The sequence below is a fragment of the Amycolatopsis dendrobii genome (assembly GCF_014145675.1).
Lineage (GTDB): Bacteria > Actinomycetota > Actinomycetes > Mycobacteriales > Pseudonocardiaceae > Amycolatopsis > Amycolatopsis dendrobii.
Genome location: NZ_JACGZW010000010.1, coordinates 224,436 through 337,042, shown reverse-complemented (window position 1 = coordinate 337,042; position 112,607 = coordinate 224,436). Strand labels below are relative to the sequence as shown.

Annotated in this window: 110 protein-coding genes and 1 riboswitch (2 of these 111 cut by a window edge); of the genes, 52 read left to right on the top strand and 58 right to left on the bottom strand. The window is 70.1% G+C overall.

Going from position 1 to position 112,607, the window contains the following annotated elements:
- The 3 genes in view from H4281_RS29835 to hrcA are tightly spaced (at most 41 nt apart) and all read right to left on the bottom strand, a layout consistent with a single transcriptional unit that may run on beyond the window.
- Positions 1-700 carry the 5' portion of a 16S rRNA (uracil(1498)-N(3))-methyltransferase gene (locus H4281_RS29835; protein WP_182894222.1) on the bottom strand. 53 nt of this gene lie to the left of the window's left edge, so the window shows 700 of its 753 coding nt (coding positions 1-700); the start codon lies at positions 698-700; the stop codon falls past the left edge of the window.
- A gap of 2 nt (positions 701-702) precedes the next feature.
- On the bottom strand, positions 703-1,866 hold the full coding sequence (dnaJ, locus tag H4281_RS29830; RefSeq protein ID WP_037813614.1) for a molecular chaperone DnaJ: 1,164 nt from the start codon (positions 1,864-1,866) through the stop codon (positions 703-705).
- A 41-nt stretch (positions 1,867-1,907) separates the two neighbouring features.
- A complete protein-coding gene (gene hrcA / locus H4281_RS29825) occupies positions 1,908-2,933 on the bottom strand; it encodes a heat-inducible transcriptional repressor HrcA (RefSeq protein ID WP_134663007.1) in 1,026 nt (341 codons plus the stop codon).
- A 221-nt stretch (positions 2,934-3,154) separates the two neighbouring features.
- Between hrcA and H4281_RS29820 the strand changes: the two genes are divergently transcribed.
- Genes H4281_RS29820 through H4281_RS29800 form a run of 5 tightly spaced genes read left to right on the top strand, consistent with a single transcriptional unit; the run spans position 3,155 to position 6,288 of the window.
- Positions 3,155-3,646: a YbaB/EbfC family nucleoid-associated protein gene (locus tag H4281_RS29820; protein WP_182894221.1), complete on the top strand. Its 492-nt coding sequence runs from the start codon at positions 3,155-3,157 to the stop codon at positions 3,644-3,646.
- Positions 3,646-3,966, top strand: a complete 321-nt coding sequence (locus tag H4281_RS29815) for a type VII secretion target (protein WP_182894220.1) — start codon at positions 3,646-3,648, stop codon at positions 3,964-3,966. The genes H4281_RS29820 and H4281_RS29815 overlap by 1 nt, the downstream gene beginning before the upstream one ends.
- On the top strand, positions 3,963-5,204 hold the full coding sequence (locus tag H4281_RS29810; protein ID WP_182894219.1) for a PPE domain-containing protein: 1,242 nt from the start codon (positions 3,963-3,965) through the stop codon (positions 5,202-5,204). The genes H4281_RS29815 and H4281_RS29810 overlap by 4 nt, the downstream gene beginning before the upstream one ends.
- Positions 5,201-5,779: a hypothetical protein gene (locus H4281_RS29805; RefSeq protein WP_182894218.1), complete on the top strand. Its 579-nt coding sequence runs from the start codon at positions 5,201-5,203 to the stop codon at positions 5,777-5,779. The genes H4281_RS29810 and H4281_RS29805 overlap by 4 nt, the downstream gene beginning before the upstream one ends.
- A complete protein-coding gene (locus tag H4281_RS29800; RefSeq protein WP_182894217.1) occupies positions 5,776-6,288 on the top strand; it encodes a hypothetical protein in 513 nt (170 codons plus the stop codon). The genes H4281_RS29805 and H4281_RS29800 overlap by 4 nt, the downstream gene beginning before the upstream one ends.
- Before the next feature lie 7 nt (positions 6,289-6,295).
- On the opposite strand, the gene H4281_RS29795 is transcribed toward H4281_RS29800, so the two are convergent.
- Complete coding sequence (locus tag H4281_RS29795; protein WP_182894216.1) at positions 6,296-7,789, bottom strand: CoA-acylating methylmalonate-semialdehyde dehydrogenase; 1,494 nt, start codon at positions 7,787-7,789, stop codon at positions 6,296-6,298.
- 131 nt (positions 7,790-7,920) lie between these two features.
- Here H4281_RS29795 and H4281_RS29790 point away from each other — a divergent pair, with 131 nt between their 5' ends.
- The 3 genes from H4281_RS29790 (at position 7,921) to H4281_RS29780 (ending at position 10,929) form a co-directional block, all read left to right on the top strand.
- A complete protein-coding gene (locus H4281_RS29790) occupies positions 7,921-9,567 on the top strand; it encodes a PucR family transcriptional regulator (RefSeq protein ID WP_182894215.1) in 1,647 nt (548 codons plus the stop codon).
- 28 nt (positions 9,568-9,595) lie between these two features.
- Entirely contained in the window at positions 9,596-9,967 is a 372-nt protein-coding gene (locus H4281_RS29785) for an SSI family serine proteinase inhibitor (protein WP_182894214.1), read from the top strand.
- 101 nt (positions 9,968-10,068) lie between these two features.
- Entirely contained in the window at positions 10,069-10,929 is an 861-nt protein-coding gene (locus H4281_RS29780; protein WP_220508004.1) for a hypothetical protein, read from the top strand.
- Positions 10,930-10,935: 6 nt separating this feature from the next.
- Here the strand turns inward: H4281_RS29780 and H4281_RS29775 are convergent, their stop codons facing one another.
- From H4281_RS29775 to H4281_RS29765, 3 genes are all read right to left on the bottom strand, one after another.
- Positions 10,936-12,411 (bottom strand): DUF4153 domain-containing protein, encoded by a 1,476-nt coding sequence (locus H4281_RS29775; protein WP_182894212.1) that lies wholly within the window; start codon positions 12,409-12,411, stop codon positions 10,936-10,938.
- Positions 12,412-12,614: 203 nt separating this feature from the next.
- Complete coding sequence (locus H4281_RS29770) at positions 12,615-13,676, bottom strand: HAMP domain-containing sensor histidine kinase (protein ID WP_182894211.1); 1,062 nt, start codon at positions 13,674-13,676, stop codon at positions 12,615-12,617.
- Complete coding sequence (locus H4281_RS29765; protein ID WP_370648219.1) at positions 13,673-14,344, bottom strand: response regulator; 672 nt, start codon at positions 14,342-14,344, stop codon at positions 13,673-13,675. The genes H4281_RS29770 and H4281_RS29765 overlap by 4 nt, the downstream gene beginning before the upstream one ends.
- 241 nt (positions 14,345-14,585) lie before the next feature.
- Here H4281_RS29765 and H4281_RS29760 point away from each other — a divergent pair, with 241 nt between their 5' ends.
- Genes H4281_RS29760 through H4281_RS29745 form a run of 4 tightly spaced genes read left to right on the top strand, consistent with a single transcriptional unit; the run spans position 14,586 to position 19,317 of the window.
- Positions 14,586-16,091: an NCS1 family nucleobase:cation symporter-1 gene (locus H4281_RS29760; RefSeq protein ID WP_182894209.1), complete on the top strand. Its 1,506-nt coding sequence runs from the start codon at positions 14,586-14,588 to the stop codon at positions 16,089-16,091.
- Positions 16,084-16,926, top strand: a complete 843-nt coding sequence (locus tag H4281_RS29755) for a nitrilase-related carbon-nitrogen hydrolase (protein WP_037813646.1) — start codon at positions 16,084-16,086, stop codon at positions 16,924-16,926. The genes H4281_RS29760 and H4281_RS29755 overlap by 8 nt, the downstream gene beginning before the upstream one ends.
- Positions 16,926-18,308 (top strand): dihydropyrimidinase, encoded by a 1,383-nt coding sequence (gene hydA / locus H4281_RS29750; RefSeq protein ID WP_182894208.1) that lies wholly within the window; start codon positions 16,926-16,928, stop codon positions 18,306-18,308. The genes H4281_RS29755 and hydA overlap by 1 nt, the downstream gene beginning before the upstream one ends.
- Before the next feature lie 10 nt (positions 18,309-18,318).
- Positions 18,319-19,317 (top strand): TIGR03842 family LLM class F420-dependent oxidoreductase, encoded by a 999-nt coding sequence (locus H4281_RS29745; RefSeq protein WP_182894207.1) that lies wholly within the window; start codon positions 18,319-18,321, stop codon positions 19,315-19,317.
- On the opposite strand, the gene H4281_RS29740 is transcribed toward H4281_RS29745, so the two are convergent.
- From H4281_RS29740 to H4281_RS29730, 3 genes are all read right to left on the bottom strand, one after another.
- Entirely contained in the window at positions 19,318-20,550 is a 1,233-nt protein-coding gene (locus H4281_RS29740) for a serine hydrolase domain-containing protein (protein WP_182894206.1), read from the bottom strand.
- 10 nt (positions 20,551-20,560) lie between these two features.
- Entirely contained in the window at positions 20,561-21,379 is an 819-nt protein-coding gene (locus H4281_RS29735) for a siderophore-interacting protein (protein WP_182894205.1), read from the bottom strand.
- Between the two features lie 195 nt (positions 21,380-21,574).
- The gene (locus H4281_RS29730; RefSeq protein ID WP_182894204.1) at positions 21,575-21,982 is read right to left on the bottom strand and encodes an SgcJ/EcaC family oxidoreductase; all 408 of its coding nucleotides are present in this window, start codon (positions 21,980-21,982) and stop codon (positions 21,575-21,577) included.
- A gap of 96 nt (positions 21,983-22,078) precedes the next feature.
- Between H4281_RS29730 and H4281_RS29725 the strand changes: the two genes are divergently transcribed.
- Positions 22,079-22,786: a TetR/AcrR family transcriptional regulator gene (locus H4281_RS29725; protein WP_182894203.1), complete on the top strand. Its 708-nt coding sequence runs from the start codon at positions 22,079-22,081 to the stop codon at positions 22,784-22,786.
- On the opposite strand, the gene H4281_RS29720 is transcribed toward H4281_RS29725, so the two are convergent.
- Together H4281_RS29720 and hemW are read right to left on the bottom strand one after the other, a co-directional pair.
- The gene (locus tag H4281_RS29720) at positions 22,776-23,696 is read right to left on the bottom strand and encodes an NADP-dependent oxidoreductase (protein ID WP_182894202.1); all 921 of its coding nucleotides are present in this window, start codon (positions 23,694-23,696) and stop codon (positions 22,776-22,778) included. The genes H4281_RS29725 and H4281_RS29720 overlap by 11 nt on opposite strands.
- Before the next feature lie 70 nt (positions 23,697-23,766).
- Positions 23,767-24,984 carry a radical SAM family heme chaperone HemW gene (gene hemW / locus H4281_RS29715; protein ID WP_182894201.1) on the bottom strand — a complete coding sequence of 406 codons (1,218 nt, stop codon included), beginning with the start codon at positions 24,982-24,984 and terminating at the stop codon, positions 23,767-23,769.
- Between hemW and H4281_RS46820 the strand changes: the two genes are divergently transcribed.
- The 6 genes from H4281_RS46820 to H4281_RS29690 all read left to right on the top strand — a co-directional run bounded on the left by H4281_RS46820 (position 24,908) and on the right by H4281_RS29690 (position 30,761).
- Positions 24,908-25,330: a putative leader peptide gene (locus H4281_RS46820; RefSeq protein ID WP_376771960.1), complete on the top strand. Its 423-nt coding sequence runs from the start codon at positions 24,908-24,910 to the stop codon at positions 25,328-25,330. The two genes, hemW and H4281_RS46820, sit on opposite strands and share 77 nt — an antisense overlap.
- 108 nt (positions 25,331-25,438) lie before the next feature.
- Positions 25,439-27,139 (top strand): nitrite/sulfite reductase, encoded by a 1,701-nt coding sequence (locus H4281_RS29710; RefSeq protein WP_182894200.1) that lies wholly within the window; start codon positions 25,439-25,441, stop codon positions 27,137-27,139.
- Positions 27,136-27,831: a phosphoadenylyl-sulfate reductase gene (locus tag H4281_RS29705; RefSeq protein ID WP_182894199.1), complete on the top strand. Its 696-nt coding sequence runs from the start codon at positions 27,136-27,138 to the stop codon at positions 27,829-27,831. Before H4281_RS29710 ends, H4281_RS29705 begins: the two co-directional genes overlap by 4 nt.
- Before the next feature lie 13 nt (positions 27,832-27,844).
- Positions 27,845-28,765, top strand: a complete 921-nt coding sequence (cysD, locus tag H4281_RS29700; RefSeq protein ID WP_182894198.1) for a sulfate adenylyltransferase subunit CysD — start codon at positions 27,845-27,847, stop codon at positions 28,763-28,765.
- The gene (locus tag H4281_RS29695; RefSeq protein ID WP_182894197.1) at positions 28,765-30,027 is read left to right on the top strand and encodes a sulfate adenylyltransferase subunit 1; all 1,263 of its coding nucleotides are present in this window, start codon (positions 28,765-28,767) and stop codon (positions 30,025-30,027) included. Before cysD ends, H4281_RS29695 begins: the two co-directional genes overlap by 1 nt.
- On the top strand, positions 30,024-30,761 hold the full coding sequence (locus H4281_RS29690; protein WP_182894196.1) for a sirohydrochlorin chelatase: 738 nt from the start codon (positions 30,024-30,026) through the stop codon (positions 30,759-30,761). Before H4281_RS29695 ends, H4281_RS29690 begins: the two co-directional genes overlap by 4 nt.
- A 3-nt stretch (positions 30,762-30,764) precedes the next feature.
- Here the strand turns inward: H4281_RS29690 and H4281_RS29685 are convergent, their stop codons facing one another.
- On the bottom strand, positions 30,765-31,622 hold the full coding sequence (locus H4281_RS29685; protein WP_182894195.1) for an oxidoreductase: 858 nt from the start codon (positions 31,620-31,622) through the stop codon (positions 30,765-30,767).
- 46 nt (positions 31,623-31,668) lie between these two features.
- On the opposite strand from H4281_RS29685, the gene H4281_RS45235 reads away from it, so the two are divergent.
- Together H4281_RS45235 and H4281_RS29675 are read left to right on the top strand one after the other, a co-directional pair.
- Positions 31,669-32,217: a TetR/AcrR family transcriptional regulator gene (locus H4281_RS45235; protein ID WP_220508003.1), complete on the top strand. Its 549-nt coding sequence runs from the start codon at positions 31,669-31,671 to the stop codon at positions 32,215-32,217.
- A gap of 179 nt (positions 32,218-32,396) precedes the next feature.
- Positions 32,397-33,026: a cyclase gene (locus tag H4281_RS29675; protein ID WP_182894194.1), complete on the top strand. Its 630-nt coding sequence runs from the start codon at positions 32,397-32,399 to the stop codon at positions 33,024-33,026.
- 44 nt (positions 33,027-33,070) lie between these two features.
- Here the strand turns inward: H4281_RS29675 and H4281_RS29670 are convergent, their stop codons facing one another.
- Together H4281_RS29670 and H4281_RS29665 are read right to left on the bottom strand one after the other, a co-directional pair.
- Positions 33,071-34,393, bottom strand: coding sequence for an alpha/beta hydrolase family protein (locus H4281_RS29670; RefSeq protein WP_182894193.1), 1,323 nt, complete (start codon positions 34,391-34,393; stop codon positions 33,071-33,073).
- 92 nt (positions 34,394-34,485) lie between these two features.
- The gene (locus H4281_RS29665; protein ID WP_182894192.1) at positions 34,486-35,055 is read right to left on the bottom strand and encodes an ArsR/SmtB family transcription factor; all 570 of its coding nucleotides are present in this window, start codon (positions 35,053-35,055) and stop codon (positions 34,486-34,488) included.
- 96 nt (positions 35,056-35,151) lie between these two features.
- Between H4281_RS29665 and H4281_RS29660 the strand changes: the two genes are divergently transcribed.
- A complete protein-coding gene (locus H4281_RS29660; protein ID WP_182894191.1) occupies positions 35,152-35,925 on the top strand; it encodes an enoyl-CoA hydratase-related protein in 774 nt (257 codons plus the stop codon).
- A gap of 61 nt (positions 35,926-35,986) precedes the next feature.
- Here the strand turns inward: H4281_RS29660 and H4281_RS29655 are convergent, their stop codons facing one another.
- From H4281_RS29655 to H4281_RS29645, 3 genes are read right to left on the bottom strand one after another with little or no spacing between them, the layout of a single operon-like run.
- Positions 35,987-36,337 carry a barstar family protein gene (locus tag H4281_RS29655; RefSeq protein ID WP_182894190.1) on the bottom strand — a complete coding sequence of 117 codons (351 nt, stop codon included), beginning with the start codon at positions 36,335-36,337 and terminating at the stop codon, positions 35,987-35,989.
- Positions 36,334-36,786 (bottom strand): guanyl-specific ribonuclease, encoded by a 453-nt coding sequence (locus H4281_RS29650; protein ID WP_182894189.1) that lies wholly within the window; start codon positions 36,784-36,786, stop codon positions 36,334-36,336. The genes H4281_RS29655 and H4281_RS29650 overlap by 4 nt, the downstream gene beginning before the upstream one ends.
- Positions 36,787-36,797: 11 nt before the next feature.
- Positions 36,798-36,998: a hypothetical protein gene (locus H4281_RS29645; protein ID WP_182894188.1), complete on the bottom strand. Its 201-nt coding sequence runs from the start codon at positions 36,996-36,998 to the stop codon at positions 36,798-36,800.
- Positions 36,999-37,058: 60 nt separating this feature from the next.
- On the opposite strand from H4281_RS29645, the gene H4281_RS29640 reads away from it, so the two are divergent.
- The 3 genes from H4281_RS29640 (at position 37,059) to H4281_RS29630 (ending at position 40,812) form a co-directional block, all read left to right on the top strand.
- Positions 37,059-38,024 (top strand): zinc-binding dehydrogenase, encoded by a 966-nt coding sequence (locus H4281_RS29640; RefSeq protein ID WP_182894187.1) that lies wholly within the window; start codon positions 37,059-37,061, stop codon positions 38,022-38,024.
- A gap of 161 nt (positions 38,025-38,185) precedes the next feature.
- Complete coding sequence (locus tag H4281_RS29635; protein ID WP_182894186.1) at positions 38,186-39,208, top strand: alpha/beta fold hydrolase; 1,023 nt, start codon at positions 38,186-38,188, stop codon at positions 39,206-39,208.
- Between the two features lie 119 nt (positions 39,209-39,327).
- Complete coding sequence (locus tag H4281_RS29630; RefSeq protein ID WP_182894185.1) at positions 39,328-40,812, top strand: amino acid permease; 1,485 nt, start codon at positions 39,328-39,330, stop codon at positions 40,810-40,812.
- A 427-nt stretch (positions 40,813-41,239) separates the two neighbouring features.
- On the opposite strand, the gene H4281_RS29625 is transcribed toward H4281_RS29630, so the two are convergent.
- Positions 41,240-42,289, bottom strand: a complete 1,050-nt coding sequence (locus H4281_RS29625; protein WP_182894184.1) for an NAD(P)H-dependent flavin oxidoreductase — start codon at positions 42,287-42,289, stop codon at positions 41,240-41,242.
- 60 nt (positions 42,290-42,349) lie between these two features.
- Here H4281_RS29625 and H4281_RS29620 point away from each other — a divergent pair, with 60 nt between their 5' ends.
- Positions 42,350-42,796: a pyridoxamine 5'-phosphate oxidase family protein gene (locus H4281_RS29620; protein ID WP_182894183.1), complete on the top strand. Its 447-nt coding sequence runs from the start codon at positions 42,350-42,352 to the stop codon at positions 42,794-42,796.
- A gap of 35 nt (positions 42,797-42,831) precedes the next feature.
- On the opposite strand, the gene H4281_RS29615 is transcribed toward H4281_RS29620, so the two are convergent.
- Positions 42,832-43,398 (bottom strand): Uma2 family endonuclease, encoded by a 567-nt coding sequence (locus tag H4281_RS29615; RefSeq protein WP_182894182.1) that lies wholly within the window; start codon positions 43,396-43,398, stop codon positions 42,832-42,834.
- Between the two features lie 121 nt (positions 43,399-43,519).
- Entirely contained in the window at positions 43,520-45,370 is a 1,851-nt protein-coding gene (gene lepA / locus H4281_RS29610) for a translation elongation factor 4 (RefSeq protein WP_182894181.1), read from the bottom strand.
- 116 nt (positions 45,371-45,486) lie between these two features.
- On the opposite strand from lepA, the gene H4281_RS29605 reads away from it, so the two are divergent.
- The gene (locus tag H4281_RS29605) at positions 45,487-46,098 is read left to right on the top strand and encodes a class I SAM-dependent methyltransferase (RefSeq protein WP_182894180.1); all 612 of its coding nucleotides are present in this window, start codon (positions 45,487-45,489) and stop codon (positions 46,096-46,098) included.
- On the opposite strand, the gene H4281_RS29600 is transcribed toward H4281_RS29605, so the two are convergent.
- Both H4281_RS29600 and H4281_RS29595 read right to left on the bottom strand, forming a co-directional pair.
- Complete coding sequence (locus H4281_RS29600; protein WP_009081033.1) at positions 46,095-46,469, bottom strand: VOC family protein; 375 nt, start codon at positions 46,467-46,469, stop codon at positions 46,095-46,097. The genes H4281_RS29605 and H4281_RS29600 overlap by 4 nt on opposite strands.
- A gap of 22 nt (positions 46,470-46,491) precedes the next feature.
- Positions 46,492-47,355: a DMT family transporter gene (locus H4281_RS29595; RefSeq protein ID WP_182894179.1), complete on the bottom strand. Its 864-nt coding sequence runs from the start codon at positions 47,353-47,355 to the stop codon at positions 46,492-46,494.
- Between the two features lie 395 nt (positions 47,356-47,750).
- Here H4281_RS29595 and rpsT point away from each other — a divergent pair, with 395 nt between their 5' ends.
- Complete coding sequence (gene rpsT / locus H4281_RS29590; protein ID WP_182894178.1) at positions 47,751-48,011, top strand: 30S ribosomal protein S20; 261 nt, start codon at positions 47,751-47,753, stop codon at positions 48,009-48,011.
- Positions 48,012-48,124: 113 nt separating this feature from the next.
- Here the strand turns inward: rpsT and holA are convergent, their stop codons facing one another.
- Positions 48,125-49,096 carry a DNA polymerase III subunit delta gene (gene holA / locus H4281_RS29585; protein WP_182894177.1) on the bottom strand — a complete coding sequence of 324 codons (972 nt, stop codon included), beginning with the start codon at positions 49,094-49,096 and terminating at the stop codon, positions 48,125-48,127.
- 131 nt (positions 49,097-49,227) lie between these two features.
- Positions 49,228-49,361: riboswitch (SAM riboswitch) on the top strand.
- A 13-nt stretch (positions 49,362-49,374) separates the two neighbouring features.
- On the opposite strand from holA, the gene thrC reads away from it, so the two are divergent.
- Complete coding sequence (gene thrC, locus H4281_RS29580) at positions 49,375-50,640, top strand: threonine synthase (protein WP_182894176.1); 1,266 nt, start codon at positions 49,375-49,377, stop codon at positions 50,638-50,640.
- 24 nt (positions 50,641-50,664) lie between these two features.
- On the opposite strand, the gene H4281_RS29575 is transcribed toward thrC, so the two are convergent.
- Positions 50,665-53,043 (bottom strand): ComEC/Rec2 family competence protein, encoded by a 2,379-nt coding sequence (locus H4281_RS29575; protein ID WP_182894175.1) that lies wholly within the window; start codon positions 53,041-53,043, stop codon positions 50,665-50,667.
- Positions 53,040-53,780 (bottom strand): helix-hairpin-helix domain-containing protein, encoded by a 741-nt coding sequence (locus H4281_RS29570; protein ID WP_312872201.1) that lies wholly within the window; start codon positions 53,778-53,780, stop codon positions 53,040-53,042. The genes H4281_RS29575 and H4281_RS29570 overlap by 4 nt, the downstream gene beginning before the upstream one ends.
- Before the next feature lie 843 nt (positions 53,781-54,623).
- Here H4281_RS29570 and H4281_RS29565 point away from each other — a divergent pair.
- Positions 54,624-55,154: a GNAT family N-acetyltransferase gene (locus tag H4281_RS29565; RefSeq protein WP_182894173.1), complete on the top strand. Its 531-nt coding sequence runs from the start codon at positions 54,624-54,626 to the stop codon at positions 55,152-55,154.
- Positions 55,155-55,307: 153 nt separating this feature from the next.
- On the opposite strand, the gene H4281_RS29560 is transcribed toward H4281_RS29565, so the two are convergent.
- The 5 genes from H4281_RS29560 to nadD are packed head-to-tail and all read right to left on the bottom strand — an operon-like array spanning position 55,308 to position 58,555.
- A complete protein-coding gene (locus tag H4281_RS29560; protein ID WP_182894172.1) occupies positions 55,308-56,153 on the bottom strand; it encodes a DegV family protein in 846 nt (281 codons plus the stop codon).
- Between the two features lie 4 nt (positions 56,154-56,157).
- Positions 56,158-56,886, bottom strand: a complete 729-nt coding sequence (octT, locus tag H4281_RS29555; RefSeq protein WP_037813716.1) for a diglucosylglycerate octanoyltransferase — start codon at positions 56,884-56,886, stop codon at positions 56,158-56,160.
- Positions 56,887-56,891: 5 nt separating this feature from the next.
- The gene (locus H4281_RS29550) at positions 56,892-57,506 is read right to left on the bottom strand and encodes a histidine phosphatase family protein (protein WP_182894171.1); all 615 of its coding nucleotides are present in this window, start codon (positions 57,504-57,506) and stop codon (positions 56,892-56,894) included.
- A complete protein-coding gene (gene rsfS, locus H4281_RS29545) occupies positions 57,503-57,910 on the bottom strand; it encodes a ribosome silencing factor (RefSeq protein WP_182894170.1) in 408 nt (135 codons plus the stop codon). The genes H4281_RS29550 and rsfS overlap by 4 nt, the downstream gene beginning before the upstream one ends.
- Positions 57,911-57,955: 45 nt before the next feature.
- A complete protein-coding gene (gene nadD / locus H4281_RS29540; RefSeq protein ID WP_182894169.1) occupies positions 57,956-58,555 on the bottom strand; it encodes a nicotinate-nucleotide adenylyltransferase in 600 nt (199 codons plus the stop codon).
- 166 nt (positions 58,556-58,721) lie between these two features.
- Here nadD and H4281_RS29535 point away from each other — a divergent pair, with 166 nt between their 5' ends.
- From H4281_RS29535 to argS, 3 genes are all read left to right on the top strand, one after another.
- A complete protein-coding gene (locus H4281_RS29535; protein WP_182894168.1) occupies positions 58,722-60,839 on the top strand; it encodes a RecQ family ATP-dependent DNA helicase in 2,118 nt (705 codons plus the stop codon).
- A gap of 502 nt (positions 60,840-61,341) precedes the next feature.
- Positions 61,342-62,631 (top strand): MFS transporter, encoded by a 1,290-nt coding sequence (locus tag H4281_RS29530; protein WP_182894167.1) that lies wholly within the window; start codon positions 61,342-61,344, stop codon positions 62,629-62,631.
- 57 nt (positions 62,632-62,688) lie between these two features.
- On the top strand, positions 62,689-64,407 hold the full coding sequence (gene argS / locus H4281_RS29525; RefSeq protein ID WP_182894166.1) for an arginine--tRNA ligase: 1,719 nt from the start codon (positions 62,689-62,691) through the stop codon (positions 64,405-64,407).
- 1 nt (position 64,408) lies between these two features.
- On the opposite strand, the gene H4281_RS29520 is transcribed toward argS, so the two are convergent.
- Positions 64,409-65,035, bottom strand: a complete 627-nt coding sequence (locus H4281_RS29520; RefSeq protein WP_182894165.1) for a TetR/AcrR family transcriptional regulator — start codon at positions 65,033-65,035, stop codon at positions 64,409-64,411.
- Between the two features lie 115 nt (positions 65,036-65,150).
- Between H4281_RS29520 and H4281_RS29515 the strand changes: the two genes are divergently transcribed.
- The 5 genes from H4281_RS29515 to H4281_RS29495 are packed head-to-tail and all read left to right on the top strand — an operon-like array spanning position 65,151 to position 69,982.
- Positions 65,151-65,945 (top strand): enoyl-CoA hydratase-related protein, encoded by a 795-nt coding sequence (locus H4281_RS29515; protein ID WP_182894164.1) that lies wholly within the window; start codon positions 65,151-65,153, stop codon positions 65,943-65,945.
- A 2-nt stretch (positions 65,946-65,947) separates the two neighbouring features.
- A complete protein-coding gene (locus tag H4281_RS29510) occupies positions 65,948-67,093 on the top strand; it encodes an acyl-CoA dehydrogenase family protein (protein WP_182894163.1) in 1,146 nt (381 codons plus the stop codon).
- Between the two features lie 10 nt (positions 67,094-67,103).
- A complete protein-coding gene (locus H4281_RS29505) occupies positions 67,104-67,838 on the top strand; it encodes an SDR family NAD(P)-dependent oxidoreductase (protein WP_182894162.1) in 735 nt (244 codons plus the stop codon).
- A gap of 13 nt (positions 67,839-67,851) precedes the next feature.
- Positions 67,852-69,477: an AMP-binding protein gene (locus tag H4281_RS29500; protein ID WP_182894161.1), complete on the top strand. Its 1,626-nt coding sequence runs from the start codon at positions 67,852-67,854 to the stop codon at positions 69,475-69,477.
- Between the two features lie 28 nt (positions 69,478-69,505).
- Positions 69,506-69,982, top strand: coding sequence for a hypothetical protein (locus H4281_RS29495; protein WP_182894160.1), 477 nt, complete (start codon positions 69,506-69,508; stop codon positions 69,980-69,982).
- Positions 69,983-69,984: 2 nt separating this feature from the next.
- Here H4281_RS29495 and H4281_RS29490 read toward each other — a convergent pair whose 3' ends face one another.
- Complete coding sequence (locus H4281_RS29490; RefSeq protein WP_182894159.1) at positions 69,985-71,229, bottom strand: FAD-dependent oxidoreductase; 1,245 nt, start codon at positions 71,227-71,229, stop codon at positions 69,985-69,987.
- A gap of 91 nt (positions 71,230-71,320) precedes the next feature.
- Here H4281_RS29490 and H4281_RS29485 point away from each other — a divergent pair, with 91 nt between their 5' ends.
- Positions 71,321-71,944: a TetR/AcrR family transcriptional regulator gene (locus tag H4281_RS29485; protein ID WP_182894158.1), complete on the top strand. Its 624-nt coding sequence runs from the start codon at positions 71,321-71,323 to the stop codon at positions 71,942-71,944.
- On the opposite strand, the gene proB is transcribed toward H4281_RS29485, so the two are convergent.
- The 5 genes from proB to H4281_RS29460 all read right to left on the bottom strand — a co-directional run bounded on the left by proB (position 71,941) and on the right by H4281_RS29460 (position 78,675).
- Entirely contained in the window at positions 71,941-73,047 is a 1,107-nt protein-coding gene (gene proB, locus H4281_RS29480; RefSeq protein WP_182894157.1) for a glutamate 5-kinase, read from the bottom strand. The genes H4281_RS29485 and proB overlap by 4 nt on opposite strands.
- Positions 73,044-74,570: a GTPase ObgE gene (gene obgE, locus H4281_RS29475; protein WP_182894156.1), complete on the bottom strand. Its 1,527-nt coding sequence runs from the start codon at positions 74,568-74,570 to the stop codon at positions 73,044-73,046. Before obgE ends, proB begins: the two co-directional genes overlap by 4 nt.
- Positions 74,571-74,689: 119 nt before the next feature.
- Complete coding sequence (gene rpmA, locus H4281_RS29470) at positions 74,690-74,947, bottom strand: 50S ribosomal protein L27 (protein ID WP_009081082.1); 258 nt, start codon at positions 74,945-74,947, stop codon at positions 74,690-74,692.
- A gap of 48 nt (positions 74,948-74,995) precedes the next feature.
- Entirely contained in the window at positions 74,996-75,310 is a 315-nt protein-coding gene (gene rplU / locus H4281_RS29465; RefSeq protein WP_182894342.1) for a 50S ribosomal protein L21, read from the bottom strand.
- 161 nt (positions 75,311-75,471) lie between these two features.
- Positions 75,472-78,675 (bottom strand): translation initiation factor IF-2 N-terminal domain-containing protein, encoded by a 3,204-nt coding sequence (locus tag H4281_RS29460; RefSeq protein WP_182894155.1) that lies wholly within the window; start codon positions 78,673-78,675, stop codon positions 75,472-75,474.
- A gap of 510 nt (positions 78,676-79,185) precedes the next feature.
- Here H4281_RS29460 and H4281_RS29455 point away from each other — a divergent pair.
- The gene (locus H4281_RS29455) at positions 79,186-80,616 is read left to right on the top strand and encodes a S8 family peptidase (RefSeq protein ID WP_182894154.1); all 1,431 of its coding nucleotides are present in this window, start codon (positions 79,186-79,188) and stop codon (positions 80,614-80,616) included.
- A gap of 20 nt (positions 80,617-80,636) precedes the next feature.
- Here the strand turns inward: H4281_RS29455 and H4281_RS29450 are convergent, their stop codons facing one another.
- The 6 genes from H4281_RS29450 to H4281_RS29425 all read right to left on the bottom strand — a co-directional run bounded on the left by H4281_RS29450 (position 80,637) and on the right by H4281_RS29425 (position 88,388).
- The gene (locus H4281_RS29450) at positions 80,637-81,476 is read right to left on the bottom strand and encodes an ABC transporter permease (protein WP_182894153.1); all 840 of its coding nucleotides are present in this window, start codon (positions 81,474-81,476) and stop codon (positions 80,637-80,639) included.
- Positions 81,476-82,279, bottom strand: a complete 804-nt coding sequence (locus H4281_RS29445) for an ABC transporter permease (RefSeq protein ID WP_182894152.1) — start codon at positions 82,277-82,279, stop codon at positions 81,476-81,478. Before H4281_RS29445 ends, H4281_RS29450 begins: the two co-directional genes overlap by 1 nt.
- Complete coding sequence (locus H4281_RS29440; RefSeq protein ID WP_182894151.1) at positions 82,279-83,220, bottom strand: ABC transporter ATP-binding protein; 942 nt, start codon at positions 83,218-83,220, stop codon at positions 82,279-82,281. Before H4281_RS29440 ends, H4281_RS29445 begins: the two co-directional genes overlap by 1 nt.
- 139 nt (positions 83,221-83,359) lie before the next feature.
- A complete protein-coding gene (locus tag H4281_RS29435; RefSeq protein ID WP_182894150.1) occupies positions 83,360-86,695 on the bottom strand; it encodes a phosphodiester glycosidase family protein in 3,336 nt (1,111 codons plus the stop codon).
- A gap of 124 nt (positions 86,696-86,819) precedes the next feature.
- Complete coding sequence (locus H4281_RS29430; RefSeq protein ID WP_182894149.1) at positions 86,820-87,545, bottom strand: maleylpyruvate isomerase family mycothiol-dependent enzyme; 726 nt, start codon at positions 87,543-87,545, stop codon at positions 86,820-86,822.
- Positions 87,546-87,554: 9 nt separating this feature from the next.
- Positions 87,555-88,388 (bottom strand): helix-turn-helix transcriptional regulator, encoded by an 834-nt coding sequence (locus H4281_RS29425; RefSeq protein WP_182894148.1) that lies wholly within the window; start codon positions 88,386-88,388, stop codon positions 87,555-87,557.
- Positions 88,389-88,474: 86 nt separating this feature from the next.
- Here H4281_RS29425 and H4281_RS29420 point away from each other — a divergent pair, with 86 nt between their 5' ends.
- Positions 88,475-89,248 carry an SDR family NAD(P)-dependent oxidoreductase gene (locus H4281_RS29420; RefSeq protein WP_182894147.1) on the top strand — a complete coding sequence of 258 codons (774 nt, stop codon included), beginning with the start codon at positions 88,475-88,477 and terminating at the stop codon, positions 89,246-89,248.
- 71 nt (positions 89,249-89,319) lie between these two features.
- On the opposite strand, the gene ndk is transcribed toward H4281_RS29420, so the two are convergent.
- The 3 genes from ndk to H4281_RS29405 all read right to left on the bottom strand — a co-directional run bounded on the left by ndk (position 89,320) and on the right by H4281_RS29405 (position 91,937).
- Positions 89,320-89,730, bottom strand: a complete 411-nt coding sequence (ndk, locus tag H4281_RS29415; protein ID WP_020660996.1) for a nucleoside-diphosphate kinase — start codon at positions 89,728-89,730, stop codon at positions 89,320-89,322.
- Positions 89,731-89,800: 70 nt separating this feature from the next.
- A complete protein-coding gene (locus H4281_RS29410) occupies positions 89,801-91,360 on the bottom strand; it encodes an alkaline phosphatase D family protein (protein ID WP_182894146.1) in 1,560 nt (519 codons plus the stop codon).
- 97 nt (positions 91,361-91,457) lie between these two features.
- A complete protein-coding gene (locus H4281_RS29405) occupies positions 91,458-91,937 on the bottom strand; it encodes a GNAT family N-acetyltransferase (RefSeq protein WP_182894145.1) in 480 nt (159 codons plus the stop codon).
- A 53-nt stretch (positions 91,938-91,990) separates the two neighbouring features.
- Between H4281_RS29405 and H4281_RS29400 the strand changes: the two genes are divergently transcribed.
- A complete protein-coding gene (locus H4281_RS29400) occupies positions 91,991-92,371 on the top strand; it encodes a VOC family protein (protein ID WP_182894144.1) in 381 nt (126 codons plus the stop codon).
- On the opposite strand, the gene H4281_RS29395 is transcribed toward H4281_RS29400, so the two are convergent.
- The 3 genes from H4281_RS29395 to folC are packed head-to-tail and all read right to left on the bottom strand — an operon-like array spanning position 92,355 to position 94,707.
- A complete protein-coding gene (locus H4281_RS29395; protein WP_182894143.1) occupies positions 92,355-92,630 on the bottom strand; it encodes a hypothetical protein in 276 nt (91 codons plus the stop codon). The genes H4281_RS29400 and H4281_RS29395 overlap by 17 nt on opposite strands.
- Positions 92,627-93,034, bottom strand: a complete 408-nt coding sequence (locus H4281_RS29390) for a DUF4233 domain-containing protein (RefSeq protein ID WP_182894142.1) — start codon at positions 93,032-93,034, stop codon at positions 92,627-92,629. Before H4281_RS29390 ends, H4281_RS29395 begins: the two co-directional genes overlap by 4 nt.
- On the bottom strand, positions 93,031-94,707 hold the full coding sequence (folC, locus tag H4281_RS29385; protein WP_182894141.1) for a bifunctional tetrahydrofolate synthase/dihydrofolate synthase: 1,677 nt from the start codon (positions 94,705-94,707) through the stop codon (positions 93,031-93,033). Before folC ends, H4281_RS29390 begins: the two co-directional genes overlap by 4 nt.
- Before the next feature lie 168 nt (positions 94,708-94,875).
- On the opposite strand from folC, the gene H4281_RS29380 reads away from it, so the two are divergent.
- Both H4281_RS29380 and H4281_RS29375 read left to right on the top strand, forming a co-directional pair.
- Positions 94,876-95,508 carry a class I SAM-dependent methyltransferase gene (locus H4281_RS29380; protein ID WP_182894140.1) on the top strand — a complete coding sequence of 211 codons (633 nt, stop codon included), beginning with the start codon at positions 94,876-94,878 and terminating at the stop codon, positions 95,506-95,508.
- 93 nt (positions 95,509-95,601) lie between these two features.
- Positions 95,602-96,477, top strand: coding sequence for an SGNH/GDSL hydrolase family protein (locus tag H4281_RS29375; RefSeq protein WP_182894139.1), 876 nt, complete (start codon positions 95,602-95,604; stop codon positions 96,475-96,477).
- A 399-nt stretch (positions 96,478-96,876) separates the two neighbouring features.
- Here the strand turns inward: H4281_RS29375 and H4281_RS29370 are convergent, their stop codons facing one another.
- Positions 96,877-99,504 carry a valine--tRNA ligase gene (locus tag H4281_RS29370; protein ID WP_182894138.1) on the bottom strand — a complete coding sequence of 876 codons (2,628 nt, stop codon included), beginning with the start codon at positions 99,502-99,504 and terminating at the stop codon, positions 96,877-96,879.
- 60 nt (positions 99,505-99,564) lie between these two features.
- Between H4281_RS29370 and H4281_RS29365 the strand changes: the two genes are divergently transcribed.
- The 4 genes from H4281_RS29365 to H4281_RS29350 all read left to right on the top strand — a co-directional run bounded on the left by H4281_RS29365 (position 99,565) and on the right by H4281_RS29350 (position 104,238).
- Entirely contained in the window at positions 99,565-99,906 is a 342-nt protein-coding gene (locus tag H4281_RS29365) for a hypothetical protein (RefSeq protein ID WP_182894137.1), read from the top strand.
- 109 nt (positions 99,907-100,015) lie between these two features.
- The gene (locus tag H4281_RS29360) at positions 100,016-100,462 is read left to right on the top strand and encodes a MarR family winged helix-turn-helix transcriptional regulator (protein ID WP_182894136.1); all 447 of its coding nucleotides are present in this window, start codon (positions 100,016-100,018) and stop codon (positions 100,460-100,462) included.
- A 73-nt stretch (positions 100,463-100,535) separates the two neighbouring features.
- The gene (locus H4281_RS29355) at positions 100,536-101,879 is read left to right on the top strand and encodes an MFS transporter (RefSeq protein WP_182894135.1); all 1,344 of its coding nucleotides are present in this window, start codon (positions 100,536-100,538) and stop codon (positions 101,877-101,879) included.
- Positions 101,880-101,925: 46 nt separating this feature from the next.
- Positions 101,926-104,238, top strand: a complete 2,313-nt coding sequence (locus H4281_RS29350) for an FdhF/YdeP family oxidoreductase (protein ID WP_182894134.1) — start codon at positions 101,926-101,928, stop codon at positions 104,236-104,238.
- Between the two features lie 55 nt (positions 104,239-104,293).
- On the opposite strand, the gene H4281_RS29345 is transcribed toward H4281_RS29350, so the two are convergent.
- The 3 genes from H4281_RS29345 to H4281_RS29335 are packed head-to-tail and all read right to left on the bottom strand — an operon-like array spanning position 104,294 to position 106,937.
- Complete coding sequence (locus H4281_RS29345) at positions 104,294-105,718, bottom strand: LCP family protein (protein ID WP_182894133.1); 1,425 nt, start codon at positions 105,716-105,718, stop codon at positions 104,294-104,296.
- Between the two features lie 56 nt (positions 105,719-105,774).
- Positions 105,775-106,518: an SDR family NAD(P)-dependent oxidoreductase gene (locus H4281_RS29340; protein WP_182894132.1), complete on the bottom strand. Its 744-nt coding sequence runs from the start codon at positions 106,516-106,518 to the stop codon at positions 105,775-105,777.
- Positions 106,515-106,937 carry a VOC family protein gene (locus tag H4281_RS29335; RefSeq protein ID WP_182894131.1) on the bottom strand — a complete coding sequence of 141 codons (423 nt, stop codon included), beginning with the start codon at positions 106,935-106,937 and terminating at the stop codon, positions 106,515-106,517. The genes H4281_RS29340 and H4281_RS29335 overlap by 4 nt, the downstream gene beginning before the upstream one ends.
- Before the next feature lie 72 nt (positions 106,938-107,009).
- Here H4281_RS29335 and H4281_RS29330 point away from each other — a divergent pair, with 72 nt between their 5' ends.
- From H4281_RS29330 to H4281_RS29320, 3 genes are all read left to right on the top strand, one after another.
- Positions 107,010-107,687 (top strand): GntR family transcriptional regulator, encoded by a 678-nt coding sequence (locus H4281_RS29330; RefSeq protein ID WP_182894130.1) that lies wholly within the window; start codon positions 107,010-107,012, stop codon positions 107,685-107,687.
- A gap of 43 nt (positions 107,688-107,730) precedes the next feature.
- Positions 107,731-108,069 carry a hypothetical protein gene (locus tag H4281_RS29325; RefSeq protein ID WP_182894129.1) on the top strand — a complete coding sequence of 113 codons (339 nt, stop codon included), beginning with the start codon at positions 107,731-107,733 and terminating at the stop codon, positions 108,067-108,069.
- Between the two features lie 89 nt (positions 108,070-108,158).
- Complete coding sequence (locus tag H4281_RS29320; RefSeq protein ID WP_182894128.1) at positions 108,159-108,488, top strand: hypothetical protein; 330 nt, start codon at positions 108,159-108,161, stop codon at positions 108,486-108,488.
- On the opposite strand, the gene H4281_RS29315 is transcribed toward H4281_RS29320, so the two are convergent.
- The 4 genes from H4281_RS29315 to H4281_RS29305 form a co-directional block, all read right to left on the bottom strand.
- Positions 108,463-109,713 carry an MFS transporter gene (locus tag H4281_RS29315; RefSeq protein ID WP_182894127.1) on the bottom strand — a complete coding sequence of 417 codons (1,251 nt, stop codon included), beginning with the start codon at positions 109,711-109,713 and terminating at the stop codon, positions 108,463-108,465. The genes H4281_RS29320 and H4281_RS29315 overlap by 26 nt on opposite strands.
- Positions 109,710-110,252, bottom strand: coding sequence for an ArsR/SmtB family transcription factor (locus H4281_RS29310; protein ID WP_237600724.1), 543 nt, complete (start codon positions 110,250-110,252; stop codon positions 109,710-109,712). The genes H4281_RS29315 and H4281_RS29310 overlap by 4 nt, the downstream gene beginning before the upstream one ends.
- A 70-nt stretch (positions 110,253-110,322) precedes the next feature.
- Positions 110,323-110,454 (bottom strand): MFS transporter small subunit, encoded by a 132-nt coding sequence (locus H4281_RS46345; protein WP_255751376.1) that lies wholly within the window; start codon positions 110,452-110,454, stop codon positions 110,323-110,325.
- A complete protein-coding gene (locus H4281_RS29305) occupies positions 110,454-111,806 on the bottom strand; it encodes an L-lactate MFS transporter (protein WP_182894125.1) in 1,353 nt (450 codons plus the stop codon). Before H4281_RS29305 ends, H4281_RS46345 begins: the two co-directional genes overlap by 1 nt.
- A gap of 150 nt (positions 111,807-111,956) precedes the next feature.
- On the opposite strand from H4281_RS29305, the gene fdhD reads away from it, so the two are divergent.
- Positions 111,957-112,607, top strand: the 5' portion of a protein-coding gene (fdhD, locus tag H4281_RS29300) for a formate dehydrogenase accessory sulfurtransferase FdhD (protein WP_182894124.1). 174 nt of this gene lie beyond the right edge of the window; 651 of the gene's 825 nt are visible here — the first part of the coding sequence; it begins with the start codon at positions 111,957-111,959; its stop codon lies beyond the right edge, outside the window.

Sequence of the window (112,607 nt, the reverse complement as noted above, 5' to 3'; positions counted from 1 at the left end):
CCGTGGAGGTGCGGAGGACCGTCGGGCCGAGGCGGACGGTGGTGGCTCCGGCTTCTTCGAGGACGGCGAGTTCGTCGTCGGTGATGCCGCCCTCGGGGCCGACGACGAGGAGGAGGTCGCCGCCGTCGGGGAGGTCGAGTTCGGTGAGTTTGCTGGTGACACCGGATTCGAGGACGAGCGTCGCGGACATCGTGGCGGCCAGTTGCGCGAGTTCGCGCGTGCCGGCTGGTTCGGCGACGGCGGGCACGTGGGCGCGGCGGGCTTGTTTCGCGGCTGAGCGGGCGGTCGCGCGCCAGCGGGCGAGGGCTTTCTCGCCGCGGGGCCCGTCGTCCCAGCGGGCGACGCTTCGGGCGGCGCGCCAGGGCACGATCGCGTCCGCGCCGGCTTCGGTGGCCAGTTCGACTGCCAATTCTCCGCGGTCGCCCTTGGCGAGGGCTTGGGCGACGTGGACGCGCAGCGCGGGCGGTTCTTCTTGCCAGCGTTCGAGAACGGTGAGCGTGACCGTGGCCGCCCGGCCCGCTTCGACGGCGTCCACGGCGCAGCGGGCCATCGCGCCGGCACCGTCAGAGAGCACGAGCTGCTCCCCCACGCGCAGCCGGCGCACGGTGGCCGCGTGCCGGGCTTCCTCGCCGTCGAGCAGCGCCCGTCCTTCGGCGGGCACCTCCGGGGCGAGGAAGACCGGCAGTGTGGTGTCCGGCACAGTCAGCGGTTCTTCGCGCGGAGCTTCGAGAACAGGCCGCCGTGCTTGCTGCCGTTGGCGGCGAGCGTCGGGACCTCTTCGCCGCGCTGCTGCGCGAGGTCGACGAGCAGGTCGCGCTGGGCCTCGTCGAGCTTGGTCGGCACCACGACGTCGATGTGCACGTGCAGGTCGCCGCGGCCGTCGACGCGGCCGGACGAGCGCAGCCGCGGCATGCCCTTGCCGGTGAGCACCAGTTCGGTGTTGGGCTGGGTGCCGGGTTCGATGTCGAGTTCGTAGTCGCCGTCGACCAGCGTGGCGATCGGGACCGTCGCGCCGAGCGCCGCGGTGGTCATCGGGATGCGGAAGTTGCAGTGCAGATCGTTGCCCTCGCGGACGAACACCTCGTGCGGCGCCTCGTCGATCTCGACGTAGAGGTCGCCCGCCGGGCCGCCGCCGGGGCCGACCTCGCCCTGGCCGGACAGCCGGATCCGCATGCCGTCGCCGACGCCGGGCGGGATCTTCGCGGTGACGCCGCGCCGCGAACGGATCCGGCCGTCGCCGCCGCACTGGCGGCACGGGTCGGGGATGACCTCGCCGAAGCCGCGGCACACCGGGCACGGGCGCGCGGTGACGACCTGGCCGAGGAACGACCGCTGCACGGACTGGACCTCGCCGGCCCCGCCGCAGGTGTCGCAGGTCTTGGTGCTGGTGCCCTCGGCGGTGCCCGCGCCGCGGCACAGGTCGCAGACGATCGCGGTGTCGACGGTGATCTCGCGGTCGACGCCGGTCGCGCACTCCTCGAGGGTGAGGCCGAGCCGGATCAGCGCGTCGGACCCGGGCTGCACGCGGCTGCGCGGCCCGCGGCCCCGTCCGCCGCCTCCGCCCGCGGCGCCGAAGAAGGCGTCCATGATGTCGCCGAGCCCGCCGAAGCCCGCGAACGGGTCGCCGCCCCCGCCGCCGCGGCCGCCCCCGTCCATCGGGTCGCCGCCGAGGTCGACGATCTTGCGCTTCTGCGGATCGGAGAGCACCTCGTACGCGGTGGTCACCTCGCCGAAGCGGTGCTGGGCGTCCTCCGACGGGTTCACGTCGGGGTGCAGCTCGCGGGCCAGCTTGCGGTACGCGCGCTTGATCTCCTGATCGCTCGCGTTCTTGGCCACCCCGAGGATCCCGTAGTAGTCCCTCGCCACGTTGCTCTGCCTTCTCCTTCGTGTTCCGCCCTCGCCGCCGGTCAGCGGCCGGACAGGATCTGCCCCACGTAGTTGGCGACCGCGCGGACCGCCGCGATCGTGCCGGGGTAGTCCATCCTGGTCGGCCCGACGACGCCCATTCCCCCGAGCAGCATGTCGTCCCGGCCGTAGCCGATGGACACGACCGAGGTGCTGCGCATCTGCTCGTCCTCATTTTCCTCACCGATGAGCACGGTGACCGCACCGGGGTTGCGGGCGGCGGCGAGCAGCTTCAGCACCACCACCTGTTCCTCGAGCGCTTCGAGCACCTGGCGCAGCGAACCGGGGAAGTCCGCGACGTTGCGGGTGAGGTTGCCGGTGCCGCCGAGCACGATCCGCTCCTCCGGGTGCTCGACCAGCGATTCGACCAGTGTGGTGCAGATCCGGGTGAGGTGGTCGCGCAGGTCCGGCGGAGCGCCCTCGGGCAACTCCGCCACGTTCGCCGCCGCGTCGGCCAGCCGCCGTCCGGCGAGCGCGCCGTTGAGCACGGTGCGCAGCCGCAGCACGGTCTCCTCGGTGACCACGTCGCCGAGGTCGACGGTGCGCTGGTCGACCCGGCCGGAGTCGGTGATCAGCACGAGCATGAGCCGCGCGGGCGTGAGCGGGACCACCTCGAGGTGCCGCGCCACGGTATTGGTGAGCATCGGGTACTGCACCACCGCGACCTGGCGGGTGAGCTGCGCGAGCAGCCGGACCGACCGGCGCAGCACGTCGTCGAGGTCGGTGCCGGAATCGAGGAAGCTGGTGATCGCGCGCCGCTCGGCGGCCGACAGCGGCTTGATCTCCGAAAGCCGGTCGACGAACAGCCGGTACCCCTTGTCGGTCGGGATCCGGCCCGCGCTGGTGTGCGGCTGGGCGATGTACCCCTCTTCTTCCAGGGCGGCCATGTCGTTGCGCACGGTGGCACTGGAAACGCCGAGGTTGTGCCGCTCGACGATCGTCTTCGACCCGACCGGCTCCTGGTTCGAGACATAGTCGGCGACGATCGCGCGCAGCACCTCGAAGCGACGCTCGTCCGTGTTCGCCACCGGCACCTCCTTCGCGGTCCTCCTGCTACTCACAACGAGTTTACGGACCCGGTGGTGCCCGGCGCGCCCTCCGGTCCGGGCGGCCGGGGGTAAAAGGCAGGCAAACAATTTTTAATAGCGACGAACCGGGCAACTCGGAACTTGGCTTGCACGGGGAACCGGAACCCGGTTTTCTGCCTCGGAAAGACTATGAACCACTCGATCCGAAAGCAGTGGCCGACATGAACGCACTTTCCCCCGAAATCGCCGAAATCCGGCAGCGGGCCGCGGAAGCACAGGAACAGCTGAAGCACGTGTCGGCGACCGCGACGAGCCAGGACGGCGCGGTCACCGCGACCGTCAACACCGCCGGTGCGCTGCAGGAACTCCGGTTCGGCCCCCGCGCGGACGAGATGCCGCGCGCCGCCCTCGCCGCCGCCGTGCTGGCCACCGCCCGGCGCGCCCAGGCCCAGGCGGCGCAACAGCTGACCGCGATCATGGCTCCGGTGATCGGCGAGCACAGCGACGCGATGAAATTCCTCGAAGAACAGATCCCGGAACCGGAAGTTCCCGAGGAAACGGCCCCGCCTTCGACGCCGCAACCGCAATTTTTCGACGCGCAGGACGATTCCGCCCCGCCGCCCGCCCGGCCCGCGCGTCCGGCCCGCCCGGCGCCGGACCCGACCGATGACGACGACTACTACGGCGGCGGCTCGTTCCTGGGGAGGAACTGATGACCGGACCCCACGTCGACCTTCCGTCGCTGCGCGCGCACAAGGGAGAGGTCGAGAACATCGCGGCCGGGGTGCACACCGCGGCGCAGGCGACTGACTCCGTGCAGACGTTCGGGGACGACGCGTTCGGCATCGTCGGCCAGGTGTTCGCGATGCCGCTGCAGATCTGGATGTCAGTGGCGACGTCGTTCGTCAAGGACCTGGGCGGCGAAGGCGACGAGATCGCGAACCTGCTGCAACAGGCGCACGACCACTACGACACGCACGAGCAACAGACTGTCGGCCACATCAACGGCCTCGGCAAGGAGCTGCCGGAATGACCGAGACGCAGGAAAACCCGCTGGTCGCGAAGTCGGAGTCACCGAGCGGCCTCACTGCGAACATGGGGTCGTCCTCGAACGAGCTGGACAACCTCAACGCCCAGACCTCCGGCGCGGGCATCGTCAACGATCTCTCCGCGACCCAGACCGACTTCCGGCACGGCGACTGGGGCAACCTCGTCGTCGACGGGATCACCGACGGGCTCGACCTGCTCGGCGTGGCGATGGACCCGCTCGGCAGCCTGGCCAGCGCTGGCGTCGGCTGGCTGATCGAGCACATCAGCTTCCTCAAGGAGGGCCTCGACCAGCTCGCCGGCAATCCGGAAGCGGTCACCGCCAAGGCCGTGACCTGGTCGAACATCGCGAAACAGCTCGCCGAGAGCGCGGACCAGTACGAACAGGCCGCGGGCAAGGTGGCGCCGAACTTCCAGGGCCAGGGCGGCCAGGCCTACCAGGGCCGGGCGAAGGAGTACGTGGACAAGCTCCGCAACGCGGCCGGACAGGCCAACGGCGCGTCCACCGCGATGAACGTCGCCGGCGCACTGGTCGGCACCGAACGCGGGCTGATCCGCGACATGATCTCGTCGTTCGTCGGCGAGTTGATCATCAAGGGGCTCGCCGCCCTGGCGTCGTCGTGGTGCACCTTCGGCGGCACGGTGGCCGCGTTCATCGCGGACACCGTCGTCGAGGGCGGGATCCTGGCGGAGAAGATCGGCACCCGGATCGCGAAGGTCGTGGAGAAGCTGGACAAGCTCGCGGAAAGCGCGGGCAAGTCGAAGGCGGCGATCGAGCAGGCGGCGAACGCGCTGCGCAAGGCCGGCAAGGCGGCGGGCAAGATCACCGACAAGAGCGTCGACGTCGGCGTGAACCTGGAGAAGAAGGCCGGGGAGCTGAAGGACGCGGGCAAGGCCGAGTCCGCCGCGGCCAAGGCCGAGGGCTGGAAGGACGCGGCCAAGGAAAAGGTGCAGTCGCCGCTGAACGAGAAGTGGAAGGACCGGGTCAACGAGTGGGGAGAGACCTACTCGGAGGACGGCCGCAGCGTGCTGAGCCCGAAGGGCTGGAGGGAGGCCGAGGGCGGCGTGCCGAAGTGGAGCCCCGCCGACACGGTCGGCGTCGGAGCCGAGACCCGGCGGCAGGAGAACGAACAATACGACCGATACTCCGAAGCGTCCGAAGCCGCCAAGAAGGAACGCGAGGCCAGGGAGGCCGAGGAGGCGAAGGGCGGCTCCGGCGAGTGACCCGGCAAGCTGTGCAAGCAGCCGCGGACCAGGCCAACCGCGAAGGCAGGCTGCATCCGTCCCAGCGGCGGATGGTGCTGGACGGCAACTTCTGGACGCTCGTCCTGGTGCTGCTCGTCCTCGTCGCGCTGGCGGTCCTGACCCCGATCTGGTTCGGCATCAGTCCCGCCATGATCCGGACCACCAACGATCTCAACGCCTACTTCGGCAAGCCGCTGGTGTCCTACTGGTCGAAGAACGCGCCGCTGTTCATCATGTCGCTGGTCTTCCTGGTCGGCGCGGTGTATCCGGGGCGCGCGATCGGGCGGCGGCTGGCGGACTGGCGCGGGGGCAAGGCGGACGTGGTGACGGGCTTGACGCACGATTTCGGGCACGTGCAGCACCGGCCGTCCGGCGTCCTGCCCCCGATGTATTTGTACGAGATCACCGAGCGGATCCCCTTCACCTACCTCGTCGTGAACGGCAAGAGCTACCGGCTCGATCCCGATCTGCGGAGCCGGGTGCTCGGCGGCCGCGCCAACGGAGCGGTATTCACCCCGCGCAGCAAGATCCTGGTCAACGTGGTCGCGGCATGACGACGAAGGCCGACCCCGGCGGGGTGGCCGCCGCCAACCTCGCCGGACGACTGCACCCGAGCCAGCGCGGGGTGGTCCTGGGCTGGTTCTTCTGGGCGGTCTGGGTGTTCGTCGCGATCGAGGTGGCGATCGCGGTGGTCGCGCTCGCCAAGTCCGGCTTCACCGCTTCCGCGTTGGTGGCGACGGCGGTCGCCGCGGTCGTGGCCGTGCTGGCGGTCCGGTTCGGGAGGCGGCAGTTCGCCGAGTACCGCGCGCCGCTGACAGTCGTGCCCGGGCCGGTGCACGATTTCGGCTCCGGCCCGATCACCGACGACTACCCGGTCGGGTTCAAGCACACCCCGCGCGGCCCGGGGACCGTCGAGAAATGGCAGCTCCGCGTGGGCGGCCGCACCCTTCGGGTCGATCCGGCGCGCGGCAAGCGGCTGGCGGCCGAGCGGGTCGTCGCGGTGTGCCTGCTGGCGAACAGCGGCACGGTGGCGAGCATCGTCGGCGAGAACGGCGTGTGGTGAACCCGGGTCAGGAGTTCTTCGGGAACCCCAGGTTCACCCCCGCGTGCGAGGTGTCCGGCCAACGGGACGTGACCACCTTCGTCCGCGTGAAGAAGTGGAATCCCTCCGGTCCGTAAGCGTGCGTGTCGCCGAACAGAGAGTCCTTCCAGCCGCCGAAGGAGTAGTACCCGACGGGCACCGGGATGGGCACGTTGACGCCCACCATGCCGACCTCGACCTCGTTCTGGAACCGGCGCGCCGCGCGTCCGTCGCCGGTGAAGACAGCGGTTCCGTTGCCGTACGGGTTGGCGTTGATGAGCGCGAGGGCGTCGTCGAAGCTCGTCGTCCGCGCGACGGACAGCACGGGGCCGAAGATTTCGTCGGTGTACACCGACATACTGGGCGTGACGCGGTCGAAAAGCGTGGGGCCGAGCCAGAATCCTTCGTTCGCGCCGTCCGCTTCCACGCCTCGGCCGTCCAGCACGAGTTCCGCGCCTTCGGCCACTCCGGCGTCCACATAGGACGAAACCCGCTCGTGGTGCGCCCGGGTGACCAGCGGCCCCATCTCCGACGACGGTTTGCGTCCGTCTCCGACGCGCAGTTTCCGCATCCGTTCCACGATTTTGGCGACCAGCTCGTCCGCGACCGGCTCGACCGCGACCACCACCGACACCGCCATGCACCGCTCCCCCGCGGACCCGAAACCAGCCGATACTGCGGCGTCCGCGGCCAGGTCGAGGTCGGCGTCCGGCAGCACGATCATGTGGTTCTTCGCCCCGCCGAGCGCCTGGACGCGTTTGCCGTGGCTGGTGCCGGTTTCGTAGACGTAGCGCGCGATCGGAGTGGAGCCGACGAAGGAGATCGCCTTGACGTCCGGGTGCGCGAGAAGTCCGTCGACCGCGACTTTGTCGCCCTGCAGCACGTTGAACGCGCCGGACGGCAGGCCTGCTTCAGCGAGAAGCTCCGCGATGAACAGCGCCGCGGACGGGTCCTTCTCGCTCGGCTTGAGCACGACGGTGTTGCCGCACGCCAGCGCGTTCGGCACGAACCAGAGCGGCACCATCGCCGGGAAGTTGAACGGCGAGATCACGCCGACCACGCCGAGCGGCTGCATGATCGAGTAGACGTCGACGCCGGTGGAGGCGTTCTCGCTGAACCCTCCCTTGAGCATTTGCGCCGCGCCGCACGCGTATTCGACGTTCTCGATCGCGCGCGCGACCTCGCCCGCGGCGTCCGATTCGACCTTGCCGTGCTCGCTCGTCACGATCTTCGCCAGCTCGTGTTTGCGGGCTTGAAGCAGCTCGCGGAACGCGAACAGCACCCGCGTGCGCCCGGCGAGCGAGGTGCCCCGCCAGCCTGGCAGCGCGGCGGTCGCGGCGGCTACCGCTTGGTCCACCTCGGCCGGTCCGGCGAAGTCCACCTGCGCGCTGACCTGGCCGGTCGCCGGGTCGTACACGTCGCCAGTGCGTCCGGCGCCGACGACCGGCTTGCCGTCGATCCAATGGCTGATGCGGTCGGTCACGACGTCCGCTCCTTCCGGTCGGGTGCCCACGAGTCTCCGGGCGAGGCGCCCGGCTCCGCCATCGACAACGTGTACGGACTACCCCTCTCCGCCGTACAGTCTGTGCCCTGCCGGCCAGCAAGGGGGGACCGATGTACCCGACCGTCGCCGAGGCGCTCGCGTTGCCGGTGCTGCGCCAGGGGTGTCCGCGCGTGGTCGCGGGCAGCACCGGGCTCGAACGGCGGGTCCGCTGGGCGCACGCGGCCGAGGTCGCCGACATCGCGCACCTGCTGCGCGGCGGGGAACTCGTGCTCACCACGGGGGTCGCGCTCCCGGACGACGACGCGACGCTGAGCCGATACGTCGCTGACCTCGCCGAAGTGGGTGTCGCGGGCTTGGTCGTCGAGCTGGTGCGGCACTGGAACGACCGGCTTCCGCGCGCCCTTGTCACGGCGGCCGAGCAGCGCGGATTGCCGCTGGTGACGCTGTCTCGCGAGACCCGCTACGTCGCGGTGACCGAGGCAGTGAACGGCATGATCGTGGACGCGCAGCTCGCCGAGCTCCGAGCGGCGGAGCGGGTGCACGAAACGTTCACATCGCTGACCGTCGCCGGCGCCGAGCCCGCCGCGGTGCTGGCCGAGGTAGCGCGGCTGACCGAACAGCCGGTCGTGCTGGAAACGCTGGAACACGAAGTCCTCGCCTACGACACGGCGGGCACCGATCCGGGCGAATTGCTGATCGGCTGGCCCGCCCGGTCGCGAGTGGTGCAGGTCGGCGAGCGCACCGGCTACCACTCGGCGGCGGGCTGGCTGGTCACCGTGGTCGGCGCGCGCGGCCACGACTGGGGTCGGCTGGTGCTCGTGTGCGCCGAGCCGCCGCCGCATCGGTACCAGGTGGTCGCCGAACGAGCCGCGTCCGCACTCGCGGTGCACCGTCTCGTCGCGCGCGACTCCGACACCCTCGAACGGCAAGCGCACCGTGCGGTGTTGACCGAGCTGCTGAATTCCCCTGCGCCGACCGCTGAGATCCTCGCACGCTCTTCTGCACTCGCCGTGCCCCTGACCGGACGACAGCTGGTCGGCCTCGCGGTACGGCCGCGCATCACCGCGACTACGCGTCCGACACTGTCCACGCCGCCACTGTTGCGCGAACTCGCCGAAGCGACCGCGCTCGCGACGCGCCGAGCGAAGGTGTCTGCGCTGGTCTCGACAGACGAGACTGCCGTACGCGCGCTTCTTGCGCTCTCGCCGGAAGCCAACGCCGACGCCGTACTCCAGCGCCTAGCCACCGACATCCACGACGCGCGCGCTTCCGCGCCAGCCGCGCTCGGCGTAGGCACGACGGTCACCGGACCCGCTGAGGCACAACGCACTTTGGTCGAAGCCGCGCACGTCGCTGCCGCTGCGCTCGACGAGGACGACGGGCAACCGTTGCACCGTCTCAAGGATGTTCGGCTACGCGGCCTGCTGCATCTTCTCGCCGACGACGAGCGCGTACACGCCTTCGCCGCGCGAGAGCTGGGCCCGCTCCTCGAACGCGACGCTGCTTCCGGCAGTCGCCTAGTCCCAGCGCTGCGGCACTACTGCGCGCACGGCGGCAACAAATCCGCCGCGGCTGTCGCCGCCCACACCTCGCGGACGGCGTACTACCAGCAACTCGCCCGCATCGAACAGGTGCTGGGAGTGCGACTGGAAGACCCGGAGTCGATGTTGTCGCTGTACGTGGCATTGCTCGCGCACGACCTCAGCGCTGCCACCCGTCCGAGCGAGGAAAACCCACCCGGACGAGGAGCACAGTGATCGGGTTCGCGGCGCCGATATCCCTCGTATGGTGTTCTCTTCCTTCGCTCCGGTCGCAGCCGCCCTGATCGGTTTCGGCGGCCTGGCCGCACCGCACGTCCCGGAGTCGGTGCTGCAGCTGACCATGCACGAGACCTCCGGGCGCGTCACGAGTGCGTCCCTGACCTGCGACCCCACCGGCGGCACGCACCGCCACCGCGACACCGCCTGCGCGACCCTCACGGCGGTCGACGGCGATTTCGCGCGCATCGCCCCGCACCGGCAGAAGTGCACGATGATCTACTCCCCGGTGGACGTCACGGCCCTGGGCACCTGGCGCGGCACACGGGTGACGTACCGGGCGACGTACCCGAACAAGTGCGCGGCGGACAGCCAGTCGAACGGGGTGTTCGCGCTTTAGGCCCGGCGGCGGCAATCGGTTCCGGCGGTCCCGGAACCGATTGCCGCGGCGAACAATTCGGTGGGACGACGCCGCGGGTCTCCGTAGGCTGCGTCGTCGTGATGACCCCCACGACCCTGCGCGAACTGTACTTCGCGGTGCACAGCTACACCGGCCCGGCGCTGTTCTCCGACGTGCTTTCGCCGTGGCTCGACGAGTTCGCCGTCGCCGCGCGCGAGATGCTCGCCCCGCTGGCGGTCTGCGGAGAATGGCAGCGGACGGAGTACGTGTGGGGCGATCTGCTCGAGCAAGCGTATGCGCTCAGCCGGATCAGCGATCTCCTGTTGCTGGGCTTCCAGTCCGGTCTCCCGGACGGAGCCGAAACGCCGTGGGCGCACCGATTGCACCTGCCCGAGCACGACGTGCGCGTCACCGCGGGCGAGTACGTCGGCTTTTTCTCGGCGCTGGGCATGCGACGGGTGGACGTCGCGCGGTTCGATCCGTTCTTTCACGAGATCGCGGCCGTCGACCAGAGCGATGATCCGGACACGCCGATCGAGATCACCGGCGAACAGTGGCCGTGCCTCATGCTCGGCGAGATGCTGTTCGGCCGGGCCGGCGTAGCCGTGCGGGCCGGGGAACGCCGTGCGACGGCCGGGATCGCGGACCGGTCGGCGCTGGAGGATTCGTTCCTCCGCCGCCACCGGCCGACCAGCGACGGATCGCTCGGCTGGGGGCACAATTCGCAATGGAAGACCGACTTCCGCCGCGACTACCTGACCGCGGACGCCTACCGGTTCAACGTCGACGCGAACGCGGACATCGACCAGCGAAGCCCGTTCGGTGACGAGGACCTGACCCCGGCGGAGCGCCGCGACCTGGTGCGCCATCGCTGCGCGATGCGCCGCTCCGAGCATCTCCCGGACGAGAATCCCGACGAAAACCCCCTCGCCGACTGGCGGCTGACCGTGCCCCGGAGCTGAACCCCGTCATTCGCACGGGGCCTGGGACCGGACGATCTCCCGCGCCTGCGAACGGCTCAAATTCCAGGCAGGCCAAGCGTCGTCGGCGATCGGGCGCAGCAGGCAAGCCGCGTCGGGGCGGCGGGCCGCGACGACCGGGGCCACGTCGGCGGAGAAGCGGCTCAGGTAGCGGACGTCGAGCGGCTTGCCCTGCGCCGCCCGGTCCAGGTTGGCGGTCGCGATCGCTGCCTCCGGGTTCGCGGCGGCCAGTCCCAGCAGCGCCAGCGCGGCGGTCGCGATCGCCGCGCGGGGCAGCCAGTTCGCGCGGAGGGTGCCGAGCGTCGCGCCGATCAGGACGAACACCACTCCCAGCCAGATCTCGCACACCTCCACCAGCAAGCGCAGCACGGTGAATCCGTAGGCCTGCTGGTAAGTCCACATGCGACTCAAGGCGGACAGCACCACGACCAGGCTCAGCACAGTCAGCGCACCGAGCAGCGCCCGCAAGACCGCCCGGTCGGCGCTGGTGGCTTTCGGGGCCCAGCGCAGGGCCGCAGCGAGGATGCCGAGGGTCAGCACCGTGCAGGCGCAGAGTTGCCAGAAACCGCCGCGTGCGTAGTCCGCCGAGGTGAGGCCGTCGGTGCGGAGAACGTAGTCCGTGCCGCCGAAAAGGGCGGTCGCTTGCACCCCGACGTACGCGGTGAACAGCACCGACAAAGTGCCCAGCAAGGACGTCCACGACAGCCGGTCGCCGACCGTGGTTCTCCGGTTTTCCCGTTCGGGCAAGGGATCCGCGGAGATGAGGAAGACGGCTGCCATCGCCGCGAAACCCACTCCGAACACGAGCGCGGTTCGGACGGCCGAGCTGGGACGCACTTCCGGGACGAGGTCGCCGACGAACTGCGCGAAGCGGGGGTCCGCGCTGATCAGCAACGGCAGGAACACGACCAGGACCAGGCCGGACAACAGCACCGCGCCGAGCACTCGGCCTTGTTGCCGACCGGGGCGGGGACTCCGGCGGAGCAGCCACGGCACCGCGCGGAACGCTTCGAGCGGGACGGCGAGAGCGTCGTACGTCGTGCCGTGCACCGTCCGCTTCCCGACGACGGCGAGCGACGCCACGACTGCCGCCGCGAGCCCGCACAACACGAACAGCCACTCGGCCGCCCGCAGGGCTCCTACCGCGAGCAGCGCGGTCGCCAGCAGCGCCCAACCGGCTTGCCGCCACCGCCTCGCGTTTCCTTCTCGCGTCCCGGACAGCCTCGTGCGCGTCAAAAGCACCGCGGCGGCGATCAGCAACGCCAGCACCCAGCCGATCCCGGGCCGGTCCACCGGCACGACGACCGCTCCTGCGACCGCGACTGCCAGCGCGGCCAGTTTCGCCCCGACGGGCACCGCTGTTTCGGCCCGCTCGAACAACGGCCTCGGCCCCGGCTGCCGGACGACGCGCACCGCCCACGGCGGAACGGCATGCGCGGGGTGATTCTGGACCTGCTCGGACATGGAACCTCTCTTCGCGATAGCAAATAGCAGTGCGCGCGGCGGCTGCGGGGAGCCTCGGCGACGCGATGGGGGACTTCTCGGCAACGGAGGCGCGCGGCGATACTCATTCCGCCGACAGGCCCAAAGGTCCGTGAGGGTTTCCCTCACGGAATCAGATTCCCTCAGAGCCCCCTCACGGACCGCAGCGGGAAAGCAACCCGCCGTCAAGCGGGCAGTGTCACCCGGATCCGGCACCCCGGCCCGCCGCCGCCAGCAGCGAGACCTCCGCTGGAGACCGGCTCGGGATCGACCACCGCGACGGTCCCGCCGTGCAGTTCCACCACCCACCGCGCGATCGCCAGCCCCAGCCCGGTCCCGCCGCCCCCGGCGCGTTCTCCCCGGGTGAACCGCTCGAACACCCGGTCCCGGTCGGGTTCCGGGATCCCCGGCCCCTGGTCGTGCACCTCGATCCGCGCTTCCCCCGGCTCGACCCGCGCCAGCACCGCCACTTCTCCGCCGGCCGGGCCGTGCCTGGCGGCGTTCTCCAGCAGGTTCAGCACCACCTGGTAAATCCGCTCCCGGTCGGCGGACACCGTCGCGCCGGACGGCGTCACCGAGACCGCGAACCGGACTCCCCGGCCCGCCGCCGCGGCCATCGCTTCCGCCTCCGCCGCGACCTCGGCGAGCAGGTCTTCGAGGTCGACCGGCGAGAGGTCCAGCGGCAGCGTTCCGGCGTCGATCTGCGACAGGTCCAGCAGTTCGGCGACCAGCCGCCCCAGGCGTTCGGTCTGGTGCAAGGCCGTGCGGAGCGTCGCGGGATCCGGCGAGGCGACGCCGTCCACCAGGTTCTCCAGCACGGCGTTCAGCGCGGTGATCGGCGTCCGGAGCTCGTGCGAGACGTTCGCGATCAGTTCGCGGCGCTGCCGGTCCGCGGTGGACAGGTCGGCGGCCATCTGGTTGAACGCCGCGGCCAGCGAGCCGACCTCGTCGCGGGCGGTGGCGCGGATCCGGCGCGTGTAATCGCCTTTCGCCATCGCCCGCGCGGCCGCCGTCATCTCGCGCAGCGGCCTGGTCATGCCGTGCGCCAGGATCTGCGACGTCAGCAACGCGATCGCCACCGCGGTCACCGTCGTCCGCGGCGGCAGCCAGCCGATCTGGTAGCGGAAGAACGCGAACGCGATCCCGCCGGACGCGACCATCAGGATCGCCAGTTTCAGCTTGATCGACCGGATCCCGTCCAGCGGCCTCGGCAGGAAATCGACGGCCTTCGCGACGAACGGCTTCACGCGGGAACCTCCAGCGCGTACCCGACCCCGTGCACCGTCCGGATCAGGTCGGCCCCGAGCTTGCGCCGCAACGCCTTGATGTGGCTGTCGACCGCCCTCGTACCCGCTCCGGTCGCCTGCACGTCCCAGTCCCACACCTCGCTCAGCAGCCGTTCCCGCGGCTGCACCGCACGCGGACGGCGCGCGAAATGCACCAGGAGATCGAATTCGATCGGCGTCAGCTGGGCGGGTTCGCCCCCTCGGCGAACCCGGCGTTCCGCGATGTCGATCTCCAGGTCTCCCAGCACGATCCGCTCCTCCGCCGCGGCCGACGAGCGCTCCACCCGCCGCAGCAGCGCCTGGATCCGCGCGGACAGCACGCGCATCGAGAACGGCTTCGTGAGGTAGTCGTCCGCGCCGACGCCGAGGCCCACCAGCAGGTCGGTCTCGTCGGCGCGGGCGGTGAGCATGAGCACCGGCACCGGACGGCGCGCCTGGATCCGGCGGCACACCTCGAGACCGTCGAAACCGGGCAGCATCACGTCGAGAACCACCAGGTCGGGACTGGTCGCCGCCTCCGCCGCGACCGCACCGGGACCGTCGTGCGCGACCGTCACGGAGAACCCTTCCGCGCTCAGCCGGGCATCGATCGACGCGGCGATGGTGAGGTCGTCCTCGACGACCAGCACCCGTCTTCCCCCGTTGTCCATGCCGCCGACTTTAAGCAATCGCCGTGGAGGCCGTCCGGGCGAGATGTGGAGATCCGGTGGAGATGTTTCCGCCGTTTTGCCCGGACGTCACGAGCAGGTTGTGACGCAGGTCATGCACCCCGGCGCGGTTCGGCGCAATCGACAGACTGCGCCAAGGGCGGCCGAACAGTGAACAGTCTGTCTCTGCCCCCGGCCCCCGCCCGGCGCGCAGGATTCCGCAATGGAGCCGACGACACGTGAGCACAGCCGGGTGGACCTCGGCGACGTGCGGGCGCTGCGAGGCAGCCGGTTCTTCAACGACGAACTGGCCCCGGTCCCGGTCGAGAAGCGGACCTGGACGACCTACAACTATTTCGCGCTCTGGATGGGGATGGCGCACAACATCCCTTCGTACGCACTGGCCGCGTCGCTCATCGCGCTCGGCATGAACTGGCTGCAAGCGCTGATCACGATCACCGTCGGCAACCTGATCGTGCTCGCGCCGATGCTGCTCAACAGCCACGCCGGCACCAAATACGGCATCCCGTTCCCGGTCTTCGCCCGCGCGTTCTACGGCCTGCGCGGCGCGAACCTCGCCGCGCTGCTGCGCGCGTTCATCGCCTGCGGCTGGTTCGGCATCCAGACCTGGGTGGGCGGCGAGGCGATCTACGTGATCGTCGGGCGCCTGGCCGGGTCCGGCTGGCGCGATTCGGCGGTGATCGCCGGGCAGCACTGGACGATGTGGCTGTCGTTCGCGGTGTTCTGGCTGTTGCAGATGCTGATCATCTGGCGCGGCATGGAGGCGGTCCGCAAGTTCGAGAACTGGACCGCGCCGCTGGTGTCGGTCGGGTTCCTGATCCTGCTCGGCTACGTGCTGGTGAAGGCGGGCGGCCTCGGCCCGATCCTGCACGACAGCGGGAAGCTCGGCTGGGGGCCGGGATTCTGGAAGGTGTTCGCGCCGTCGCTGATGGCGATGATCGCGTTCTGGTCGACGCTGTCGCTGAACATGCCGGACTTCACCCGCTTCGGCGGCAGCCAGCGCAAGCAGATGCGCGGGCAGATCCTCGGGCTGCCGACGACGATGACCTTCATCGCGATCGTCGCCATCCTCACCACGTCCGGCGGGCACGTGCTCTACGGGCAGGACATCTGGGACCCGGCGCAGCTGGCGGACAAGTTCTCCAGCCCGGTCGTGGTGGTCGTCGCGCTGATCGCGCTCGTGCTGGCGACGATCTCGGCCAACCTGGCGGCGAACGTCGTCAGCCCGTCCTACGATTTCTCCAACGCCTTCCCGAAGCGGATCACCTTCGCGCTCGGCGGACTGATCACCGGCGTGATCGGCGTCCTGATCCAGCCGTGGCGGCTCTACTCCGACCCGGACATCTACATTTTCGCCTGGCTCGGCTTCTACGGCGGCCTGCTCGGCGCGGTCGCCGGAGTGCTCGTCGCCGGGTACTGGGTGGTCAAGCGGACCCGGCTGAAGCTGGCCGACCTGTACCTGCCCAGCGGGCAGTACTGGTTCACCGCGGGCTGGCACTGGCGCGCGCTCGTCGCGACCCTGATCGGCGCGGTGCTCGCGGTCGGCGGGGCCTACGGCGGGCCGTTCCCGGCGGACGGGCTCATTCCGTTCCTGAAACCTTTGTACGACTACAACTGGGCAATGGGTTTCGTCGGCGCGTTCGTCGGCTACATCCTGCTCAGCCTTCCTGTGAACGCGCACCGGAACGAGGAGGAAACCAGTGTCTGACACGGTCCGAGCCGGCTTGATCCAGCAGCGGTGGACGGGCGACAAGGAGTCGATGATCGCGAACGCGGTCGACGCCATCGGCAAGGCGGCTTCGCAAGGCGCGCAAGTGGTGTGCCTTCAGGAACTGTTCTACGGCCCGTATTTCTGCCAGGTGCAGGACGCGGACTTCTATTCCTACACCGAGGCTATTCCGGACGGCCCCACCACGAAGCTCATGCAGGAGGTCGCCGAACGGCACGGCGTGGTGCTCGTGGTGCCGATGTACGAACAGGAACAGCCGGGCGTCTACTACAACACCGCGGCGGTGATCGACGCCGACGGGAAATACCTCGGAATGCACCGCAAGAACCACATTCCGCAGGTGAAGGGCTTCTGGGAGAAGTTCTACTTCAAGCCGGGCAACCTCGGCTATCCGGTCTTCGACACCGCGGTCGGCCGGATCGGCGTGTACATCTGCTACGAACGGCACTTCCCCGAAGGCTGGCGCGCGCTCGGGCTGGCCGGGGCGCAGATCGTGTTCAACCCGTCGGCGACGAGCCGCGGGCTGTCGGAATACCTGTGGCGGCTGGAGCAGCCCGCGGCCGCGGTGGCGAACGAATACTACGTGGGCACGATCAACCGGGTCGGCGTGGAACCGCTGGGCGACAACGACTTCTACGGCCAATCGTACTTTGTGGACCCGCGCGGCCAGCTCGTCGGCGAGGCGGCGTCGGACACCGAGGAGGAGATCGTGGTCCGCGATCTGGACATGGGCAGGCTCGCCGAGGTCCGCGATCTGTGGCAGTTCTACCGCGACCGCCGCCCGGACAGCTACGGCCCGCTCGCGGAGGCCTGATGACGACCCTTATCCGAGGCGGGCAAGTAGTTTCGCCGTCCGGCGCGGTCACCGCCGACGTGCTGGTGGACGGCGAAACCATCGCGGCGGTAGGCGCGCCCGGCACGCTCGCCGGCGACGAAACGATCGACGCGACCGGGAAGTACGTGCTGCCCGGCGGAATCGACGCGCACACGCACATGGAAATGCCGTTCGGCGGCACGCATTCGGTCGATTCCTTCGAAACCGGCACCATCGCCGCCGCATGGGGCGGCACGACGACGATCATCGACTTCGCCGTGCAGGCCAAGGGAACTTCCCTGTTGTCCACTCTGGACAAGTGGCATGCCAAAGCGGACGGCAACTGCGCGATCGACTACGGGTTCCACATGATCGTGTCGGACGTCAACGACTCCTCGCTCAAGGAAATGCGCGCGTGCGTCGACGGCGGGGTCGGCAGTTTCAAGATGTTCATGGCCTACCCCGGCGTTTTCTATTCCACCGACGGGGAAATCCTGCGCGCCATGCAGCAGGCGCGCGAGATCGGCGCGACGATCATGATGCACGCGGAAAACGGCATCGCGATCGACGAACTGGCCGCACAGGCGGTCGCCGCCGGGAACACCGATCCGGTGCAGCACGGCCTGACCCGGCCGCCCGAACTGGAAGGCGAGGCGACCTCACGGGCGATCCGGCTCGCTCAGGTGACCGGATCCCCGCTGTACATCGTGCATTTGTCGGCCGCGCAGGCGCTCGCCGCGGTCGCCGAGGCGCGGGACAACGGGCAGAACGTCTTCGCCGAAACCTGTCCGCAGTATCTGTATCTGTCCATTGAGGACCTGGCGAAACCCGATTTCGAGGGCGCCAAGTTCGTCGCTTCGCCGCCGCTGCGGGAAAAATCGCACCAGGCGGACCTGTGGCGCGGGCTGCGCACGAACGACCTGTCCGTGGTTTCCACCGACCATTGCCCGTTCTGCTTCAAGGATCAGAAGGAACTGGGGCGCGGCGACTTCCGGGCGATCCCGAACGGGATTCCGGGCGTCGAGCACCGGATGGACCTGCTGCACCAGGGTGTGGTCGCGGGCGAGATCTCGCTGGGCCGCTGGGTCGAGACGTGTTCGGCGACGCCCGCGCGGATGTTCGGGCTGTACCCGCGCAAGGGCGTGATCGCGGCGGGCTCGGACGCGGACATCGTGGTGTACGACCCCGCGGCGACCCAGACCCTGTCCGCGGCTACGCATCACATGAATGTGGATTACTCGGCGTACGAGGGGTTTTCGCTCACTGGAAAAGTCCACACTGTACTGTCGCGCGGTCGCGTCGTGGTCTCGCCGGACGGATTCCACGGCAGCCCCGGGCACGGCAAGTTCCTGTCCCGTGAACTCAATCAGTACCTGAATTGAGGGCCGCCTGATGGATTTCGGGATCGTGTTGCAGACCGACCCGCCCGCGGCGGAGGTCGTGCGGATGATGAAGGCCGCCGAGGACGCCGGGTTCCGGTACGGCTGGACGTTCGACTCGTGCGTGCTGTGGCAGGAACCGTTCGTGATCTACTCGCGGATCCTCGAAGCGACGTCCGCGCTGGTCGTGGGCCCGATGGTGACCAGCCCGGGCACGCGCGACTGGTCGGTGATGGCGTCGACCTTCGCGACGCTCAACGACATGTTCGGCAACCGCACGGTGTGCGGCATCGGCCGCGGCGACTCCGCGCACCGGGTGGTCGGCCGTCCGCCGTCCACTTTGGCCACCGTGCGGGAATGCATGCGCGTGGTCAAGGATCTCGCCGAAGGCCGCGAGGTCACGATGAACGACACCGCGGTCCGCATCCCGTGGATTCGCGGCGGCCGGCTGGAAATGTGGATGGCCGGGTACGGCCCGAAGGCGCTGCGGACCGTCGGCGAACACGCGGACGGCTTCATCCTGCAATGCGCCGACCCGGCCATCGCCCGCTGGACGATCGGCGCGGTCCGGGACGCCGCGCGCGCCGCGGGCCGCGATCCAGGCGGGATCACGATCTGCGTCGCGGCCCCGGCGTACGTCGGAGAAGACCTGGCACACCAACGGGAACAGCTCCGCTGGTTCGGCGGCATGGTCGGCAACCACGTCGCGGACCTGGTGGCCCGGTACGGCTCGTCCGGCCCGGTGCCGCGCGAGCTGACCGACTACATCCGCGAGCGCGAGGGCTACGACTACTCCCACCACGGCCGCGCCGGAAACCCGTCGACCGCGTTCGTGCCGGACGAGATCGTCGACCGCTTCTGCCTGCTCGGCCCGGCCTCGGCGCACATCACGCGGCTGGAGGAACTGGCGGAGCTGGGAGTGGACCAGTTCGCGTTGTACCTGATGCACGACGAGCGGGAGGAGACGATGGCCGCGTACGGGGCGCAGGTGATTCCGAAACTGACCGCCTGATCAGTCCGTCATCGCCTGGTACACCAGCTGCCGCAGCTGCTGCCGGATCGGATGCGTCGACGACGGCAGCAGCTGCGTGTAGAACGCCACCGTCAGATCCTCGTCCGGATCCACCCAGAACGCCGTCGAAGCGGCCCCGCCCCACGCGTATTCGCCAGGCGTGGCAAGGGTTTTCGCCTTCACCGAGTCGATCAGGACCGAGAAGCCCAGCCCGAAACCGTACCCGTCGAAGGGCATTTCCGCGAACAGCGGGCGGCCGTACGCCTCCAGGTCCACATGCCCCGGCAGGTGGTTGGCCGTCATCAGGTCCACCGTGCGCGGGCTCAGAATCCGCACGCCGTCGAGTTCGCCGCGGCGCAGCAGCATCTGCGTGAAGCGGTGGTAGTCCGCCGCCGTCGAGACCAGGCCGCCGCCGCCCGAAAGGCACGCCGGGCGCGACGTGCCGACTGCGCCGAAGGCATCGTTGCGGACCAGCTTCTTCGTCCCGGGCGCGGGCAGATACAACGCGGCCAGCCGGTCCGTGTCCGAAGTCCAGAACCCGGTGTCGGTCATGCCCAGCGGGCCGAAGATCCGCTCGGCGAGCACCTCGTCGAGCGGCTTCCCCGCGAGCACCTCGACCAGCCGGCCGAGGACGTCGCTCGCGACCGAGTAGTTCCATTCGGCGCCCGGCTGGAACACGAGCGGGAACCGCGCCCACGCCTTGGTGCATTCCGCCAGGTCCAGTCCCGGCGGCGTGCCCCATTCGTACCCGCCGGCGCGGTAGACCGCGTCGACCGGGTGCGTGTGGTGGAAGCCGTAGGTGAGGCCCGCGGTGTGCGAAAGCAGGTGCCACAGCCGGATCGGTTCGGTCGCCGGCTCCGTGACCGGAGCCAGCGCCGAACCTTTCGCGTACACCCGCGGCTCGGCGAATTCCGGCAGCCACCGGGAAATCGGGTCGGTGAGGTCGATCAGGCCCTCCTCGACGAACGTCATCGCCGCCACCGAGGTGACCGGCTTCGTCATCGAGAAGATCCGCCAGATCGTGTCGGTCTCGACCGGGGCGCCCGCTTCGACGTCCCGCGAGCCGTGCGAGGCGACGTGCACGATCCGGCCGTGCCTGCTCACCACCGCGAGGAAGCCCGGCAGCAAGCCGTCGTCGACGTACCGGGCGAAATGCCGGTCGATCCGCCGCAGCCGTGTCCCGTCGAAACCCGCGTCGGCCGGATCGGCCTCCACCTTCACCTCGGTCGCCATGGCGGCGACCTTACGCCGGACTGGCCGCTTTCCGCTCCGCTGCCTTTTCCTCGCGCCAGGCTTCGTCGTTCTTGCCCTCGCGCCAGTACCCGGACAGCGACACCGCGTCCCGAGCGACGCCGCGTTCGTCGAAGAGGTACCGCCGCAGCTCCCGCACGAAACCGGCCTCGCCGTGGACGAACGCGTGCACGTCCTCGTCCGGCCACGGCAGCCCCTTCACCGCCGCGACCAGATCGTCGGACGCCGAGCGGTGCAGCCACGTGACCTGCGCGTCGGCCTTCGTCGCGAGTGGCTGGTGCTCCGCTTTGTCCGCCACGAGCAGGAACACGTGCGCCAGCGCCCCCGGCGGCAGCGCCTCCAGCGCGGCGGCGATGGCGGGCAACGCCGATTCGTCGCCCACCAGCAGGTGCCAGCCGGCGTCGGCGCGCGGCGCGTACGCCCCGCCCGGACCGGCCAGCAGCAGTTCGTCGCCGGGTTGCGCGCGCTGCGCCCACGGCCCGGCGAGCCCCTCGTCGCCGTGCACGACGAAGTCGAGCACCAGTTCGCCCGCGGCCTCGTCGTACGAGCGGACGGTGTACGTGCGCAGCCGCGGAGCGTGCTCGCGCGGCAATTCCTCGCGGATCCGGTTCAGGTCGAACGGCTCCGGATACTCCACCCCGTCCACCTTGAAGATCACCTTCACGTACGCGTCGGTGAACTCGTTCGGGCGGAAATCCTTCAGCCCCTCGCCGCCGGCCACGATCCGGATCATGTGCGGCGTCAGGTGCTCCTTGCGCAGCACCTCCAGCCGCACCGCGGTCCTCCCCTTGCGCGCCGGACCTTCGGCCATCGAACACCCCTGTTTCAGTAAGGTTTACCTAAGTCGTGGCTCCCACGGTACGCGCCTTCACCCGTTCCGCCCAGTCCCGGACGCTGCGAGCGCCGCTCGGCCCCGCAATCCTTTGACGCCAAGTCCGTGAGGGGAACCTGCGGGACTCCGATTCCGTGATGGTCCCCCTCCGTCCGCGAGGCGCCGCCACCGCCCTCATGCTTCCCACGGCTTCGAGACCCGCGTGTTCTGGAACGCGGTGATCCGCCATCCCTCGTCGCCCCGCACCAGAACGTAGGTCAGCGAGCTCTCCCGCCCCTCGGCCGCCGGGTCGTCTCCGCCGGTCAGCGACGAACCGCCGCCGGTCACGATGACCGCGACGTCGTCCCGCAGGAACCGCACCCGCGGTTCGCCGAAGCCGGTGAGCTTCGAGCCCTTCAGCGGCCCCTCGAACAGTTCCCGGTGCGAGTCCACGATCGCCTGGCGGCCGGTGGACCGGAGCCCGAAGAACGTCACGTAATCGGCGTCTTCGGTGAACAGGTTCCCGTAGGCGGTGGCATCGCCGTTGTTCCAGGCGTCGGCGAGCCGGGTGAGGACGGACAGGACTTCTTCGCGCTGCGACATGCTGATACTCCTTAACGAACGTCGTTCGCGTACGAGGTCCAGTTGTACTCACGAACACCGTTCGCGTCAAGGCCGGGGGTCGTCTAGGCTTCGGGGATGACCGCACCGCCCCCGCCATGGCGCCGGACGCCGAGCCCGCGCCGGCGCGCCGCGAAGCAGATGCTGTCGCAGGAACTGATCGTGAAAACCGCGCTCGAAATCCTCGCCGCGGAGGGCATTGACGCCGTCTCGATGCGCCGGGTCGCGCAGCAGCTGGAGACCGGGCCCGCGTCCCTTTACGCGTACGTGGCCAACAAAGAGGAACTGGACGAGCTGATGCTCGACGCGGCGCTGAGCGAGGTGCCGTGCCCGGAACCGGATCCGCAGCGATGGACCGAACAGGTCAAAGAGCAAGTGCGGCAGCAGATCCGGGCGATGATGGCGTATCCGGGCATCGCGAAAGTCGCGTGGCAGACACCGATCCCGGTGACGCCGAATTCGCTGCGGCAGGGTGAAATCATGCTTCAGCTGCTCCGCGCGGGCGGGCTCGACCTCAAGCAGGCGGTCTTCGCGGGCGACGCGTTGAGCACGTACGCCAAGGCATTCGCCTACGAGGCGAGCGGCTGGACGTTCGGCGATTACGACCCGGAAAAGATGAGCGAACGCGGCCGGCAGATGGCGGAGTACATGCAGTCGCTGCCCGCGAGCGCGTTCCCGAACCTGTTGCGGGCCGGGGAATTCTTCACCGCGGAGACCAGCCAGCCCCGCCTCGAATTCGCCCTGGAGGCGTTCGTGGCGGGGCTGGCGGCGATGGTCAAACGGTAAGCACGATCTTTCCGCGCGTGTGCCCCTGTTCCAGCTCGCGGTAGGCGGCTTGGACCTCGGCCAGCGGGTACGTCGCGGCGATCGGGACGTCGAGCAATCCCTTGTCCGCCAACGCGACGAGGTCGCGCAGAACCTCGGCGCTGGCCCCGGCGATGTTGCCCTCGGTCTTCACCCGGTACTTCTCGGCGGCGGCGAAGTCGACCACCGTGTCGATCCGGCCGGGGTAGACGCCGAGCCGCAAGGCGAGTTCGACGTAACCGTCGCCGTAGGTGTCGATGAACGCGTGCACCTGGTCGCCGGTCAGCTCCCGGAGCCGCTCCTCGAGCCCTTCGCCGTATGCGATCGGGACGATGTCGTGCTCGCGCAACCACTCATGGTTCGCTTCGCCGGCAATGCCGATCACGGTCGCGCCGGTGAGCTTCGCCAATTGCACAGCCAGCGAGCCGACTCCGCCAGCAGCCCCGGACACGACGATCGTCTCGCCCTCGCGCGGGCACACCGCGCCGACCGCGGCGTATGCGGTCGTTCCGGCCACGAACAAGCCGCCCGCGACCTCCCACGACAGCCCGCTCGGCTTCGGCACGAGGTGTTCCGCCGGGACGAGCACGTACTCGGCGTGACTGGAGCGGGTGTGCACGAAGCCGACGACCTCGTCCCCCGCCTGGATTTCCTCGACGTCCGCGCCGAGTTCGACCACCACTCCGGCCAGGTCGCTGCCCTGTCCGGACGGGAAGGTCGACGGCCAGCGTTCCGCCAGCGCGCCGACGCGGATCTTCGTTTCCCCCGGATTGATCCCCGCGGCCCGGACCTGGACGAGCACCTGCCCGGATTCCGGCTCCGGCCGGGGCACTTCGGCCAGCTGCAGCACTTCGATCCCGCCGTGTTCGCCGTATCTGACCGCTTGCGGCATACGCGTCTCCCTCGCTCGTATGCTTAGCCCAACAAACGATCGAACGGATTTATGCCCGGCGGGCGAAAATTCAGCCGGCCAGCCTCCGGACCACCGCATCCGCGAGCAGACGGCCCCGATCCGTCAGCACCGCGCGGCCTCGACTGTCCAAATCGGACACTTCGAGCAGGCCCTCCGCGGCGGCCGCCCGCGCCTGCGTGACCCCGGCTTCGTCGAGCGCGGCCAACGCCAGTCCGTCGGAGATCCGAAGCTCCAGCATGATCCGCTCCAGGTGCCGGTCTTCCGGGGTGAGCACCTCACGGTCGGCTTCCGGGCTCCGGCCCTCCGCGAGCAGGCTGGAGTACTTCGCCGGATGCTTGACGTTCCACCACCGCACGCCCCCGACATGGCTGTGCGCGCCCGGTCCGGCGCCCCACCAGTCGCCGCCCTGCCAGTAGCCGAGGTTGTGGCGGCATCGCGCGGCCTCGCCGCTCGCCCAGTTCGAGACCTCGTACCAGGTCAGGCCCGCACCGGCGAGGACCGAGTCGATCATCTCGTAGTAGCTGGCCAGCGTGTCGTCGTCCGGCGCGGGCAGTTCGCCGCGCCGGACCCGGCGGGCCAGCGCGGTGCCGTCCTCCACGATGAGCGCGTACGCCGACACATGGTCGACTCCGGCCGACAACACCGCGTCGAGCGATGCGCGCAGGTCTTCGACCCGCTCCCCCGGCGTGCCGTAAATAAGGTCGAGGTTGACGTGCTCGAACCCGGCGGCCCGGGCCTCGCGCGCGGCGTCGACCGGACGGCCGGGGGTGTGCACGCGGTCCAGCACCTTCAGCACGTGCCGGGCCGCGGACTGCATGCCCAGCGACACCCGGGTGTAACCCGCGTCACGGATGCCCGCGAAGAACTCGGGCGAAGTGGACTCCGGGTTCGATTCGGTCGTCACCTCCGCGCCCGGCGCGAGCCCGAACACCGACCGGACCCCGTCGAGCACCTCGGCCAGCCCGTCCGCGCCGAGCAGGGACGGGGTCCCGCCGCCGACGAACACCGTCTCGGCCCGCGGTGCGGCGCCGAGGATCTCCGCGCCGAGCTCCAGCTCGCGACGCAGCGCGTCCAGCCACGACCGAGGCGAGGCGGCGGAGCCGAGTTCGCCCGCGGTGTAGGTGTTGAAGTCGCAGTAGCCGCAGCGGGTCGCGCAGAACGGCACGTGGACGTACACGCCGAACGGACGGGTGCCGAGGCCCGCGAGCGCGGTCTCGGGCAGTCCGGCGGGAGGACGGTGGGTGTCGGGAACAGGCACGACGTCCATTCTCCCCCGCCTCGCGCGGACCGCCGCGTGCCCCTGCGCCACCCGGCGGAAAGTTCGGCCGCCGAACGATGCGCCACCCGCAGCGCATCCGGTTGACAAGCGCGCGAAACCGTCCCACGATGCGTCCGAAAGCCGGGAAAGACCTGGCAGATCGTCCGGCCAATGCACATCCGAGGCGGTTTCGCACCCCTGGCGTGAGCCTTCTCCCACCATCCGGACGCCCTTGGACGACGTTCGGCCCGCGTGGCAATCTGAGCCGGTGAGTCCTGCCGGTGTCCTTCTCGTGGCGCGCCGCCACGTCGACCTTCTCCGGGTCGCGAGCGCGCTCTGCCGGCCTGTTCGCTGACTCCCGCGCAAAGCCTGCCCAGCCCGCCACCTGGACCACCGGCCCGCTCCAGCCCCCGCACCGACGCCGCGGTGGAGCCGCCTCGACAACCCTGCCCGGAGGATCTCCATGTCCGCACCCCCGCGTGAAACGCCCGCGAAGGGCCGCACGCCCCGGCCACGCCAGAAGCGGGGCGAGGGTCAGTGGGCGCTCGGTTACCGGGAGCCGCTGAACCCGAACGAGCGCTCGAAGAAGGACGACAGCCCGCTGAACGTCCGCTCGCGGATCGAAAACATCTACGCGCACCGGGGTTTCGACTCGATCGACCCGGGCGACCTGCGCGGCCGGTTCCGCTGGTTCGGCCTCTACACCCAGCGCAAGCCGGGCATCGACGGCGGCCGCACCGCGCTGCTGGAGCCCGAGGAACTGGACGACCGCTACTTCATGATGCGCGTCCGCATCGACGGCGGTGCGCTCACCACCGAGCAGCTGCGGGTGGTCGGAGAGATCTCGCGGGAGCACGCGCGCGACACCGCCGACATCAGCGACCGGCAGAACGTCCAGTACCACTGGATCGAGATCGAGGACGTGCCCTCCATCTGGTCCCGGCTGGAGAACGTGGGCCTGACCACGACCGAAGCCTGCGGCGACTGCCCGCGCGTCGTGCTCGGCTCCCCGGTCGCCGGCATCGCCGCGAACGAGGTGCTCGACGCCACTCCGGCGATCGACGAGATCCTCGAGCGCTACATCGGCGACCCGCGGTTCGCGAACCTGCCGCGCAAGTTCAAGACCGCGATCTCCGGGCTGCCGGACATCGTGCACGAGATCAACGACGTCGCCTTCGTCGGCGTCGACCACCCGGAGCACGGCCCCGGCTTCGACCTCTGGGTCGGCGGCGGGCTCTCCACGAACCCGATGCTCGCGCAGCGGCTCGGCGCGTGGGTCCCGCTGGACGAGGTGCCGCAGGTCTGGGAAGGCGTCGTCTCGATCTTCCGCGACTACGGCTACCGGCGGCTGCGCTCGCGGGCGCGGCTGAAGTTCCTGGTCAAGGACTGGGGCACCGAAAAATTCCGGCAAGTTCTCGAGTCGGAGTACCTGAAGCGGAAGCTGATCGACGGCCCGCCGCCGGAAAACCCCGCGACCCCGATCGACCACGTCGGCGTGCATCCGCAGAAGGACGGCAACTACTACGTCGGGGCCGCGCCGGTCGCCGGGCGGGTGTCCGGCAGCACGCTGGTCGCCGTCGCCGACGCGGCCGAGCGGGCCGGATCGCGGCGGGTGCGGCTGACCCCGCACCAGAAGCTGGTCGTGCTCGACGTCCCCGAGGCCGAAGTTCCCGCGCTGCAAGCGGAACTGGCCGAGCTGGGCCTGCAGACCAAGCCGTCGCCGTGGCGGCGCAGCGTGATGGCGTGCACCGGGCTGGAGTTCTGCAAGCTCGCGATCGTCGAGACGAAGGTCCGCGCGCAGCAGCTGGTGGCGGACCTGGAGAAATCGCTCGCCGACATCAACGCGCAGCTGGAAACGCCGGTGTCGGTGCATCTCAACGGCTGCCCGAACTCCTGCGCCCGGGTGCAGACCGCGGACATCGGGCTCAAGGGGCAGATCGTCACCGACGCCGACGGCAACCAGGTCGAAGGCTTCCAGGTGCACCTCGGCGGCGGCCTCGGGCTCGACGCCGGGTTCGGCCGGAAGCTGCGCGGCCACAAGGTCACCGCGGGCGAACTGGTCGAGTACGTGGAACGCGTGGTGCGCGCGTACGTCGCGGGCCGCGAACCGGGCGAACGCTTCCCGCAGTGGGCGTTGCGGGCGGACGAAGGGGTGCTGCAGTGACCGCGGTGGCGGACTACCGGGCGCTGGCCGAGCGTGCCGAGAAGGAACTGGCCGACGCGACCGCCGAAGAAGCGTTGCGCTGGACGGTCGAGACCTTCGGCGACGACTTCATCGTGGCGTCGAACATGCAGGACGCCGTGCTGATCGACCTCGCCACGAAGGTCAAGCCCGCGGTGGACGTGCTGTTCCTGGAAACCGGCTATCACTTCGCCGAAACCCTGGGAGTGCGCGACGCGGTCCAGACGGTGTACCCGGACGTGCGGATCGTCAACGCGCAGGCCGAGCAGAGCGTCGCCGAACAGGACGCGGAGTACGGGCCGAAGCTGCACGAACGCGACCCCGGCCAGTGCTGTTTCCTGCGCAAGGTCGTGCCGCTGCGGCAGACGCTCGGCAAGTACTCGGCGTGGGTCACCGGCGTGCGCCGGGTGGACGCGCCGACCCGCGCGAACACGCCGATCGTCACCTGGGACGAGCGCAACGGCCTGGTGAAGATCAACCCGATCGCGGCGTGGACCGACGACGAGTTCAACGGCTACCTGCACGAGAACGGGATCCTGGAGAACCCGCTGGTGTCGATCGGCTACCTGTCGATCGGCTGCGCGCCCTGCACGGCGAAGGTCGAACCGGGGCAGGATCCGCGCAGCGGCCGGTGGGCGGGACAGTCGAAAACCGAGTGCGGACTGCATGGCTGACACAGGAGGACTGATGACGACGGCGGAACCGGCGGCCGACGCGGCTGTCGACAACCTGGCCGCCTTGGAGTCCGAGGCCATCCACATCTTCCGCGAGGTCGCGGGCGAGTTCGACCGGCCGGTGATCCTGTTCTCCGGCGGCAAGGACTCGACGCTGATGCTGCACCTGGCGATCAAGGCCTTCTGGCCCGCGCCGGTGCCGTTCCCGCTGCTGCACGTGGACACCGGGCACAACTTCGACGAGGTCCTGGAGTTCCGCGACCGCGTCGTCGAAAAGCACGGGCTGCGCCTGGTGGTCGCGAAGGTCCAGGACTGGATCGACGACGGACGGCTCGAGGAGCGCGCCGACGGCCTGCGCAACCCGCTGCAGACCACGCCGTTGCTCGAGACGATCGCGGAGAACAAGTTCGACGCGGTCTTTGGCGGCGGTCGCCGCGACGAGGAACGGGCACGGGCGAAGGAGCGGATCTTCAGCCTGCGCAACGCTTTCGGCCAGTGGGAGCCGCGCAGGCAGCGGCCGGAGCTGTGGAACCTCTACAACGGGCGGCACCGTCCGGGCGAGCAGGTCCGCGTGTTCCCGCTGTCCAACTGGACCGAAGCCGACGTGTGGAACTACATCGCGCGGGAAAAGGTCGAGCTGCCTTCGATTTACTACGCCCACCAGCGCGCGGTCTACCAGCGCGACGGCATGTGGCTCAGCGAGGGCCCGTGGGGCGGGCCGCGTCCCGGCGAGGACGTGCGCGAGCTGAGCGTGCGCTACCGGACCGTCGGCGACGGTTCCTGCACCGGCGCGATCGAATCCACGGCGTCCACCGTGGAGGAGGTCATCGCCGAGGTACAGGCTTCGCGGCTCACCGAACGCGGCGCCACCCGCGCCGACGACCGGATGTCCGAGGCGGCCATGGAAGACCGCAAACGGGAGGGCTACTTCTGATGTCGAGCCTGCTGAGGCTGGCCACCGCGGGCAGCGTGGACGACGGGAAGTCCACGCTGGTCGGGCGGCTGCTGTACGACACCAAGTCCGTCCTGGCCGACCAGCTCGACGCGGTCACCCGCGCGTCTGTCGACAAAGGACTGTCCACTCCGGACCTGTCGCTGCTCGTCGACGGCCTGCGCTCGGAGCGCGAGCAGGGCATCACGATCGACGTCGCGTACCGCTATTTCGCCACGCCGAAGCGGTCGTTCGTGCTCGCTGACACCCCGGGGCACGTGCAGTACACGCGCAACACGGTCACCGGCGCGTCCACCGCGCAGCTCGCGGTACTGCTGGTCGACGCGCGCAACGGCGTGGTCGAGCAGACCCGGCGGCATGCGGCCGTGCTGGCGCTGCTCGGCGTGCCGCAGCTGGTGCTGGCGGTGAACAAGATCGACCTCGTCGGCTACGACGAGAACACCTTCGGCGTCATCGCCAAGGAGTTCACCGCGCACGCGGAATCGCTGGGCTATGACTCGGCGTCCGTCGTCACCATCCCGGTTTCCGCGCTGGTCGGCGACAACGTCGCCACCCGGTCGGAGAAGACTCCGTGGTACGACGGCCCGTCGCTGCTGGAGCACCTCGAAAACGTGCCGGTGGCACCGGATCCGCACGATTCCGCGCTGCGGTTCCCCGTGCAGTACGTGATCCGCCCGCGCACCGCCGAGTACCCGGACTATCGCGGCTACGCCGGCCAGATCGCCGCCGGAACGGTGCGTCCCGGAGACGAGATCGTCGTGCAGCCGCAAGGGATCCGCAGCCAGGTCGAGCGGATCGACACCGCGGACGGTCCGCTGGAAGAGGCAGGCGCCGGAACCTCGGTGACCCTGTTGCTCGCCGACGACATCGACATCAGCCGAGGCGACCTGATCGCGGCCGCCGACGCGCCGCCGGAAGTCACCGACGAGATCACCGGCACGCTGTGCTGGCTGTCGTCGAAGCCGCTCAAGACCGGCGCGCGAGTGCTGATCAAGCACGGCACCCGGACCGTGCAGGGGCTCGCCGCCGAGTTGCACGCCCGGTTCGACGAGCAGACTCTGTCCAGTGTGGACTCGCCGGGAAGCCTGGAGCTCAACGACATCGGCAGTGTCAGCCTGCAGCTGGCCGAGCCGCTGCCGGTGGACGACTACGGCGTGAGCCCGCGCACCGGCGCGTTCCTGGTCATCGACCCGAAGGACGGCGACACCCTCGCCGCCGGACTCGTCGGCGAGCGGTTCTCGTGACGCCACCCCTGGTCGCCGTCGCGCACGGCAGTCGTGACCCCCGCTCCGCCGCGACGGTGCGGGCGCTGGTCGACGTCGTCCGTGCGCAGGCACCGGGGCTGGACGTGCACGAGTCGTTCCTCGATCTGTCGGAGCCGCGCGTCACCGACGTGCTGCGCGGGCTTTACGCACAAGGGCACCGATCCGCGGTCGTCGTCCCATTGTTGCTGGGCAGCGCTTTTCACGCCCGGGTCGACCTGCCCGCGCTGGTCGACGAGGTGGCCGCGGAGTGCCCCGGGTTCCGGATCAAGGTCTCGGACGTGCTCGGCGCCGACCCGGCCCTCGAAGCCGTCGCCCTGGACCGGATCGCCGGAGCCCGCCGCAGCAGCGGAACCGGAGTGCTGCTGAGCGCTGTCGGTTCCTCGAACCCCGAGGCCAACGCTGTCGTCGCCGGGGTGGCCGCACGCTGGGAAAAGCAGCTCGGCCTGCCGGTGAGCGAGGCGTTCGCGAGCGCCGCCCAGCCGGACATCCCGGCCGCCGCGGCCCGGCTGCGCGACCGCGGCGTGCGGCATCTCGTGGTGGCGTCGTGGTTCCTGGCTCCCGGCCTGCTGCCAGACCGGATCGCGTCGCTGGCCCGCGAGGCCGATCCGGACGCGTTCATCGCCGAACCGCTCGCGGACGACCCGCGCGTGGCAGACGTGGTGATCGGCCGGTACGCCGCCGCGATTTCCGGGCTGCTGCGGACCGCCGCCTGACCGTCACACCGGGCAGCCCGCGCCGGTCGCCCGCAGCGAGGCCTCCCACAACCGCTTTTGCAGGTCGGCGTCGTGCGAACGCGCGCTGGACTGGACCAGCTCGGGGTAGCCGCGGATCTCGAAAAGCCCGCCGGGGCCGTAGTACTCGCCGTTGCTCGCGGCGGGATCGGCCGCCGCCCGCAGCGTCGGCAACGCACCCATCGCAGGCGTCCGCCCGAATAGTCGCGCGATCGCCAGGTTCGCACCCCGGAAAGCTGCCGACGAGTGCCGGAAGATCTCCGTGGCCGCCCCGCCGGGATGCGCGGCCAGCGAGACGGTTTCGGTGCCACGCAAGCGTTTCGCGAGTTCATAGGCGAACAGCAGATTGGCGAGTTTCGACGCCGGATACCCGCTGGCCGCCTTCAGGTCGTCCGGGTCGATCCGGCCGAACCGGTGCGCGATGCTGCTGACCGTCACCACGCGGGACCCCGGCACGTCCAGCAGCCGGTCGAGCAGCAGCGCCGTCCACGCGAAGTGGCCGAGGTGGTTGACCCCGAACTGCATCTCGAACCCGTCCGCGGTCCGGCCGGGCGCATTGGTCACGCCGGCGTTGTTGATCAGCAGGTCGATCCGGTCGTGCCGGCCGCGCACCTCGTCGGCTGCCTCGCGGACGGAGTCCAGCGACGCCAGGTCCAGCCGGACGACCTGGGTTTCCCGGCCGATCCGGCGAGCCGCGTCCTTTGCCTTCTCCGGATCCCGGCAAGCCAGCACGACGCGAGCGCCGCGGTGAGCCAGCGCGCGGGCTGTTTCGAAGCCGATGCCGGTGTTCGCTCCGGTGACCACCGCGACGCGGCCCTTCTCTAACCTGAACCACTTGTTCATGTTGTATAGTGAACCATCAGTTCATCTTCATCGGCAAGGAGCGGCAGTGCGGGCAGACGCGGCGCGGAACCGGGCGGCGATCCTCGCGTCCGCACGAACTCTGCTGATCGCTCGCGGACCCGACGCCGGAATGGACGAGATCGCCGCCGACGCCGGGGTCGCCGTCGGCACGCTCTATCGGCATTTCCCGACCAAACAGGATCTGGTGCGCGAGATCGCGGAAGACCTCGGCGCCGCGATCGCCGAGGTGCTCGACAAGGCCGCCGCCCGCGTCGCCGCCGATCAGACTGCCGCGGCGGACGAACTTCTCGATCTCATCCGCCGGGTCGTCGTCGATCTCGGCGAAGAACGCCTTCTCCGCGCCGCACTCTCGAATCTCTCTCCCGAACCGCTCCAGACGATGCGCGAGCACGCCGCCAAAACGATCGAATCCCTGATCGCCGCCGCCCACCGCGACCACGCGCTGCGGCCGGGAATCTCCGCGGACGACGTCGGCCTGCTCCTCGCCGCCTCGCCGGGCGCGGACGTTCCGGAGCCCGCCCGGGAGCGATGGACCGAACTGGCCTGGCTCGCCCTGTCGGACCACAGCCGGTAGACCCGAACGGCCGATCAGGCCACTCCTACCGCCACAAGGTGAGCTCTATTCACATTTTCCGTCACGGTGCGCTGCTGTGAACGGTCAATCCTTGACGCGCTACTTAACTTGCCGGTAACTCTCTAATCGCTGCGCAGCTTTCTCTCTCCCCCGTGAAACCCGCAGGTAGGAGCACACAGATGAAAGCACCTCACTTTTACCGGCTGGCCGCGCTGACGGCGGTCGCCGCCCTTCCGCTCGCCCTCGCGGCCCCGGCGTCCGCCGCGACCGCGATCAACTTCGACTGCCAGGCCGACGCACCGGTGGTCGGCCCGCAGCAGGTGTCGCTGACCCAGAACGCCGACGTCACCGCGCCCGCGACGGTCGCGCCCGGCGGGGCGTTCGACGTCGTCATCGACCCCGCGCCCAACACCGTCCCGAGCGACGTGGGCGGCAACAAGGTCAAGAACATCAACACCTTCGCGCTGAAGTTCCCAGTCCCGGCGAACTCGACCTACGTCAGCGCCGATCTCGCCGGCGGCTCCGGCCTCGGCGACACCCCGCCGACGATCAGCGTCGCCGACGGCGTCGCGACCCTGAGCTTCCCCGGCCCGATCGCCGGCGGTTCGACCTTCGAACTGCCGACCGTCACCGCGCACCTCAAGGCAGGCGACTCCGGCAAGATCGAGACGAAACTGTCCGGCACCAGCTACAGCGACCCCGGCCTGACCTTCAAGGCCGTGGCCAGCAGCATCATCGGCGACGTCACCGCGCCGACGGCGTGCTTCCCCAACCCGAGCCCGGTTTTCACCACCACGACCATCGGCTGACCCGGACCGCGGCCACCCGCTGCGCCCGGGTGGCCGCGCCCGGCTCACGGGAGCAACAGTCCCCAGTAGACCGCCCACGGCACGAACACCAGTCCCGCCACGAGCGGTGCGACCGCCCCGCGCCGCCGGCCCGGGTTTCTCAGCCCGGTTGCGGTCACCGCCAACGCGACCACGGTCGCGACCGCCAGCGCTTGCACTGCCAGCCACGGCAACGGCCGCCCGAGGAACACCGGTCCGAGATCCTTCATCCCGGACAACTGGGCCCAGCCGAGCATTCCGACGAAACCGGCGACCGTCGCCGTCCCGAGTCCGGCCAACCACCGCGACGACCTGGTCCCCCGGCGACGCATCAGCGCGACCACGCCGCCGACCGCGAAGCCTCCGAGCAGCAGCGCGAGCGCGATCCCTTGCGCCCAAACAGATTCCCACCAGGACAACGGCCTGAGCGCTTCCGTTGGCCGCTGTGTGAAAGCCGCGGTCTCGACATGGCCGCCCCGCCGATCCGCCAGCCACTCCGCGACCGCCGCCGGATAGCCAGGCACGACCCGAGGCAGCCGGTCGAACCCGGCGTCGCTGGTCGCGTACAGATCCGGCCCGCCACCGGCGACGAACCGGATCGTATGGTTCGGGTGTCCTGCCAGCGCGTCCGCGAAAATCCGCGAACTCTCGACCGGCACGTGGTTGATGTCGAGGTCGCCCCACAACGCCAGGATCGGCTGCTTCAGTCCTCGCAGCACCGGCACCGGGTCGTAACCGGCCTCGGGGAACAATCCGGATCCGACCGCGAACCGCGTCCCCTGCACGGGCAAAGTCCTCAGCAACGAACCGGAAATCCCTTGGTGGCGAAGGACATTTCCCCAGTACCACGAGGTTTGCCGCGCTCCGCCCCACCCGGACCCGCCGACCGTGATCACATACGAGATGTCCGGTGCCCGCGTCGCGGCGAGCGGCGCGACCCACGCGCCCTCGCTGACTCCCCAGACGCCGACCTCCGCGGCTCCCGACCGCGCCCGCAACGCGCGGACCGCCGAGACCAGATCGTCCGCCAGCACGCCGTAATCGCGCTGGGTCTTGGAATAGCCGCTGGCACGCCGGTCGTAGACGAGTGTCGTCACGCCGAGCCGCGTGAACATCTCGGCCTGCACGCGGAGGTTGTCCCGCGTCCGCCAGTCCGACCCGCCTTGCAGGACGATCGCGGACTTCGCCGGCCCGTCCGGCCGGAATACCGTGCCGTGCAACGTGATTCCGCCCGCGCCGGCGAAACTGACCTCCGCGGACGGCTGTGCTTGTACCGGCTGGGCGGTCGGCAGGACCGAGCCCAGCACGAGGATCGCGGCGGCGAGCCGCGATTTGCCCCAGGGCAGCATGAAGTGTTCTCCTTGCTTCGGGAGATCGTGCGACGTTTTCCCTCGTTCCTGGGTGCCGAGTGGCCGCTCGGCACCCAGGGCCTTCCTCCGGTTCAGTCCCGGGCGGCCTCCTCTCCGCCCGGCGCCGGGAACGCGAGCATCCGCGTCTCGACCCGGCGCGCCCCCTCCGGCGTCTCGCCGTCCGGCCGCTGATACCGCCGCAGCAAGGCGAGATACGCCTCGAAGAAATCCCCCAGCTCGTCCAGCGTCACGGTGATCGCGCCGCGCGAGTACGGAATCGCGTCCGCCCACTCCCCCAGCTGCGGCCGCTCGCGCTCGAACCGTTCGTACAGGTCGGTGTCGCCCGCGAGCCACAGCCGGTGCAGTTCGCCGATCGCCGCTTTCGCCGGATCGTCTTCGGCAGGCGGCAACCGCAGGTCGTGCGGCACGGCGCGCCACCAGCGCTCCCGCCCGCGCGCGCGTTCGGGAAGCTCCTCGACGAACCCGTTCTCCGCCAGCACCCGCAGGTTGTAGCTGGTCCCGCCGCTGGTCACGCCCAGCCGCTCGGCGAGCGTCGTCGAGGTCGCCGGTCCGGACGCGGCCAGCAGCTCGAGAATCCGCTGCCGCAACGGGTTCGCGAGCGCCTTGAGGGCCTTCAGGTCAGCGGGACGGTGTTCTGCCATGCCCCTAAGGTAGCGGTGCACGAGTTTTGATGCACGAGTTTTCGTGCATCAACTTCACCCCCGCTCCCCGCGAGGCGGTGTGCGAAAGTGTCAGGCATGGCTGACGAACTGGTGCACTACGAGGTGGCGGCCGGCATCGCCACGATCACCCTGGACTCCCCGCACAACCGCAACGCGCTGTCGGCGCAGCTGCGGCGGGAACTGAGCGAGTCGCTGAACAAGGCCCGCGAGGACGACGCGGTGCGCGTGGTGCAGCTGACCCATACCGGCCCGGTCTTCTGCGCGGGCATGGACCTGAAGGAAGCCCGCGGCGCCGGTTCGTCCGACCAGGGCGTGAACGAGTTCCCGCGGATCCTGGACCAGCTGTGGACGAGCCCGAAACCGGTCGTCGCGCGCCTGGCGGGCCCGGCTCGCGCGGGCGGCATCGGCATGGTCGCCGCGTGCGACATCGCGGTGGCGGTCCCGGAAGCGACCTTCGCCTTCTCCGAGGTCCGGATCGGCGTCATCCCGGCGGTCATCAGCCTCACGGTGCTCCCGCGGCTGACCGCCCGGGCCGCGCACGAACTCTTCCTGACCGGCGACGTCTTCGACGCGAAGCGCGCGGTGGAGATCGGCCTGCTGAACGCCTGCGTTCCGGCGGAAGACCTGGACAAGACGGTCGAGGGCTACCTCAAGTCGCTGACCCTCGGCGGCCCGAAGGCCTTGGCCGCCACGAAGGAACTGCTGGCCCGCCCACGTCCGGCGACCCCGGCCGAAGGCTTCGCCGACATGAACGCCCTGTCCGCGGGCTTCTTCGCGAGCGAAGAAGGACAGGAAGGCATCCAGGCTTTCGCGCAGAAGCGCAAGCCGAACTGGGTCCCGCAGGACTGACGCTGTCCGGGAGGGGAACCCGGAAGGACTCTGATTCCGCCAGGGTTCCCCTCACCGCCCGTTAAGCGTCCACCAGCACCAAGGTCAGCCGCCGGTCACCGGAGCCCATGGCCCGCTGCGCGTCCGACAACACGCTCCGCACCGCCAGGTACGCCTTGGGCTCGGCCGCCTTCAATCCGTCCGACCCGGCCCAGATCAGCACGTGCTCGCCGGTCGGCAGCCACGACAAATCCGTGAGCATATCGTACAACGCGTCCAGATTCCGCCCGAAATAAGACGGAAAAGAAAGCGCCTCGCCGATCGCGTCCAGCGCCGACAGCTTGTCCAGCGTGCGCGTTCCGTCGACCCGATGCGGGTAAGCCCCGCGCGCGAACGCCGCGTCCGCCGCGGCCTGCGCCGTCTCCCCGCTCACCGCGCGGGATCCACAACGACGAACGACGCGTAATGGTCCGCTGTGTAATACAACTCTTTCCCCGCCCCCGTGATCAGCCTGCGCGCCCCTCGGTCCGGGCTGCCCGGCGTTTTCACGGTGTATTCGTGGTAATAGCCGTTCTTCTCCGCGGGAAGCTTTTTCTCCCGGTTCTGGAAGACGACGTCGTCATTGCGCGGATACGGGTAGGGCCCGCCCTTTTCAATCAGGTTCCACGTGTCCTTCGCCTGCGAAGGCAGCGAGGACAACGGTTTGACCGGCAGCTTCGAGTCCGCTCCCGGCACCTTCCCGGAGGCGGCGGCGGGAGCGCCCGACGAGGACGACGGCGCCGGCGAATCCGAGGAGCCGGCGGTTTCCTTGACGAGCCACCCGCCGAGCACCAGCACGAGGAGACCGACGAGCGCAGCGGTGATCCGCCTACGGTTGACCATGGTGTGCCAGCTTAGGAGCGGCCGGGACCGTCGTCGTCACGGGCCGTGCCGAACCGGCGGCCGAAGCGCTCCACCAGCTTGTCGATGGCCCACGCGGCGAGCAGGCACAGCGGCACGAGCACCGCCATCACCAGCACGAACTGCACGGGGAACCAGGCTTGGGCGAGCCACAGCTCGACCCCGTCCCACCAGTTGGCCAGGCCTTCGAACACGAATGTGAGCCTACGCGCGCTCCCCTGCGCCGGGTCGCGCAGGGGAGGTAGGTTGCTGCCATGTTCGCCGTATACGCGCAGGAACCCAACGCCGAGTCCCCGCTCGATTCGCTGGTCGTCGGCGAGCGGCCGGAACCCGAGGCGCCCGAAGGCTGGGTCCGGGTGCACGTCAAAGCCGCCAGCCTGAACATGCACGACCTGTGGACCTTGCGCGGCGTCGGCATCAAGCCCGACCAGTTCCCGATGATCCTCGGCTGCGACGGCGCGGGAACGCTCGACGACGGCACCGAGGTCGTGCTGCACTCGGTGATCAACGCGCCCGGCTGGCAGGGCGACGACACGCTCGACCCGAAGCGCACCCTGCTCACCGAAAAGCACCAGGGCACGTTCGCCGACCAGGTCGTGGTCCCGGCCCGCAACGCGGTGCCGAAGCCGGCCGGACTGAGCTTCGCCGAGGGCGCGACGATGGGCACCGCGTGGCTCACCGCGTACCGGATGCTGTTCGTGAAGTCGGGTCTGCGGCCCGGCCAGACGATGCTGGTGCAGGGCGCGTCCGGCGGGGTGTCGACCGCGCTGATCGCGCTCGGCCGCGCGGCCGGGTTCCGCGTGTGGGTCACCGGGCGGAGCGAGGAGAAGCGCGCGCTGGCCGAGAGCGTCGGCGCGCACCAGACGTTCGAATCCGGCGCACGGCTGCCGGAGCGGGTGGACGGCGTGTTCGAGACGGTCGGGAAGGCGACCTGGGGGCACACGCTGAAGTCGCTGAAGCCGGGCGGCGTGGTCGTGGTGTCCGGCTCGACCAGCGGCCCCGACCCCTCAGCCGACCTGCAGCGGGTGTTCTTCCTGCAACTGCGGGTCCTCGGCTCGACCATGGGCACCCGCGACGAGCTGGCCGACCTGCTCGCCTACCTCGACCTGAAGGGCATCAAGCCGCAGATCGGCACCGAGCTCCCCCTCACGGAGGCCCCCGCGGGATTCGCCGCGATGGCCGCCGGGGAGACCGCGGGCAAGATCGTTTTCACCCGCTGAAACCAGTCGCACCGCGCTGGCCTGGGCTTTTCACGTTCAGTGAGCTCGGGCCAGCGCTTTTACCTGTTCTCCGGTGAATCGTCAACACCCCAGCTTTGCAATCAGATAGTGACCCCCAAAGTTCCACCAGAACTCGACCTTGGGCGGTTAACCTGGAGAACATGACCGCGACGCAGCGGCCAGTCCCGGTCGGCCGGGGCGGCCGGCACCCCAGCGAACCGGAGCCGATCCGGGAATCCTTCCGGCGGTTCGCCGGCATGCGCACGCGCGTGCTGGAGGTCGGCCCGCCCGTCGCCGAGGCTCCCGCACCCAAGCGCACGCGCCGCAAGGGCGCCGAGAAGCCGCGCGCTCCCCGGCTCGTGTTGCTCCACGGGTATTGCGACAGTGCCGACACGTGGCGTCCGGTACTCGGAGAACTAGCCGCCGAGGGCATCGCCGCGATCGCCGTCGACCTCCCCGGCTTCGGCGACGCGCAGCCGCTGCGCCCCGGCCCGATGCTGCCGCAGCTCGACGCCTTCACCGCCGCGGTGGTGCGAGAGCAGGCCGTGCTCGGCCCGGTCGTGCTCGCGGGCAACTCGCTCGGCGGCACGATGAGCCTCCGCGCGGCGCAGAACCACCGGCTGCCGACCAACGGCGTGGTGTCGATCGCCGCGCCGGGTTTCGTCGACTCGTGGCTGGTGCGCACGGTCGGGCGCAATCCGCTGCCGCTGCGGCTGTACTCCTCGCTTCCGTTGCCGGTGCCGGGTTTCCTGGTTCGCGCGGTCGCCGAACAGCTCGTGCCGCGGATCCTCTACGCCGACTCGCGCCAGGCGGACGCGGGCCAGGTCCGGCGGTTCACCACGCTCTTCCCCGACTACCGGGCCACCACGTCCCGGCTCGAAGAGGCCCGGCAGCTCGTCGCGGAGCTGGCCGACGCGTACCGGCTCGACCAGATCAAGATCCCGCTGCTCGCGGTCGCGTGCGGCAAGGACAAGCTGGTGACGGCCGCGTCCGGGCGGAAGCTGCACACCCTGGTGCCGCACAGCAGGCTCGTGGTGCGCGAGGACTGGGGCCACTGCCCGCAGCTGGACGACCCGGCCGAGGTCGCGGAGCTGCTCACGTTCTTCGCCGCGGGCGCGGTCCGCTCGGCCGCGCGCCCGGCGCCCACGGTCAGCGATGTCGAGGACAACTCCGCGACCGGGTGACGCAGGCTGCCGAGATCGTCACACTATGGAGTCGGTGACAGGCGCGGCGCCTCCGGGTACGGTGCCCTGCCAGGGCCCGGAACCCGGGTCCTGCGAACCACCAGTCTGAGGAGACATCGATGTCAGCTCCGCGCGGCCCTAACCTGGGCTCCGGGTCCGGGATCTTCCGGCGGAAGCCGATCGAAACCATCGAGCACACCGGGGAAAGCGGCCTGCAGCGCACGCTCGGCCTGCGGCAGCTGACCGCGATCGGCGTCGGCGGCATCATCGGCGCGGGCATCTTCTCGCTCGCCGGTGCGGTCGCGAACAAGACCGCGGGCCCGGCCGTGCTGATCTCGTTCCTGATCGCGGGCATCGCGAGCGCCGCGGCGGCGTTCTCCTACGCGGAATTCGCCGGTCTCATCCCGCGCGCGGGTTCGGCTTACACCTACGGCTACGCGGTGCTCGGCGAGATCGTCGGCTGGTTCATCGGCTGGGACCTGCTGCTGGAGTACACGGCGATCGTGTCCGTGGTCGCGATCGGGATCTCCGGCTACTTCAACGATTTGCTGGGCTTCCTGCACGTGTCCTTGCCGAACTGGATGGCCGGCGCACCCGGTACAGAACCAGCGGGCGTCGCGGCAGGCTCCTACAAGGTCAATCTGTTCGCGGTGCTGCTCTGCCTGCTGATCGCCTTCATTCTCAACCAGGGCATGAAGAACGCGGCGCGCTTCGAAACGCTGCTGGTGTACCTGAAGGTCGGCCTGGTGCTGCTGGTGATCGTGGTCGGCGCCTTCCACATCCAGAGCGGCAACTACAGCAACTTCTTCCCGTTCGGCCTGAGCGGCGCTTTCACCGGCGCGGCAACGGTGTTCTTCGCGGTCTTCGGCTACGACGCCATGTCCACCGCGGCGGAGGAGTCGCAGGACTCGCAGAAGCACATGCCGAAGGCGATCATCTACTCGCTGGCGATCTCGATGGTGCTGTACGTGCTGGCCTGCCTGGTCCTGACCGGCATGGTGAAGTACACCGACATCAACCCGGAAGCGGCCTTCTCGAGCGCGTTCGCGAAGGTCGGCCTCGGCTGGCTGGGCGCGATCATCGCGGTGGGCGCCATCATCGGCATCCTGACGGTCTTGTTCACATTCCTGATGGGCGCGACGCGCGTGGGCTACTCGATGAGCCGCGACGGCCTGCTGCCAAAGTGGTTCTCGAAGACCCATCCGGTGCGCAAGGTGCCTTCGCGCATCACCTGGATCCTGGGCGGCGCTTCGGCGTTGATCGCGGGCGTGCTCCCCATCGGCGAGGCCGCGGAACTGACGAACATCGGCATCCTGCTGGCCTTCGTGGTCGTCTGCATCGCGGTGATCGTGCTGCGCTACAAGCGCCCCGACCTGCCTCGCACGTTCAAAACTCCGGGCATGCCGGTGGTCCCGGTCATCGGCGTGGTGTTCTCGATCTGGCTGATCACGTTCCTGAAGCCGGAAACCTGGCTGCGCTTCGCGATCTGGTTCGCGATCGGCATGGTGATCTACTTCGCCTACGGCAAACGCCACTCCGCCATGGAGCGCGGCGCGGACGCTGGCGACGGGGAGTCCGGCGGAGTCAAGTCCACTTCGGACTGAGCTCTTCGGCCGGATCGAACGGGTTGTGACGCGGGGGACGCCGTTGGTGGCGTCCCCCGCGTTTTCTTTGCGCTGCTGGTGAACTCGCTTCACCGGCCAGGTTCGCTCCGAAAACTCCGGAGCACAGCGCGGCCGGCACTGAGGCGATGCCTTGGTCCCGTGCACAATCGGGCACCGTTTCCGGTCCACCCGCACACACCGCCTCCGCGCTCGCCGCACGCGACCAGATCACGCATGGCGACTCGAGCCGGACTGCCACCGGGCCAGTATTCGAAACGCCGCCCGCGGCCACGCTGAACCTCAGTGCAGCCAGCAGCCGGGCCGCACGACCAGAGCACGGCAACCGGCCAACCCGCGGCGTTCCCGGCCTCTCGTCACAGCGGGCATCGCACCGTCGCGACCCCAGCCCTCGCCGAAGCCAGACGCCTCAGCGCAACCGATCGAGCCGTTCCGCCGCCGCCTTTGCCTCGGTGCGCAGGCGGGCCACGATCGAGGCCGCTGAGCCGTCACCGGCGAGCGGGTACGTCTGGCCCGCCCACAGCGACATCGCCTCCGGGTCACCGGCTTTGGCGGCCGCCGCGCGGACCGGTTTGCTCAGGTGGTGCAGTTGCGGGTACGCGGCTGGCGCGTCGGCGGAGAGGTCGCTCAGGACGCGGTTCACCATGCCCCGCGCCGGACGTCCGCTGAACGCGCGCGTGAACGCTGTCGTCCGGCCGGCTTCGGCGAGCGCGCGGCGTTGGGTGTCGCCGGTGCCGGCTTCCGTCGCGAGCAGGAAAGCCGTGCCCAGCTGCGCCGCCGACGCACCGGCGGCCAGCACCGCCGCGACGTCGGCGCCGTGGACCAGTCCCCCGGCCGCGATCAACGGCAGGCTCGTGCGCGCGCCGAGCAACCGCAGCAGTGCGAGCAGGCCGTATTCCTCGCCGCCGGCCGGGCTGCCCGAGTCGTCGGTGAACAGGCCGCGGTGTCCGCCGGCTTCGAAGCCCTGCACAACCAGCGCGTCGGCTCCGCGCGCGGCGGCGAGGTCGGCTTCCTCCGGGTTCGTGACGGTGACCGCGACCTTGCCGCCCGCCTCGTGGATCCGCTGCACCTCGGCGGACGTCGGCGCGCCGAAGGTGAACGACACCACCGGAACCCGGTGCCGCACGACGAGGTCGAGTTTCGCCGGGTACTCGTCGTCGTCCCACACCGCGTCGCCGAGTTCGACGCCGTAGCGGACGGCTTCGGCCAGCAACCGTTCGCGGTGCGCGCCGAGATCGGCCACCGACCGGCCGCCGGGGACGAACAGGTTCACGCCGAACCGGCCGCTGGTGAGGTCGGCGGTGTGCGCGATCCGGGCGTCCAGCGTCTCCGGGCTGAGGTAGCCCGCGGCGAGGAAACCGAATCCGCCCGCGGCCGTGACGGCGCCGACCAGCTGCGGAGTCGTCGGCCCGCCCGCCATCGGAGCCACGATCACCGGGAACTCGAGATCATCGAACATGTCCCCGAGCCTAGTGCCGCACCGGAAATGCGCCGGGCCGCCGCCGCGTTGCAGAAGAGCATGACGGCAACCCTGGAACAGCTCCGCGCGCTGACGGTGGAGGAGAACGGCCTCGCCACCGTGGCCACGACCCGCGCCGACGGCACCGTGCACGCGTCCGTCGTGAACGCGGGCCTCCTGGACGACCCGGTGACCGGCAAGCCGAGCGTGGGCTTCGTCGCCGTCGGCGGCGCGCGCAAACTCGCCCTGCTGCGCCGCAACGGCCACGCGACCGTGACGTTCCGCCGCGGCTGGCGCTGGCTCTCGGTGACCGGCCCGGTCCGCCTGATCGGCCCGGACGACCCCGACCCCGCCTTCCCCGCCGACGGCCTCCCGCCCCTGCTGCGCGAGGTGTTCCGAGCCGCCACCGGCACCCACGACGACTGGGCGGAGTACGACCGCGTGATGGCCGCCGAACGCCGGGCCGCGGTGTTCGTGGAGGTCGGCAAGATCATCGGAAACGGCTGAGCCGACCCCGGTGCTGCGCGCACGAGCGGTTCGGCTCATCCCCTCCCGGCAAGCGCCTCGGGCACCACCCGGACCGGAAACGGCCGCCGCGCTTCGAAGACCTCTGTGCCCGCGGCTTTGGCGATCCGCTGGTAACAGCCGTCTTCGTCGAGTTCGAACACGGTCAGTTCGGGTGCGACGGGGTCGATCACCCAATAACTCGGCACTCGCAGCCGCTCGTAGACCGCTTTCTTGGTGTTCAGATCATGGATCGCCGTGCTCGGAGACAGAATCTCGACCGCGAGCACCGGGGGCGCCGGCAGGTCCTTGGCGGTGAAGTCTTCGCTCCAGCCCACCAACACATCCGGTTGCAGCTCCACCCGATCGCCGACGTGCACCGCGAACGGCGCGCCCAGGACGTCGAACTCCGGCGGGCAAGCGGCCTCCAGCACGTGATAGAGCCGGTATCCGATCTTCTGATGGCGGTATCCGGGCGCCGGAGTCACGAGCAGCGCCCCATCGATGAGTTCGTAACGGCGGCCATCATCCGGCATCCCCTCAAGGTCCCGCACCGTCATGGGACCGGACCCGGGCGGATTCTGGCTCTCCATCATGACCGTCATGGTGCTCTCCTTTCCCTGTTCGCGCCAGAGAATCCCTGTCAGCAATTGAGGACACCACCCGCCACCGACAAAAAAACGGCGGCCCCGGAAACCCGGAGCCGCCGTTCACCCGAAGGTGGTGCTACTTCTTGTTCTTCCCGTTGTCCTCAGTGGACAGTGCCGCGACGAAGGCCTCCTGCGGCACTTCCACCCGGCCGACCGTCTTCATCCGCTTCTTGCCTTCCTTCTGCTTCTCCAGCAGCTTTCGCTTCCGCGAAATGTCGCCGCCGTAGCACTTGGCGAGCACGTCCTTGCGGATGGCGCGGATCGTTTCGCGCGCGATGATCCGCGAGCCGATCGCCGCCTGGATCGGGACCTCGAACTGCTGCCGCGGAATCAACTCGCGCAGGCGGGTCGCCATGCGGTTTCCGTACGTGTAGGCAGCGTCCTTGTGCACGATCGCGGAGAACGCGTCCACCGTCTCGCCCTGCAGCAGGATGTCGACCTTCACCAGGTCCGCCACCTGCTCGCCGGACTCCTCGTAGTCGAGCGACGCGTAACCGCGCGTGCGCGACTTCAGCGTGTCGAAGAAGTCGAAGATGATCTCCGCCAGCGGGATCGTGTAACGCAGTTCGACGCGGTCCTCGGACAAGTAGTCCATGCCCAGCAGGGTGCCGCGCTTCGCCTGGCACAGCTCCATGATCGTGCCCACGAACTCCGACGGCGCGAGGATGCTCACTTTGGACACCGGCTCGTGCACTTCGGAGATCTTGAGCCCGCCCGGCCAGTCCGACGGGTTCGTGACGACGACCTCGCTGCGGTCCTCCAGCACCACGCGGTACACCACGTTCGGCGCGGTCGAGATCAGGTCGAGGCCGAACTCGCGCTCCAGCCGGTCCCGGGTGATCTCCAGGTGCAGCAGGCCGAGGAAGCCGCAGCGGAAGCCGAAGCCCAGCGCGACCGACGTCTCCGGCTCGTAGGTCAGCGCGGCGTCGTTGAGCTGCAGCTTCTCCAGCGCCTCGCGCAGCTCGGGGTAGTCCGAACCGTCCACCGGGTACAGCCCGGAGAACACCATCGGCTTCGGTTCGCGATACCCGGCGAGCGGTTCCGTCGCGCCGTGCCGCTCGGACGTCACGGTGTCGCCGACCTTCGACTGGCGCACGTCCTTCACGCCGGTGATCAGGTAGCCGACCTCGCCGACGCCGAGTCCCTTGCTGGCCTTCGGCTCCGGCGAGATGATCCCGACCTCGAGCAGTTCGTGCGTCGCGCCGGTCGACATCATCTTGATCTTCTCGCGCGGCGTGATCTTGCCGTCCACCACGCGGATGTACGTCACGACGCCGCGGTAGGTGTCGTAGACCGAGTCGAAGATCATCGCGCGGGCGGGCGCGTCCGCGTCGCCCACCGGCGGCGGGACCTGGCGCACGCATTCGTCCAGCAGCTCGGTCACGCCCATGCCGGTCTTCGCCGACACGCGCAGCACGTCCGAGGGCTCGCAGCCGATGATGTGCGCGATCTCCGCCGCGTACTTCTCCGGGTCCGCCGAGGGCAGGTCGATCTTGTTCAGCACCGGGATGATGTGCAGGTCGTTCTCGAGCGCGAGGTACAGGTTCGCGAGCGTCTGCGCCTCGATCCCCTGCGCGGCGTCGACCAGCAGGATCGCGCCCTCGCACGCCTCCAGCGCCCGCGAGACCTCGTAGGTGAAGTCCACGTGGCCGGGCGTGTCGATCAGGTGCAGGACGTGGTCCTTGCCGTCCACCTGCCAGGGCAGCCGGACGTTCTGGGCCTTGATCGTGATGCCGCGTTCCCGCTCGATGTCCATGCGGTCGAGGTACTGCGCGCGCATGGCTCGCTCCTCGACGACGCCGGTCAGCTGCAGCATCCGGTCCGCCAGCGTCGACTTGCCGTGGTCGATGTGGGCGATGATGCAGAAGTTGCGGATCAACTCCGGCGGCGTGAAGGTGGTGTCGGCGAACGTCTTGGGCGCTGTCACTCGGGCTGTCCTCGGGATGGTGGGGGATGTCCGTACCCCATCGTCCCATGGACCTCCGGGTGCGGGTGGGGGTCATCCCCGATGCGGCCCCGCGCGACTCGTGATGACCTCGAAGCATGAGCACTTCACCCTCCCCCTCGCCGCCCGGTCCCGGCGTCCTCGACGCCGCCCTCGACCGGGCCTTCGGCCATCCCAGCGGGCTGCTGGGCAGGCTCGGCGGCAAGCTGATGGCGATCGGCAACGCCGCGACCGAGCACCGCGTCGTCGGCCTCGCCCGCCTCGAACCCGACGAGACCGTGCTCGTCATCGGCCCCGGCCCCGGAGTCGGCCTCGACGCGGCGAGCAAACTCGCCGGCGAGGTGATCGGCGTCGAACCCTCCCCGCAGATGCGCGAACTCTGCACGGACCGCTGCGGAGACCGCGCCGAGGTGCGCGCGGGCAGCGCGGCCCGGACCGGTTGCGCGGACGCGTCCGCGGACGTCGTGCTGACCGTGAACAACGTCCAGTTCTGGGAAGACCGCCCGGCGGCCTTCGCCGAATTGTTCCGCGTGCTGCGGCCGGGCGGGCGGCTGCTGCTTTCGGCGCACGAGAAGTGGCTTCCGGTGACGCGGCACGAACTGGCCGGCGAAGCCGCCGCCGCGGGATTCACCGACCTGCAGACCTGGACCTGGGACCCGCCGGGGTTCGCCGCGCTCGCCGCCCAGCTCCGGGCCGTGAAACCGGCCTAGCGCTGGTCGCGGCGCAACGGATGGTCCTCCGGGACCTCGACGAGCACGATCCGCAGCCCGTCCGGGTCGGCGATCCACGCCTCGTCGGTGCCCCACGGCTCGCGCCGGGCCTCGCGCACCGGTTCGACCCCGCGTCCGGCGAGTTCGGCCAGCGTCGCCGGGAGATCGCGGACCTGGAGGAAAAGATTGACGTCCGGACCGGGCCCCGCCTCGCCCGTGCCGACCACCTCGATCGACCCGCCGCCGGCGAAGAACCGCGTGCCGCCGGGGAACTCGCGCTCGATCGCGAGGCCGAGGGCATCGCGGTAGAACGCGGTGGACACCTCGTGGTCGCGGGGGTGGATCAGCACCCGGCTGCTCAGTACGTCCATGGCTCCTGCCTACCCGAGCGGCTCAGGCGACCGCAATCGCAGCGATCCCGGCCAGCACCACCAGCGATCCGGCGAGGCGGCGGACCGCGTTGCGCTCGCGGAGCACGAGCCAGGCCGCGACCCCGCCGAAGACGATCGACAACTCGCGCGCCGGCGCGACGAGGCTGACCGGCGCGATCCGCAGGGCGTACAGGACGAGCAGGTATCCGGCGGGCGAAGCGAGCCCGACGATCAGCACCTCGCGCCGGTGGTCCCGCCACAGCCGCTTGACCTCGGACCGGCCGCGGGCGGCGGACGGCGCGAGCAGGATGCTCTGGCCGATCGCGCCGCCGCCGAAGTAGACGAGCGGAGGCACGCCGAGCGACGTGACCGAGTGCGCGTCCCAGAGCGTGTAAGCCGCGATGACCGTTCCGGTGGCGACGCCGTAAAACACTCCGGCACGGCGAGCGTTCGCGTCGCCGCTGCTGCCGCCGAGGCTGATCACCAGCACTCCCGCGACGACGAGGAAGGCGCCGACCAGCCCGAGCACGCCGGGCCGTTCGCCGAGGACCGTGACAGCCACGAGCACCGACACCAGCGGTCCGGTGCCGCGGGCCAGCGGGTAGACGATCGACAGGTCGCCGACCTCGTAGCCGCGCTGCAGCACGATCCCGTACACCACATGCAGCACCGCGGTGCCCAGCGCGGCGAACAGCCAAGTCCATTGTGGACGCTCGGGTTCGACTGCCAGCGCGACCGCGATCGCCGGGAGCATCGCCGCGGCAGAAACCGTGTAGTAGAGCCAGACGAATCGCGGACCGCCGCCGGAAACCCGTTTGGCGGCGAGGTTCCACGCGGCGTGCACGACGGCGGCGACGAGGACCATGGCGAGGGCAGAGGTGTTCATCTGCGACCCTTTCAGGTTTTCAGCGCACGCTGAAGACCGGGTCCTCCAGGCTTTTGTCCCGTCAGATGAACGGCAGGGCTCGGTGTCCCGCCGAAGGTGCCGCTCGGACCAGGCCCGCCCGCCCTCGTTGTCTTTCGCGACCCGCTCCGCGGGACCACGGGCAGGCGACGGAACCCTAGGCACTACCGAGATCCACCGTAACCGAGCCGCGGACGGAACGCCGAACGGTTGCCGGCTCCGGGGCCGTCTCCAGCGCCGCGAGCAGGGCTGTTAAGATTTTCGACTGTTGCCGTGCGGCATTCCGTCAGGGAGGAAACCCGGCAGTCCCTCGGGACTGATCCGGAGCCACACGAAACGCGGCAGCGACCTTCACCGAGTGAAAGAGGAACGCCTCCATGGCCAACATCAAGTCGCAGGTCAAGCGCATCACGACGAACGAGAAGGCGCGGCAGCGCAACCTGGCGATCCGGTCCTCGGTGAAGACCGCGATCCGCAAGTTCCGCGAGGCCGCCGACGCCGGTGACAAGGACAAGGCCCTCGAACTGCAGCGCGACGCCGCTCGCAAGCTCGACAAGGCCGTCACCAAGGGCGTCATCCACGCCAACCAGGCCGCGAACAAGAAGTCGGCTCTCGCGAAGCGCGCGAACCAGCTCTGAGCGCAGTCTTTCCGGAAGGCCCGGCGGCTTTGGCTGCCGGGCCTTTTCCGTGTGCTGAGCAGGGGACGGCTCCGGCTCCGGAGGAACGGTCGCGGCGGCAGACGCCTTGAAACTCAGCGGTCTCCCTTGGCCGCGACCACGTCGAGGACCGCGCGCTGCAGCGCGTAGTTCGCATCGGCCGCCGCGCCCTTGACCTCGGCGTTCAGCCGCGCCACGACGCGCATCGCGGTCGCCAGGCCGTCCTGGCCCCAGCCGCGGGACTGCCCCTGCGCCTTGCGGATCTTCCACGGCGGCATGCCCAGTTCGCCCGCCATCTGGTTCGGGTTGCCGCGCCCGGCCGCGGACACGCGAGCGATCGTGCGGACCGCGTCGGCCAGCGCGTCGGCCACCAGGACGTGCGGGACGCCCAGTTGCATCGCCCACTGCAGCGACTCCATCGCGGCTGCCCGGTCGCCCGCGACGGCCTTCTCCGCCACCGCGAAGCCGGTCACGTCGGCGCGTCCGGTGTGGTAGCGGCGGACCGCCTGCTCGTCGACGACTCCCCCGGTGTCGGCGACCAGCTGCGTCGCCGCCGAGGACAGCTCGCGCAGGTCCGAACCGACCGAGTCGAGCAGCGCCATCAGCCCCGCGGCGTCGATCTTGCCGCCCGCTCGGCGCACCTCGTTGCGGACGAACGCCTCGCGCTCGGCCGGCTTGGTGAGCTTGGGGCATTCGGTGATTTCCGCGCCCGCTTTTTTCAACGCGCCCGGCAGTGCCTTGGCAGCCTTGCTCCGCCCGCCGCCGCTGTGCACGACCACGAGGACGATGCCGTCGGCGGGTGCCTTCACGTACGCGAGGACCGCGTCGGACAGCTCCTGCGAGATGTCCTGCGCCGACTCCAGCACGATGACGCGCCCCTCGGCGAACAGCGAAGGGCTCACCAGCTCGGCCAGCACAGGCGGTGTGAGATCGGACACCCGCATGCGCGTGAGGTCCGCCGTCGGGTCCGCGGCCTTGGCCGCGTCGAGAGACGCTCGCACAGCCCGTTCGATGAGCAGTTCTTCCTCGCCCGTGACGAGGTGCAGCGGCGCGGGTGCGGTGGTCACCCGGCCATCTTCTCACCCGGCCGCCGGGCCGTCCGCTCCGGTGATGTGGGCCGCCTCCGTGGCACGAGCTGATCGGGATGTCGTACGGTGTAGCCGAGGACGCGCCCACCGGCGCTCCGACAACCGAATACCGCTCATCCAGAGGGGCAGAGGGAACGGCCCGACGAAGCCCCGGCAACCGGCGTACAGCCTGTCATCCCGCGATCGCGGGGTAGCTGACGACCACGGTGCCAATTCCGGCCCGCTTCGGCGGGGCAGATGAGGAAAGGAACCTCGCGATGACTGCAGCCCTCAGCGCCACCTCCGCCAACAAGACGATCGACCTCGGTCCGGCCGTCGAACTGGTGTCGAAGGAAGAAGGGCACCGGCAGCCGCTCGCTCCGGAATTCGTCTCCGTCGAAGACTTCTCGCCGCTCGAGGTCGCCTACGACTTCGGCCACGTCCGCCGCGAGGACATCGAGGCGGGCCCGCGCAACATCTGGCGTTACAAGAAGCTCCTTCCCGTCCCCTCGACCGTCGAGGAGACTCCGAACACCGAACCCGGCTGTACCAGGCTCGTCCGCGCCGACCGGCTCGCGAAGGAACTCGGCCTCAAGCGCGTGTGGGTCAAGGACGACACCGGCAACCCGACGCACTCGTTCAAGGACCGCGTGGTCGCCGTCGCGCTCGCCGCCGCCCGCGAGTTCGGTTTCGAGGTCCTCGCGTGTCCGTCGACCGGCAACCTGGCCAACGCGACCGCCGCCGCGGCGGCCCGCGCCGGCTGGCGGTCGGTCGTGCTGATCCCGAAGAGCCTCGAACGCGCGAAGATCCTCACCACCGCCGTCTACGACGGCGACCTGATCGCCGTCGACGGCAACTACGACGACGTGAACCGGCTCGCCACCGAACTGGCCGCCGAGCACCCGAAGTGGGCGTTCGTGAACGTCAACGTCCGCCCGTACTACTCCGAGGGCTCGAAGACGCTCGCCTACGAGGTCGCCGAGCAGCTCGGCTGGCGCATCCCCGAGCAGATCGTCGTGCCGATCGCCTCCGGTTCCCAGCTCACCAAGGTGGACAAGGGTTTCCGCGAACTGGGCCAGCTCGGTCTCGTGGACGCCAGCCCGTACAAGGTCTTCGGCGCACAGGCCACCGGCTGCTCGCCGGTCTCCACCGCGTACCGCAACGGCCACGACGTCGTCCAGCCGGTCAAGCCGGACACGATCGCCCGCTCGCTCGCGATCGGCAACCCGGCCGACGGCCCGTACGTGCTCGACGTGGTCAACCGCACCGGCGGCGCGATCGAGGACGTCACCGACGAAGAGGTCGTCGAAGGCATCCGGCTGCTCGCGCGCACCGAAGGCATCTTCACCGAAACCGCGGGCGGCGTCACCGTGGCGACCGCGAAGAAGCTCGTCGAAACCGGCAAGCTCGACCCGGACGCCGAAACCGTCCTCCTCATCACCGGCGACGGCCTCAAGACCCTCGACGCGGTCGAGAACCACATCGGCCCGAAGGCCACCGTGCCGCCGTCCGCCGAAGCCGTCGCCAAGGCGCTCGGCTACTGACGCACCGGCCCGGGGTCCTCCGCACTACCGCGGGGGACCCCGCGGCTCGCCCCGGCGCACAACCGCCGGGCCGCTTCCTTCCGGCAGGACGGCGGTGTCACCGTCCACATCGGTCCGGGTGACCAGCACTCCCATCGTGCCGAGAACGTCCACTGTGGACTTGCTCGGATGGCCGTATCCGTTGCCCGCGCCGACACTGATCAGCGCCGTGCGCGGCCGCACCGCCGCGAGGAACTGCGGCAGCGAATACCGCGAGCCGTGATGCGGCACCTTCAGGACGTCCGCTCGCAGGTCGACGCCCTCGGCGAGCAGATCCGCCTGTGCGGCCAGTTCGACGTCTCCGGTCAGCAAGACCCGGCCAGCCGCTGTTTCGGCGCGCAGGACGACCGAACTGTTGTTGATCATCGTGCCGTCCTGCAACGCCGGTGCACGCGTGGTGGCGTAGCGCGGACCGAGCACCTCCAGCGACAGCCCCGGCCATTCCAGCCGCTGCCCATCGCTCAACTGCGCCAGCGGCACGCCACGGCGCCGCGCTTCGCCGGAAACCGACTGCCACGCCCACGCCGGAGCACGCCCTGGTCCAACCGCGATCGCACCGACTGCCCGACCGTCGAATACCGAGGCGAGACCGCCGATGTGATCCGCGTGCAGGTGACTCAGCACGAGCAACGGCACCCGCTCGACGCCCAGCCTTCGCAGGCATTCGTCGACCGGCCCTGGTTCCGGCCCGGTGTCGACGACCACGGCGCGGCCAGGCTCGGCGGTGGCCAGGACGACCGCATCTCCTTGTCCGACATCGCATTCCACCATCGCCCAGCCGTCCGGCGGCCAGCCAGGTGCCAAGACTTTGGCAGGCACGACCGTCAACAGCACGACGACCAGTCCGATCGCCACCAGCAGCCGGATCCGACGAAACCGCGCCGCCACCACGACTGCGACCAGCAAAGCCGCCGCGCACAGTCCGCCCCACCAGCCGCCAGGCCAGGACAGCGTCGCGCCCGGCGCTCTCGCCCCATGCCGGGCGACGGTGATCAGCCATCGGGCTTCCGGACCTGCTGCGTGGATCAGCACCTGACCCGCACCTGGCCACCACGGTCCGACGACTGTTGCCAGCACTCCCAGCACAGTCACCGGCGCAACTACTGGCGCCGCAAGGACATTGGTCACGACGGAGACCAGGCTGACCGTGCCTGCCATACCGGCGATGATGGGCGCGGTGACCACGAACGCGGCTAGCGGAACAGCGAGCCCTTCGGCGTAACCGGCTGGAACTCCCCTTCGCACCAACGAATCCGCCCAGCGCGGCGCGAGCAGCACCAGCCCCGCCGTGGCGAGCACCGACAGTGCGAAGCCGAAATTACCCGCCATCGTCGGATCCCACGCCACCAGTGCGCACACCGCGAAGGCCAATGCGGGCAACGCTGAACCACGTCGTCCCAGTGCCAGCGCGAGCAGGCCGATGCCGCCCATGACGCCTGCCCGCACCACGCTCGGTTCAGGGCCCACCAGGACGAGGAATCCCGCCAAGCAGGTGCCAGCCGCTGCGGCGGACAACCTCGGACCTGCTCGGACCAATCGGCACAGCAGCAGGACGGCTCCACCGATGATCACAAGGTTCCCGCCGCTCACGGCCATCAAGTGGGTGAGCCCGGAGGCCTTGAACTCCCCCTCGACCCGTTGCGGCAGCGCGCTCGTGTCGCCTAGCACCAGTCCGGGCAGAAGGCCCGCTGGTTCTTCCGGCAGGATCGCGCACAGCGAATGCAAGCTGTTCCGCAGGGCCGCAGCGGCTTGCTGCCACCACGGTGCTGGCCCGACGCCGACTGGCGCGGCACGAACGGAGAGGACTGCCGCGGTTAGCTCGCCGCCGCGTGCGGGCAGGAGGCGACCGGACGCCGTTACCTCCTGGCCGGGCAGCAAGCCGCCCCATTCCGCGACTGGTGCCAGCAACAGGGCCCGGCCGGTCGATTCGACTGGCTGACCGTCCACTGTGGCCGTTGCGACCCGGGCGGGGATCGCCACCGACCTGGTTCCTGCTTGCTGGTCCGCATAGCCAGCTTGGTGAATCGGCCGCGGCCGCTCGCTGATCTCGACCCGCAGCGTCGCGGTGACGCCACGTGCGGCAGCGGCCCCCAACGGGTCGGACGCTGCGTCGTGAATGCGCAGCGCGGTTGGCACGGCAGCAATGAGCCCGACCAGCAGCAGCGCTCCCCCGGCTCCGACGTATCTGGCACGACCGCGCGCTAGGAGCACTGCAGCGCCGACCACCGCTACGGCACCGATCACTGTTGCGACCCACCAGCCGAGTTGCAGTCCGGCGAGCGTGGCCGCCCATCCGGCGACGGCAGCGGGAACGAGACGGAAATCGTGATCGCGCCGCGCCTCTTCCTCGATTTCCAGCTTCATCCGACGGTCACCTGCTCGCGGAGCTTCTCGAACTTGCTCTGGCCAATGCCGTCGACGTCGCGGAGTTGTTCCACGCTCGAGAATCCGCCGTGCTGGGTGCGCCAGTCGGTGATCCGCCGGGCGGTGACTTCACCGACGCCGGGGAGGCTGTCGAGTTGGTCGGCGGTCGCGGAGTTCAGGTCGACTTTGCTGGCTGCGGCTCCTGAGCCCGCCGGCGCTGCTTGCGCAGCCGGGACGCCGACCGCCACCTGCTCCCCGTCGGTGAGTTTGCGGGCGAGGTTCAGTGCGGTCAGGTCGACGCCTGGGTTGGCACCGCCCGCTGCGCGGAGTGCGTCGGCGACGCGGGAACCCGCCGGCACGGTAACCAGCCCCGGCGAGCGCACGTGGCCGACTACGCTGATTACCAGGTTCTCGTTGGTTTTCGACGCGTGCGGCACTTGCGCACGCGCCGCCGGGAGCGGCGGGGCGACTTCGGCCGCGGGTGAGCGACCGAAGATGGCCAAGCCTCCGGCGATGACGGCAGCGGCTGCCAGCAAAGCCAGGGCGAAGATCATTCCCCGGCGGCCCAGGAAGCCCGGCAGACCGGTTGAGCCGGGGAGCCAGCGACGGGCCAGGCGATGTTCGGTGTGTTCCGGCAGCCAGCTGCGGACCAGTTTGCCGCCTGGCAATGGGCTTTCCGGAGGGGTTGGGCTGTCGGCGAGTGCGGACAGGCGGGCTTTGCGGCCCGGTGGCCGCACGAGCGGCGCACCGTCCGCCGACGGGCCGCCCAGTAGTGGTGAACTGTCAGCAGACAGCCCAGCTTTCGAACCCGCGGTGCGGGAGTGCGGCATTGCGCCGTCAGCGCCCGCAGACGGGCGAGAGTTCGGTTCCCACTCCGTGCCCGTGGGCGGCTGGCTGCCTGCCGTTGCCGCCGCACTCCCCCGGCTGCGCGCTGACCGGCCCGCGCGACCGAGAGGCAGCCAGCGGCGTGCCGGCCCGCTGCCGGGTCCGGCGAGGTGCGGAACGGCGGCCAGCTGGTCGGCCAGCCAGGTGAGCCTGACGTTGACGGGAGTGCCCTGGTCTCGGGCGGAGTGCTCGAACACACGATCGACGCTAGGCGTCGGCCGGTCCGGCGGCGAGAGGGTTCCGCGCGATCTGTGGACAACCCGCCCCTTGGGGACAACTCGCCGGTCAGCGCAGGTCACGCGCCGGAGCTTGTCGGGGCACGCGGTCATACTGGCGGGTTCGGCCTGCGGCACCGGTGATCGAAAGGCCTTCGCATCCGCCGACCTCATCCGCCAGACCTGGCAGCCAGCCGTCGAACGGGAGCTTGCCGCAGCTGTGGACCACAACGGCCTGATCTTGGGCCCGATCTCTGGGCAAGAAGAACTCGATCTCTTCTGCCGACTCACTTACGCCCTCGACCACGAACTCGCCACCGGCCGGAGTGGACGTGGGTCGCGCTCCGCGGCGGCGAGGTCGTCGCCAGGGCAGCGTGGTGGGGCCGCGTCGACGAACCTGTCCCGTTTCTGCTGGACTTCTTCGATCTTGAGGAGGTGACCGTCGGCGCTCGGCTGCTCCGGACCGCGAAGGCGGAAATCTTGCCTCAAACACCTGACTGGCGCGAAAAAGCCGAGACCCGGCGCGTTGTCGAGGACCGGATGACCGCGCTCGAACAGACCGGGGCTCGTCTGCTCGCCGAGCGGCCGCGTTTCGAGCGGCGGCAAGGGACTCCGGTCGCCCCGCCATACAAACGGCTGGTCTTCCGGAAGATCCGCGGCGAAGACGAGGTCCTCGACTTGATGACCCGAGTCTTGGACGGAACGCTCGACGCCCACAGCCGCGACGATCTCGCCCGAATGTCCGCTCGCGAAGCGGCGATCCGGCATTACGAGGACGAATTGGCGCACGACCGCAGCCTGCGGGACTGGTGGCGGGTCGCCGCGCTGCCCGACGGCACGCCGGTCGGGTTCGTCACGCCGGCGCGCAACGATTACCACCCCGTCATCGGCTACCTGGCCGTCCTGCCCGAGCATCGCGGCAACGGCTACCTCGACGAAATTCTCGCCGAGGGCACTCGAATCCTTGCCGCCCAAGAGGTTCCGCGCATCCGGGCGGCTCCGGCACCCTGATTACCGCGGGCCGGAGTTCGCCGCGCTCGGCGCCGAACTCGCCGGGGAAGGGCACCTCGACCCGCGGATACTCGGAAAAGCCGCTGGCCACGACGAACAAGACCTCAAGCGCGTCTGGCACCTGCTCGCGCGATTCGGCAACCCGGAATCCGGTTAGGCGCGCTGCACGACCACGCCGAGCACGCCAGGCCCGGTGTGCGCACCGATGACCGCGCCGATCTCCGACACCACGCATCCCCCGGCGCACCCCGGGATCGCTTCTTCGAGCCGGTTCGCCAGTTCGACGGCTCGCTCCGGCGACGCGAGATGATGCACCGCCAGTTCGACCGGCCCGGTGCCCGCCGCCTGTACGGACAACTCGACCAACCGCCCGATCGCGCGGTTCATCGTGCGCACTTTCTCCAGCGGCAGAATCCGGCCGTCGGACATGTGCAGCACCGGTTTAACCGCCAGCGCGGTGCCGAACAATGCCGCGGCCGAGCCGATCCGGCCGCCGCGGCGCAGGTGTTCCAACGTCTCGACCACGAACAACGTCGACGACCGTTCGGCCGCTTTCGTCGCGGCCTCTTCGACTTCCGCTGGGCTGGCCCCGGAAGCGGCGGCGTCCGCGGCGTGCAGGGCGGCGAAGCCCAAACCCATCGCTGTGGTGCGGGAATCGACGACGCGGACCCGGTCCGAGCCGACTTCTTCCGCTGCCAGAACGGCGGCTTCCCAGGTGCCGGACAGCTCTCTCGACAGGTGCACTGACACGACCGCGTCCGCGCCCGCGTCGAGCGCGGCCCGGAATTCGGTGGCGAACTCGGCGGGAGTCGGCCGGGAAGTCGTGACGATCTTGCGCTCCCCCAGCGCTTCCGCGAGCGCGGCGGGACCCATCTCGATGCCGTCGAGCGAGCACGCCCCTTCCACGAGGACGTGCAAGGGCACCACCCGCACCGAGTGCCGCTCGGCGAAGCCTTCGGGCAGGTGCGCGGTGGAGTCCGTGACCACGGCGACCGACACGTCGTCAGCCTACGTGGCCGGAGCCGAGGTGCGGGGCAACGAGTTTCGCCATCGCGGTGCCGACGGCTTCGTGTCCGGCCCATCCCCAGTGCATGCCGTCGGGATTTCCCGCGCCGCTCAAGACATGTTCGCCAACCACGCCGGGCGTGTCGAGCAACGGCACTTCGCGTCGCGCGGCCCACGAAGCGATTGCAGCGGCCGCTTCGGCGCGTCCCGTGTGTACGCGTCCGTACGCATCAGCGCGGTGCACCGAAGGCAGCATCCCGAACACAGGCAACTCAGGCCGCAACGCGCGCAACGCTTCGACGGACTGGTCCAGATAGCTCACGGTCAGCCGCGCAGGAAGCACGCGAGGACGTCCGCGCATCACGACAGACAACCGTGGCTGCGCAGCGAGATAGGCGCCGCGTACAACGCGACGCACGCCGTCAGGGCGAAGATAGCGAAGGCCCTGACGCAGATAAGTCGGCAACGGTGACGGCAGCGTGTCCATGTGGCCGACAGCGAGCACGACAGCGTCGACGCGCCGCAGATCCGCCCACACGCGCGGGTCGCCAGTGAGAGACCACCACAGGTCGCGTGCGGTCCAGCCGATACCTGCGACGAGGTCGGCTTGTCCGGACAGCGCGTTCGCCGCGACGTTGGGCCACAGGCGCGGATCGTCGGCCGCGCAAGGGCCCTCGGGGCCGTGGAAACAGAGTGAATCGCCGAAGACGAGCAACTGGGGGCTCATTCGGGTCAGCCGGTGATGCCCGCGTTGTACGCGTGCAACCGCCACTTCCCCTCGCGGTGGCCGAGGTCGACCCAGTGGCAGTTCATGATCCCGCCCAGCGACGGCCAGACCTCGACCGGAAGGCCGAGCAGCTTCGCCGTCAGCGCGAGGATCAGGCCGCCGTGCGAGGCGAGCAGCACCGATTCCCCGGCTCCGGAGTTCGGCTGCATCAGGTCGTCGACCACCTCGGCCGCGCGTTCGGCGACCTCGACGCGGGACTCGCCGCCCGGCGGGGCCCACGCGGCGTCGCCGCGCCACAGCTCGCGATCGCCGGGATAACCCTCGTCGACCTCGGCCCCGGTCAGGCCCTGCCACTCGCCCAGATGCGTCTCGCGCAGCCGCTTGTCGATCTGCAGCGGCACGCCGATCGCCTCGGTGAGCACCGTCGCCGTGTCAGTGGCGCGGCGCAGATCGGACGCGATCACCAGCTCCGGCGCGAACCGCGCGAGCGCGGGCACGGCGAAGCGCGCCTGGTTCCAGCCGACCGGGGTCAGCGCCGAATCGAGGTGTCCCTGCATGCGGCCGGCGGCGTTGTAGTCCGTCTCGCCGTGCCGCCAGAGCAGCAGCCGCCGCGGGCTCACGCCTCCGGGCCGTCCGCGTCGTCGCTGTCGTTGGCGGGGACCGTCGCCAGCCCTTCGACCTCGATCCGCGGGCAGTCCTTCCACAGCCGCTCGAGGCCGTAGAACGAGCGCTCGTCCGCGTGCTGGACGTGCACGACGACGTCGACGTAGTCGAGCAGCACCCACCGGCCCTCGCGCGCGCCTTCGCGCCGCACCGGTTTGTGCCCCTCCAGGCGGAGCTTCTCCTCCACGTTGTCGACGATCGCGCCGACCTGCCGCTCGTTGGCCGCGGACGCGATCACGAACGCGTCGGTGATCACGAGCTGCTCGGACACGTCCAGCACGACCACGTCGCTGGCCAGCTTGTCCGCCGCCGCGTGCGCGGCCGCCACCGCCAGGTCCCGTGCCTCGGACGTCGCTGCCACAGTGCTCCTTCAAGATTTCGGGTACGCCCGGACGAGGGTACCCGGTCAGGCATCGGCGTCCTTGCGGTAGAGGTCCTTCTTGGCGATGTAGCGCACAACGCCGTCGGGCACGAGGTACCAGACCGGCTCGCCGCGTTCGACGCGTTCGCGGCATCCGGTGGACGAAATGGCCATGGCGGTGACCTCGACCAGGCTCACCTTGCCGCTCGGCAGATGGTGCGAATTGAGCCGGTAGCCCGGCCGGGTGACGCCGATGAAATGCGCGAAGTCGAACAGCTCGCCGGCCTTGTGCCAGGTGAGGATCTGCTCTAGGGCGTCGGCCCCGGTGATGAAGAACAGCTCGTCGTCCGGGTACTCCTCGTGCAGGTCCCGCAGCGTGTCGACGGTGTAGGTCTGGCCGCCGCGGTCGATGTCGACCCGGCTCACCGAGAAGACCGGGTTGGACGCGGTGGCGATGACCGTCATCAGGTAGCGGTCCTCGGCGCGCGTGACGCGGCGGCCGGACTTCTGCCACGGCTGCCCGGTCGGCACGAAGATGACCTCGTCGAGCGCGAACCGCGACTGGACCTCGCTGGCCGCGACGAGGTGGCCGTGGTGCACGGGGTCGAAGGTGCCGCCCATGACCCCGATCCGGCGTGGTGACATAGCCGGTGAGCCTATACGCGCGGGCACGCGAGGGCTTCCCGTCGCGACTGCGACCTAGGTTACTGTTGTGACATGAGTCACATAACTGTGCGTTCTCAGGTGGAAACTGTCCGTCGCGGTCCGGGCGGCTCCCGGATTGTCGGGGGCATGGGGTAGACCGGGGGACGTGGACATCACCGACACCACCCCAGACCTCCGGACCCGCGCGGAAGCCCTGCTCCGGGCGCTCGCCGGGGACAGCGCCGCCCTCCGAGAGGACCAGTGGACCGCCATCGAGGCGCTGGTCGCGCACCACCGGCGCGCGCTCGTCGTGCAGCGCACCGGCTGGGGGAAGTCGGCCGTGTACTTCCTCGCCACCGCGCTGCTGCGGGAACAGGGAGCGGGACCGACGGTGATCGTGTCGCCGCTGCTCGCCCTGATGCGCAACCAGATCTCCGCCGCCGCCAGGGCGGGGATCCACGCGGCCACCATCAACTCGGCGAACGCGCAGGAGTGGGACCAGGTCCAGGCGTCGGTGGCCGCGGGCGAGGTGGACGTGCTGCTGGTCAGTCCGGAACGGCTCAACAACCCGGACTTCCGCGACAGCGTGCTGCCGAAGCTCACCGCCAGCGCCGGCCTGCTGGTGGTGGACGAGGCGCACTGCATTTCCGACTGGGGCCACGATTTCCGGCCGGACTACCGGCGGCTGCGCACGCTGCTGGGCGATCTGCCGGAAGGCGTGCCGGTGCTGGCCACCACCGCGACCGCGAACGACCGGGTGGCCACGGACGTCGCCGAGCAGCTCGGCATCGGCGGCGAGACGGACACGCTCGTCCTGCGCGGTCCGCTCGACCGGGAAAGCCTGCGGCTGGCCGTGGCCGAACTGCCCAGCGACGAAGCGCGGCTGGCGTGGCTCGCCGAACACCTGGCGGAGCTGCCGGGGTCGGGCATCATCTACACCCTCACCGTCGCCGCCGCGCACGACGTCACCGCGCTGCTGTCCGATCGCGGTTATCCGGTGGCCGCCTACACCGGCAAGACCGATCCGGCCGACCGCCAGGCCGCGGAGGACGACCTGCTGGAGAACCGGGTCAAGGCGCTGGTGGCGACGTCCGCGCTCGGGATGGGCTTCGACAAGCCGGACCTCGGGTTCGTGGTGCACCTCGGCGCGCCGTCGTCGCCGATCGCCTACTACCAGCAGGTCGGCCGCGCCGGCCGTGGCGTCGAACGGGCCGAGGTGGTGCTGCTGCCCGGACGGGAGGACAAGGCGATCTGGGCGTACTTCGGGTCGCTGGCGTTCCCGGACGAACTGCGCGTCACGCAGGTGCTCAACGCGCTCGCGTACGCCGACCGTCCACTTTCGACAGCCGCACTGGAGCCGTCGGTCGAGCTTTCCCGGTCTCGGCTGGAGATGGTGCTGAAAGTGCTCGATGTGGACGGTGCGGTGCGCCGGGTGCGCGGCGGCTGGGAGAGCACCGGCCAGCCGTGGGAGTACGACCGGGAACGGTACGAACGCGTCGGTGTCGCGCGGGCGGCGGAGCAGGAGGCGATGCTCGGGTACATCCGCACTGGCGGGTGCCGGATGGAGTATCTGCGGCGGCAGCTCGACGATCCGGAGGCAGCGCCGTGCGGCCGGTGCGACAACTGCACCGGGGAGCACTGGAGCACGGCGGTGTCCGACGAGATCGCGGGCGCCACGCGGGAACGGCTGGACCGGCCCGGGGTCGAGGTGGCGCCGCGGAAACAGTGGCCGAGCGGGATGAAAGGGCTCGACGTGCCGCTGTCGGGCCGGATCAAGACGGAGGAGCAGGCCGAGCCGGGACAGGTGCTCGGCCGGCTCACGGACGTCGGCTGGGGCGGCAGGCTGCGCGAACTGCTCGGCCCGGGCGCGCCGGACGCCGAGGTCCCCGACTCGGTTTTCGACGCGTGCGTGAAGGTGCTCGCGGGATGGCAGTGGGCGCAACGTCCGGTGGCGGTGGTGGCGATCCCGTCGGCGACGCGGCCGCAACTGGTGGACAGCCTCGCACTGCGGCTGTCGGCGATCGGCAGGCTGGACTACCTGGGAGAGCTGGCGTCGGCCGGACCGCCGCCGCGGCAGGCGAACAGCGCGCAGCGGCTGGCCGATCTGTGGCGGAGGCTGAGCCTGCCGGAGGACGTGGCGGCGAGCGTCGCGCAGACGCGCGGGCCCGTGCTGCTGGTGGACGACCTGATCGACACCGGCTGGACGATGACACTGGCGGCACGGCTGCTGCGCCGGGCCGGGGCGGAGGGGGTGCTGCCGTTCGCGCTGGCCACTACTGCTTGAGGCGAGCTGGGCCTGGGTGGCTGGGCGGGACGGCATGGGTGGCCGGGGTCGGCGGCTGGTGGGCGCCTTCATGCCTGGGCCGTCGTGCGGGATCGGCTCGGCGGCTTGGAGGCTAGGCGCGATCGGCTCGGCGGCACGATCGGCTTCGGCGGCTAGGCGGCTAGGCGGCTAGGCACGATCGGCTTCGGCGGCTAGGCGGCTAGGCACGATCGGCTCGGCGGCGAGGCGGCTAGGCGCGATCGGCTTCGGCGGCCGGAGGCGACGGCTGGCTGCCAGGCGCGGCGAGCGGGGACCGGGCGCGAGGCCGCCGACGTTCCGTCTGCTCGCACGGCGACCGACGAGCCACTCGCATCCCAGCAGCATCGCCTGCGGCAACGGCAATCCCGCGTCACGGACCGCAGTGGGACAAGCACCAACTGCCATCCTTTGCCGGGATCTACCGATCTCCGGGCATTTCTGGCAAAGTCCCGTTCCACCCGTGCGGACGTGTGGAGGTTGCCCGATGGCCGGTTCTGCGACCGAAGGCATCGCCCGGCATCGGTTGCCGGTGCGGAAGTTGTTCGCTGCCAGCGCGGGCAATGCGCTCGAGTGGTTCGACTGGACGATCTACGCGACCTTCAGCATCTACTTCGCCGGCGCGTTCTTCCCTCCTGGCAACGAAACGCTCGCCCTGATCAACACGTTCGCGACCTACGCGCTCGCGTTCTTCTTCCGGCCGCTCGGCGGCGTGCTGCTCGGGCGGTTCGCCGACGTGCACGGGCGCAAGCCCGCCATGATTCTCACCATTTCGCTGATGGCGGGCGGGTCGGTCGCGATCGGGCTGCTTCCCACGTTCGCGCAGGTCGGGTGGCTCGCTCCGATTCTCCTGCTGCTCGCGCGGATCGCGCAGGGGCTTTCGCTCGGCGGCGAGGTTTCCAACGCTTCCGCGTACCTCGGCGAGGTCGCGCCCAAGGAGCGGCGGGGGCGCTACTCGTCCTTCTTCTACATCTCCACCGGGTCCGCGGTCCTCATCGCGACGGTGCTCGGGTTCGTGCTCGCCCGCACGATGGACAAGGCGCATCTCAGCTCGTTCGGCTGGCGGATTCCGTTCCTGCTCGGCGGGGTGCTCGGGCTGGTCGGGCTGTGGCTGCGCCGCAGTCTCGCGGAAACCGAGCTGTACCACGAGAAAAAGGAGACCGCGCGGCAGGTTCAGCGGCCGCTGCTCACCACGATCACCCAGCATCCGCGGGCGGTCGGGCAGCTCATCGGGTTCTCGATGCTCTCGACGCTGTGCTACTACACCTTCTTCAGCGCCCTCACGTCCTTCGCCGTCAAGGGGCGCGGCGCGGACGACGTCGACACCTTCCTCGCGCTTTCCATCGCGACCGCGCTGTTCGTCGTCCTCCAGTACCCGATGGGCGCCCTCGCGGACCGGGTCGGACGGCGGCCTCAGCTGCTGGTCTGGTCCGGGGCGACGGCACTCGTCATCGTCCCGCTCTCCTACCTCGTGCGGCCCGGGTTCGGGAATCTGCTCATCGTGTTCTGCGTCGGCCTCGCGCTCTACACCGCGATGACCTCGCTCGCCCCGGCGATCATGAGCGAGCTCTTCCCCACCGAACTCCGCGGGCTCGGCATCGGCGCTTGGTACAACCTGACCGTCGCCGTGTTCGGCGGGACCGCGCCGCTCGTGCTCAGCGCGTTGTCCGCGGCGGGCGCTGCCACCGCGTTCTTCTGGTACGTAGCCGCCGGGGCGGCGATCGCGTTCTTCGTGATCCTCCGGATGCCCGAAACGAAGGGCAGCGAACTGAGGTAAACCCGTTCGCGCGCGGTCGGTAGGCTTTGCCGATCGACTACGCGAAGGAGGGACACCGTGCGCAAGCCCGAGGTTAGTGAGGAACTGGCCCGACGCGTGGTGGCCGCTCTCCGCCGCGCCTTCGACGTCGATCTCGACCCGTCCGCGGCGCTCATCGCGGTGTCCACTCGCGACGGTGTCGACTACCAGTGCAACCTGGCGATGAGCCTCGGCAAACGGCTCGGCAAGCCGCCGCGCGAGGTCGCCGCCGGGATCGTCGAGAACCTGGAACTGGACGGCGTCGCCGACCGGCCCGAGATCGCCGGGCCCGGATTCCTGAACTTCGTGCTGCGCCGCGAATGGCTCGAGCAGCGCGTCGCCGAGCAGGCGAAGGACGACCGGCTCGGCGTGGCGGAAGCCGAACAGCCGCGCCGGGTCGCGCTCGACTACAGCAGTCCCAACGTCGCCAAGGAAATGCACGTCGGGCACGTGCGCTCCACGGTGATCGGCGACGCGATCACCAGGCTGCTGCGCTTCGCCGGGCACGAAGTGCTGCCGCACAACCACCTCGGCGACTGGGGCACGCCCTTCGGCATGCTCATCGAGCACCACCTCGACGAACCGTCCGGCGACCGCAGCGACCTCAACGCGTTCTACCAGGCCGCGCGCCGGAAGTTCGACGCCGACGAGGCCTTCGCGAACCGCTCCCGCGAGCGGGTGGTGAAACTCCAGAGCGGCGACCCGGAAACGCTCGCCTTCTGGCAGGAGCTGGTCGACGAGTCGACACGGCACTTCAACGCCGCCTACCGCAGGCTCGGCATCACGCTCACCGACGACGACATCTACGGCGAAAGCTTCTACAACCCGTACCTGGGCGAGGTCGTCGACGAACTCGAAGCCGACGGGCTCACCGAGATCAGCGACGGCGCGGTCTGCGTGTTCCCCGAGGGCTTCACCAACCGCGAGGGCGACCGGCTCCCGCTGATCGTCCGCAAACGCGACGGCGGCTACGGCTACGCGGCCACCGACCTCGCCACCGTCCGGTACTGGACCGCCGAACGCGGCGCGACCGACTTGCTGTACGTCGTCGGCGCCCCGCAGGCACAGCACTTCGCGATGGTCTTCGCGGTGTCCCGCGCGGCAGGCTGGCTCGACGGCGTGCACGCCGAGCACATCGGGTTCGGCTCGATCCTCGGCGCGGACGGCAAGGTGATCCGCACCCGCGCCGGCGAGACGATCAAACTCTCCAGCCTGCTCGACGAAGCGGTCGCACAAGCCGCGGAAGTCGTTGCCGAGCGCAGTCAGCTCAGCAAGGAAGAGCAGCAGGAGGTCGCGCACGCGGTCGGGATCGGCGCGGTGAAGTACGCCGACCTTTCCAGCGACCGCGAACGCGACTACGTGTTCGACTGGGACCGCATGCTCGCCAAGGACGGCAATACGTCCGTCTACCTGCAGTACGCGCACGCACGGATCGAGTCGATCCTCGCCAAGGCAGGCGAAACCGCCGAAGAAGCACCAGTGCTGCTCAAAGAACCGGCGGAACGCGCGCTCGCGCTGACGCTGCTGCGGTTCAGCGAAGCGATCAGCGCGGCGACGTCCGCGTACGCGCCGCACAAGCTCTGTACGTACCTGTACGACACCGCAGTCACCTTCTCGCGCTTCTACGAACAGTGCCCGGTGCTGACCGCGGAGACGTCCGAGCTGCGCGCTTCGCGGGTGCAGCTCGCGAAGCTCACCTCGCGCACGCTCGTGCAGGGCTTGGGGTTGCTGGGCATCGAAGCCCCGAACCGCCTCTAGCTCAGCGGCCGAGCTGTCCAATGTGGACGAGCGCCATCAGCGTGTCGGCGACCTCGTCCACGGCTTTCCCCCGCGCGGCGGGCGGCAGTTCACCGCACCACGTCGGAGCCTGGCTCATCGCTGCGTGCATGCACTGCAGCACGGTGTCGACGCTGGTGACGGCGAACTCGCCGCTCGCTAAGCCTTCTTCGATCAGCGCGCGGAAAAGCGCGTCGTGGCGCAGGCGGAGCTCCTTGATCCGCTCGCGTTGCGCGCTCGGCCATTCGCGCGGCATCAGGAACAGCCGCAGCGCCGCCGGATAGTCGTTGACCGCGACCGTGACGTGCTCGTGGATCAACGCGCGCAGCCGGACTTCCGGCGTGCCCTCGGTGCGTTCGAGCAGGTGCTCCAGCCGGGCCGTCCACTCGTCGCCGAGCGTCTCGATCGCGGCCGTGCCCAGCTCGTCCTTGCTGGAGAAGTAGTAGTACAGCGAGCCCTTCGTGACGTCCAGGCGCTCGGCGACGTGCTCCAGGCTCACCGCGTCGTAGCCGCGTTCGCCGAACAGCTCGGCCGCCGCCGTCAGGATCTCCTGGATCCGCTTGCCCCGCTTGCGCTGAACGCGCTCGGACGGCGGTTTCACCGCGCCCATCCTGCTCCTCCCGGTTTTCCGCTGTCCTGGAAGCCTACCGGCTGACTACGCGTTCAACTCTTGACTCATCAGTCAAATTTTGTCACCGTGGTCAGACGACAGACGGGAGCGAACGATGGAGTTCGAGGACATCCGGTACGAAATCGACGGTCCGGCCGCGGTCGTCACGATCGACCGGCCGGAGCGCTACAACGCCTTCCGCGGGCGGACGGTCGACGAGCTGATCAAGGCGTTCCGCTTGGCGTGGGCGGACAAGCACGTGCAGGCGGTGATCCTCACCGGAGCCGGCGAGAAGGCGTTCTGCACCGGCGGCGACGTCAAACAGCGCGCGGAGACCGGCGACTACGGCCCGACCGAGAGCGGCATGTTCGAGATCGGCAACCTGCACAAGCTCATCCGCGACATCCCGAAGCCGGTGATCGCCGCGGTCAACGGCGTCGCGATCGGCGGCGGGCACGTGCTGCACGTCCTGTGCGACGTCACGATCGCCAGCGAGACCGCGCGGTTCGGCCAGGCCGGTCCGCGGGTCGGGTCGTTCGACGCCGGGTTCGGCTCGGCGTATCTCGCACGGGTCGTCGGCGAGAAGAAGGCACGCGAGATCTGGTTCTTCTGCCGCCAGTACGACGCGGCCGAAGCCGAGCGGATGGGCCTGGTCAACGCCGTCGTCCCGCCGGGCGAACTGCTCAAGACCGCCAAGGCGTGGGCCCAGGACGCTGCCGCGCTGAGCCCGACCGCACTGCGGTTTCTCAAGCAGTCCTTCAACGCGGACACCGATCACCAGGCCGGACTGTCCAATTTGGCCATGTCCGCGCTCGACCTGTTCACTGCCTCGCCGGAGGGCCTGGAGGGTGCGCAAGCGTTTGCGGAGAAGCGCAAGCCGGACTTCGTCTCGCACGTGAACTGGCACTGACCATGGACTTCACCTTCACCGGCGACGAGGACGCCTACCGGCAAGAGCTGCGCCGGTTCGCGGCGAAAGTCCTTGCACCGCATTACCAATCCGACGACAAGGCGGCGAAGCTGCGGCCTCAGCTCGTCGCGGACCTGGCCTCGATGGGCCTGACCGGCCTGCGCATCCCGGAACGGCACGGCGGCCAGGAGGCCAGCGCGGTCGTCGCCGGGATGGCCGCCGAGGAGGTCGCGCGCGGCGACTTCAACGCGGCTTACCTGATCATCGTCAGCGCGCTGGTCAGCGACATCCTCACCCGCAACGCGACCGAGGAGCAGCAGGCGGCGTGGCTGCCGCCGATCGCGTCCGGCGAGGTCGTGCCCGCGTTCTGCATCACCGAACCCGGGCACGGCACCGATGCCGCGAAGCTGGAGATGAAGGCCGAACCGGACGGCGACGGCTGGCGGCTCACCGGCGAGAAAACGTCGATCACGCTGGGCATGTCCGCTGACGTCGCGCTCGTGCTCTCCCGCACCGGCGGCCCCGGCGCCCGCGGCGTCAGCGCGTTCTGGGTCGAACTGGACGACGCGCATGTCTCGCGGGCGGCGTTCGACGACCTCGGCAGCCGGGCGATCGGACGCGCTTCATTGCACTTCGACGGGCTGCCCGTCCCGAAGGAAGCGTTGGTCGGCGGCGAGGGCCAAGGGTTCGTCTCGGTGATGCAGGGTTTCGACTATTCGCGCGCGATCATCGGCCTCGCTTGCCTTGGCGCAGCGCAGGTTTCGCTCGACGAGGCGTTGCAATGGTCGCGCGACCGCGAGGCCTTCGGCAGCCCGATCGGCACCTTCCAGGGCGTCGCGTTCCCGCTTGCCGAGCAGGCGACCTACCTGCGCGGAGCCCGGCACGTCTGTTACGAGGCGTTGTGGCGGAAGGACAACGACGTCGAGCACAGCACCGAGGCCGCGATGGCGAAGTTCTGGGCGCCGAAGCTGGCCGCCGAGACCATCCACCAGTGCCTGCTGACCTTCGGGCACCTCGGGTACTCCAGCGAAAGTCCCGTCGGGCAGCGGCTTCGCGACGTGATCGGCCTCGAAATCGGCGACGGCACCGCACAGGTGTCGAAGCTCGTCATCGCGCGCAATCTGCTCGGCCGCGCCTACGCCCCCTAAAGGAGAAAACATGCTCAAAGACAAAGTCGTCATCGTCACCGGCGCGGGTCAGGGCATCGGCCGCGGCATCGCCGGGAAGCTGGCCGCCGAGGGCGCGACCGTCGTGGTCAGCGACATCAACGAGACCACCGCGAAGGAAACCGCGGCCGCGATCGGCGGGCTCGGCGTCAAGACCGACGTCACCTCCCCCGAGTCCGTCGCCGGCGCGGTCGAGCAGGTCCGCGCGCAGTTCGGCCGGATCGACGTGCTGGTCAACAACGCAGGCTGGGACAAGGCGGGTCCGTTCGTGGAGTCCGATCGCGCCGATTGGGACCGCGTCGTGCAGATCAACCTCTACGGCGTCCTCAACACCTGCCGCGAGGTGCTGCCGGTGATGGTCGAGCAGGGCTTCGGGTCCGTGGTCAACATCGCGTCGGACGCCGGTCGCGTCGGCTCGTCGGGCGAGGCGGTGTACTCGGCGGCGAAGGGCGGCATCATCGCGTTCACGAAGTCGATCGCCCGGGAACTGGCGCGCAACACGGTCAACGCCAACGTCGTTTGCCCTGGTCCGGCGGACACCGAACTGTTCGCCTCGCTCGGCGGAGACAACCCGAAGCTGCGCGAAGCACTGACGAAAGCCATCCCGTTCCGCCGGCTCGCGCAGCCGTCCGACATCGCGAACGTGGTCGCCTTCCTTGCCTCCGACGAGGCCGCCTATGTCACCGGCCAGACCGTCAGCGTCAGCGGCGGCCTCACCATGAGCTGACCCGGAGCCCGTCATGCCGTTCGCGACGATCCTCAACGACGAGACGATCGAAGCCCACACCCGCGCCGGGTACTGGGTGAACCGCACCATCACCGACTACCTCGACGACGCCGCGGCGGCCACGCCGGACAAGACCGCGTTCGTCGATTCGCAGCGCAGCGTCACCTTCAGCCAGCTCAAGCGCGAGGTCGACCGGTGCGCGCTCGGGCTGCTGGAGCTGGGCGTCCGGCCCGGCGACGTCGTGTCGTTCCAGCTGCCGAACCGGATCGAATGGATCGTCGTGCACTACGCGGCGAGCCGGATCGGCGCGGTCAGCAATCCGCTCATCCCGATCTACCGGGACCGCGAGGTCGGCTTCATGGTCGCGCTCGCGAAGTCGAAAATCCTGGTGGTGCCGCGGGAATTCCGCGGTTTCGACTATCCGGCGATGGCGGAGCGGCTCCGTCCGCAGTGGCCGGAGCTGGAGCACGTGCTGGTAGTCGGGTCCTCCTGGGACGAGTTCGCCGCGACGCCCTGGGAAGAGCGCCGGGAGCGGCCGACGTGGCGGCCTGATCCCAACGACGTCACCCTGCTGATCTTCACCTCCGGCACCACCGGCGAGCCCAAGGGCGTGATGCACACGCACAACACCGCCGTCGCCGCGAACAATCCGCTCCCCGGCCGGCTCGGCATCACCTCAGACAGCGTCCTGCACATGGCGTCGACGCTCGCGCATCTCACCGGTTTCCTTTACGGCGCAAGGCTCGGCGTGCAGAACGGCGCGACCTGCGTGCTGCAGGACGTATGGGATGCCGCACGGTTCGTGGAACTGGTCGCCGAGCACGGCATCACCTACACCTCCGCCGCCACGCCGTTCCTGCACGACCTGCTGTCCGCGCCGAATCTCGCCGCCCACGATCTCAGTTCCCTGCAACGGTTCTGCTGCATGGGCGCACCGATCCCCCGCGCGCTCGTGCGGCAGGCACGGCAGAAACTTCCCGGTCTCGTCGTGCTCGGCGGCTGGGGCCAGAGCGAGGACGCGCTGGTCACGCTCGGCGTCCCGGGCGATCCGGACGACAAGCTGATCGACACCGACGGCTATCCGTGGCCTGGAATGCGGATCCGGACCGTCGGCGCGGACGGGACCGAATTGCCACCGGGCACCGAGGGCAGGTTGCAGGTCGCGGGGCCGTTCCTGTTCGTCGGTTACGCCGAACGGCTCGAACTGGCCCGCGAGAGTTTCACCGGCGATTGGTTCGACACCGGCGACCTCGCGACGATCGACGCCGACGGCTACCTCCGCATCGCCGGTCGCACCAAGGACGTGATCATCCGCGGCGGCGAGAACATCCCGGTCGCGTATGTGGAGAACGTCCTTTACGAACACCCGGACGTCGAGGCGGTCGCCGTGGTCGCGGTCCCCGATCCGCGGCTTCAGGAACGCGCGTGCGCCTGCCTGGTGCTGAAACCCGGCACTCACCTGGATCTGGAGAAGCTGCGCGGTTTTCTCTCCGAGAAGGGCGTCGCCAAGCAGTACTGGCCGGAGCGGGTGGAACTGTTTCCGGAACTCCCCCGCACCGCCAGCGGCAAGATCCAGAAGTTCCAGCTCCGGTCGCTGGTCGAAACGGAGAGCGGGACCGGTCCCCGGCCGGCTCAGTAGCTTCGGGCGCGAGAGAGGGGAGAATCTCGTGTCCCGCACCGATCCCGACTACGCCCGCGCCCTCGTCCTGGTGGAGGAAGCGCTGTCCCGGCTGCACGGCCCGATCCGCCGCGAACGACGGCGGCTGCGCTGGGAGCGGTGGTGCAAGCGGCCGTACTACCGTTTCGAACCGGAGGGCAAGAAACCTCAGCTCGTGCATCTCGCCGGACTCCGCGTCACTCCGCTGTGGACGACCGTCAGCACCGGCGTCTCCGACGTCGACGTGCGTTATCCGGTGTCCGCGCGCCGCCGGTTCACGATCGGGTGGCGCTGGCTGGTGCGGCACGACTACGACGAGTTCCGCGTGCCGATCTCGCTGGTCGCCGACGCGAGCGGCCAGGCCGTGCTGATCGCACCAGGCGGCCAGACGTACCCCGCGGACGAAACCGGCTGGCAAGCCCTGGCCGCTCTGCTGTACAAGGAATACGCCATGCCGCCGGGCGGGCGCTGGTACGGCGCGGGCTGAGGTCAGCCGCGCAGCTTCCTCCGCAGCGAAAGACCCGCCCCCAGTGCGGTCATCGACGCGCGCGTCATCCCGCGGCTGAACCGGCTCTCGGTCACGAACTGCTCGGCGCTGCGCAGCGAACCACGCACTTGCGGGTACGCGTACTTCCGCATCCGCCGCTCGTAGTCGGCAACCGCAGCGGTCACATCGCCACCGCGGGAAAGGTTGCGGCACAACACTTGCGCGTCGCGCAGGGCGATGTTCGCGCCGATGCCGCGGAACGGGGTCATGCTGTGCACGGCGTCGCCGAGCAGGGTGACCGGGCCGGTCTCCCAGTCGCGGACCGGCACCGACGTGCGGATCGGCAGCATGCTCACCGTGCCGTCCGGCGAATCCCGCACCAGCCGGCCGAACGCGGGATGCCAGTCGCGGATCCGGCCCAGGATCAGTGAACGAAGCGCGGGAGCGTCCAATTCGGCGAGGTCGGCCGGGAAGTGTGCGGCCTTCGCGCCGTAGGACCACATCACGTAACTGGCGGTGTTGTCGAACAGCACGGGGTCGACGGCCGCGGTCTCGTCATTGACCGAAGCCGACGGAAACTCGTGCGGCGCGGTGAACATTCCGCAGCCCGGCGGGGGCAGCACGAGTGTCGGGGCCGTCGCGAGCCGCTTCGGAAGCTGCGTGCGGGACTCTTCGGTCAGCGGGAATTTGCCGATGACGGTACGGATTCCGGTGTCCACGCGCTTCGCGTGCGGCAACAATTGCGCACGGACCCGGGAGCTCGCGCCGTCCGCGCCGACGACCAGGTCCGCCTCGGCAGTGGTGCCGTCCGCGAAGTGCAGGCCGACCCCCTTCGAATCGGTCTCGTAACGCATGAATTCCTTGTCGTACCAGAGGATTCCGTCCAGTCCGGACGACAGCACCTGGTGCATCGAAATCCGGCTGACCGAATGGTGCGCGGCGGTCGCGTCCGAGCTGGGCGGAGCGTCGAAGGCCGCCAGCTCGCGCATCTTCTCGGTGACGAAGCCGAACGTCCCCTCGCTTACCCCCGTCGTGGCCAGGAACTGCTCCCACGCCTTCGGCGGGAGGCATTCGTGCAGCGCGGCGGAACCCATCGGCGCGATGTGCACGCGGTAGCCCTGCAAGCGCTCGGTCCGGGTGCGGCTGCGCTCGTACACCGCCACCTCGACTCCGGCCCGCGACAGGCCGTGCGCCAGGCACAACCCGCCGGTACCGCCGCCCACCACCGCCACCTTGATCTTCTTCACGGTCATCCCCTCTCGGTCGGCCTCCATAATTATCCGGATGGATGATTGTGTCAACCATAGAGATGATTAATGCGTCGGTTAGGCTGCGCAGGTGTCCGAGACCACCCCGCGCCGCGCGCCGCGCCCCGGTGAGCGCCAGCGCGATCCCGAACGCACGAAGGCCCGCATTTTCGAGGCGGCCAAGGCCGAGTTCGGCAGCAAGGGGTACGCGGCCGCGCGGGTCAGCGACATCGCGCAGCGCGCCGGAGTGAACAAACAGCTGATCTCGTACTACTTCGGCGGCAAGGAAGGCCTGTACGCGGAGGTCGCGAGCGAACCGTTCGCCGGGTTCTCCGCGATGACCACGGCGGACCGTCCGCTCGCGGACGTGGTCGCGGATTTCGCCAGGAGCGGCCTCTCCGACCAAGACCAGGCCCGGTTGTTCCTGCGGGAGAACATGGCCGAGGGCACCCCGAGCGAGGCGGGGGCGGAGTCGCAGCGCGAGTTTTTGCGCGGCCAGCTCAAGTACATGCGGGCGCGGCAGGAAGCGGGCGACTTCCCGTCCGATGTGGACCCGAAGACGTTGCTGCTGATGCTGATGGCGGCGGCGAGCGCGCCGACGTCGCTGCCCCGGATCGCGGAGGCGCTCACCGGGGAGGATCCGTCGTCGGAATCCTTTGTGGAGTACTACGCGGAGCAACTGGCTCGCGTGGCTCGGTATCTCTCGGGGGCTTAGCGGCGCAGCGGAACGAGGTCGTCCGCGTGCACGACCTCCCGGCGGTGCTCCACCGGGACCTCGTGGCTCGACCGCCCGATCAACGCGGGCAACTCCCCCGCGTCGAACCCGACCACACCACGCGCCACCGGGACATCCGCCGCATCCACCAGATCGACCACGTCACCGGCCTCGAAATCACCGTCCAAACCGGTGATCCCGGCCGCCAGCAGCGACCGGCGGCGCAGGATCGCCCGCACAGCGCCGTCGTCCAGGCGGAGCCGGCCGGAGGTGTCGGCGGCGTACCCGAGCCAGAAGCGGCGGGCGGACAGGCGGGTGTCGGCGGGCGCGAACGCGGTGCCGACGTTCGCCTCGCGCAGCGCGTCGCCGGCGTCGGCGGCTGCGGCCAGCAGCACCGGGATTCCGGCGCCGGCCGCGGTGCGTGCGGCGGAAAGTTTCGAGACCATGCCGCCGGTGCCGAGGCCCGAGGACGACATTCCGACCGCGATGCCCTCCACATCGGACTCGCCGCGCACCTCGGTGATCTTGCGGGTCGCGCCGTCGCGCGGGTCGCCGTCGTACAGACCGTCCACATCGGACAGCAGGACCAGCGCGTCGGCGCCGACGAGGTGTGCCACGAGTGCGGCGAGCCGGTCGTTGTCGCCGAAGCGGATCTCTTGCGTGGCAACGGTGTCGTTCTCGTTCACGACCGGCACCGCGCCGAGCGCGAGCAACCGGGAGAACGTGCGCTGCGCGTTGCGGTAGTGCGAGCGGCGGACGACATCGTCGGAAGTGAGCAGCACTTGGCCGACCGTCAGGGAGTAGCGGCCGAACGATTCCGCGTACGCGTGCGCGAGCGCGAGTTGTCCGACGCTCGCCGCGGCCTGCTGGGTAGCCAGGTCACGCGGGCGCTTGCCCAGCTTCAACGGCGCCAGCCCGGCGCCGATCGCGCCCGAGGACACGAGGACGATCTGCGCGTCGCGGGCCACGCGGTCCGCGATGGCGTCGACGAGCGCGTCGAGGCGAGCCACGTCGAGCCCGCTGCCCGCGGTGGTCAGCGCCGAAGAACCGACTTTGACGACCAGCCGGCGGGCTTCCGCGATCTCGTGGCGCGTGCCGCTCACCGGTCGCGCTCCGCCTGCTCCTCGTCGTCCCACACGTCGTCCAGTTCGGCGTCGATGGACGGGGTCGTTTCCTCTTCTTCGACCAGGTCCTCGTCCTCGCCGGTGCCGTCGCGGCGGATCCGGCGGGCTTCCTTGCGGTCGGACGCGCTGACGCGGTCGTTGCGCTCCAGCCGGACGTCCGTGCCGCGGCCGGAAAGATGCACCGCGACGCCCGGGGTCGAGGGCTGCCATTCGAACTGGATGTCGCCGATGGTGACCGGGCTGCCCGGACGCGCGCCGTTCTTCGCGAGCGCTTCCTCGACGCCGAGCCGGTTGAGCCGGTCCGCGAGGTAGCCGACGGCCTCGTCGTTGGCGAAGTTCGTCTGCCGGATCCACCGCTCCGGGCGCGAGCCGCGGACGATGAACCCGCCTTCTTCCTCCGGATCGCGCTCGACGGTGAACCCGCTGTCGTCGATCGCCAGCGGGTGCAGCACGATCTTCTCCGGCTCCAGCACCGGCTGCGCCTCGCGGTAGGCCTCGACGACCTCCGCCAGCGCGAAGCTCAGCTCCTTGAGGCCCTTGCGCGACGCGGTCGATACCTCGAACACGCGCAGCCCGCGCGCCTCCAGGTCGGGGCGCACGAACTCGGCCAGCTCGGCCGCTTCCGGGATGTCGATCTTGTTCAGCACCACCACGCGCGGACGTTCCTCGAGCTTGCCGCCGAGCCCCGGCGTGTAGCGGGCCAGCTCCTCCTCGAGAGCGTCCACATCGGACAGCGGATCGCGGCCGGGCTCCAGCGTCGCGCAGTCGACCACGTGCACCAGCACGGCGCAGCGTTCGATGTGGCGCAGGAAGTCCAGTCCGAGCCCGCGGCCCTCGGACGCACCCGGGATCAGGCCCGGCACGTCGGCCATCGTGAACACCGACGACCCGGCGGTGATGACGCCGAGGTTCGGCACGAGCGTGGTGAACGGGTAGTCGGCGATCTTCGGCTTGGCCGCGGACAGCACGGAAATCAGCGACGACTTGCCCGCGGACGGGAAGCCGAGCAGGCCGACGTCGGCGACCGAACGCAGCTCCAGCACGAGGTTGCGGCTCTCGCCGGGCTCGCCGAGCAGCGCGAAACCCGGCGCCTTGCGGGCCTTCGACGCGAGCGCGGCGTTGCCGAGCCCGCCTCGGCCGCCCTGTGCGGCGACGAACCGGGTGCCCGGGTTGGTGAGGTCCGCGACGAGCTCGCCGTCCTCGGTGAACACGACGGTGCCCGGCGGGACCTTCATCTCCAAGCCCTCGCCCTGGGCCCCGTTGCGGTTGCTGCCCATGCCCATCTTGCCGTTGCCGGCGCGGGCGTGCGGGCGGAAGTGGAAGTCGAGAAGGGTGTGCACGTTGGCGTCGACGACGAGGGTGACGTCACCGCCGTTGCCGCCGTTGCCGCCGTCCGGGCCGCCGAGCGGCTTGAACTTTTCGCGGTGCACCGAGGCACAGCCGTTTCCCCCGTCCCCGGCGGTCAGATGGATGACCGCGCGGTCCACGAACCGGGACGCCATGGGTTTGCCTCACTTCACGTGCGAAAAAAGTATCCGGACAAAAACAAACGAGGGGTGGTGCCGGAGTTATTCCGGTCCCACCCCTCGCTTGGAGGTTCTGACGCTGTCGAGACCGAAGATCAGGCCTCGACTGGCACGATGTTGACCGTCTTGCGGCCGCGCTTCGAGCCGAACTCGACCGCACCGGCGGCGAGCGCGAACAGCGTGTCGTCGCCGCCACGGCCGACGTTCACGCCGGGGTGGAACTTGGTGCCCCGCTGGCGGATCAGGATCTCGCCCGCGTTCACCTCCTGGCCGCCGAAGCGCTTGACACCCAGTCGCTGGGCGTTCGAATCACGACCGTTGCGGGAGCTGGACGCACCCTTCTTGTGAGCCATCGCTCAAGCCCCTTCTGGGAAAAGTGTGTGTTGCGAAGATCCGGAGGACTACTTGGAGATGCCGGTGACCTCGACGCGGGTCAGCTTCTGCCGGTGACCCTGGCGCTTGTGGTAGCCGGTCTTGTTCTTGAACTTGTGGATCCGGATCTTCGGACCCTTGGTCTGCTCGACGACCTTGCCGGTGACCGAGACCTTCGCCAACGCGTCGGCGTCCGTGGTGACCTCGCCACCGTCCACGAACAGCACGGCGGTGAAGGTGTGCTCGGTGCCCGGCTCGCCCTCGAGCTTCTCGACCTCGACGACGTCGCCGACGGCAACCTTGTACTGCTTGCCACCGGTCTTGACGATCGCGTACGCCGACACGGAAGTCTCCTGCATTACTCGACAATGGGTTAGGGGGCTGGCGCGGCCGGCCCGCCCGGGGGCGGTCCAGGTGCTCGCGCAGCGGCTCATGCTTGCGATGAGCCGTACTACAGGTTACGGGAGGCCCCGGGCGCTGCTGCACCCGGGGTACCCGTGGTGGATCAACTCTGGTCCGAAGCCTTCACCGGCGGCCCTGCCGGACGCGAAGCGGCGCGGCGCGGACGGCGCCGGGTGCTGCGCACGGCCGGGGCCGGGACGTCGACCTCGGGTTCTTCTTCGGAGGCCGCCTCGGCGGGCTCCTTCGGGGCTTCCGCCTCCGGCGCGGCCTGGCTGGCCGCGGGCTCCGGCTGCTTCGCTTCCGGCTGCTGGACGGGGGCCGGGGCCTCCGTCTTGTCTTCGGTCTTTTCCGGCGCGGCGGCCTGCTCGGCCGTTTCCGGCTCCGCCGGTTTCACGGCCTCGGCGGCGTCCGCCGCGGCTTCCGGAGCGTGGTGCTCGTGCTTGGCCTTGGACGCGTTGGCCATGGCCTGCACCGCCGACACGACCGACTCGCGCTGTTCCGGAGTCGGGGCCGGGGCGGACTGCTCCGGCTTGGGCTCGTGGTGCTGCTGCTCCTCGCCCTTGCCGCGGCCGCGGGAGCGCCGCGAGCTCTTGGTGTCGCCGCCGCCGTGGCTGTGGCCGTTGTGCCCGTTGCCGCCGTTGTGGCCGTTCCCGTTGCCTCCGCCGCCGGTGCGCTGCGGTTCGGTGGACACGACGACGCCGCGGCCCTTGCAGTGCTCGCACGGCGTGGAGAACGCCTCGAGCAGCCCGGTGCCGATCTTCTTGCGCGTCATCTGCACCAGGCCCAGCGACGTGACCTCGGCCACCTGGTGGCGCGTGCGGTCGCGGCCGAGGCATTCGGTGAGCCTGCGCAGCACCAGCTCGCGGTTGGATTCGAGCACCATGTCGATGAAGTCGATGACGATGATGCCGCCGATGTCCCGCAGCCGCAGCTGGCGGACGATCTCCTCCGCCGACTCCAGGTTGTTGCGGGTCACCGTCTCCTCGAGGTTGCCGCCCGAGCCGGTGAACTTGCCGGTGTTGACGTCGATCACAGTCATCGCCTCGGTGCGGTCGATGACCAGGTAGCCGCCCGAGGGCAGCCAGACCTTGCGGTCGAGCGCCTTCGTGATCTGCTCGTCGATCCGGTGCTCGGCGAAGGCGTCACCGGTGCCGGTGTAGCGCTTGAGCCGGTCGGTCAGGTCGGGCGCGACGTGCTGCACGTAGCCGTGGATGGTCTCCCACGCCGTCGAGCCCTGGACCTCCAGCTTCGCGAAGTCCTCGGTGAACAGGTCGCGCACGACCTTCACCAGCAGGTCCGGCTCCTCGTACAGCATGGTCGGGGCGCCGCCCTTCTTGGCGGACCCGGCCGAGGCCTTCTCCTTGATGACGTCCCACTGCGCCTTGAGCCGCTGGACGTCCCGGTCGAGCTCCTCCTCGCTGATGCCCTCCGAGGCGGTGCGGATGATGACGCCCGCGTCCTCCGGGACGATCCGCTTGAGGATGTCCTTGAGCCTGCGCCGCTCGTTCTCCGGCAGCTTGCGGGAGATGCCGGTGGCCCCGCCCGCGGGGACGTAGACGAGGAAGCGGCCGGGCAGCGAGATCTGCGTGGTCAGCCGGGCGCCCTTGTGCCCGACCGGGTCCTTGGTGACCTGCACCAGCACGCTGTCGCCGGTGGACAGCGCCTGCTCGATCTTGCGCGCCTTGCCTTCCAGGCCCGCGGCGTCCCAGTCGACCTCGCCCGCGTAGAGCACCGCGTTGCGGCCGCGGCCGATGTCGATGAACGCGGCCTCCATGCTGGGCAGCACGTTCTGGACGCGGCCGAGGTAGACGTTGCCGACGATCGAGCCGGTGCCCGACGACGTCACGAAGTGCTCGACCAGCACGCCGTCCTCGAGCACGGCGATCTGCGTGGAATCGCCCTTCTCGGCGACGACCATGGTGCGGTCGACCGACTCGCGGCGGGCGAGGAACTCGGCCTCGGACAGGATCGGGGCGCGGCGGCGGCCCGCCTCGCGGCCGTCGCGGCGGCGCTGGCGCTTGGCCTCCAGCCGCGTGGAACCGCGGACGCTGCGCACCTCGTCGCGCGCCGGGCGCTCGGCCTCGGCGGCCTTGGCCTGGCGGACGTGCGTGACGGTGTTCGGCGGGTCGTCGGCGCCGGTGGTCTCGGCCCCGTCGTCGTCCCCGCCCTTGCGACGGCGGCGACGGCGGCGGCGCTTGCTGCCGCTGTCGGACTCGGCGTCGTCGTCGGACTCCGCCTCGGCGTCGCCGGACTCGTCCGGCTTCTCGGTCTTGTCCTTGGCGTCCTTGGCGTCTTTGCCGTCCTTGGCCTGCTGGTCGTGCTGGCCCTCGGAGGTTTCGTCCTCGTTCTCGTTCTGGGCCTCGTCGCCGCCCTTGCCCCGGCCGCGGCCGCGACGGCCGCGGCGGCGCCGGCGACGGCCGCCCGCGTCGTCGCCGTCCTCGTCGGACCGCTCGTCGCGGGTCTCGTCGGGGGTTTCTTCCTCGGCGGTGTCGGCGGCGCGCTCGGACCGGCCCGGACGCTCGGCCTGCGCGGGAGCCTCGCCGACGCCGAACACCGGCTCGGGCTTGCTCCGCGTCTGCTGCGCGGGCTCGGGCGGCAGGAACACCGGCGAGGGCGCGGCGAAGACCGGCACGTGCACCGGGCCGCGGGCCGGGGTGGCCTGCTCGGTTTCCTGCTGCTCGGCCGGGATCGCGGGCGCGACGGCCCGGCGGGCGCGCCGGGTGCGGGTGCGCTTCTCGCCGGATTCCTGAGCGGCTTCCGGTTCGGCGGTGTCGGCGGCGGACGGGCGGGCCGGTTCGGCCGTGGACGCCTGCTCGGCGGGGGTTTCCGACGCGGTGTCCGCAGCCGGCGCCGGGGCGGCGGCTGCGGGCGGCGCGGCGGCTTCCGGGGATTCGGGGGTCTGCGCGGCGGCGCCCTGGGCGGCTTCCGGGGCTTGCTCGCTGTCCTGGGCCGCGGCGGTCTGCTCGGCGGCGTCGTTTCCGGCTGCCTCCGGCTCGGCCGCGGCCGTGGCCTGCTCGGCGGCGTCGGCGGTCTCCGCGGCCGGAGCGGCGTCGCCGGTCTCGCCGGCGGCCTCCGCGTCGAGGATGACCGCGACGCGGTGCGCGACCTCCTTGGTCACGCTCGACTGGGCGCTGCGGGGGCTCTCCCCCAGCTCGGCGAGCTTGCCGAGCAGGTCGCGGCTGCTCAGGCCGAGCAGCTTGGCCAGCGCGTGCACGCGGATGCGCGGCGGCAGCTCGCCCAGCCTGCTGGTCGTGGGTGCGACGGTATTCCCGCCGGTCTGATCGGCGGGTGTGTCCGCGTTCGACATATGTCTCCTCCGCCCCCGGGCGCGTCAGCCGGTTCGCACCGGTGGTGACGCGGCCGCGCAGGGGCCCTTTCTGTTCCGTGCCCGCCGTGGTGGTGACCAGCGGCGGGAATCCTGCTGGCAGCCGTGCGGTCCGCCGGGTCGGCGGCCGCTCGGTTCCTGGTCTGCTCGGCGGGGTGCCGGCCTGCTCGCGACCCCCGGGCCACCCGCCACGACATCGACCTTGGCCCGGCCTCCCGGGGGCGACGCGCGTGGTGCCGGTCCGGCACTCCTCCGGGCCGCCCACGACGCGGGCGGGATGCCCGTCGGCGCAGCGGCCAACGCGAGTATCCCACACCCGGGGGGACACCCGGTGTAGTCGGTGTCCCGCGGCAGGCGCCCGGGCGTGCCGCGATCATGCACTCGGGCGAACTTCCGCGCTTCGCTTGTCGCGCCGGGCCAGGGGTGGTTAGCGTGCGGGCTCGGGCGCTCGCGCGGGCGCCCGGCATAGCCCCGCGCGCGGTGGGAGGTCCGGTGTCTGTGCTGGCGCGGCCGCTGCGGGCGGCCGTGTGCTCCGTCCTGGTCCTCGCCGGCTGCGCCGCGGTCTCCCCCGCCGCCGTCGCGAGCCCCGGATGCGCCTCCGGCGGCCGGGCGGTGCGCTACGTCGTGGCGTTCGACCGCGGAACCCCGGAATCTTCCGCCCGCCAGCAGACGAGCGCGGGCTGCGGGCGGCTCGTGGGCTACTACCCGCAGATTTCCGTGGCGGTCGTCACGTCAGCCGATCGGGGGTTCGCGGACCGCCTCGGCCCGGAACGGACATTCAGCGCGCAAGCCACCCGCGCGGCCGCCGGACAGCCGGGCGCCGCGGCCCAGCCCGCGCGGGCCGAACTCCCGCTCAGCGACCCGGCGCGGGTGCCCGCCGCGGACCTGTCCGCGCAGCAGTGGGACATGGACCTGATCGGCGCCCCGGCCGCGCACCAGGTCACCGAAGGCAGCCGCGCGGTGGTCGTCGGCGTCCTGGACTCCGGCGTCGACCCGAAGCACCCCGACCTCGCCGAGGCGATCGACCCGGACGATTCGGCGGGCTGTCTCACCGGCGTCCCGGACCCGAGCCCGGCCGCGTGGCAGCCGACGACCTCGGCGCACGGCACCCACGTCGCGGGCATCATCGCCGCGGCCGACGACCGCAAGGGCATCACCGGCGTCGCGCCGGGCGTGCGGATCGCGTCCGTGAAGGTGATCGACGACCGCGGCTACGCCGATCCCGAGGCGGCGGTCTGCGGGATCATGTGGTCGGCCGCGCGGCATCTGCCGATCGCCAACAGCAGCTGGTTCGTGAACCCGTGGTCCCTGTCCTGCGTGCGCGGCAACGACCGCGGCGTGGTGCACGAGGTGCTGGCGCGGGCCGTGGAGTACGCGACTTCGCAGGGCACGCTGAACGTCGCCGCCGCGACCAACGAGGCGGTCGACCTCACGCCGTCGGGCCGCTCGGGTTCGCCGTCCGCCGCCGGGAAGTGCGAGGCCCTGCCCGCCGGGCTGCGGGACGTGGTGACGGCGTCTGCGGTCAGCCCGGACCGGGTGAAGTCGGGCTACAGCTCGTACGGGCTCGGTGTGGTCGATGTCACGGCCCCGGGCGGCGACGACGACCGGTGCGTGGTTTCGACCGTGCCGGGCGGCTACGCGCCGATGTGCGGGACGTCGATGGCCGCGCCGCACGTCGCCGGAGTCCTGGCGTTGCTCAAGTCGGTGCATCCCACGTGGACGGCCGCCCAACTGCGCCGCACGCTGGATTCCCGCGCGACGCCGATGCCGTGCCCGGACAACTACGACCTCACCGGCGACGGCGCCCAAGACGCCTACTGCTCCGGCTACGACGGTTACAACGGCTTCTACGGCCACGGTCTCGTCGACGCCCGGTCCGCGGTGGCGCCCGCGCAGACCGGACTGCCCAGCCCGGCCCGCTGACCGAAGCCGCGCTTCAGGCGTTAAGTCAGCAGCAGTTTCGCGATCCTCCTTGTCGCGCCCCAGATCCCGAGCGCGGCGAGCACCAGCAGGTACGCGAGGTTGCCCAGCATGCTCCAGGAGAAGATGCCGGCGGAGAGCCCGCGCATCAGCTCGATCCCGTGGTAGAGCGGGAAGCAGCGGACCAGCCACTGCAGCGCCTCCGGGTAGACCGTGATCGGGAAGAACGTGGTGGAGAACAGGAACATCGGCATCAGCACGAGCTGGATGTAGTCGAACTGGGACGTCGACTTCAGGAAACTGACCAGCGTGATGCTGATGGCCGCGAACGCGAACGACACGAGCAGCGCGGCGGGCAGGAGCAGCAGCGCCCACCACGACGTCAGCAGCCCCATGACGCCGGTGACCGCCAGGAACGCCACCGAATAGAGACCGCCGCGCATCATCGCCCACGCGATCTCGCCGAGCGCGACGTCCAGCGGACCGACCGGGGTCGCCAGCATCGCGTCGTACGTCTTGGCGTAGCGCAGTTTGAAGAACAGGTTGTACGTGCACTCGAAAACCGCGCCGTTCATCGCCGACGACGCCAGCAGCGCGGGCGCGACGAACGCGACGTAGCTCATCGGCTGCCCGTCCGGCCCCGGCACGGTGGTGACCAGCTTGCCGAAACCGACCTGGAACGCGAGCAGGTAGAACAACGGCTCGAGCGCGCCGGACACCAGGATCGTCCACGACCGTCCGTAGACGGTGAGCGCGCGTTCGATCAACGCGGTCGCGCGGCCGCTGTACATGCCCGCGGGCAGCACGCGGAGCAGAATTCCGCGCCGCTGCGGGAGAATCGGGGCGTTTCGCAGATCGGTCATCACGCCACCAGCCGTCGGTAGAAGCCGCGGTGCGCGATCGTCCAGCCGATCGCGACCAGCGCCGCCAGATACGCGAGGTGCCCGAGCACCGGGAGCAGCTCCCGGCCGCCGAGCGTGGCGGCGCGCGAGAGCTCGGTGCCGTGCCACAGCGGGGAAATCCAGGCGAGCCAGCGCAGGTACAGCGGCAATTGGGTGATCGGGAAGAAGGTGCCGGAGAACAGGGTCATCGGGATGACGATGAAGCGGAAGACCAGCCCGAACCGCTGTCCCTCGTCGAAGGTCCACGCCGCCATCGCGGCCATGAGCGATCCGCAGGCGAGGCCGGTGAGGACGCCGACGAGGATCACCAGCAGCGCTCCCGCGTTCGCCCAGGCGCCGAACAGCAACGCGATGAGCGCGTAGACGGTGCCGGAGAGGGCGAGCCGCAGAGTGGTCCAGATCTGGTGCCCGCCGAGGACCTGACCGGGAGACACCGGTGTCGCGGTGACCGCCAGATAGTCCTTCTGCCATTTGAATCCGCTGAGCACCGGATAACTCGACTCGCTGACGCCCTGCTGCGCCGCGCCCGCCACGAGCAGCGCCGGGGCGACGTACACGAGGTATGACACCCCGCCCGTCGCCGGACCGGCCTTGACCTGCGAGCCGAACCCGAGCCCCATCGCGGCGAGGAAGAGCACCGGTTGCAGGCCGGTGGAGTAGAGCGTGCTGAGCCAGTGCCTGCGGTACCAGGTCCAATAGCCCTCGACGCGCAGCCAGGCGCCGTGGAACCGGCCGACGACGCGGCCGGTGGCGGGAGCGGTCATCAGTCCACCAACGTCCGGCCGGTGAGGCGGAGGAAGACGTCCTCCAGGGAACTGCGCCGGACCAGGCTCGACAACGGGCGCAGGCCGCGCTCGTGCGCGCGCTCGAGGGTGGCCTCGCCGGTCATCGTGTAGAGCAGCACCCGGTCCGGGAGGACTTCGACGCGTTCGGCCAGCCCCTCGAGCCGGTCGGCCGCGTCCTGCTGCTCTCCCGGCGCGAACCGCAGCTCGACGACTTCCCGGGTGGAATGCCGCGCGATCAAGCCGGCGGGCGAGCCTTCCGCGGCGATCCGCCCGCCGTCCATGACGACCAAGCGATCGCACAGCTGCTCTGCTTCGTCCATGTAATGGGTGGTGACGATGAGCGTGGTGCCGCGCGCTTTGAGCCGGAAAAGCCGGTCCCACAACAGATGTCGCGCTTGGGGGTCGAGGCCGGTGGTCGGTTCGTCGAGCAGCAGCAATTCCGGATCGTTGACCAGGGACCGGGCGATGGTGAGCCGCCGCTTCATGCCGCCGGACAGCGAATCGACCGGCTGCTCGGCGCGGTCGGACAACTGCGCGAACTCCATCAGCTCGACCGCTTTGCGCCGGACATGGGCGCGGGAGAGACCGAAGTAGCGGCCGTAGACGTGGAGGTTCTGCCGGACGGTGAGCTCCACGTCGAGGTTGTCCTCCTGCGGCACCACGCCGAGGCGCGCACGGATCCGCGGCCCTTCGACGTCCGGGTCCATGCCGAGGACGCGCAGATCGCCGTCGGTGCGCGGAGACACGCACGCGATCATCCGCATCGTCGACGATTTCCCGGCGCCGTTGGGCCCGAGGAAGCCGAACGCCTCCCCTGGCCGCACCTCGACGTCGACGCCGCGGACTGCCTCGAATTCTCCGAACCGTTTGACCAGCGCTTTCGCTTGCACGAGGGCTGGTTCCGATGCCGACTCTCCCACGAGGAACGACAGTAGAGGGAGGGACCGACAATTCTCGACCCGTTTCCCGAGCCGCGGAGACCAGGCGTACGCGAGGGGGCCCCTGAAGGAATCAGATTCCCTCAGGGGCCCGCCTCGCGAACTCGATGCCGAGCCGGCGTCAGCGCACCGTCGCCGGAACCGAACGGGTCACCCCGTTCACCGTCACCGAGACCTCCGCCGTCCCCGGGCGCAGGCCCCGCACCGTCCCGGTGGCCGGGTCGAGCGACACCACGTCCCACGGCGCGGGCGGCCAGCTGCCGATGTGCACCCCGCGACCGCCCCAAGCGGCGCTCACCGGATACGCCACCGGAATCGACCGGCCCTCCTGCGTCACCGCGGCGGTCACCTTCCCGGTCCCGCCCCGCGCAAGCGTGCCCGGGCCGGTCACCGTCAGCGCGTCGACGTTCGGGCGCGTCTCGAAGCGCACCGGCTGGCCGCGGTCCGCGGGGTCCACTCGCACGAGGGTCCAGCCGACGAAGCCGCCGTCGCCGGGGGCCGCGGCCGGGGTCTTGCCCGAGTTGCCGTTCACGAGGTACGGCACGCCGTCCGTGCGCGACAGGCCGAACACGCCCGCGTGCGAGGCCAGCGAGGCGGCCGGTTTTCCGGATTTCTCCTCGAAACCGGTCAGCCACGTTTGCAGCAGCGCGGCCTCCTTCCGGTCGCCCAGCTGCGAATTGCCGGTCGGGCTCGGGTCTTTCACCGGGTGGTGCATCGCGACGACCACCCCGCGCACGGAACGGTCCTTCGCCGCGTTGTCGAGCGCCTCGCGCAGCATGCGCACCTGGTCGAATCCGCCCGCGCGCAGCGAGCCGCGCGAGGAGTCCATCAGGATCAGCCGCACGCCGTGGACGTCGACCACGCGGTGCGTTTCCCCGAACGCGTCCTGGAAGTTCTTCAGGCCGTTGCCGCCCTCGGCCTCGTGGTTGCCGGGGACGTAGTACCAGGGGACGCGGCCGTCCAGTTCTTCAGTGATGATCTTGCGGGCCAGCACGAAATCCGGCGCGGTGCCGCGGTCCACGAAGTCGCCGTTGATCAGCACGAGGTCCGGTTTCGCGGCGACTGCCTCGTGCAGTGCCCGGCGTGCTTGGGCGACCAGCGGGCCGTCCGGGGCGTCGGCGGTGAACTGGGCGTCGCTGACGACCGCGAGCTTCAGGCCGCCCTCGCCGAGCGTGCCGTTGGCGACGAGCGCCGGGTCCGGGACGGCCGGATCGTGCGGCACGGCCGTGGTCGGCGCGACCTCGAAGGTGAGGTCGTTGAAGACCAGCTTGCCCTCGTATTGCTTGCCCGCCGCGGTTTCCACGGCATAGAACCGGGTGAGGCGCTGCCCGTCCGGCAGTCCGGCGGGCACCGCGGCGGTCACGTACCGCCAGCCGGTCCAGTTGACGCTCAGCGAAAGGTCCACAATGGACGCCGTGTTGGCGCCGTCCCGGAGTTCCGCGCGGATCCAGGCTCCCTTGCCGTCGCCGTTGATCCACATGCCGATCTTCTGCGTGCCGGCCGGAACCGCGATCGGGTTGGCAGCGTTGACGTACGCGGCGCGAGTGGCGGTGGTGCCGGTGAGCCGGTAGTCGAGCGCCAAGCCCTTGCCGCCGTTTCGTCCGTCCGCCGATGACAACGCGGCGCCGACGACCGCCGGGTACACCGTGGCGGACCAGCCTTCCGGACCGGCCAGCGGCGCCGCGACCTTGGCTTCGGTGCCCACCGAAGCCGCCAGGTGCATGGTCTTCCCGCCCGCGTGCACGGTGACCGCAGTGGCCCCGGACGCGGTCTTCGCGGTGACTGCGAAGCCCTTGCCCGACGGTTCGATCTTCACCACAGCGGGGTCGTATTCGAGCTTCACGTCCGACGGTTCGATCCAGGTGCCGTAACCGTCCGCGTCGTAGCCGTAGACCTGGAACTCGCCGCGCGCGTCCGCACCCGACAGCGCGACCTGCTTGGTGCTCGCGCCGAGGCGGACCGGCTTGCCCAGCACGGTCAGCTTCGTGCGGCCGTTCACGAAGTTCTGGTGCGCGGTGACCGTCACGTCGGCTCGCGCGTCTGGGTGCAGGAAGTCAGGCTGCGCGGTGAAAACGTTCTTCGTGACAGTGCCACGGAACGGGTTCGACGTAGTCCAGAACGGCCTGGACGCCACCGCAGCACCCGTCTCGTCGTGGCCGTTCGGCACGAGCGCGCGGCTCAGGCCGGACAGCACGCGGGTCGAGTCGTCGCCCTCCTGCTCGGGGGCGGGCGCGAAGCCGGTCAGCCGTCCGCTGCCAGCGACGGTCGCGAAGCCGATGCCGTTGGGCACCAAGCGTTCGCCGCCGTCCGACGGCGAGTTGCGCACCAGCGGCGCGGCCTCGCCCTCGCCGCGCGCGAGCAGCGTCGAGGAGCCGCCGCCGTCGAGGTTGATCGCGTCGTCGGCACCGAGCCGCTTCAACTGCCGGGCCATTTCCAGCTCGGTCATCCCTCGGCTGTCGGCTTGGCGGCCGTCCACCGTGACGAGCCACATCCGCTTGCCGTCAGCGGAAAAACCGACGCCGGTACGCGGCGCGAGGGTGACGTCGTCGAGTTGCTGGAGCTGTCCGTCCTTCAGCAGTGTCTTGTTCCCGCCGACCGCGACCGCGATCTTGCCCGCGTCGGTCCGCGGCGCATACGAAACGCCCACGCGGTCACCGACGTGCAGCGCCGACAGCGTGTCCGCGCCGGCTTCCCGACCGAGCAGCAGCGTGCTGCCCGCTGGAATCGGGCCGTCCGCGGGCTTCGGACGCACCTGCGTCACGACGCCGTCGCGGACCTCGACCTCGACGACCTTCTGCGCACCGGCGACCGACGTCGCGCGCGCCGACGAGCCCCAAAGCGGCGTGTAGACCCCGAGAGCGTCCTTGCCGAGCACCGGGCTGTTGAAGTTCGTGGCGGGGACAGCGCGGCCGTCCGGCAGCGTGACCGACGCTTCGAGGAAGATGTCGGCGAGCTTCGCGCGACCCTCCTCGGTGATCGCCGCGGTGGTGTTGTGGCCGGACGCGGGCGCGTTGTGCAACTCGCCGTTGTCGATGCCGACGCCGAGCGGCGCGCCGGAAGCGTTGATGTCGAAGAAATCGCCGTTGACGCCCGCGACCGCACCGGCGCGAGCGACCTGCTGTGACAGCGGGGTGCGCGCGGAAACGGTGCCCGGGCTGAGGTAAGTCGGCTTCAGGACCTTGCTGGTGAGGTCGACGCTCAGCGCGTCGCCGCGGATCCAGCCCTTCGGGTCGAAGCGGTCGAACTGGGTGAGGTTCAGACCAGGCGCCACCGCGTTGGTGGCGCTGCTGGTCTCGAGGCCGTCGTCGGCGGCGGGCGCCGCGGCGACCGCCGGGGCCTCCCGGGCCGAGGAGAAGGCGGAGGCGCTCTCGACCGGCGGCGGGCCGAGCGGAGCGGAGAGCGGGCCGGCCTGCGCCGGCGTGGCCAGCGTCAGCACCAGCAGGGCGCTGAGCAGCACGGATCTTGATCTTTTCACCAGGTACCCCACGATCGCGAAAATGGCTCAGGTCAGCCAAATCCATCGGCGCGACCGCCGGAAGGCCCTGCGGTGAACGGGACCTGAATGGCGCAGGATTATCCGCTCAGGGGGTCATGCGCGCGGCGAGGAACTCCTTCGCGACGGCCTCGTCGCCAGCGATCTCGGGCTGGGCGTCGGTGCGATTCCACAGCAGCACCAGCAAATCCTGCGCGGGCGCCGCGACCGTGGCGACCGCTTCGCCCTCGCCGAGCTCGGGCGGTTCGCCGGGCACAACGGTCCACGAGTGCCCGGTGTCGGTGGTGCGCAAGGTGATCGGCGCGGCCAGCGGAACCTCGTGCTTCCAGCGAGCGACGCGCGGCAGCATCGTGCCGAGCACCTCGTGGACGCCGTCCGCGGCGATCAGCGGATCAAGCCGCGTCGCTACTCCGCGTGCGCCGGACAAGTCGACCAAATGCACGGCGGTTTCGTGCACCTGACGGCGGAACCAGAACGCCTTCGTCTTCTCCGCGGCGCCGAAAACCCAGCACGAGTCGGCGGGATCGGCCGCGTCGAGCGCGTCCAGCAGCTCGGCCGCGCTCTCGGCGTACCAGGGCGCGAGGTCGGCGCCCGGCGAAACGTCGAATTCCTGGTTGCTCAGCTCGCCGGTGCGGACGATCCCGGCGGCCCAGCGGTGCACGTTGCCCAGATGCGTGACGAGGTCGCGCTTGGTCCAGTCGCCGCAGTACGGGACCGGGTTGCCGAGGTCGCCCGCGGCTTCCGCGGCGAAGGCTTCGGTGAGCGAACGGAGGTGCGGCAGGTAATCACGCGGAGGCAGCGGCAGAGCAGTCACCGGTGGAGGTTAACCGATCCGCTGGGTTCCGAGCACCGACAACAACCGCAGTGCTTCCTCTCCCGGCGAACCCGGCGCGGCGGTGTACAGCACGACCTCCTGGTCCCGGTCGGAGATGCCGAGCACGTCGCAATCCACCGGCACGGTCCCGACGACCGGATGCTCGAACGTCTTGCTGAAGGTCGATTCGGCCACCACGTCGTGCGACGCCCACAGCGCGGCGAACCGCTCGCTCCCCGCGAGCAAGTCCGCGACGAGAGTGCGCACCTCGGGGTCGTCCGGGTACTTCGCCGCCGTCACCCGCAGCCGGTTGGCCATCGCACGAGCGAACGCCTCGGCTTCCACCAGGCCGTACAAGCGGCCACGGCCGTGGGCGAGGAAGACCCGGCGCGGCAAGCTGCGCTCCTCGCGGGACAGAGCGGAGAAATCCTCCAGCAGCGCGGCGGCGAGCGGATTCCAGGCGAGCACCTCGTACGTCGCGGAGAACACGATCCCGGCCGTCTGCGGCAACCGGTCCAGCAGGTCGAGGATGGTTTGCCGGACCTCTCGCGACGGGCCCCGCGCGGGGCGCGGCGCGCCGGCGAGTTCGTGCAGGTGGTCGCGTTCGACGTCCGAAAGCCGCAACGCGCGGGTCAGCCCGGCCAGCACCTCGTTCGACGGGTTCGGGCCGCGCGCCTGTTCGAGCCGCGTGTAGTACTCGACCGAGATGAACGCCAGCCGCGCGACTTCCTCGCGGCGCAGGCCGGGGGTGCGCCGCCGCCTGCCCGCGGGAAGGCCCACGTCGGCCGGTGCGATGCGTTCGCGCCTGCTGCGCAGGAAACCCGCCAGTTCCGTTCGGTCCACCGGTCCAGTCTGCGCAGTCCGGCCGGGCTCAGCCAGGTACACCCGATGCCTGGTTGCCGTCGCTTCGCCGACGAACCATCGAAGCCATGACCGAAACACGAACGTACAGCCTGCTCGGCGGCAAGATCGCCTTCATCAGCGGCGCCGGGCGCGGGATCGGCGCGGCGGCGGCCCGGTTGTTCGCCAAGGAGGGCGCGAAGGTCGTCCTGGCCGCGCGCACCGAAACGCAGTTGAAGGCAGTGGCCGAACAGGTGCGCGCAGAGGGCGGCGTCGCGGATTGCGTGCGATGCGATCTCGCTGACCCGGCGAGCGTTCAAGCCGCCATCGACCGGGTGCTGGAACTGCACGGACGCCTCGACCTCGCGTTCAACAACGGCGCGACCGGCACGCCGCCGGTGCCGCTGGACCAGGTGCCGCTGGCCGATTTCGACCGCCTGTACGAGGTGAATCTGCGCGGGCCGTGGCTGGCGATGGCCGCCGAGGTGAAGGCGATGCGGGCCAGCGGCGGCGGGGCCATCGTGAACACGTCCAGCATCGGCAGCTTCGGCGCGAATCCCGCGCTGCCGGTTTACGGGGCCGCGAAACGCGCGCTGAACAGCCTGACCGAATCGGCGGCCGTCGCTTACGGACCGGAGGGAATCCGGGTGAACGCGATCGCGCCCGGCACGACGATGACCGAGATGATCCGGCAGTGGGAAGCGGCATCGCCGGGATTGCTCGACCAGCTCGCCCAGACCACTCCCCTTGGCCGCGCGGCCGATCCCGCCGAAATCGCCGAAGCCGCGGCGTGGCTGCTGAGCGACCGCGCTTCCTACGTGACCGGCGCCGTCCTGCGCGTCGACGGCGGTGCCCGGGTCTAGAAACACGAACGCCGGGCGGGGACCGCAGTCCCTGCCCGGCGTTCGCGAGGTTCAGTGCCGGTTCAGCCGGATCACAGGTCCGGGAACCACAGCTTCAGCTCGCGCTCGGCCGACTCCGGCGAGTCCGAACCGTGCACCAGGTTGTACTGGGTCTCCAGCGCGAAGTCGCCGCGCAGGGTGCCCGGGGTGGCCTTCTCGACCGGGTCGGTGCCGCCGGCGAGCTGGCGGAACGCGGCGATCGCGCGCGGGCCCTCGACGGCCAGCGCGACGAGCGGGCCGGACGTGATGAACTCCAGCAGGTCGCCGAAGAACGGGCGCTCCTTGTGCTCCGCGTAGTGCTCCTCGGCCACGGAGCGCTCGACGGTGCGCAGTTCCAGCGCGGCCAGCTTCAGGCCCTTGCGCTCGATGCGCGAGACGACCTCGCCGACGAGGCCGCGCGCGACGCCATCGGGCTTGACGAGGACCAGCGTGCGTTCAGTCACGACGGTATTTCTCCTTGTGCGGATTCGTGTTATTCGGCGCTGAGCCTATCCGACGCCCCGGCCGGGCCGGTCAGCGCCGCTGCGGCTGCAGCGTCTTCGACCACAGCGAGGCCCCGGTCGCGTCGCGCAGGTCGACCGTCAGCGCTCCGCTCGCACCGTCCACATTCACCTCGCCGAAGTGCTGGAATCCTTGCAGCGGCGAGGAATTCTGCGTCTGCGGGGCGTGCACGAACACCGCTTCCGGGCCGAACGTCGGGTCGAGTTTGTTCGGGCCGAACGCACCGGCGTTGAGCGGGCCGGAGACGAATTCCCAGAACGGGTCGAAGTCCTGGAACGCGGCGCGCTCGGGCGAATAATGGTGCGCGGCGGTGTAGTGCACGTCGGCGGTCAGCCACACGACATTGCGCACGCGGTGGCGCGAGATCTGGTTCAGCACCCAGGCCAGTTCGGTCTCGCGGCCGCCGGGCGCGCCGGGCAGGCCGTTGGCGACCGCCTCGATGTCCTTGCCGTCCGGAACGACGAGGCCGATCGGCATGTCCGCCTGGACGATCTTCCACGTCGCGGTGCTGCGCCGGAGCCCGTCGGCCAGCCAGCGGGCCTGCGCGTCGCCGAGGATGTGGCCGGGTTTGGCCTGATCGGAGGTATTGGCGTCGCGGTAGGTGCGCATGTCGAGGACGAACACCTCGACCCGGCTGCCGTAGCGGAAGTTGCGGTACACCCGGCCGTCGACGGCCTGCCGGCGGTCGATCGGATGCCATTCGTGGAACGCCTGGAACGCGCGCCGAGCGAGGACGTCGGCGCGCTTTTCGGTGTATTCGGGGCGGTCGTTGAGGATTTCGCCCGGGTACCAGTTGTTGACGACCTCATGGTCATCCCACTGGACATAAGCGGGAACTTCCGCGGCGAATCGGCGGAAGTGGGCGTCGAGCCGGTTGTAGGCGTGCTGGCCGCGGTATTCGTCGAGGGTTTCGGCGACCTTCGACTTCTCCGGCGTCACGATGTTGTGCCAGGTGCCCGCGCCGCCGGGCAGCGTGACGGTTTCGGTGAGCGGGCCGTCGGCGTACACCGTGTCGCCGCTGTGCAGGAAGAGGTCCGGACGGCGGTCGGCCATCGCGGAGAAGATCGTCATGCCGCCGAGGCCTGGGTTGATGCCGTAGTTCTGGCCGACGACGTCGCCGCTCCACACGATCCGCGTGTTCGCGCGGCCGACCGGCGCGGTGGCGAACCGGCCGGCGACCGTCTCGCTCGCGCTGCGGCCGTCGAGGTCCACGGCGGTGACGCGGTAGTGGTACTCGGTGCCCGGAGCCAGTCCGGCGACGCGCACCTTGCCGGTCCCGCCGGTGTCGGGTGTGACGACCGGGCCGGGCACCCGGCGGGCGCGCCGGAACGACGGGTCGCGCGCGACCTCGACCATCAGCCGCGCCGGACGGTCGGCTCGCGACCACACGATGCCGGAGCCGGTGGTCACGTCCCCGGACGCGACGCCGTGGGCGAGCACCGGACGGTCGCGGCGGACGAGCGGGGCCGCCGAGGCGGAACCGGGCAGCAGCAGCCCGCCTGCCGCGGCGAGCGCGGGGACGGCGATCCCGGCTTTGAGCACGGAGCGCCGGGAAGGGGTCGTTTCGGTCATGGCGGCCGTTCTATCCGGCGACCACGGCCAAGCGGCCAACTCGGGCTGACCGCCGGGTGAACGGCTCACTCGCCAGGAGGAAGCTCACAGCCGGTCGTCACGCTCGGTGTGCTTCCCGAACCATCTCGTGCTCGCACTCGCTCGGTTCGGACAGCGGACGCTCCACAAACCCGTGCCGCTGATACAGCGCCATAGCGTGCTCGTTGCCGCCCGCGACGCGCAACGCCAACTCGCCCGCCCCGCGTCCCTCGCTCCAGCGCACCACGGCCCGGATGAGCGCGTCCCCGACTCCCCTGCCGCGCGCCGACGGAGCGACCCACATCGACATCAGCTCGGCTTTGTCGCCGCGTTCGGCAAGGTGCCCGCTGACCATCCCGGCCGGAACGCCGTCGAGGTCGGCCAGCACGTTGAGCGACACGTCGCGCAGCCGGGCCCGCCAGCGCGGTTCGGCGTCGCCTTCGCCTTGCCAGTCCGCGAGTTTGGAGCTGAATGCCTCCGGGTCCTCGCGCAGCGCCGCCAGCCGGAGGTCGCGCCACTCCGCCCAGTTCTCCGCGCTCAGTTCCCGCACCACGATCACACTTGCACCGTCGCCGTGGCGGCCCGGCCGTTACATCGGAATAGGGTGAAACCATGCGCATCGACCGGCTCGACCACCTCGTCCTCACCGTCGCCGACCTCGGTGCGACGGTCGATTTCTACACGCGCGTCCTCGGCATGGCCGAGGTGACGTTCGGGGCCGGCCGCAAGGCGCTGACGTTCGGCGCGAGCAAGATCAACCTGCACGAGGCCGGGCACGAGTTCGAACCCAAGGCGGACCGGCCGACGCCGGGCAGTGCGGATCTGTGCCTGATCACGAGCGATTCGCTGGAGCAGGTCGTGGAAGACCTCGCCGCGCACGGGGTGCCGATCGAGGAGGGCCCGGTCGACCGCACGGGCGCGACCGGTCCGATCCGCAGCGTCTATTTCCGGGACCCGGACCGGAACCTGATCGAGGTCAGCGTCTACCGCTGAGCCGCACCTCGCGGGAGTACACCGGCGCGGCGCCCGGTTCCGGGAAGCATTCGAGGAGCAGGTCGCCGCGGAGGTCGTCGAGTTCGTCCGGCGCTTCCTCGAGCAGCGCGCCGGCCCAGGCTTCGAGCGATCCGGTCTTCAGCGCGGCGTCCGGGACCGGGCTGAACCCGCCCGGCCCCATCGGCGTCCAGCCCGGCTCGCCGTCCGCCCGGAACGACAGCCGCCACCAGTACGGCTGCCAGTAACGCCCGGGGCTCAAGCCTGCGGCTGCTGCTGGCTCGGCAGCGTGCCCGCGGCCATCCGGCGCGCGACGTCGCGGCGCAGCCACAGGAACCACACGAACGCGGCCAGGAAGATGATCCCGATGATCGCGATCGCCGGTTGCGTGACGCCGACCGCGATGATCGCCAGCTGCAGCAGCAGGATCACCGGCACCGCCCAGACGTGCTTGAGCATCCCGCACAGCACGATCAGCACGACCGCCAGCGCGATGACGGTCCAGCCGGTGAAGCTCGTGATGCCGCCGCCGAGTTTCGCGACCACCGGCAGCGCGAGCGCGACGGTGATCGCCTCCATGATCAGCGTGCCCGCCATGACGCCGCGGAAGCCCTTCATCGGGTCCTTCGCGGGCGGCTTCACCGGAGTGTCCGGGGTTTCGCTCATGCCGGCTCCTTCCCGAACAGCGTGCGCGCGTCGCCCGCGGTGACCACGGAGCCGGTCACCAGCACGCCGCCGCCCGCGAGCGGTTCCTCCGGGTCGTCGTTCTGCTCCACGAGGCCGATCGCGGTCTCGATCGCGGTCTCCAGGTCGCCTTCGGCGAGCACGCGGTCCTCGCCGAAGATCGACGCGGCCAGTTCCGCCAGGTCCTCGACCGGCAGCGACCGCGGCGACGAACTGCGCGTGACCACGACGTCGGAGACCACCGGCTCCAGCGCGTCCAGGATGCCGCGCGCGTCCTTGTCGGCCAGCACGCCGACGACCGCGACGAGCCGGCGGAAGTTGAACTCGTCGGTGATCGTCGCGGCGAGCGCCCGCGCGCCCATCGGGTTGTGCGCGGCGTCGACCAGCACCGCCGGGGCGGCCCGCACGCGTTCGAGCCTGCCCGGGTTCTCGACCTCGGCGAACGCCTCGCGCACCGCCTCGACCACGAGCTGTTTGTCTTTGCCCGCCCCGAAAAACGCCTCGACCGCGGCCAGCGCGAGTGCCGCGTTCGCCGCCTGGTGCGCGCCGTGCAGCGGCAGGAAGATCTCGTCGTAGACGCCGCCGAGGCCCTGCAGCTTCAGCATCTGCCCGCCGACCGCGACCTCGCGTTCGAGCACGCCGAATTCGCTGCCCGCGCGCGCCACCGCGGCGTCGACCTCGACGGTGCGCTTCAGCAGGACGTTCAGCACCTCGGGGTCCTGCTCGCCGATCACCGCGACCGACCCCGGCTTGATGATCCCGGCCTTCTCCGCGGCCGCGTCGGCGGGCGTCGGGCCGAGGTATTCGGTGTGGTCCAGCCCGATCGGCGTGATGACCGCGACCTGGGCGTCGGCCACGTTCGTCGCGTCCCACGCGCCGCCCATGCCCGCCTCGAGCACCGCGGCCTCGACCGGCGCGTCGGCGAACGCCGCGAACGCCATCCCGGTGAGCACTTCGAACTTGCTCATCGGCACGCCGTCCTCGCTCGCGCCGTCCACCATCGCCACGTACGGCGCGATGTCCTGGTACAGCTCGGCGTAGCGGGCGGCGGAGACCGGACGGCCGTCGAGCGCGATCCGCTCGGTGACGAGTTGCAGGTGCGGGCTCGTGTAGCGGCCCGAGCGCAGGCCCATGCGGGTCAGCAGCGAATCGACCATCCGCGCGACCGAACCCTTGCCGTTGGTGCCCGCGATGTGCACGACGGGGTAGCCCTGGTTCGGCTCGCCGAGCAGCGTCATCAGCGCCTGGATCCGGGTGAGCGACGGTTCGAGTTTCGTCTCCGGCCAGCGCTGGTTCAGCTCGGCCTCGGCGGCCATCAGGTCGCGACGGGCCTCCGGGCCGTTCTCGTCGCCGAACTCGGCGGGCGCGCCCTCGTCGTCGAGCTCGTGCAGCTCGGCGCCCTCTTCGGCGTGCAGGTCCGGGACCGGGCCGAGCGCCAGGTTGTCGCCGAGCTGGCCGATGCCGCCGATCCCGCCGCGCGACCCGCCGCCGACGGTGTACGCCGCGTCCGGCGCGTCGAGGTCCGGTTCCAGCTCGTTGCCGGGATCGTCCTCGTCGCTGTGCGCGAGCGCGCCCAGTTCGTCGACCCCCGCGAAACTGTCCGGATCGGCGAGATCCGGCCGCCGGGTCTCCTCGGGCTCCTCACCGCGCGGCACTCGTGCACTCCTCGAAGTCGCTGTCCCGGCGCGGTCGCGCGACCGGGAAGACCAGGCGAAAGGTTCGGCCCGGCACACCGTCGAGCGTACCCGGGGCCGCCGCGCGCCCAGCGCCCCCGGGGCCTGCGCGTGATCACGCCCGCAGCGATCCGTGGCAAGGTCGGGAACATGCCCTTCGACCACAACCATCACTACCACCCTGCCCTGCTCCGGCTCCTGCCGCCGGGCCCCGGCCGAGCACTGGACGTCGGCTGCGGCGACGGCCGGTTCGCCCGCAGGCTGGCGGCCGCCGGAATGACCGTCGAAGGCATCGACACGTCGGCGGAAATGATCACCCGCGCGACGTCCGCCGGTTCGCCGGGACCGGGCACAGTGGAGTACCGCCGCGCGGACGTGACGACCGAGCCGCTGGAACCCGAGGCCTACGCGTACATCTCCTGCCTGGCCTCCCTGCACCACGTCCCGTTCGAAACCGTCACGAGACTGCGCGACGCCCTCGCCCCCGGCGGCGTCCTGGCCGTCCTCGGCTGCGCCCGCCCCAGCCGCCCCGGCGACTACGCCCGCGAACTCGTCGCCGCCCCCGCGAACGTCGCGGCCCGGCTGATCGTCTTCGCCGGAGACCGTCTCAACGGCGGCCCGGACCCGATCGCCAAGGCCCCGGTGCACATGAAATTCCCGCCGCTGAACGACGTCCGCCGCGACGCCGCGCGCCTGCTGCCCGGCAGCACAGTCCGCCCGCTGGTCTTCTGGCGGTACCTGCTGACCTGGCGGAAACCCACGGATCACCCCGCAGCCGGGTGAAAACCCGCCCCGACCACCCGATCGGCGGAGAGCGCGCACGCCCCGCTTGCCGAAAGGTAAAGCGGGTCGACCGCTAGGGAGGACGGGATTCGCATGCGCATCATCCGAATCGTGCTGGCCGCGATCGCGGCCATCGCACTGCTTCTGTCGACGGCGGCGGCCGCGAGCGCCGCGCCCCGGCACTACCGCCACTACGTCGCCCTCGGCGACTCGTACACGTCGGGCCCGCTCATCCCGCTGCCCAGGCTGGATCCGTTCGGCTGCTTCCGCTCGACGTCCAACTACCCGTCGATGGTCGCGGATTCCCTCGACGTGGACCGCTTCACCGACGTCAGCTGCGGCGGCGCGGACACGTCGGACATGACCAGCCCGCAAAGCGTGCCGCTGGGCCAGAACGCCCCGCAGTTCAACGCGCTGCGCTCAGACACCGACCTGGTGACCGTCGGCATCGGCGGCAACGACTCGGGCCTGTTCGGCAAGCTGGTGGACACCTGCCCGACCCTGCGCGCCTCGGATCCGACCGGAAACCCGTGCCAGCAGCACTTCACCGTTGACGGCGTGGACACGATCAAGGCGCTGCTGCCCAAGACGCAAGCCGCCATCCAGCAGGTACTGGCCGGAATCCACGCCCGCTCGCCGCACGCCAAGGTGCTGGCCGTCGGCTACCCGCGCATCGCCCCCGCAGAAGGCTATTGCCCCGACGTCCTGCCCTTCGCCAACGGCGACTACGCCTGGCTCTCCAGCGTGGAAGAAGCCTTGAACGCAGCAGTAAGCAACGCCGTCGAGGCGGACGGCCAATCGTCCTATGTGGACACCTACACGCCGTCCTTCGGCCACGATGCCTGCCAACCCCAAGGCGTCGCATGGATCAACGGCAAAGACCTGAACCTGCTGGCCGCGGCCCCCTACCACCCCCTCTACGCCGGGATGGAAGGCGAAGCGAAGGTAATCCGCCAGCAACTCCGCTAAAACGCCGTGAGGGGCCCCTTCACGGACTCAGATTCCCTCAAGGGGCCCTTCACAGACCGCGGACCGCCCGCCCCGCCCCTCCGGGATGCCGGGATGCGCCCCAATGTGGCATTGGGTGCATCCCACGCACCGAACGCCACATTGGGTGCGCCACATGCACCCAACGCCACATTGGGGCGCTAGCCCCACTCACAAACCGCAGCCGACGCACCCACCCGTCGAGGCACCCCACACCGCCCCCAACCCCGATCCGAAGCCACCCTGCGGTTCGGGGGTGCTTGTCAAGGCATCTTTCCCGCCTTGACAAGCACCCCCGAACCGTCAGCACAATAAAACTTCGGGGGTGGGGCCACCCCAGGGCGCAATGTCGCCCGCCAGGGCGACGAGCCGAACAAGAAATCAGGACGCAGGCAACGCACCCAACCGAGCCTCGATCCGCCCGATATCGGCAACAGCAGTCTCCCGCCGCACCTTGATCTTCTCGATCACATGCTCCGGCGCTTTGGCGATAAACGCCTCATTGCCCAACTTCCCCTCAGTCTGCGCCAATTCCTTCCGCGCAGCCCCGAGGTCCTTCTCCAGCCGCTTCCGCTCGGCAGCGACGTCGATGGTCCCGGAAGTATCCAACTCCACCGTCACCACGCCGCCAGCCAGCGCGACCTCCAGCGAAGCACTGACCGAGAACCCCTCCTCCGGCTCGGTCAGCCGCACCAGCGACCGAATCGCGTCCGAGTGCCCCTCCGGATACGCCTCGCCGGTCAGCCGCGCGGCGACCTTCTGCCCGGGCTTCAGTCCCTGATCAGCCCGGAACCGCCGGATCTCGGTAATCAGCTTCTGCACATCAGCGACCCGAGCGTCCGCGACCGGATCCGCATACCCCTCGACCGCCGAAGGCCAAGCCGCGATCACCAACGACTCGCCACCGGTCAAGGCAGTCCACAGCTTCTCGGTCACGAACGGAACGAACGGGTGCAGCAACCGCAGCACGGTGTCCAGCACCTGCCCCAGCACCTTCCGCGTAGCCTCGACCCGCGCGGAATCCCCTTGGTACAGCTGGACCTTCGCCAGTTCCAGATACCAGTCGCACAACTCGTTCCAGGTGAACTGGTACAGCGCGTTGGCGACCTTGGCGAACTGGAAGTCCTCGAACAGTCCGTCCACTTCGGACACTAAGGTCGCGAGCCGCCCGAGAATCCACCGGTCGGACTCGGTCAGCTCGGCAGCAGGCGGCAGCGAGCCCGCCGCGGTGGCTCCGTTCATCATCGCGAACTTGCTGGCGTTCCACAGCTTCGTGCAGAAGTTGCGGGATCCGGCCGCCCATTCGTCGGCCAGCGCCATGTCCGCGCCCGGGTTCGCGCCGCGGGCCAGGGTGAACCGGGTGGCGTCGGCCCCGTAGGCGTCCATCCACTCCAGCGGGTCGATCACGTTGCCGCGCGACTTCGACATCTTCTTGCCGTTCGCGTCGCGGATCAGGCCGTGCAGGTACACGTGGTCGAACGGCTGGCGGCCGTCCATCTGCTGCACGCCGAACATCATCATCCGCACGACCCAGAAGAACAGGATGTCGTAGCCGGTGGACAGCACGCTGGTCGGATAGAACTTCGCCAGGTCGTCCGTCTCGCCGGGCCAGCCCAGCGTCGACATCGGCCACAGTCCCGAGGAGAACCAGGTGTCGAGCACGTCCGGGTCCTGCGTCCACCCGTCGCCCGACGGCGGCTGCTCGTCCGGCCCCACGCACACGACCTCGCCGTCCGGCCCGTACCAGACCGGGATCCGGTGCCCCCACCACAGCTGGCGGGAAATCGTCCAGTCGTGCATGTTGTCGACCCAGTCGAAGTACCGCTTCTCCAGTTCGGCCGGGTGGATCTTCGTCCGCCCGTCGCGCACCGCGTCGCCCGCGGCCTTGGCCAGTTCGGCGACCTTGACCCACCACTGCAGCGACAGCCGCGGCTCCACGACCGTGTCGCAGCGGGAGCAGTGCCCGACCGCGTGCACGTACGGCCGCTTCTCCGCGACGATCCGGCCCTGCTCGCGCAGCGCGGCGACCACCGCGGGACGCGCCTCGAAGCGGTCGAGGCCCTCGAACGGACCGGGCACGGTGACCTCGGCGCGCTCGTTCATGACGGTCAGCATCGGCAGGTCGTGGCGGCGGCCGATCTCGAAGTCGTTCGGGTCGTGCGCCGGGGTCACCTTGACCGCGCCGGTGCCGAATTCCGGGTCGACGTGCCGGTCCGCGACCACCGGGATCTTCCGGCCGGTGAGCGGCAGCTCGATTTCGGTGCCGACCAGGTGCGTGTAGCGCTCGTCGTCCGGGTGCACGGCCACCGCGGTGTCGCCCAGCATCGTCTCGGCGCGCGTGGTGGCCACGACGATCGAGGCGTCGCCGTCGCCGTAGCGGATCGACACGAGTTCGCCGTCGTCGTCGCTGTGGTCGACCTCGATGTCCGACAGCGCCGTCTGGCAGCGCGGGCACCAGTTGATGATCCGCTCGGCGCGGTAGATCAGGCCGGCGTCGTAGAAGTTCTTGAAGACTGTCTGGACGGCCTTGGACAGGTTCTCGTCCATGGTGAAGCGCTCGCGCGACCAGTCGACGCCGTCGCCGAGCCGCTTCATCTGGCCGAGGATCTTGCCGCCGTACTCGGCCTTCCACTCCCAGACGCGCTCGACGAACTTCTCGCGGCCCAGGTCGTGGCGAGACAGGCCCTCGCCCGCCAGCTGGCGCTCGACGACGTTCTGCGTCGCGATGCCCGCGTGGTCCATGCCCGGCAGCCAGAGCACCTCGTAGCCCTGCATCCGGCGGCGGCGGCTCATCGCGTCCATCAGGGTGTGGTTGAGCGCGTGGCCCATGTGCAGGCTGCCGGTGACGTTCGGCGGCGGCAGTACGATCGAGAACGGCGGCTTCTCCGACGTAGCGTCAGCCGTGAAGTACCCGGCCGCTACCCAGCGGTCGTACATCGGGGCTTCCTCGGCGGCCGGGTCCCAGGCACCCGGAAGGTCGGTTTTCTGCTGCGGAGCGTTCTCGGTCACAATGGACAAGTCTACGAACCCGCCGCGGCGGGGTTACGCAGGGGGAAAGGCGGTGCGCCGATGACTCGGCCGGAGGATCCGGACGACCGGATGGAAACCCATCCGGACCTCATGGACCCGGAGTGGCGCAAGCACGCCCAGCGGGACGCGTGGCTCGGCGCCAAGAAGGACATGAAGAAGCGGCGCAAGCGCGAACGCCGCAACGCTCCGTCGCCGGTGTACGGCCGCGGCGGCGCGGTGCCGAGCCGCTGGCCCGGGATCGCGGCGATCGTCGGCCTGGTCCTGCTGCTCGCCGCGGCCGTCGTGGTGCACCAGGTTCAGCCGATCGGGGTGAACGACGACAAGATCGGGTACGTCGTCGGCCTCGGCTCCCCCGCCGCGCCAAGCACCCGGCCGCTCTAGTTCGAAGTCCGTGAAGGGCTCCTTGAAGGAATCTGATTCCTTCAAGGAGCCCTTCACGGCTTTCGAGCCGAGGATGCACAGCCTGGACTCAACAGGCTAGACTGTGCTTATGCCTGAACACCCGTCCGTCCCGCCGCGGGTAGCCGAGTCCGCGGGCTGGATCCGCGGCGTCGTCGGCCAGCTGCACCGCAGGCTGCGGCAGGTCGACAACGCCGAGATCCTCACGCCGACGCAGACCGCCGTGCTCAACCGGCTGCACCGCGAGGGTCCCGGGACCCAGGCCGAACTGGCCGCCGCGGAGCACGTCCGGCAGCAGTCCATGGCCGCGACGCTCGGCGTGCTCGACTCGCTCGGCTACCTGAACCGCACGCGCGACCCGGCCGACGGCAGGCGCGTCGTGATCTCGCTCTCCGATCTCGGCGCGAAGACCGTCATCGGGATCCGGCAGCACCGCGACGAATGGCTCGCCGCCGCGCTGACCGACGAACTGACCGAAGACGAACTCGAAACGGTCCGGCGCGCGCTGCCCTTGCTGCAGCGGATCGCCCAGCGCTGACCCCCCTTGAACCCGAGGAGCACTGACGAACACCGCGACCGCCCCCGCGAAATCCCGTTTCGGCGCGCGCCTGGTGACCCCGCTGGTCGCGAGCGCCGTGCTGAACCCGATCAACTCCACGCTCATCGCCGTCGCGCTCGTCCCGATCGGACAGGCCTTCGGCGCCGGGCCGGGCCGCACGGCCTGGCTGATTTCCTCGTTGTACCTGGCCACCGCGGTCGGGCAGCCGGTCGTCGGGCTGCTCGTCGACCGCTACGGCGCGCGGCGCGTGCTGCTCGGCGGCGCGTCCGTCGTGATGGTGGCCGGGGTCGCCGGGATGATCCCGATCTCGGTCGAATGGCTTACCGGTGTCCGTGCGGTGCTCGGCATCGGCACCTGTGCCGGGTTCCCGGCCGCGATGGCAGTCCTGCGACGGCGGGCGGACCAGATCGGCGAAGGCGTTCCGGCGCGGGTGTTGTCCGTGCTGGCGATGTCCGCGCAGACGGTCATGGTGATCGGCCCGACGCTCGGCGGCGTGCTGATCGCGCTCTTCGGCTGGCCGGCGATCTTCGCGGTGAACCTGCCGCTCGCCGGGATTTCCCTCGTGCTGACCCTCTTGTGGGTGCCCAAGGACACCCCCGCCGAGAAGCCGGCTGAGAAGATCGACGTGGCCGGGATCGCGCTGTTTTCCGCGGCGCTGCTGGTGTTGCTGTGCTACCTGATGGAACCCGGCATCGGCGATCTGTGGCTGCTGGCCGCGGCGCTCGTGCTCGGCGGTCTGTTCGTGCGGGTCGAACTCCGCGCCCGGAAGCCGTTCATCGACCTGCGGATGCTCGCCGCCAACGGCCCGGTCCTGCGCACGTATTCGCGGCAGGCACTGAGTTTCCTGGCGATCTACACGATCATGTTCGGCTACGTGCAGTGGCTCGAAGAGGCGCGCGGGTTCGCCGAATCCGCCGCCGGGCTGCTGCTTCTGCCGATGTCCGGGGTCGCCGTGGGCGCGGCCGCGCTGTCCGGGCGGCCCACTGGCGTCCGGCTGCGCCTGCTGCTGGTCGGCGCCGCGCTCCTGGGCGGATCCGTCGCGCTGCTGTTCGTGAACGACGGCACCGCGTTGATCTGGCTGCTCGTGCTCGCCGCGTTGTTCGGCCTGGCGCAAGGGCTCACCAGCGTCGCCAACCAGACGACGCTCTACCGCGAAACGCCGGCCGAGACGATGGGCACCGCGAGCGGTCTCTTCCGGACCGCGCAATACCTCGGCGCGATTGTCGCGGCCACGGTCATCGCCCAATGCTATGGCGGGCATGCGGATTCCGGAGGACTGCACCGGCTGGCCGTCGTGCTGATCGTGACCAGCGCGTTGCTGCTGGTCGTGACCGCCGCGGACCGCGCGCTGCTGCGGGCCGAACGCCGGGAACGGGACCGGCAGGCGGCGATGTGACCACCCCCGTCTTGGTTTCCGCGAGGCAAAGGCGGACGATGTGCCCATGACTCGCGAAGCTCCGACTGGTGACGTGGACGAAGCCCGCCTCGAAGTAGGCAAGCCGAAAGGCTGGGCGGCCGGAATCCCGGGAGTCGCGGTTTCCCTCGCGCGCGGGGTGGAGCAGATGGGCCCGGTCCGCACCGCGCGCACGCTGCGGCTGCTGAACCAGCGGGACGGCTTCGACTGCCCGGGCTGCGCGTGGCCCGAACCGCGGCAGGTCGACGGCGAGAAGCGCAAGATGGCGGAGTTCTGCGAAAACGGCGCGAAAGCGGTCGCCGAAGAGGCGACGAAACGCCGGGTCGGCCGGGAGTTCTTCGCCGCGCATCCGGTGTCCGAGCTGAACGAGCGCACCGACTACTGGCTGGGCCAGCAGGGCCGGCTCACCGAGCCGATGGTGTTGCGCGAAGGCGCTTCGCACTACGAGCCGATCTCCTGGGACGACGCGTTCGGCCTGATCGCCGACGAACTGCGCGGTCTGGCGAGCCCGGACGAGGCGATCTTCTACACCTCCGGCCGCACCAGCAACGAGGCCGCGTTCGTGTACCAGCTGCTGGTGCGCGCGTACGGCACGAACAACCTGCCGGACTGCTCGAACATGTGCCACGAATCGTCCGGCGCGGCGCTGTCGGCGACCACCGGCATCGGCAAGGGTTCGGTGTCGCTGGCCGACATCCACCAGGCCGACCTGATCGTCGTCGTCGGGCAGAACCCGGGCACGAACCACCCGCGGATGCTGTCCGCGCTGGAGCAGGCGAAGGGCAACGGCGCGAAGGTCGTCGCGGTCAACCCGCTGCCCGAGGCAGGGCTGATGCGGTTCAAGAACCCGCAGAACGTGCGCGGCGTGGTCGGCAAGGGCACGCCGCTGGCCGACGAGTTCGCGCAGATCCGGCTCGGCGGCGACCTGGCGCTGTTCCAGGCGGTCGGGCATCTGCTGCTGCAGTGGGAGGACGCCGCACCCGGGTCCATTGTGGACCGCGAGTTCGTGGAGAAATCCACGCACGGGTTCGAGGACTGGGCCAAGCAGCTGCGCGAGATCGACTGGCCGGAGACCGAGAAGGCGACCGGGCTGGCCCGCGGGCAGATCGAGCACATCGCGCGGATGATCGCGACGTCCGAGCGCACGATCTACTGCTGGGCGATGGGATTGACCCAGCACAAGCACGCGGTGCCGACGATCGCCGAGGTCGTGAACCTGGCGCTGGTGCGCGGGATGATCGGCAAGCCGGGCGCGGGCCTGTGCCCGGTGCGCGGCCACTCGAACGTGCAAGGCGACCGCACCATGGGCGTGTGGGAGAAGATGCCCGAGCCGTTCATGGACGCGCTCGACCGGGAATTCGGCATCACCGTGCCGCGCGAGCACGGCTGGGACACCGTCGACTCGATCCGCGCGATGCTCGACGGGCGCGGCAAGGTGTTCTTCGCGATGGGCGGCAATTTCGCTTCCGCCACCCCGGATTCGGAGCGCACCGCGGAAGCGCTGCGAGCGTGCTCGCTGACTGTGCACGTGTCGACGAAACTCAACCGCTCGCACGTGGTCCCGGGCCGCACCGCGCTGATCCTGCCGACGCTCGGCCGCACCGAGCGCGACGAGCAGGAGTCCGGACGGCAGTTCGTGACCGTCGAGGACTCGATGTCGCAGGTCCACGCCTCGCGCGGCCGGCTGGCTCCCGCGAGCGAGGAACTGCTGTCCGAGGTCGCCATCGTGTGCCGATTGGCGGAGCGGCTGCTCGGCGCCGACCACGCGGTGCCGTGGCGGTCGTTCGAGAAGAACTACGACCTGATCCGCGACCGCATCGCCGCGGTGGTGCCGGGCTGCCACGACTACAACCGCCGCGTCCGCGAACCGGACGGTTTCGTGCTCCCGCACGCGCCGCGCGACTCGCGGGAGTTCACCGGCACGGCGACCGGCAAGGGCACGTTCACGGTGTCGGAGCTGGAGTACCCCGAGGTTCCCGAGGGCCGGTTGCTGCTGCAGACGCTGCGCAGCCACGACCAGTACAACACGACGATTTACGGGCTGTCCGACCGTTATCGCGGGATCGAGGACGGGCGCCGGGTGGTCTTCGTGCACCCGGACGACCTGGCCGCGCTGGGGGTCGCGGACGGGGAGATCGTGGACCTGGTCTCGGAATGGCGGGACGGGGACCGGCGGGCGCCCAGCTTCCGCGCGGTGGCCTATCCGACGGCTCGCGGGTGCGCGGCGGCGTACTTCCCCGAGGCGAATGCGCTGGTGCCGCTGGATTCCGTGGCGGAGAAGTCCAACACCCCGGTGTCGAAGGCCGTGGTGATCCGGCTGGAGCGGCACAACCACGCGTGACCTGCTTGTGAGTGGCGGTGCCGGTCAGAACCCCGGCACCGCCACTCACAAGGCGTCAGTCGATGCAGTTGTCACCGTCTGACGTGACGGGCGGCGGCTGGTCGGCCTTCGCCGGCACGCCTGCCGCGGACCCGCCGTCCGACACCCCCGGTCCTGAGTAGACCTTCCCGAGCACCACCTGGATGTGCCCTGCCGGAACGTCTGCTGATTCCTTGGCGGACAGTCCGCCCAGTTCCTTCGCCACCTCCGCGCCCTCGGCGGCGAGCGCGGCCGGGTAGCGCACGATCGACGTCCGCTGCGACGGTGCGTTTCCCGCGGCGGTGGCGGCGAACCCCTTGCCCTTCAACACATCCGCGACGCGTGCCGCCAGGCCCGAGGTGCCGCCGGCGTTGGAAATCTCCACCGCGGCCTTCGGCGCTCCGGGCGGCGCGGCGGGCGGGGCGGCTCCGATCAGCCCCGCCGCAAACGCTTTCACCTGCGCCGGATCCACCTGCACCGCGGTCGCCGTGGGATGGGACTTGTCATAGCGGTAGTCCTGGTTCACCACCGGGATCGTCGTGAACTGGATGCCGCCGCCGGACACCCCGCGCATTTTGCCGACGAAGTCCAGGATGTCCCACGACTGGTCCAGCACGACCGAGCGCTTCACCGCGTCGATGAGGTCGCTCAGCTTGCCCGGGTCGGCGAGCGTCCCGGCCGAGAGCACCTCGTGCGCCATCGAGGCGAGGAAGACCTGCTGCCGCCGCATCCGGCCGAAATCGGTGCCGGGCAGATTGTCGCGCTGCCGCACGAAAGCGAGCGCGGCGCCGCCGGAGAGCCGCTGTTTGCCCGCCGGGAAGTCCGCGCCCGAGTTCTCGTCCTTCGTGGCCTTCTTCAGGCACACCTCGACCCCGCCGACGGCCTTGCTGATCTCGGAGAAGCTCAGCAGGTTGACCTCGGCGTAGTGGTCGATGGTGATGCCGGTGAGGTCCTCGACCGCCTGCCGCGTCGCCTTGCGCGCCGCGGTCATCGACTCCTGCTCGATCTTGTCCTTGTCGGTTTCCCCGGCCGCGCGCAGTTTCGAGGCCTCGGCCGCCTTGCCGCGGCCGAACGCGGCGTTGATCTTGCCTTTTCCGCCGGGCATCGAGACGTACGAGTCGCGCGGGATGGAGAACGCCTTGACCTCCTGCTGCCCGTCCGGGATCCGCAGCACGATCAACGTGTCGGTGAGGTCGTCGCCGTTCGCGCCCGCGCGCAGTTCGTCCAGGACGCTCTGCGGCAGCGGGCTCCCGTCCGGGCCTTTGCGCGCGTCCCGGCCGACCATCAGGATGTCCATCGCCCCGTCGGCGTGTTTCTGGCCTTCGTCCACCGATCCGCCGCCGCCGATGACGTCGCTGCGCGTGATGTCGTCGAGCGCGCTCAGGGTCGAGAACCCGTAAGCCGTGCCGGCGAACACCACCGTCGACAGCGCTCCGGCGATAACTTTTCCTGCGATCCGCACGCCTCTCTGGACGTCCGGCCGCCCGGATGTGCTGCATTCGTGACGCAGCTCACAACTCAGCGCAGGTGTGAGGCTCCGTTCAGATCGAGGATCGAACCGGACGCCCACGGCGTCTCCGACGAGGCCAGGAACACCACCGCTTCGGCGATCTCCTCCGGTTCGGCGACCCGGCCGAACGGGCTCTGCCCGCGCACCTCGTCGGTGACCCGGTCGGCGACGCGCTCGGTCGCGGTGAAACCCGGGGCCACTGAGGTGACCGAAATCCCGTGCGGGGCCAGCTGGACCGCCAGCGACTGGCCGAACGCGTGCAGCGCGGCCTTGCTCGCCCCGTACGGCAGGTAGTCGGGCTCGCCGCGGAACGCCCCGCGCGATCCGATGTTCACGATCCGGCCGGGCACCCCGCGGGCGATGAGGTGGCGCGCGACGTGGAAGGACACGTTCGCCGCGCCGAGGAGGTTGACGTCCAGCGTGCGCCGCCACGCGTCCTGCCAGTCCGCATAGGACATTTCGGCGATCGGCGTGCGAGTGGCCGCAGTGGTGCCCACCGCGGCGTTGTTGACCAGTACGTCGACCCCGCCGAGCTGCTCCTCGGCCACGTCGGCGATCCACTGCGCGGCGTCGGGGTTGCCGAGGTCGCCGGACACGAGCACGTGCCCGGAACCGGGCAGCGCCTCCAGCGTTTCGCGCGCGGCCTCCCGGTTGGATCCACAGTGGACGGCGATCCGGTCGCCCCTGGTGGCGAAGGCGACGGCGATGGCGCGGCCGATCCCGCGCGAGGCTCCGGTGACGAGGACGTTCATTTCGCGAACAACTGCGTCTCGTCGCGGAAAGCCTTGAACTCCAGCGCGTTCCCGGCCGGGTCGTGCAGGAACATCGTCCACTGCTCCCCCGGCTCTCCGGCGAACCGCTGGTACGGCTCGATCACGAACTCGGCGCCCGTCGCGCGCAGCCGCCCGGCCAGGTCGTGGAAGGTGTCGACGTCGAGCACCAGCCCGAAGTGCGGCACCGGCACGGCATGCCCGTCGACCGGATTGCGGCCCGCTTCCGCACGGGCGCCCGCGACTACGTGCGTGACGACCTGGTGGCCGTGGAAGTTCCAGTCGACCCACGCGTCCGCCGAGCGCCCTTCCGCCAGCCCGAGCACGCCGCCGTAGAACTCGCGGGCTTTGGGCAGGTCGTCGACCGGTATGGCCAGGTGAAAGGCGGGACGGACGGCCATGAGGCACTCCTTCGGCACGGGGATCGGTGTCTTCACGTTGACTGGCGGATGTTCGAATGTCAACATTAGGACGTGGAAGTCACCCCCCTGAGGAAGGCGGCGCGCCGCGGGCTCGCCGACGAGGCCGCCGACCGGGTGCGCGAAGCGATCTTCGCCGGGCATTTCCGGCCTGGCGCGCCTTTGCGCGAGGTCGAGCTGGCCGCGTCGTTGGAGATCAGCCGCGGTTCAGTCCGCGAGGGCATCTCCCAACTCGCGCGAGAAGGCTTGGTCCGCTGCGGCTGGCACCGTCCGACCACGGTGGTCGACGTGACTCCCGAGGACGTCGACGAGGTCTACTCGGTCCGCGCCGCGCTCGACCGGCTGGCCGCGGTCACCGCGCGCGCCAACGCGGCCGAGGCGGATCTCGACGCACTGGACGCGCTGGTCGCCGACTTGGCGAAGGCGGTCCGGAGCAAAGCTCCCGGCCCGCAGTTGCTGGCGCTGGACATCGCGTTCCACGACCGGGTGTACGCCGCCGCGGGCAACGGCCGCCTCACCGAGGCATGGCACGCGGTGCGGTCGCAGGTGTTTCTGTTTCAGCTGCAACGGGTCTCGCTCGGACATGAGCATTACCGGGCCCGAGTCGTCGCGGAGCATCGCGAATTGGCGGAACTGATGCGCAGCGGCGACCGCGAACGGCTGGCCCGGGTGGCCGAGCACCACGTGGAGTCCGCGCGAGAAAGCCTGCTCGACCGCATCCGAACCGAGTAATTTCCCGCATCCGCCCACCGCGCCGGACTGGCAGACTCGTCAGGTGGACACCGATCCGAGCCGAGCACGCGTCGCATTCACCGGCGCGCTGCACGGCAGCGGCGCGTTCCTGGTCTCCGCGCTCGGGCTGTGCGTGATCGCGGCCGCGCTGGCGGCGGGCGCGAAGGTGCTGAGCCTGCTGACCGCGTTCGAGATCATCGTGGTCGTGTCGTTCGTGCAGTTCGGGCTTTTCGCGCTGCCGGTCGCGGCCGGGATCGGCGCGCTGGTCGCCTCGCTGGGAGAGCCGAGCCGAGCAGCGCGCCGCGTGTGGATCACGGTTTCCGCGCTCACCGTGGTGTTCCCGATCGGTTTCATCGCCGTGACGGCTGTCCGGCCGGCGTAACCGGCCGGACAGCGCGAACCTGCGGGTTCAGCCGCGTTTCTCTCCCGGACCGCCCCGGAATCTCCACAACTCCCGGGCAGGCTGAGCCGGTGGACCTCACCAGCAGCCCGGCCCAGACCAGCCGAGCAGTTCTCGGCGCACTGCACGCCATCGTCGCGCTCGTGGCCGTGGTCGCCGCGCTCAGCCTGTACGTCGCGGCCGCCTTCACCGAATCCCCGCTCAACGTGGGGTACATCGTCGGCGTTTTCTGCCGCATGTACGGGATCCTCGTTTTTCCGCTCGCCGCCGCGACCGGGGCGGTCGCCGGACTTTTCGTCCCCCGGCCGTACTCCAGCGTCGTCATCTGGACCACCATGCCGGCAGCCGCGGTGCTGTTCCCGGGAATCACCCTGCTCACCGGGTGGCCGTCGCTGGAGTAGCTTTCGCCCGCGCGAGCGCCTCCTCGATCCGCTTGTTGCTCGTCATGCTCATCGTCACCAGCGTCATCGACACGAGCACCCCCGCCGCCGCCACGTACGGCACTCGTACTCCGGCCGTCGCGGCGAGCCAGCCGCCCAGAGCGGCGCCTGCCGGTGCGGCCGAGGCCGAGACCAGGCGCGACGCCGCGGCGACCCGGCCCATCAACCGCGCCGGGACCACGACCTGGCGCAGCGAACCGCCGAGCACCATGGTCACCGCCATGGCGCAGCCGCACAGCGCGAACATCGCCCCGGCTAGCCACGGGTCGCGGGCGAGGCCGAATGCCAGCACCGCCCCGCCCTCGATCACCGCGGTGACGGTGAGCGCGGTCCCGGTGCCCAGCCATTTCTCGAGCGGTCCGGCGAGCACCATCGCGCCTGCCAGTCCCCCGGCGGCTTCGGCGGCGAGCAGGAAGCCGTACCCGGCGGAGTGCAGTCCCAGCGCGTCCTTCGCGAACACCACCAGCACGGCCCCGAACGCGCCGAACGCCAGATTCCCCACCGCAGGTCGCAAAGCGAGGCCGAGCAGCAGCCGATCCTTGACCACGTAAGCGAAACCCTCTTTCGAGTCCGCCCACACCGACCGGCCCGGCGCGCGCTCCGGCACCGGCGCCGGCGGCAGCGTCCGGATCAGCACCGCGCTGGCGGCGTAGGTCAGCGCATTTACCGCGAACGGCAGCGTTCTCCCTACGGTGAAAAGGAAACTCCCGATCGGCGGTCCGGTGAACTGCCCGGCCGCGGTGGACGCCCCGCGCAGATAGCCGTTCGCGCGGCGCAGCAAGGTCTGGTCCCGCGCCAGCAGATCCGGCAGGTACGCCTGTGCGGCGGTGTCGAAGAACAGCGTGCCGGTGCCGAGCAGGAACGCCACGACGAGCAGGACCGGAATGCTGAGCCAGCCGACCGCGCCCGCGGCCACCGTCGCCACCAGCAACACTGCGCGCGCCAGGTCCGCGACCCACATCGTGCGCCGCCGGTCCCAGCGGTCGACCAGCGCGCCGGCGAACAGCCCGGCCACCGGATACGGCGCGAGCACCGCCACCGTCACCAGGCTGACCACCAGCGGATCGCTGTCCAGCAGCACCGCCAGCAGCGGCAAAGCCGCGGCATACGCGCCGTCGCCTAGGGAACTGACCGTCGCGGCTGTCCACAAGCGACTGAACGCGGGAGGCATTTTCGACTTGGTCATCTGGCCGCCCCCGGCCCCGGACGGAAGAACGCGACCGCGACGGTGGCGGCGGCCTCGTCGGCGTCGCGCGCGTCCCGCAGCTCGTCGAGCAGTCCGGCCAGCCGGCGCTCGAACTCCTCGAACTGCGTCTCGCTGATCCGCGTGTGCTGCATCCGGACGTACCGGTGCGAGCCCTCGGGTGCGGTCGAGAGGTCGTTGATCGCGTGCTGCAGCAGCACGTCCCGCTGCCCCGGGGCGGGCTCGGGCAGCTTGATCTTGCGCCCGACGTGCGCGTAGTAGCGCTCCAGCACGCCGCGCACCTTCCGCGTGCGCACGACGTGCACGATCCCGGCCCGCTCCAGCACCCGCATGTGGTAGCTGGAACTGCCTTTCGCGATCCCCAGCTGCTCGGCGACCTGCGTGATCGTCGCGGGCCCGTCGCGCAGCACCGCGAGCACGCGGTGCCGCACGACGTTGCTCACGGCGCGCAGCTGGTCGGTCGTCTCGACGTGGACAGTGTCCTGCGGCGGGACGTAGCCCGCTTGATCATCCCCAGTCACGGGGATAATGGTCAACGACTCTTGACCATTTGTCCAGGGAGTATTTCCGGGCCGTGCCGGTCAGCGGCACTCAGCCGCCGAACAGCCCCACCACCTTCCGGACCAGCTCGACCACGCCGTAGCCGAACGGGGCGAGCACCCACAGCCAGGCGATCACCAGCAGGAGGGTCCGGCCGCCGGAGCGGCCCTCGGCACTCGTCATCACGCCTCGCTCCCCACCGCGGCCGCACCGGCCGGTTCGTGGAATTTCTCCTTCACCGGGCGCACGCATTCGTTCGCGACGAACCCGACCACCAGCAGGCCGATCATGATCCAGAACGACAGCTGGTAGAGATCCGGCCCGGTCTTGCCCGCGGCCTTCTGGCTGTCCGCGATCCCGTCCACGATGAGCGGCCCGAGCACGCCCGCCGCCGACCACGCGGTCAGCAGCCTGCCGTGGATCGCGCCGACCTGGTAGGTGCCGAACAGGTCCTTGAGGTACGCCGGAAGCGTCGAGAAACCGCCGCCGTAGAAGGACAGGATCAGCATCGCGCACAGCACGAACACGAGCTTCGACGCGTTCGTGGTCAACGCGATCACGAGGTACAGCAGCGCGCCGACGCCGAGGTAGAACCGGTAGATGTTCTTGCGCCCCACCAGATCCGAGGCGGACGACCAGACGAACCGGCCCAGCATGTTGGTCAGCGAGAGCAGCGCGACGAACCCGGCGGCGGACGCGGCGCCGACCGGCGCGGAGGTGCCCTTGAAGAAGTCGGTGATCATCGGCGCGGCCTTCTCCAGGATGCCGATGCCCGCGGTCACGTTGAGGCACAAGACGATCCAGAGACACCAGAACTGCGGCGTCTTCAGCGCGTTCGCCGCCGAGACGTTCGCCGTGGAGATCATCGGTTTGGCCGCGGCCTGCTTCACCGCGCCCGCCGGACGCCAGTCGTCGGCCGGGACGCGGACGATCAGCACGCCCATCGTCATGAACACCGCGTACACGATCCCGTGGATCAGGAACGCTGTCGCGATGTCGCCGGTCGTGGGCGAGGAGCCGAGCATCGCCGACGACCACGGCGACGCGATCAGCGCGCCGCCGCCGAAGCCCATGATCGCGATTCCGGTGGCCATGCCCGGCCGGTCCGGGAACCACTTGATCAGCGTCGACACCGGCGAGATGTAGCCGATGCCGAGGCCGATCCCGCCGACCCCGCCGTAGCCCGCGACCACCAGCCAGAACTGCCCGGTCGCGACGCCGAGCGCGGCGAGCAGGAAGCCGGTGGAAAAGCAGACTGTGGCGACGGTCATGGCCCAGCGGGGACCGTTTTTCTCCACCAGGGTGCCGCCGAACGCGGCGGACAGCCCCAGCATCACGATACCGAGCTGGAACGGCAGCCCGGATTGCGTGCCGGACAGTCCCAGTGTCTTCTCCAGCGGCGTCTTGAAGACGCTCCACGCGTAGGCTTGGCCGATCGACAGGTGGATGGACAGCGCAGCGGGCGGCACGAGCCAGCGGGTCCAGCCGGGCGGTGCGACGATGCGGGAACGGGCAAGGAAGCCGGGGACAGCCATCGGCGGTCTCCTCCCAACAGTGACGAGGTGCTGGGAATGGTTTACCAGATCCTCGGCGTTGCGCCGGATGACTGTCGAATGACTTGAGAATGTCTTGTCGATGACAACAAAAGACAGCGCCAAAGACGACAAATCGAGTGGAGCGGACTGATGGGCAGAGTGACGGTGCGGCGGCCGGTACGGCGGATCTCCGCGGCCGGCGAACGGCGCCGGCCGGACTCGCTGGCCGCCGAAGAACCGCTGGAGCTGCGGGTCGGCGGCAAGGCGCTGGCGGTGACGATGCGCACGCCCGGTCACGACGTCGAACTGGCGCACGGCTTTTTGCTGTCCGAGGGCGTGCTCGGGTCCCGTGAGGACGTGGCCGTCGCGCGCTACTGCGACGGGGTCGACGACCAAGGCCGCAACACCTACAACGTGCTCGACATCGCACTCGCCGAGGGAGTCGCCCCGCCGGACACCGGCGTCGAGCGGAACTTCTACACCACCTCGTCGTGCGGCGTCTGCGGCAAGGCCGCGCTCGACGCGGTGAAGCTGCGCAGCCGGTTCTCCCCCGCCGCGTCCGAGTTCGCCGTGAAGACCGACGTCCTCTCGCAGCTGCCGGACCGGTTGCGGGAACAGCAAAAGGTGTTCTCGTCCACCGGCGGGCTGCACGCCGCCGGACTGTTCGCTTCGGACGGTCAGCTCGTCGTCGTGCGCGAGGACGTCGGACGGCACAACGCGGTCGACAAGGTGCTCGGCTGGGCTCTGCAGGCGGGCCGGATCCCGGCGCCCGATCTGGGCTTGCTGGTCTCCGGCCGCGCC

Excerpts from the sequence above, each read along its gene's own strand:
- H4281_RS29735 (WP_182894205.1), bottom strand. The coding sequence starts at position 21,379 with ATGGCCGAAGGTCCGGCGCGCAAGGGGAGGACCGCGGTGCGGCTGGAG.
- H4281_RS29625 (WP_182894184.1), bottom strand. The coding sequence starts at position 42,289 with ATGTTCGATGATCTCGAGTTCCCGGTGATCGTGGCTCCGATGGCGGGC.
- H4281_RS29695 (WP_182894197.1), top strand. The coding sequence starts at position 28,765 with ATGTCGAGCCTGCTGAGGCTGGCCACCGCGGGCAGCGTGGACGACGGG.
- H4281_RS29400 (WP_182894144.1), top strand. The coding sequence starts at position 91,991 with ATGCGCATCGACCGGCTCGACCACCTCGTCCTCACCGTCGCCGACCTC.
- H4281_RS29410 (WP_182894146.1), bottom strand. The coding sequence starts at position 91,360 with ATGACCGAAACGACCCCTTCCCGGCGCTCCGTGCTCAAAGCCGGGATC.
- H4281_RS29730 (WP_182894204.1), bottom strand. The coding sequence starts at position 21,982 with ATGTCGCAGCGCGAAGAAGTCCTGTCCGTCCTCACCCGGCTCGCCGAC.
- H4281_RS29340 (WP_182894132.1), bottom strand. The coding sequence starts at position 106,518 with ATGAACGTCCTCGTCACCGGAGCCTCGCGCGGGATCGGCCGCGCCATC.
- hemW (WP_182894201.1), bottom strand. The coding sequence starts at position 24,984 with ATGGACGTCGTGCCTGTTCCCGACACCCACCGTCCTCCCGCCGGACTG.
- H4281_RS29745 (WP_182894207.1), top strand. The coding sequence starts at position 18,319 with ATGGATTTCGGGATCGTGTTGCAGACCGACCCGCCCGCGGCGGAGGTC.
- H4281_RS29500 (WP_182894161.1), top strand. The coding sequence starts at position 67,852 with ATGCCGTTCGCGACGATCCTCAACGACGAGACGATCGAAGCCCACACC.
- H4281_RS29820 (WP_182894221.1), top strand. The coding sequence starts at position 3,155 with ATGAACGCACTTTCCCCCGAAATCGCCGAAATCCGGCAGCGGGCCGCG.
- H4281_RS29760 (WP_182894209.1), top strand. The coding sequence starts at position 14,586 with ATGGAGCCGACGACACGTGAGCACAGCCGGGTGGACCTCGGCGACGTG.
- H4281_RS29420 (WP_182894147.1), top strand. The coding sequence starts at position 88,475 with ATGACCGAAACACGAACGTACAGCCTGCTCGGCGGCAAGATCGCCTTC.
- H4281_RS29790 (WP_182894215.1), top strand. The coding sequence starts at position 7,921 with ATGTACCCGACCGTCGCCGAGGCGCTCGCGTTGCCGGTGCTGCGCCAG.
- H4281_RS29365 (WP_182894137.1), top strand. The coding sequence starts at position 99,565 with ATGACTCGGCCGGAGGATCCGGACGACCGGATGGAAACCCATCCGGAC.
- hydA (WP_182894208.1), top strand. The coding sequence starts at position 16,926 with ATGACGACCCTTATCCGAGGCGGGCAAGTAGTTTCGCCGTCCGGCGCG.
- rpmA (WP_009081082.1), bottom strand. The coding sequence starts at position 74,947 with ATGGCTCACAAGAAGGGTGCGTCCAGCTCCCGCAACGGTCGTGATTCG.
- H4281_RS29450 (WP_182894153.1), bottom strand. The coding sequence starts at position 81,476 with ATGACCGATCTGCGAAACGCCCCGATTCTCCCGCAGCGGCGCGGAATT.
- H4281_RS29335 (WP_182894131.1), bottom strand. The coding sequence starts at position 106,937 with ATGGCCGTCCGTCCCGCCTTTCACCTGGCCATACCGGTCGACGACCTG.
- H4281_RS29390 (WP_182894142.1), bottom strand. The coding sequence starts at position 93,034 with ATGAGCGAAACCCCGGACACTCCGGTGAAGCCGCCCGCGAAGGACCCG.
- H4281_RS29305 (WP_182894125.1), bottom strand. The coding sequence starts at position 111,806 with ATGGCTGTCCCCGGCTTCCTTGCCCGTTCCCGCATCGTCGCACCGCCC.
- H4281_RS29615 (WP_182894182.1), bottom strand. The coding sequence starts at position 43,398 with ATGACGGTCATGATGGAGAGCCAGAATCCGCCCGGGTCCGGTCCCATG.
- H4281_RS29810 (WP_182894219.1), top strand. The coding sequence starts at position 3,963 with ATGACCGAGACGCAGGAAAACCCGCTGGTCGCGAAGTCGGAGTCACCG.
- H4281_RS29785 (WP_182894214.1), top strand. The coding sequence starts at position 9,596 with ATGGTGTTCTCTTCCTTCGCTCCGGTCGCAGCCGCCCTGATCGGTTTC.
- rpsT (WP_182894178.1), top strand. The coding sequence starts at position 47,751 with ATGGCCAACATCAAGTCGCAGGTCAAGCGCATCACGACGAACGAGAAG.
- cysD (WP_182894198.1), top strand. The coding sequence starts at position 27,845 with ATGACGACGGCGGAACCGGCGGCCGACGCGGCTGTCGACAACCTGGCC.
- H4281_RS29380 (WP_182894140.1), top strand. The coding sequence starts at position 94,876 with ATGCCCTTCGACCACAACCATCACTACCACCCTGCCCTGCTCCGGCTC.
- H4281_RS29520 (WP_182894165.1), bottom strand. The coding sequence starts at position 65,035 with ATGGGCGCGGTGAAACCGCCGTCCGAGCGCGTTCAGCGCAAGCGGGGC.
- H4281_RS29780 (WP_220508004.1), top strand. The coding sequence starts at position 10,069 with ATGACCCCCACGACCCTGCGCGAACTGTACTTCGCGGTGCACAGCTAC.
- H4281_RS29670 (WP_182894193.1), bottom strand. The coding sequence starts at position 34,393 with ATGCTGCCCTGGGGCAAATCGCGGCTCGCCGCCGCGATCCTCGTGCTG.
- thrC (WP_182894176.1), top strand. The coding sequence starts at position 49,375 with ATGACTGCAGCCCTCAGCGCCACCTCCGCCAACAAGACGATCGACCTC.
- nadD (WP_182894169.1), bottom strand. The coding sequence starts at position 58,555 with ATGTCACCACGCCGGATCGGGGTCATGGGCGGCACCTTCGACCCCGTG.
- H4281_RS29575 (WP_182894175.1), bottom strand. The coding sequence starts at position 53,043 with ATGAAGCTGGAAATCGAGGAAGAGGCGCGGCGCGATCACGATTTCCGT.
- H4281_RS29505 (WP_182894162.1), top strand. The coding sequence starts at position 67,104 with ATGCTCAAAGACAAAGTCGTCATCGTCACCGGCGCGGGTCAGGGCATC.
- H4281_RS29640 (WP_182894187.1), top strand. The coding sequence starts at position 37,059 with ATGTTCGCCGTATACGCGCAGGAACCCAACGCCGAGTCCCCGCTCGAT.
- H4281_RS29630 (WP_182894185.1), top strand. The coding sequence starts at position 39,328 with ATGTCAGCTCCGCGCGGCCCTAACCTGGGCTCCGGGTCCGGGATCTTC.
- H4281_RS29510 (WP_182894163.1), top strand. The coding sequence starts at position 65,948 with ATGGACTTCACCTTCACCGGCGACGAGGACGCCTACCGGCAAGAGCTG.
- H4281_RS29725 (WP_182894203.1), top strand. The coding sequence starts at position 22,079 with ATGACCGCACCGCCCCCGCCATGGCGCCGGACGCCGAGCCCGCGCCGG.
- obgE (WP_182894156.1), bottom strand. The coding sequence starts at position 74,570 with ATGGCGTCCCGGTTCGTGGACCGCGCGGTCATCCATCTGACCGCCGGG.
- H4281_RS29720 (WP_182894202.1), bottom strand. The coding sequence starts at position 23,696 with ATGCCGCAAGCGGTCAGATACGGCGAACACGGCGGGATCGAAGTGCTG.
- H4281_RS29650 (WP_182894189.1), bottom strand. The coding sequence starts at position 36,786 with ATGGTCAACCGTAGGCGGATCACCGCTGCGCTCGTCGGTCTCCTCGTG.
- H4281_RS29710 (WP_182894200.1), top strand. The coding sequence starts at position 25,439 with ATGTCCGCACCCCCGCGTGAAACGCCCGCGAAGGGCCGCACGCCCCGG.
- octT (WP_037813716.1), bottom strand. The coding sequence starts at position 56,886 with ATGAGCCCCCAGTTGCTCGTCTTCGGCGATTCACTCTGTTTCCACGGC.
- H4281_RS46345 (WP_255751376.1), bottom strand. The coding sequence starts at position 110,454 with ATGACGAGTGCCGAGGGCCGCTCCGGCGGCCGGACCCTCCTGCTGGTG.
- H4281_RS29600 (WP_009081033.1), bottom strand. The coding sequence starts at position 46,469 with ATGGACGTACTGAGCAGCCGGGTGCTGATCCACCCCCGCGACCACGAG.
- H4281_RS29665 (WP_182894192.1), bottom strand. The coding sequence starts at position 35,055 with ATGGCAGAACACCGTCCCGCTGACCTGAAGGCCCTCAAGGCGCTCGCG.
- H4281_RS29740 (WP_182894206.1), bottom strand. The coding sequence starts at position 20,550 with ATGGCGACCGAGGTGAAGGTGGAGGCCGATCCGGCCGACGCGGGTTTC.
- H4281_RS29350 (WP_182894134.1), top strand. The coding sequence starts at position 101,926 with ATGACTCGCGAAGCTCCGACTGGTGACGTGGACGAAGCCCGCCTCGAA.
- H4281_RS29775 (WP_182894212.1), bottom strand. The coding sequence starts at position 12,411 with ATGTCCGAGCAGGTCCAGAATCACCCCGCGCATGCCGTTCCGCCGTGG.
- H4281_RS29445 (WP_182894152.1), bottom strand. The coding sequence starts at position 82,279 with ATGACCGCTCCCGCCACCGGCCGCGTCGTCGGCCGGTTCCACGGCGCC.
- H4281_RS29460 (WP_182894155.1), bottom strand. The coding sequence starts at position 78,675 with ATGTCGAACGCGGACACACCCGCCGATCAGACCGGCGGGAATACCGTC.
- H4281_RS29605 (WP_182894180.1), top strand. The coding sequence starts at position 45,487 with ATGAGCACTTCACCCTCCCCCTCGCCGCCCGGTCCCGGCGTCCTCGAC.
- H4281_RS29635 (WP_182894186.1), top strand. The coding sequence starts at position 38,186 with ATGACCGCGACGCAGCGGCCAGTCCCGGTCGGCCGGGGCGGCCGGCAC.
- H4281_RS29685 (WP_182894195.1), bottom strand. The coding sequence starts at position 31,622 with ATGAACAAGTGGTTCAGGTTAGAGAAGGGCCGCGTCGCGGTGGTCACC.
- H4281_RS29515 (WP_182894164.1), top strand. The coding sequence starts at position 65,151 with ATGGAGTTCGAGGACATCCGGTACGAAATCGACGGTCCGGCCGCGGTC.
- H4281_RS29375 (WP_182894139.1), top strand. The coding sequence starts at position 95,602 with ATGCGCATCATCCGAATCGTGCTGGCCGCGATCGCGGCCATCGCACTG.
- H4281_RS29800 (WP_182894217.1), top strand. The coding sequence starts at position 5,776 with ATGACGACGAAGGCCGACCCCGGCGGGGTGGCCGCCGCCAACCTCGCC.
- H4281_RS29660 (WP_182894191.1), top strand. The coding sequence starts at position 35,152 with ATGGCTGACGAACTGGTGCACTACGAGGTGGCGGCCGGCATCGCCACG.
- H4281_RS29360 (WP_182894136.1), top strand. The coding sequence starts at position 100,016 with ATGCCTGAACACCCGTCCGTCCCGCCGCGGGTAGCCGAGTCCGCGGGC.
- H4281_RS29595 (WP_182894179.1), bottom strand. The coding sequence starts at position 47,355 with ATGAACACCTCTGCCCTCGCCATGGTCCTCGTCGCCGCCGTCGTGCAC.
- H4281_RS29315 (WP_182894127.1), bottom strand. The coding sequence starts at position 109,713 with ATGACCAAGTCGAAAATGCCTCCCGCGTTCAGTCGCTTGTGGACAGCC.
- H4281_RS29675 (WP_182894194.1), top strand. The coding sequence starts at position 32,397 with ATGAAAGCACCTCACTTTTACCGGCTGGCCGCGCTGACGGCGGTCGCC.
- H4281_RS29815 (WP_182894220.1), top strand. The coding sequence starts at position 3,646 with ATGACCGGACCCCACGTCGACCTTCCGTCGCTGCGCGCGCACAAGGGA.
- H4281_RS29530 (WP_182894167.1), top strand. The coding sequence starts at position 61,342 with ATGGCCGGTTCTGCGACCGAAGGCATCGCCCGGCATCGGTTGCCGGTG.
- H4281_RS29620 (WP_182894183.1), top strand. The coding sequence starts at position 42,350 with ATGACGGCAACCCTGGAACAGCTCCGCGCGCTGACGGTGGAGGAGAAC.